106 protein-coding genes and 1 tRNA gene (1 of these 107 running past the window's edge) are annotated in these 114,557 nt (G+C 70.7%); 66 read left to right on the top strand and 41 right to left on the bottom strand.

Features of this window, described 5'->3' with window-relative positions; genetic code table 11:
* The 6 genes from IEY79_RS28260 to IEY79_RS28235 form a co-directional block, all read right to left on the bottom strand.
* Positions 1-360: the 5' end (the start) of an acyl-CoA dehydrogenase family protein gene (locus IEY79_RS28260; RefSeq protein ID WP_189110455.1), read on the bottom strand. 855 nt of this gene lie to the left of the window's left edge; 360 of the gene's 1,215 nt are visible here — the first part of the coding sequence; the start codon lies at positions 358-360; its stop codon lies off the left edge, out of view.
* A 7-nt stretch (positions 361-367) separates the two neighbouring features.
* On the bottom strand, positions 368-1,390 hold the full coding sequence (locus tag IEY79_RS28255; RefSeq protein ID WP_189110454.1) for a phosphotransferase family protein: 1,023 nt from the start codon (positions 1,388-1,390) through the stop codon (positions 368-370).
* Between the two features lie 158 nt (positions 1,391-1,548).
* Positions 1,549-1,845: a hypothetical protein gene (locus IEY79_RS28250; RefSeq protein WP_189110453.1), complete on the bottom strand. Its 297-nt coding sequence runs from the start codon at positions 1,843-1,845 to the stop codon at positions 1,549-1,551.
* Positions 1,846-2,060: 215 nt separating this feature from the next.
* The gene (locus IEY79_RS28245; protein ID WP_189110452.1) at positions 2,061-2,381 is read right to left on the bottom strand and encodes a DUF202 domain-containing protein; all 321 of its coding nucleotides are present in this window, start codon (positions 2,379-2,381) and stop codon (positions 2,061-2,063) included.
* Complete coding sequence (locus tag IEY79_RS28240) at positions 2,381-2,773, bottom strand: YidH family protein (protein WP_189110451.1); 393 nt, start codon at positions 2,771-2,773, stop codon at positions 2,381-2,383. The genes IEY79_RS28245 and IEY79_RS28240 overlap by 1 nt, the downstream gene beginning before the upstream one ends.
* A gap of 66 nt (positions 2,774-2,839) precedes the next feature.
* Positions 2,840-3,367: an NUDIX hydrolase gene (locus IEY79_RS28235; RefSeq protein WP_189110450.1), complete on the bottom strand. Its 528-nt coding sequence runs from the start codon at positions 3,365-3,367 to the stop codon at positions 2,840-2,842.
* 92 nt (positions 3,368-3,459) lie between these two features.
* Here IEY79_RS28235 and IEY79_RS28230 point away from each other — a divergent pair, with 92 nt between their 5' ends.
* Positions 3,460-5,115, top strand: a complete 1,656-nt coding sequence (locus IEY79_RS28230) for an FAD-binding dehydrogenase (RefSeq protein WP_189110449.1) — start codon at positions 3,460-3,462, stop codon at positions 5,113-5,115.
* 30 nt (positions 5,116-5,145) lie between these two features.
* Here IEY79_RS28230 and IEY79_RS28225 read toward each other — a convergent pair whose 3' ends face one another.
* A complete protein-coding gene (locus IEY79_RS28225; protein ID WP_189110448.1) occupies positions 5,146-5,580 on the bottom strand; it encodes an ASCH domain-containing protein in 435 nt (144 codons plus the stop codon).
* A gap of 145 nt (positions 5,581-5,725) precedes the next feature.
* On the opposite strand from IEY79_RS28225, the gene IEY79_RS28220 reads away from it, so the two are divergent.
* Positions 5,726-6,391, top strand: coding sequence for a molybdopterin-dependent oxidoreductase (locus IEY79_RS28220; RefSeq protein WP_229701194.1), 666 nt, complete (start codon positions 5,726-5,728; stop codon positions 6,389-6,391).
* Positions 6,333-7,010, top strand: a complete 678-nt coding sequence (locus IEY79_RS28215; RefSeq protein ID WP_189110446.1) for a cytochrome b/b6 domain-containing protein — start codon at positions 6,333-6,335, stop codon at positions 7,008-7,010. Before IEY79_RS28220 ends, IEY79_RS28215 begins: the two co-directional genes overlap by 59 nt.
* Positions 7,011-7,204: 194 nt before the next feature.
* On the opposite strand, the gene IEY79_RS28210 is transcribed toward IEY79_RS28215, so the two are convergent.
* Both IEY79_RS28210 and IEY79_RS28205 read right to left on the bottom strand, forming a co-directional pair.
* Complete coding sequence (locus tag IEY79_RS28210; RefSeq protein ID WP_189110445.1) at positions 7,205-8,611, bottom strand: GntP family permease; 1,407 nt, start codon at positions 8,609-8,611, stop codon at positions 7,205-7,207.
* A gap of 40 nt (positions 8,612-8,651) precedes the next feature.
* Positions 8,652-9,191 (bottom strand): gluconokinase, encoded by a 540-nt coding sequence (locus tag IEY79_RS28205; RefSeq protein ID WP_189110444.1) that lies wholly within the window; start codon positions 9,189-9,191, stop codon positions 8,652-8,654.
* 131 nt (positions 9,192-9,322) lie between these two features.
* Here IEY79_RS28205 and IEY79_RS28200 point away from each other — a divergent pair, with 131 nt between their 5' ends.
* From IEY79_RS28200 to IEY79_RS28190, 3 genes are all read left to right on the top strand, one after another.
* Positions 9,323-10,024, top strand: a complete 702-nt coding sequence (locus IEY79_RS28200) for a FadR/GntR family transcriptional regulator (protein WP_189110443.1) — start codon at positions 9,323-9,325, stop codon at positions 10,022-10,024.
* Between the two features lie 69 nt (positions 10,025-10,093).
* The gene (locus IEY79_RS28195; RefSeq protein ID WP_189110442.1) at positions 10,094-11,182 is read left to right on the top strand and encodes an S-(hydroxymethyl)mycothiol dehydrogenase; all 1,089 of its coding nucleotides are present in this window, start codon (positions 10,094-10,096) and stop codon (positions 11,180-11,182) included.
* A complete protein-coding gene (locus IEY79_RS28190; protein WP_189110441.1) occupies positions 11,182-11,847 on the top strand; it encodes an MBL fold metallo-hydrolase in 666 nt (221 codons plus the stop codon). Before IEY79_RS28195 ends, IEY79_RS28190 begins: the two co-directional genes overlap by 1 nt.
* A gap of 28 nt (positions 11,848-11,875) precedes the next feature.
* Here IEY79_RS28190 and IEY79_RS28185 read toward each other — a convergent pair whose 3' ends face one another.
* Positions 11,876-12,661: a thioesterase II family protein gene (locus IEY79_RS28185; protein WP_189110440.1), complete on the bottom strand. Its 786-nt coding sequence runs from the start codon at positions 12,659-12,661 to the stop codon at positions 11,876-11,878.
* Positions 12,662-12,870: 209 nt separating this feature from the next.
* Positions 12,871-12,958, bottom strand: a tRNA-Leu gene (locus tag IEY79_RS28180).
* Between the two features lie 88 nt (positions 12,959-13,046).
* Between IEY79_RS28180 and IEY79_RS28175 the strand changes: the two genes are divergently transcribed.
* From IEY79_RS28175 to IEY79_RS38235, 3 genes are all read left to right on the top strand, one after another.
* Entirely contained in the window at positions 13,047-14,411 is a 1,365-nt protein-coding gene (locus tag IEY79_RS28175) for a M20/M25/M40 family metallo-hydrolase (RefSeq protein ID WP_373292638.1), read from the top strand.
* A 133-nt stretch (positions 14,412-14,544) separates the two neighbouring features.
* Complete coding sequence (gene chpH, locus IEY79_RS28170; RefSeq protein ID WP_189110438.1) at positions 14,545-14,778, top strand: chaplin ChpH; 234 nt, start codon at positions 14,545-14,547, stop codon at positions 14,776-14,778.
* 135 nt (positions 14,779-14,913) lie between these two features.
* The gene (locus IEY79_RS38235) at positions 14,914-15,636 is read left to right on the top strand and encodes a chaplin (RefSeq protein WP_189110437.1); all 723 of its coding nucleotides are present in this window, start codon (positions 14,914-14,916) and stop codon (positions 15,634-15,636) included.
* 84 nt (positions 15,637-15,720) lie between these two features.
* On the opposite strand, the gene IEY79_RS28160 is transcribed toward IEY79_RS38235, so the two are convergent.
* Positions 15,721-15,909 (bottom strand): DUF5703 family protein, encoded by a 189-nt coding sequence (locus IEY79_RS28160; RefSeq protein WP_023542774.1) that lies wholly within the window; start codon positions 15,907-15,909, stop codon positions 15,721-15,723.
* Between the two features lie 47 nt (positions 15,910-15,956).
* Between IEY79_RS28160 and IEY79_RS28155 the strand changes: the two genes are divergently transcribed.
* Positions 15,957-16,628 carry a hypothetical protein gene (locus tag IEY79_RS28155; protein ID WP_189110436.1) on the top strand — a complete coding sequence of 224 codons (672 nt, stop codon included), beginning with the start codon at positions 15,957-15,959 and terminating at the stop codon, positions 16,626-16,628.
* Positions 16,629-16,714: 86 nt separating this feature from the next.
* Here the strand turns inward: IEY79_RS28155 and IEY79_RS28150 are convergent, their stop codons facing one another.
* Both IEY79_RS28150 and IEY79_RS28145 read right to left on the bottom strand, forming a co-directional pair.
* Entirely contained in the window at positions 16,715-18,913 is a 2,199-nt protein-coding gene (locus IEY79_RS28150) for a helix-hairpin-helix domain-containing protein (RefSeq protein ID WP_229701189.1), read from the bottom strand.
* Positions 18,910-19,893, bottom strand: coding sequence for an aldo/keto reductase (locus IEY79_RS28145; protein ID WP_189110435.1), 984 nt, complete (start codon positions 19,891-19,893; stop codon positions 18,910-18,912). The genes IEY79_RS28150 and IEY79_RS28145 overlap by 4 nt, the downstream gene beginning before the upstream one ends.
* A 151-nt stretch (positions 19,894-20,044) precedes the next feature.
* Here IEY79_RS28145 and IEY79_RS28140 point away from each other — a divergent pair, with 151 nt between their 5' ends.
* Together IEY79_RS28140 and IEY79_RS28135 are read left to right on the top strand one after the other, a co-directional pair.
* A complete protein-coding gene (locus IEY79_RS28140) occupies positions 20,045-21,097 on the top strand; it encodes an LLM class F420-dependent oxidoreductase (protein WP_189110434.1) in 1,053 nt (350 codons plus the stop codon).
* A 241-nt stretch (positions 21,098-21,338) separates the two neighbouring features.
* Positions 21,339-22,121 carry a ferritin-like domain-containing protein gene (locus tag IEY79_RS28135; protein WP_189110433.1) on the top strand — a complete coding sequence of 261 codons (783 nt, stop codon included), beginning with the start codon at positions 21,339-21,341 and terminating at the stop codon, positions 22,119-22,121.
* Positions 22,122-22,174: 53 nt separating this feature from the next.
* On the opposite strand, the gene IEY79_RS28130 is transcribed toward IEY79_RS28135, so the two are convergent.
* Entirely contained in the window at positions 22,175-23,191 is a 1,017-nt protein-coding gene (locus IEY79_RS28130; protein ID WP_189110494.1) for a magnesium and cobalt transport protein CorA, read from the bottom strand.
* A gap of 133 nt (positions 23,192-23,324) precedes the next feature.
* On the opposite strand from IEY79_RS28130, the gene IEY79_RS28125 reads away from it, so the two are divergent.
* From IEY79_RS28125 to mshC, 4 genes are all read left to right on the top strand, one after another.
* Positions 23,325-24,029 carry a histidine phosphatase family protein gene (locus IEY79_RS28125; protein ID WP_189110432.1) on the top strand — a complete coding sequence of 235 codons (705 nt, stop codon included), beginning with the start codon at positions 23,325-23,327 and terminating at the stop codon, positions 24,027-24,029.
* A gap of 106 nt (positions 24,030-24,135) precedes the next feature.
* Positions 24,136-24,726 carry a DUF3090 domain-containing protein gene (locus tag IEY79_RS28120; RefSeq protein ID WP_078078138.1) on the top strand — a complete coding sequence of 197 codons (591 nt, stop codon included), beginning with the start codon at positions 24,136-24,138 and terminating at the stop codon, positions 24,724-24,726.
* Positions 24,690-25,523, top strand: coding sequence for an SCO1664 family protein (locus tag IEY79_RS28115; protein WP_189110431.1), 834 nt, complete (start codon positions 24,690-24,692; stop codon positions 25,521-25,523). Before IEY79_RS28120 ends, IEY79_RS28115 begins: the two co-directional genes overlap by 37 nt.
* Before the next feature lie 132 nt (positions 25,524-25,655).
* Positions 25,656-26,885, top strand: a complete 1,230-nt coding sequence (gene mshC, locus IEY79_RS28110; protein ID WP_189110430.1) for a cysteine--1-D-myo-inosityl 2-amino-2-deoxy-alpha-D-glucopyranoside ligase — start codon at positions 25,656-25,658, stop codon at positions 26,883-26,885.
* Between the two features lie 138 nt (positions 26,886-27,023).
* Here the strand turns inward: mshC and IEY79_RS28105 are convergent, their stop codons facing one another.
* Both IEY79_RS28105 and IEY79_RS28100 read right to left on the bottom strand, forming a co-directional pair.
* Entirely contained in the window at positions 27,024-27,443 is a 420-nt protein-coding gene (locus tag IEY79_RS28105) for a hypothetical protein (protein WP_189110429.1), read from the bottom strand.
* 164 nt (positions 27,444-27,607) lie between these two features.
* A complete protein-coding gene (locus tag IEY79_RS28100) occupies positions 27,608-28,675 on the bottom strand; it encodes a PAC2 family protein (protein WP_189110428.1) in 1,068 nt (355 codons plus the stop codon).
* Between the two features lie 254 nt (positions 28,676-28,929).
* Between IEY79_RS28100 and IEY79_RS28095 the strand changes: the two genes are divergently transcribed.
* The 5 genes from IEY79_RS28095 to IEY79_RS28075 are packed head-to-tail and all read left to right on the top strand — an operon-like array spanning position 28,930 to position 34,745.
* A complete protein-coding gene (locus IEY79_RS28095) occupies positions 28,930-30,249 on the top strand; it encodes an enolase C-terminal domain-like protein (protein ID WP_189110427.1) in 1,320 nt (439 codons plus the stop codon).
* Entirely contained in the window at positions 30,246-31,034 is a 789-nt protein-coding gene (locus tag IEY79_RS28090; protein ID WP_189110426.1) for an SDR family NAD(P)-dependent oxidoreductase, read from the top strand. The genes IEY79_RS28095 and IEY79_RS28090 overlap by 4 nt, the downstream gene beginning before the upstream one ends.
* 41 nt (positions 31,035-31,075) lie before the next feature.
* Entirely contained in the window at positions 31,076-32,146 is a 1,071-nt protein-coding gene (locus tag IEY79_RS28085) for a sugar ABC transporter substrate-binding protein (RefSeq protein WP_189110425.1), read from the top strand.
* A 2-nt stretch (positions 32,147-32,148) separates the two neighbouring features.
* Positions 32,149-33,717, top strand: a complete 1,569-nt coding sequence (locus IEY79_RS28080; RefSeq protein ID WP_189110424.1) for a sugar ABC transporter ATP-binding protein — start codon at positions 32,149-32,151, stop codon at positions 33,715-33,717.
* Positions 33,714-34,745, top strand: coding sequence for an ABC transporter permease (locus IEY79_RS28075; RefSeq protein ID WP_189110423.1), 1,032 nt, complete (start codon positions 33,714-33,716; stop codon positions 34,743-34,745). Before IEY79_RS28080 ends, IEY79_RS28075 begins: the two co-directional genes overlap by 4 nt.
* Positions 34,746-34,824: 79 nt before the next feature.
* Here the strand turns inward: IEY79_RS28075 and IEY79_RS28070 are convergent, their stop codons facing one another.
* The 5 genes from IEY79_RS28070 to IEY79_RS28050 all read right to left on the bottom strand — a co-directional run bounded on the left by IEY79_RS28070 (position 34,825) and on the right by IEY79_RS28050 (position 40,677).
* Complete coding sequence (locus IEY79_RS28070; protein ID WP_189110422.1) at positions 34,825-35,496, bottom strand: FadR/GntR family transcriptional regulator; 672 nt, start codon at positions 35,494-35,496, stop codon at positions 34,825-34,827.
* A 153-nt stretch (positions 35,497-35,649) separates the two neighbouring features.
* Entirely contained in the window at positions 35,650-37,263 is a 1,614-nt protein-coding gene (locus IEY79_RS28065) for a glycerol-3-phosphate dehydrogenase/oxidase (RefSeq protein WP_189110421.1), read from the bottom strand.
* Between the two features lie 30 nt (positions 37,264-37,293).
* Positions 37,294-38,847, bottom strand: a complete 1,554-nt coding sequence (gene glpK / locus IEY79_RS28060) for a glycerol kinase GlpK (RefSeq protein ID WP_189110420.1) — start codon at positions 38,845-38,847, stop codon at positions 37,294-37,296.
* Positions 38,848-38,893: 46 nt separating this feature from the next.
* Positions 38,894-39,685 (bottom strand): MIP/aquaporin family protein, encoded by a 792-nt coding sequence (locus IEY79_RS28055; protein WP_189110419.1) that lies wholly within the window; start codon positions 39,683-39,685, stop codon positions 38,894-38,896.
* 227 nt (positions 39,686-39,912) lie between these two features.
* Positions 39,913-40,677 (bottom strand): IclR family transcriptional regulator, encoded by a 765-nt coding sequence (locus tag IEY79_RS28050; protein ID WP_189110418.1) that lies wholly within the window; start codon positions 40,675-40,677, stop codon positions 39,913-39,915.
* Between the two features lie 220 nt (positions 40,678-40,897).
* On the opposite strand from IEY79_RS28050, the gene metH reads away from it, so the two are divergent.
* From metH to IEY79_RS28035, 3 genes are all read left to right on the top strand, one after another.
* Positions 40,898-44,419: a methionine synthase gene (gene metH, locus IEY79_RS28045; RefSeq protein ID WP_189110417.1), complete on the top strand. Its 3,522-nt coding sequence runs from the start codon at positions 40,898-40,900 to the stop codon at positions 44,417-44,419.
* Positions 44,420-44,628: 209 nt separating this feature from the next.
* A complete protein-coding gene (locus IEY79_RS28040; RefSeq protein ID WP_189110416.1) occupies positions 44,629-45,330 on the top strand; it encodes an HAD family hydrolase in 702 nt (233 codons plus the stop codon).
* A 464-nt stretch (positions 45,331-45,794) separates the two neighbouring features.
* Positions 45,795-47,399, top strand: a complete 1,605-nt coding sequence (locus tag IEY79_RS28035; RefSeq protein WP_189110415.1) for an ABC transporter substrate-binding protein — start codon at positions 45,795-45,797, stop codon at positions 47,397-47,399.
* Positions 47,400-47,499: 100 nt separating this feature from the next.
* Here IEY79_RS28035 and IEY79_RS28030 read toward each other — a convergent pair whose 3' ends face one another.
* Together IEY79_RS28030 and IEY79_RS28025 are read right to left on the bottom strand one after the other, a co-directional pair.
* Entirely contained in the window at positions 47,500-48,171 is a 672-nt protein-coding gene (locus IEY79_RS28030) for a response regulator (RefSeq protein ID WP_189110414.1), read from the bottom strand.
* 227 nt (positions 48,172-48,398) lie between these two features.
* Positions 48,399-49,313: a RecB family exonuclease gene (locus IEY79_RS28025; RefSeq protein ID WP_189110413.1), complete on the bottom strand. Its 915-nt coding sequence runs from the start codon at positions 49,311-49,313 to the stop codon at positions 48,399-48,401.
* 69 nt (positions 49,314-49,382) lie between these two features.
* On the opposite strand from IEY79_RS28025, the gene IEY79_RS28020 reads away from it, so the two are divergent.
* The 3 genes from IEY79_RS28020 to IEY79_RS28010 all read left to right on the top strand — a co-directional run bounded on the left by IEY79_RS28020 (position 49,383) and on the right by IEY79_RS28010 (position 52,436).
* Entirely contained in the window at positions 49,383-50,669 is a 1,287-nt protein-coding gene (locus tag IEY79_RS28020) for a site-2 protease family protein (RefSeq protein ID WP_189110412.1), read from the top strand.
* A gap of 53 nt (positions 50,670-50,722) precedes the next feature.
* Positions 50,723-51,625 carry a tRNA (adenine-N1)-methyltransferase gene (locus tag IEY79_RS28015; protein WP_189110411.1) on the top strand — a complete coding sequence of 301 codons (903 nt, stop codon included), beginning with the start codon at positions 50,723-50,725 and terminating at the stop codon, positions 51,623-51,625.
* 217 nt (positions 51,626-51,842) lie between these two features.
* Positions 51,843-52,436: a hypothetical protein gene (locus IEY79_RS28010; protein WP_189110410.1), complete on the top strand. Its 594-nt coding sequence runs from the start codon at positions 51,843-51,845 to the stop codon at positions 52,434-52,436.
* 75 nt (positions 52,437-52,511) lie between these two features.
* Here IEY79_RS28010 and IEY79_RS28005 read toward each other — a convergent pair whose 3' ends face one another.
* A complete protein-coding gene (locus IEY79_RS28005) occupies positions 52,512-52,832 on the bottom strand; it encodes a ferredoxin (RefSeq protein WP_189110409.1) in 321 nt (106 codons plus the stop codon).
* A gap of 253 nt (positions 52,833-53,085) precedes the next feature.
* Between IEY79_RS28005 and arc the strand changes: the two genes are divergently transcribed.
* From arc to prcA, 5 genes are all read left to right on the top strand, one after another.
* On the top strand, positions 53,086-54,852 hold the full coding sequence (arc, locus tag IEY79_RS28000) for a proteasome ATPase (protein WP_078078160.1): 1,767 nt from the start codon (positions 53,086-53,088) through the stop codon (positions 54,850-54,852).
* A 236-nt stretch (positions 54,853-55,088) separates the two neighbouring features.
* Positions 55,089-56,600, top strand: a complete 1,512-nt coding sequence (dop, locus tag IEY79_RS27995; RefSeq protein WP_189110408.1) for a depupylase/deamidase Dop — start codon at positions 55,089-55,091, stop codon at positions 56,598-56,600.
* Between the two features lie 134 nt (positions 56,601-56,734).
* A complete protein-coding gene (locus IEY79_RS27990; RefSeq protein ID WP_189110407.1) occupies positions 56,735-56,953 on the top strand; it encodes a ubiquitin-like protein Pup in 219 nt (72 codons plus the stop codon).
* 145 nt (positions 56,954-57,098) lie between these two features.
* Positions 57,099-57,944, top strand: a complete 846-nt coding sequence (gene prcB / locus IEY79_RS27985; protein ID WP_189110406.1) for a proteasome subunit beta — start codon at positions 57,099-57,101, stop codon at positions 57,942-57,944.
* 53 nt (positions 57,945-57,997) lie between these two features.
* Complete coding sequence (gene prcA, locus IEY79_RS27980; RefSeq protein WP_189110405.1) at positions 57,998-58,771, top strand: proteasome subunit alpha; 774 nt, start codon at positions 57,998-58,000, stop codon at positions 58,769-58,771.
* Positions 58,772-58,865: 94 nt separating this feature from the next.
* On the opposite strand, the gene IEY79_RS27975 is transcribed toward prcA, so the two are convergent.
* A complete protein-coding gene (locus IEY79_RS27975; protein ID WP_189110404.1) occupies positions 58,866-59,918 on the bottom strand; it encodes a LacI family DNA-binding transcriptional regulator in 1,053 nt (350 codons plus the stop codon).
* A gap of 139 nt (positions 59,919-60,057) precedes the next feature.
* Here IEY79_RS27975 and IEY79_RS27970 point away from each other — a divergent pair, with 139 nt between their 5' ends.
* The 12 genes from IEY79_RS27970 (at position 60,058) to IEY79_RS27915 (ending at position 72,109) form a co-directional block, all read left to right on the top strand.
* Entirely contained in the window at positions 60,058-61,329 is a 1,272-nt protein-coding gene (locus IEY79_RS27970) for an MFS transporter (protein WP_189110403.1), read from the top strand.
* A gap of 9 nt (positions 61,330-61,338) precedes the next feature.
* Positions 61,339-62,700: a Pup--protein ligase gene (pafA, locus tag IEY79_RS27965; RefSeq protein WP_189110402.1), complete on the top strand. Its 1,362-nt coding sequence runs from the start codon at positions 61,339-61,341 to the stop codon at positions 62,698-62,700.
* Between the two features lie 125 nt (positions 62,701-62,825).
* A complete protein-coding gene (locus tag IEY79_RS27960) occupies positions 62,826-63,761 on the top strand; it encodes an FKBP-type peptidyl-prolyl cis-trans isomerase (RefSeq protein ID WP_189110401.1) in 936 nt (311 codons plus the stop codon).
* Between the two features lie 43 nt (positions 63,762-63,804).
* Positions 63,805-64,179 carry an FKBP-type peptidyl-prolyl cis-trans isomerase gene (locus IEY79_RS27955; RefSeq protein ID WP_189110400.1) on the top strand — a complete coding sequence of 125 codons (375 nt, stop codon included), beginning with the start codon at positions 63,805-63,807 and terminating at the stop codon, positions 64,177-64,179.
* Positions 64,180-64,362: 183 nt separating this feature from the next.
* A complete protein-coding gene (locus IEY79_RS27950; RefSeq protein WP_189110399.1) occupies positions 64,363-65,319 on the top strand; it encodes a helix-turn-helix transcriptional regulator in 957 nt (318 codons plus the stop codon).
* Between the two features lie 18 nt (positions 65,320-65,337).
* Positions 65,338-66,306 (top strand): helix-turn-helix transcriptional regulator, encoded by a 969-nt coding sequence (locus tag IEY79_RS27945; protein ID WP_189110398.1) that lies wholly within the window; start codon positions 65,338-65,340, stop codon positions 66,304-66,306.
* Between the two features lie 14 nt (positions 66,307-66,320).
* The gene (locus IEY79_RS27940) at positions 66,321-66,581 is read left to right on the top strand and encodes a hypothetical protein (protein WP_373292637.1); all 261 of its coding nucleotides are present in this window, start codon (positions 66,321-66,323) and stop codon (positions 66,579-66,581) included.
* Positions 66,582-66,598: 17 nt separating this feature from the next.
* On the top strand, positions 66,599-66,796 hold the full coding sequence (locus tag IEY79_RS27935; protein ID WP_189110396.1) for a hypothetical protein: 198 nt from the start codon (positions 66,599-66,601) through the stop codon (positions 66,794-66,796).
* 206 nt (positions 66,797-67,002) lie between these two features.
* On the top strand, positions 67,003-67,296 hold the full coding sequence (gene tatA, locus IEY79_RS27930) for a Sec-independent protein translocase subunit TatA (RefSeq protein ID WP_189110395.1): 294 nt from the start codon (positions 67,003-67,005) through the stop codon (positions 67,294-67,296).
* 112 nt (positions 67,297-67,408) lie between these two features.
* Complete coding sequence (tatC, locus tag IEY79_RS27925) at positions 67,409-68,299, top strand: twin-arginine translocase subunit TatC (RefSeq protein WP_189110394.1); 891 nt, start codon at positions 67,409-67,411, stop codon at positions 68,297-68,299.
* A gap of 3 nt (positions 68,300-68,302) precedes the next feature.
* Complete coding sequence (locus IEY79_RS27920; protein WP_189110393.1) at positions 68,303-69,235, top strand: diacylglycerol kinase; 933 nt, start codon at positions 68,303-68,305, stop codon at positions 69,233-69,235.
* A gap of 45 nt (positions 69,236-69,280) precedes the next feature.
* Positions 69,281-72,109, top strand: coding sequence for a DEAD/DEAH box helicase (locus IEY79_RS27915; RefSeq protein WP_189110493.1), 2,829 nt, complete (start codon positions 69,281-69,283; stop codon positions 72,107-72,109).
* Positions 72,110-72,190: 81 nt separating this feature from the next.
* On the opposite strand, the gene IEY79_RS27910 is transcribed toward IEY79_RS27915, so the two are convergent.
* From IEY79_RS27910 to IEY79_RS27885, 6 genes are all read right to left on the bottom strand, one after another.
* On the bottom strand, positions 72,191-72,835 hold the full coding sequence (locus IEY79_RS27910) for a fasciclin domain-containing protein (RefSeq protein ID WP_189110392.1): 645 nt from the start codon (positions 72,833-72,835) through the stop codon (positions 72,191-72,193).
* A 48-nt stretch (positions 72,836-72,883) separates the two neighbouring features.
* Complete coding sequence (locus tag IEY79_RS27905; protein ID WP_229701193.1) at positions 72,884-74,464, bottom strand: molybdopterin-dependent oxidoreductase; 1,581 nt, start codon at positions 74,462-74,464, stop codon at positions 72,884-72,886.
* Between the two features lie 144 nt (positions 74,465-74,608).
* Positions 74,609-75,367 (bottom strand): anti-sigma factor, encoded by a 759-nt coding sequence (locus IEY79_RS27900; RefSeq protein WP_189110390.1) that lies wholly within the window; start codon positions 75,365-75,367, stop codon positions 74,609-74,611.
* Positions 75,364-75,948, bottom strand: a complete 585-nt coding sequence (locus IEY79_RS27895) for a sigma-70 family RNA polymerase sigma factor (RefSeq protein ID WP_189110389.1) — start codon at positions 75,946-75,948, stop codon at positions 75,364-75,366. The genes IEY79_RS27900 and IEY79_RS27895 overlap by 4 nt, the downstream gene beginning before the upstream one ends.
* A gap of 289 nt (positions 75,949-76,237) precedes the next feature.
* Positions 76,238-77,083 carry a siderophore-interacting protein gene (locus tag IEY79_RS27890; protein ID WP_189110388.1) on the bottom strand — a complete coding sequence of 282 codons (846 nt, stop codon included), beginning with the start codon at positions 77,081-77,083 and terminating at the stop codon, positions 76,238-76,240.
* A 114-nt stretch (positions 77,084-77,197) separates the two neighbouring features.
* Positions 77,198-78,103, bottom strand: a complete 906-nt coding sequence (locus IEY79_RS27885) for a 5'-3' exonuclease (protein WP_189110492.1) — start codon at positions 78,101-78,103, stop codon at positions 77,198-77,200.
* A gap of 296 nt (positions 78,104-78,399) precedes the next feature.
* On the opposite strand from IEY79_RS27885, the gene IEY79_RS27880 reads away from it, so the two are divergent.
* From IEY79_RS27880 to IEY79_RS27865, 4 genes are all read left to right on the top strand, one after another.
* A complete protein-coding gene (locus IEY79_RS27880; protein WP_229701188.1) occupies positions 78,400-79,566 on the top strand; it encodes a quaternary amine ABC transporter ATP-binding protein in 1,167 nt (388 codons plus the stop codon).
* Positions 79,559-82,180, top strand: a complete 2,622-nt coding sequence (locus IEY79_RS27875) for an ABC transporter permease/substrate binding protein (RefSeq protein WP_189110386.1) — start codon at positions 79,559-79,561, stop codon at positions 82,178-82,180. The genes IEY79_RS27880 and IEY79_RS27875 overlap by 8 nt, the downstream gene beginning before the upstream one ends.
* A gap of 271 nt (positions 82,181-82,451) precedes the next feature.
* Entirely contained in the window at positions 82,452-83,000 is a 549-nt protein-coding gene (locus IEY79_RS27870) for a helix-turn-helix domain-containing protein (RefSeq protein ID WP_189110385.1), read from the top strand.
* Positions 83,001-83,747, top strand: a complete 747-nt coding sequence (locus tag IEY79_RS27865) for a helical backbone metal receptor (protein WP_229701187.1) — start codon at positions 83,001-83,003, stop codon at positions 83,745-83,747. It begins immediately after the preceding gene.
* Here the strand turns inward: IEY79_RS27865 and IEY79_RS27860 are convergent.
* Positions 83,686-84,843 (bottom strand): TDT family transporter, encoded by a 1,158-nt coding sequence (locus IEY79_RS27860; protein WP_229701192.1) that lies wholly within the window; start codon positions 84,841-84,843, stop codon positions 83,686-83,688. The two genes, IEY79_RS27865 and IEY79_RS27860, sit on opposite strands and share 62 nt — an antisense overlap.
* 109 nt (positions 84,844-84,952) lie before the next feature.
* On the opposite strand from IEY79_RS27860, the gene IEY79_RS27855 reads away from it, so the two are divergent.
* The gene (locus tag IEY79_RS27855; RefSeq protein WP_189110383.1) at positions 84,953-85,879 is read left to right on the top strand and encodes a LysR family transcriptional regulator; all 927 of its coding nucleotides are present in this window, start codon (positions 84,953-84,955) and stop codon (positions 85,877-85,879) included.
* A gap of 74 nt (positions 85,880-85,953) precedes the next feature.
* On the opposite strand, the gene IEY79_RS27850 is transcribed toward IEY79_RS27855, so the two are convergent.
* The 4 genes from IEY79_RS27850 to IEY79_RS27835 all read right to left on the bottom strand — a co-directional run bounded on the left by IEY79_RS27850 (position 85,954) and on the right by IEY79_RS27835 (position 90,791).
* Positions 85,954-87,420 carry an alkaline phosphatase PhoX gene (locus IEY79_RS27850; protein ID WP_189110382.1) on the bottom strand — a complete coding sequence of 489 codons (1,467 nt, stop codon included), beginning with the start codon at positions 87,418-87,420 and terminating at the stop codon, positions 85,954-85,956.
* 111 nt (positions 87,421-87,531) lie between these two features.
* Positions 87,532-88,248, bottom strand: coding sequence for a gamma-glutamyl-gamma-aminobutyrate hydrolase family protein (locus IEY79_RS27845; protein ID WP_189110381.1), 717 nt, complete (start codon positions 88,246-88,248; stop codon positions 87,532-87,534).
* A 111-nt stretch (positions 88,249-88,359) separates the two neighbouring features.
* A complete protein-coding gene (gene eat, locus IEY79_RS27840) occupies positions 88,360-89,877 on the bottom strand; it encodes an ethanolamine permease (RefSeq protein WP_189110380.1) in 1,518 nt (505 codons plus the stop codon).
* A gap of 161 nt (positions 89,878-90,038) precedes the next feature.
* Positions 90,039-90,791 carry a FadR/GntR family transcriptional regulator gene (locus IEY79_RS27835; protein WP_229701186.1) on the bottom strand — a complete coding sequence of 251 codons (753 nt, stop codon included), beginning with the start codon at positions 90,789-90,791 and terminating at the stop codon, positions 90,039-90,041.
* A gap of 77 nt (positions 90,792-90,868) precedes the next feature.
* On the opposite strand from IEY79_RS27835, the gene IEY79_RS27830 reads away from it, so the two are divergent.
* Genes IEY79_RS27830 through IEY79_RS27815 form a run of 4 tightly spaced genes read left to right on the top strand, consistent with a single transcriptional unit; the run spans position 90,869 to position 95,406 of the window.
* On the top strand, positions 90,869-92,239 hold the full coding sequence (locus tag IEY79_RS27830; protein WP_189110378.1) for a glutamine synthetase family protein: 1,371 nt from the start codon (positions 90,869-90,871) through the stop codon (positions 92,237-92,239).
* Positions 92,240-92,250: 11 nt separating this feature from the next.
* The gene (locus tag IEY79_RS27825) at positions 92,251-93,630 is read left to right on the top strand and encodes an aldehyde dehydrogenase family protein (RefSeq protein WP_229701185.1); all 1,380 of its coding nucleotides are present in this window, start codon (positions 92,251-92,253) and stop codon (positions 93,628-93,630) included.
* Positions 93,631-93,633: 3 nt separating this feature from the next.
* Positions 93,634-94,437 (top strand): 3-oxoacyl-ACP reductase, encoded by an 804-nt coding sequence (locus IEY79_RS27820; protein WP_189110377.1) that lies wholly within the window; start codon positions 93,634-93,636, stop codon positions 94,435-94,437.
* Between the two features lie 9 nt (positions 94,438-94,446).
* Positions 94,447-95,406: a DUF2510 domain-containing protein gene (locus tag IEY79_RS27815; RefSeq protein ID WP_189110376.1), complete on the top strand. Its 960-nt coding sequence runs from the start codon at positions 94,447-94,449 to the stop codon at positions 95,404-95,406.
* Positions 95,407-95,452: 46 nt separating this feature from the next.
* Here IEY79_RS27815 and IEY79_RS27810 read toward each other — a convergent pair whose 3' ends face one another.
* Positions 95,453-96,655 (bottom strand): amino acid deaminase/aldolase, encoded by a 1,203-nt coding sequence (locus IEY79_RS27810; RefSeq protein ID WP_189110375.1) that lies wholly within the window; start codon positions 96,653-96,655, stop codon positions 95,453-95,455.
* A gap of 835 nt (positions 96,656-97,490) precedes the next feature.
* Between IEY79_RS27810 and IEY79_RS27805 the strand changes: the two genes are divergently transcribed.
* Entirely contained in the window at positions 97,491-98,303 is an 813-nt protein-coding gene (locus IEY79_RS27805) for a hypothetical protein (protein ID WP_189110374.1), read from the top strand.
* The gene (gene mycP / locus IEY79_RS27800) at positions 98,300-99,559 is read left to right on the top strand and encodes a type VII secretion-associated serine protease mycosin (RefSeq protein WP_189110373.1); all 1,260 of its coding nucleotides are present in this window, start codon (positions 98,300-98,302) and stop codon (positions 99,557-99,559) included. The genes IEY79_RS27805 and mycP overlap by 4 nt, the downstream gene beginning before the upstream one ends.
* Here mycP and IEY79_RS27795 read toward each other — a convergent pair.
* Positions 99,534-100,256 (bottom strand): serine hydrolase, encoded by a 723-nt coding sequence (locus IEY79_RS27795; RefSeq protein WP_189110372.1) that lies wholly within the window; start codon positions 100,254-100,256, stop codon positions 99,534-99,536. The two genes, mycP and IEY79_RS27795, sit on opposite strands and share 26 nt — an antisense overlap.
* Before the next feature lie 77 nt (positions 100,257-100,333).
* On the opposite strand from IEY79_RS27795, the gene IEY79_RS27790 reads away from it, so the two are divergent.
* Positions 100,334-101,083, top strand: a complete 750-nt coding sequence (locus tag IEY79_RS27790; protein ID WP_189110371.1) for an SseB family protein — start codon at positions 100,334-100,336, stop codon at positions 101,081-101,083.
* Here the strand turns inward: IEY79_RS27790 and IEY79_RS27785 are convergent.
* Complete coding sequence (locus IEY79_RS27785; protein ID WP_189110370.1) at positions 101,074-101,436, bottom strand: DUF1844 domain-containing protein; 363 nt, start codon at positions 101,434-101,436, stop codon at positions 101,074-101,076. The two genes, IEY79_RS27790 and IEY79_RS27785, sit on opposite strands and share 10 nt — an antisense overlap.
* A gap of 324 nt (positions 101,437-101,760) precedes the next feature.
* Between IEY79_RS27785 and infC the strand changes: the two genes are divergently transcribed.
* From infC to IEY79_RS27740, 9 genes are all read left to right on the top strand, one after another.
* Positions 101,761-102,477, top strand: coding sequence for a translation initiation factor IF-3 (gene infC, locus IEY79_RS27780; RefSeq protein WP_189110369.1), 717 nt, complete (start codon positions 101,761-101,763; stop codon positions 102,475-102,477).
* 122 nt (positions 102,478-102,599) lie between these two features.
* A complete protein-coding gene (gene rpmI / locus IEY79_RS27775) occupies positions 102,600-102,794 on the top strand; it encodes a 50S ribosomal protein L35 (protein WP_078078233.1) in 195 nt (64 codons plus the stop codon).
* Positions 102,795-102,891: 97 nt separating this feature from the next.
* Positions 102,892-103,278 (top strand): 50S ribosomal protein L20, encoded by a 387-nt coding sequence (rplT, locus tag IEY79_RS27770; protein WP_023542860.1) that lies wholly within the window; start codon positions 102,892-102,894, stop codon positions 103,276-103,278.
* A gap of 151 nt (positions 103,279-103,429) precedes the next feature.
* Positions 103,430-104,269, top strand: coding sequence for a TrmH family RNA methyltransferase (locus IEY79_RS27765; protein WP_189110368.1), 840 nt, complete (start codon positions 103,430-103,432; stop codon positions 104,267-104,269).
* 95 nt (positions 104,270-104,364) lie between these two features.
* A complete protein-coding gene (locus IEY79_RS27760; protein WP_189110367.1) occupies positions 104,365-105,606 on the top strand; it encodes a sensor histidine kinase in 1,242 nt (413 codons plus the stop codon).
* A 292-nt stretch (positions 105,607-105,898) separates the two neighbouring features.
* The gene (gene pheS / locus IEY79_RS27755) at positions 105,899-107,029 is read left to right on the top strand and encodes a phenylalanine--tRNA ligase subunit alpha (RefSeq protein WP_189110366.1); all 1,131 of its coding nucleotides are present in this window, start codon (positions 105,899-105,901) and stop codon (positions 107,027-107,029) included.
* Positions 107,029-109,578: a phenylalanine--tRNA ligase subunit beta gene (gene pheT, locus IEY79_RS27750; protein ID WP_189110365.1), complete on the top strand. Its 2,550-nt coding sequence runs from the start codon at positions 107,029-107,031 to the stop codon at positions 109,576-109,578. The genes pheS and pheT overlap by 1 nt, the downstream gene beginning before the upstream one ends.
* 408 nt (positions 109,579-109,986) lie before the next feature.
* Positions 109,987-111,324 (top strand): tetratricopeptide repeat protein, encoded by a 1,338-nt coding sequence (locus IEY79_RS27745; protein WP_189110364.1) that lies wholly within the window; start codon positions 109,987-109,989, stop codon positions 111,322-111,324.
* Positions 111,325-111,375: 51 nt separating this feature from the next.
* The gene (locus IEY79_RS27740; RefSeq protein ID WP_189110363.1) at positions 111,376-111,915 is read left to right on the top strand and encodes an NUDIX hydrolase; all 540 of its coding nucleotides are present in this window, start codon (positions 111,376-111,378) and stop codon (positions 111,913-111,915) included.
* A gap of 67 nt (positions 111,916-111,982) precedes the next feature.
* Here IEY79_RS27740 and IEY79_RS27735 read toward each other — a convergent pair whose 3' ends face one another.
* Positions 111,983-112,843: a 3-hydroxybutyryl-CoA dehydrogenase gene (locus IEY79_RS27735; protein WP_189110362.1), complete on the bottom strand. Its 861-nt coding sequence runs from the start codon at positions 112,841-112,843 to the stop codon at positions 111,983-111,985.
* A 158-nt stretch (positions 112,844-113,001) separates the two neighbouring features.
* Here IEY79_RS27735 and IEY79_RS27730 point away from each other — a divergent pair, with 158 nt between their 5' ends.
* Positions 113,002-114,288 (top strand): glycoside hydrolase family 10-like protein, encoded by a 1,287-nt coding sequence (locus tag IEY79_RS27730; RefSeq protein ID WP_189110361.1) that lies wholly within the window; start codon positions 113,002-113,004, stop codon positions 114,286-114,288.
* The last annotated feature ends 269 nt before the right edge of the window (positions 114,289-114,557 follow it).

Below are 114,557 nucleotides of genomic sequence, written 5' to 3'. Positions count from 1 at the left end.
CTTCTTCTGCTCGTCGCTGCCGAACTGGGCGAGCACCTCCATGTTCCCGGTGTCGGGCGCCGCGCAGTTGAGTGCCGTCGGGGCCAACTGCGGGCTGCGGCCGGTGATTTCGGCGAGTGGCGCGTACTGGAGGTTGGTCAGCCCGGCGCCGTGCTCGGCGTCGGGGAGAAAGAGATTCCACAGGCCCTGCCTCCGGGCCTCGGCCTTCAGCTCCGGCACGATCGCCGGGGTGTCCCAGGGGTCGGCGAGTCGGGTGCGTTGTTCGTGGGCGATCGCCTCGGCGGGGAGGATGTGCTCGTCCATGAACGCCAGCAGCCTGGCGCGGAGTTCCTCGGTGCGGGCGTCGAATGCGAAGTCCATGGACGGGTCAGCCTTCCTGAAGGGTGGTGAGGCCGTGCTCGATGAAGACGGGGACGAGATCCCCGATGCGCTCGAAACCGCCGCCGACCGTGCTGCCCAGCGTGTAGCGGTAGTGGATGCCTTCGAGGATCACGGCGAGCTTGAACCAGGCGAAGGCCGTGTACCAGGCGATGGCCGAGGTGTCGCGGCCGGAACCGGCGGCGTAGCGCTCGACCAGTTCGGCCGGGGCGGGGTGGCCCGCCGCGCCGGCGGTCGTACTGATCGGGGAGCCGGTGATCTCCAGCGGCGCGCTGTACATCACCAGCAGACCGAGGTCGGTCAGCGGATCGCCGAGGGTGGACATCTCCCAGTCCAGCACGGCCTTGATCCGGTCGTCGTCACCGAGCAGCACGTTGTCGAGCCGGTAGTCCCCGTGGACCACGGTGGGCGCGGGTGAGCCGGGCATCGAGCGGCCCAGCGCGGCGTGCAACTCGTCGATGCCGGGCAGGTCCCGGTTGCGTGAGGCGTCCAACTGCTTTGCCCAGCGGCGCAGTTGGCGGTCGAGGAAGCCCTCGGGCCGGCCGAAGTCGGCGAGCCCCACCGCGCCGGGGTCGACCGCGTGCAGCTCGACGAGGGTGTCGACGAGACCCAGGACCGCGGTGCGGGTGCGCTCGGGGCCGAGCGGGGCGAGCTGTTCGGCCGTACGGTACGGGGTCCCCGCCACGTACTCCATCAGGTAGAAGGGCGCCCCGAGCACGTCCGGGTCCTCGCACAGCAGCAGCGGCTCGGGCACCGGTACGGCCGTCGGGTGCAGTGCGCTGATCACCCGGAACTCGCGCTTCATGTCGTGCGCCGTGGCGAGGACATGGCCGAGCGGCGGCCTGCGGACCACCCACTCGTGGGCGCCGTCGGTGACCAGATACGTCAGATTCGACCGCCCGCCCTCGATCAGCCGGGCGCTCAGCGGTCCGCCCACCAGCCCCGGGCGCTCGCGGTCGAGCCGGCCGCGCAGCTGCTCCGGGTCGAGTCCTGGCGGGGGACTGGCGCTCATCGGTCGTACCTCCATGGGCGGGCGTGGGCGGTCGAATGCCTTAGCCGTTCATGATGCCGACCAGTCGGTATGCCGTCCAGTGCGCAGGGGAAACCGTCCATGTCCGTGACGGGATCGACGCGCCGGGCCCGTGGGCGAGCCCGGCGGTGCGCGCCGGGTCAGTGATCGTCCCAGTGCCCCTCGTGGGCGGCGTGCCGATGGCCGTCGTGGACATAGTCCTGGTGGTCGCCGTGCGCGACGGCGGGGTGGCCGCAGCCTTCGCCGTGCTGGTGGGAATGGCCCTCGTGGACGACATGGGCGGCGGGCTCGCACTCGTCCCAGTGCTCCGCGTGCCGCCGGTGCAGATGCCCGTCGTGCGCGTAGTCGACGTGGTCGCCGTGCCGCACCTCGGTGTGGCCGCAGGTCGGGCTGTGGGAGTGCTCGTGCGTGGGGTGTTCCTGATGAAGAGCGGTCATGGTGTGCACCTTTGTTGTGTTTCCTCATGATTTTCCAGGCCGGATCGGACGCTATCAGCCCCGCTCGTCATGACCGCCGGGTCCGGTTCGCGTCCCGAAAACCGGATCGCGACCGCGCCGCGTACGAGGGAGACCTCCCGCACCGGCTCGGGCGCCCGGCCCCGCTCCGGTACGCGGGCGCGCTGCCGCACGGGCAACCGCTGAGCGCCGTTCCCTCAGAGCACGGTCACACCGAACGCCGCCAGGCAGATCACACACACCACCGCCGCGATCCCCGCACCCGTCGGCAGCCGGTGTGGCTCCGGCGTGTCGAGGGCCGTCATCCGGCGGTGCGCCACCCAGAGGAACGCGAGCCAGACGAGCGCGCTCGCCACCGCCGCCGCGACACCCGCGGCCGTCACCTCGTCACGCAGGACCTGCCGGCCCGCGAGCACCGCCACGACCGTGTACGTCAGGGTCGTACGGCGCCAGGCCAGCCGGGTCCGCTCGGGCTGGAGGCCCGGGTCCCGGGGCGCCTCGGCCGCCGGACTCCCCATCAGCGGGTCCCGCCCGCCACCACCACGACCAGCATGATCACGGCGACGGCCGCCACCGACAGTCCCAGCAGCGTCGGGAACGCGGTCACCGGCAGATCCTCGCCCCGGCGCATCGCCCGCTCGCTGCGCACCCACTGACTGATGGACCGCAGCGCGCTGAGCGCACCGATGGCGAAGAGCACCACCGCCAGCCCCACCCGCACACCCCAGCGCAGGTCCGGCAGGAACTGGTCGACGGCGAATCCGCCGCCCACCAGGGCGAGCGAGGTACGGATCCAGGCGAGGAAGGTGCGTTCGTTGGCGAGCGAGAAGCGGTAGTCGGGGGTCGTACCCTCGTCCCTGATCCGCCGCGGCGCGAACCACAGCCGCAGACTCCGCACAAGTTCGTTCACTCGTCGCACTGTAAGGGCTGCTCCGTAATCCCCGGCGGGCGGACGACCCCACATCTGAAACAGACCCTAGAACCCGGCGCCTCTCAGCCGTTCGTACGCCGCCACACCGTCCGGCGTCCACAGCCACCCGCCGTCGCCGCGTTCCGCCAGCCGTCGGTCCAGCTCGTCCTCGGTGAGGAACCCGTGCCAGTCGATCTCCTCTTCCTGCGGGGAGACCGGCAGCACGCACCGGACCTCGTAGACGCGAGACCACCAGCTCAGGGGGCCGTCCTCGGCCTCGTACAGGAACGAGAACAGCGGCCGGGGCCGCGGCAGGCCCGTGACCCCCAGCTCCTCCTCCGCCTCGCGCAGCGCCGCGTCGTCGTACGTCTCGCCCGCGCCGACCACGCCGCCCACGAACATGTCGTGGCGGGAGGGGAAGAGCAGCTTGGTCGCGGTTCTGCGATGGACGAAGACACGGTCATCGGCGTCCCGCGCGAGGACGAAGACGCAGCGGTGCCGCAGTCCTCGCGCGTACGCCTCGCCGCGCGGGGCCTGTCCGACGACGTGGTCGTCCTCGTCCACGATGTCGATGATCTCGTCAGCGGGGCTCATGCGGGACAGCCTGGCATGCACGGCCGGTTGACTCGTTACCGGCCCGTACGGAAGATCGGACCACCTCAGTCGCCCCGAGAAGGTGGGAACCCATGGCGTACGACGCTGACGTGATCGTGATCGGCGCGGGACTGGCCGGGCTGGTCGCCACCGCCGAACTCGTCGACGCCGGACGCTCGGTCATCCTGCTCGACCAGGAGCCCGAGGGTTCCATCGGCGGACAGGCGCACTGGTCCTTCGGCGGGATGTTCCTCGTGGACTCTCCCGAACAGCGGCGGCTGCGCGTCAAGGACAGCAGGGACCTGGCGCTCCAGGACTGGCTCGGCACGGCCGGCTTCGACCGCGACGAGGACCACTGGCCGCGCAGGTGGGCCGAGGCGTACGTGGACTTCGCCGCGGGTGAGAAGCGGTCCTGGCTGCGTGAGCGGGGCATACGCTTCTTCCCGGTCGTCGGCTGGGCCGAACGCGGCGGCTACGGCGCGAGCGGGCACGGCAACTCCGTGCCGCGCTTCCACATCACCTGGGGGACCGGTCCCGGCGTCGTCGAACCGTTCGAGCGGCGGGTCCGCGAGGGCGTCGCCAAGGGACTGGTGACATTCCGCTTCCGGCACCGGGTCACCGGACTCGGCGCGAGCGCCGGCGCCGTCGACACGGTGACCGGTGAGGTACTGGAGCCGAGCGACGCCGAACGCGGCACGGCCAGCGGCCGCGGCACGGTCGGTACGTTCGAACTCAGGGCGCAGGCCGTGATCGTGACCTCCGGCGGTATCGGCGGCAACCACGACCTTGTACGCGCCCAGTGGCCCGAACGCCTCGGCACCCCGCCCGGGAAGATGCTCTCCGGCGTGCCCGCCCATGTCGACGGCCTGATGCTCGGCATCACCGAGCGGGCCGGCGCCCACCACATCAACCGCGACCGGATGTGGCACTACACGGAGGGCATAGAGAACTGGAACCCGATCTGGGCCAGGCACGGCATCCGGATCCTGCCCGGCCCCTCGTCGCTCTGGCTCGACGCGCGCGGCAGACGGCTGCCGGTGCCGCTGTTCCCCGGCTTCGACACGCTCGGAACGCTGGACCACATCATGCACACCGGCCACGACTACACCTGGTTCGTCCTCAACCAGCGCATCGTCGGCAAGGAGTTCGCCCTCTCGGGCTCCGAGCAGAATCCCGACCTGACCGGGAAGTCCGTCCGCGACGTGATCAACCGGGCGCGCCAGGACGTGCCGGGACCGGTCAAGGCCTTCATGGACAACGGAGCGGACTTCATCGTCGAGAAGGATCTCGCCTCGCTCGTCCGGGGGATGAACGCGCTCACCGAGAAGCCGCTGATCGACGAGGCCGGGCTGCGCCGGGAGATCGTCGCCCGCGACCGGGAGGTCGCGAACCCGTTCACCAAGGACCTCCAGCTGACGGCCGTCCGAGGGGCGCGCGGCTATCTGGGCGACAAACTGATCCGTACGGTGGCGCCGCACCGCATCCTCGACCCCAAGGCCGGCCCGCTGATCGCCGTACGGCTGCACATCCTGACCCGCAAGTCACTCGGCGGGCTGGAGACGGACCTGTCGTCACGAGTGCTGCGGCAGGACGGCACACCGCTGGCCGGGGTGTACGCGGCGGGGGAGGCGGCCGGCTTCGGCGGGGGCGGGATGCACGGCTACCGCTCGCTCGAAGGGACGTTCCTCGGCGGCTGTGTCTTCTCCGGGCGCGCGGCCGGACGGGCGGCGGCGGAGGCCGTCGCCTGAGCGCGCCGGGCCTCGATCGCCGGGCAGGTCCTACCGGCGCTCCACGACCCGGAAACGTTCCGCCACCACCAGCGTCCCGTCGTGCACGGTGAACGAGGGGTCGCCCAGCGCCTCCCGCATCTCGTCGCTGTGCCAGAACGCCTCGTGGCCCGCGCGCCAGGCCTCCACCGAGTCGTACCCCTCGCCCTCGTCGAGCGCGTGCTGGAGATCGACCTGCCCCAGCGGCATCACCCGTACGTCCGTCAGCTCCAGCACGGCGATCTCGCGGCCGTCCGAGTCGATCAGCGCCGAGCGCTCGCCGACGGGCGGCAGTTCCTCCTTCTCCACCTCGTACTCGGCCAGCAGGCCCGTCGTCGAGACCTTCTCCCCGGACAGGACAGCGGCGACCAGCTGATCGCGCAGCGGCCCGGGGAAGGCCAGCAGAAAGGGCGGGAGGGATTCGGGGTGTTCCTGGGGCGTCTCCATGGCGTCAGTCTGCCGGACCTGACGAAACCATGACGGAATGCCGGGGCCCCTGGCTTCCGCGCCTCCGTGGTGTTCGAATCAATGGGTGACCACTCCAGACAACGACCGGGAGGGCACGCCCGTCGGGCGGCGCCTGGTGCTCTCCATGCTCGGCCTCGGCGCGGCGGGCGTCGTCACGGCGCCCTATCTCCAGCGGGGGCTCGAAGCCTTCCTGGGCTCGGTGGCCGACAGCGATCCGACGGGGCTGACCGGGCTGCTGCCCAACGGGGGCGGGTTCCGTTACTACTCGGTGGCCACCTCCGTACCCCGCAAGGACCGTGAGAACTACCGGCTCACCGTCGACGGGCTGGTCGACCGGCCCACCACGTACACGCTCGACGCCCTGCGGCAGCTCCCGCAGACCCGCATGGTCCGTGACGTCCAGTGCGTCACCGGGTGGCGCGTGCCGGAGACACCGTTCGAAGGCGTACGGCTGTCGCGGATCCTCGACGCCGCGGGGGTGCGGCCGGACGCCAAGGCGGTCCGCTTCACCTGCTTCGACGGTACGTACAGCGAGAGCCTGACCATGGAGCAGGCCAGGCGGCCCGACGTACTGGTGGCGCTGAGGATGCGGGACAAACCGGTCGAGCACGCGCACGGCGGTCCGGTACGGCTCTATGTGGCACCCATGTACTTCTACAAATCGGCGAAATGGCTCTCCGGGATCTCCGTCACCTCCGACGTCCGCCCCGGCTACTGGGAGGAGCGCGGCTATGACGTCGACGCCTGGGTCGGGCGGTCCAACGGCCGCACCGACACCCCGACGGTCTGACCGTCCGGACGTCCCGCGGCCCCGTCTGCGCCGGCGGTTCAGCCGCGCCGAGCGGCTGGTCCACCGGGCGACCGGCGTCCTGATGCTGGTGTGCGTGGTGACCGCGGCCTGCCTGTACGTGCCGCAGCTCGCCGAACTCGTCGGCCGCCGCTATCTGGTGGTCACCCTGCACGAGTGGTCGGGCCTGCTGCTGCCGGCGCCGTTCCTCGTGGGGCTCGCGTCCCCGTCCTTCCGCGCCGATCTGCGCCGGCTCAACCGCTTCGCGCCGCACGACAAGGAGTGGCTGCGGGCGGTGCGACGGCGCGGCTTCCGGCCGGAGTCGCGCCCGGCGGGCAAGTTCAACGCCGGGCAGAAGGTGTACGGCGGCTGGATCGCCGGAGCGGTCCTGGTCATGCTCGCGACGGGCCTGATGATGTGGTTCACCTGGCTGACGCCGCTGGTGTGGCGGACAAGCGCCACCTTCGTCCACGACTGGCTGTCGCTGGCCGTGGGGCTCGTGCTCGTCGGGCACATCGGGATGGCGTTCGCCGACCCGGAGGCGCGGCGCGGTATGCGGACCGGGTCGGTGGAACGGCCCTGGGCGGAGCGGGAGCACCCTCTGTGGAAGGAGGAGGAGTGACCCGCCCCGGCCCTCGCAGGGCAACGGGCACCCAACTCGCCTGCCTCGCAAGGTCGTTGAAAACAAGCTCAGTGCTGAGGCGCCCGGTGCCCGCCGAGCCTCTTTGTCAGTAGAGCTGATTGTCGGCCGATTCCACCGGTTGGGCCGGGTAGGCGTGGGCGCCGGCCGTCCTTGACCGGCTCACTCCTGACCCCTCAGACGATCAGCGAGAGCAGCATCACGAAGCCGAGACCGACGACGGAGATGATCGTCTCCATCACCGACCAGGTCTTGATCGTCTGGCCGACGTCCATCCCGAAGTACTCCTTCACCAGCCAGAATCCCGCGTCGTTGACATGGCTGAAGAAGAGCGAACCGGCGCCGATCGCCAGCACCAGCAGCGCGGCGTGGGACGTGGACATGTCGGCGGCGAGCGGCGCCGCGAGACCGGCGGCGGAGATCGTCGCGACGGTCGCCGAGCCGGTCGCCAGCCTGATCGCGACCGCGATCAGCCAGCCCAGCAGCAGCGCCGGGATCGACCAGTCCTCGGAGAAGTCCAGGATCATCTGGCCCACGCCCGCGTCGATCAGGGTCTGCTTGAAACCGCCGCCCGCGGCGACGATCAGCAGCACACCCGCGATGGGCCCGAAGGACTTCTCGATGGTCGAGGCGATCCGGTCCCTGGTGAATCCGGCGGCGCGCCCCAGCGTGAAGATGCCGACGAGCACGGCGGCGAGCAGCGCGATCAGCGGGGAGCCGATGACGTCGGCGACCTTCTGGACCTGGTTCTCGGGATCGTCCACGACGATGTCGACCAGTGCCTTGACCAGCATCAGGACGACCGGGAGCAGGACCGTCGCGACGGTGGCGCCGAAGCTCGGACGCCTGTCGCTCTCCTCCGACGGACGCTTCTCCAGCGTCTGGAGCATCCGCTCGGGCGGCTGGATGTCCACCCAGCGCGCGGCGTAGCGGGAGAACAGCGGACCGGCGATGATCACCGTCGGGACGGAGACGACCAGGCCCAGCGCCAGCGTCACGCCGAGGTCGGCGCCGATGGCGTCGATCGCCACGAGCGGGCCGGGGTGCGGCGGTATCAGTCCGTGCATGACGGAGAGGCCGGCCAGCGCCGGGATGCCGATCCGCATCAGGGAGAAGCCGCCGCGCTTGGCGACCAGCAGCACGACCGGGATCAGCAGCACGATGCCGACCTCGAAGAAGAGCGGCAGCCCGATCACCGAGGCGATGAGGACCATCGCCCAGGGCATGGCACGGCCGCTCGCCCGGCTGAGGATCGTGTCGACTATCTGGTCGGCGCCGCCCGAGTCCGCGAGCAGCTTGCCGAGTATCGCCCCGAGTGCGATCAGCACACCGACACCCGCGACGGTCGAGCCGAGACCGGCGGAGAAGCTGGTGATCGTGTCGCCGAGGGAGGCACCGGCGAAGGCGCCGAGTGCCAGGGTGCCGATGGTCAGGGCGAGGAAGGCGTGCAGTTTGAACTGGGTGATGAGCAGGACGATGACGGCAATACCGGCGAGAACGGCGATGCCCAGCTGCGTGTTGCCGGCCGAGGTGATCGGTTCTACGGCGTCCGCTGCCAGCGTCTCGACGCTGAGACTGGTCACGGGGGGATCCTTAGTATCGGGGAGTTGACTGGCTTGTCTGTCAGGTGAGTTCGGGCTCGTAGGGCCCGTGGGGACGGTCGAGTCCGGCCAGCGCGGCGACGCCCCGTCCGGTGATCTCCTCGGGGGTGCCGGCCACGTCGACCGTGACGCCCGCCTCGTCGTCGCCCAGTGGCTGCAACGTGGCGAACTGCGAATCCAGCAGGGCGGTGGGCATGAAGTGCCCCTTGCGGTCCGCCATCCGCCGTTCGATCAGGGCGCGTTCACCGGTGAGGTGCAGGAAGAGGACGTCGGGCGCCGCGGCCCGCAGCCGGTCGCGGTAGGCGCGCTTGAGCGCCGAACTGCTGACCACACCGCCGAGACCGGCCCGGCCGTGCGCCCAGCGCCCGATCGCGTCGAGCCAGGGCCGGCGGTCGTCGTCGTCCAGCGGGGTGCCCGCGGACATCTTGGCGATGTTCTCGGGTGGGTGGAAGTCGTCGCCCTCGGCGTACGGGACGCCCAGGGCGGCGGCCAGCAGGGGACCGACGGTCGTTTTGCCGGTACCTGCCACGCCCATCACCACGACGACGTGGGGGGTGTTCATCTGATGCCTCGCTGTCCTCGCATGCTCCGCTGCCTCCGCGATACTGAAACGCATATGTACGACGTATTCAAGATGTCGTCACTCACTTGTCATATTTTTTCTTCGCCCTGCCCGCCCCGTAGGCTTCCGTCATGACCACAGAAGGCCGGGGCCTGCATACCCATGTGCTCGACACCCTCGGTCTCGCCATCACGGGGGGCGAGTACCCCGAAGGCGGCGTCGTGCGCACCGACGAGGTCGCGCGGCGCTTCGATGTCTCGCGCACCGTCGTACGGGAAGTGGTCCGCGTCCTCGAATCGATGCACCTCGTCCAGTCCCGCCGGCGCGTCGGGGTGACGGTGCGGCCCGCCGCCGAATGGAACGTCTACGACCCGCGGGTCATCCGCTGGCGCCTCGCCGGCAACGACCGGCCGCGCCAGCTGCGTTCACTGACCGTGCTGCGCTCCGCGGTCGAGCCGGTCGCCGCCGGTCTCGCCGCCACCAACGCCACCCCCGAGCAGTGCGCCGCCCTCACCGAGCAGGCCCTCGGAATGGTCGCCACCTCGCGCGGACACCAACTCGAGGGCTATCTGCGGCACGACGTCGCCTTCCACCGGGTGGTCCTCGACGCGTCGGGCAACGAGATGTTCGCCCGGCTCGGGGACGTGGTCGCGGAGGTGCTCACCGGCCGTACGCGGCACGAGGTGATGTTCCACGACCCGGACCCGGCGGCCGTGACCCTCCATGTACAGGTCGCGGAAGCCGTACGGGAGCGGGACGCCGCCCGTGCCGAGGAGCTGACCCGGCAGATCGCCGTCGGCGCCCTCCAGGAACTCGACGTGCTGGCACCCTGACCGGGGCGCACCCGGGTGGCGCGATGACAGACTTGCCCCTTCAGGCTCGATGGAGAGGCAGGTCCTGACATGTCGCAGCAGGTGCAAGGCGTCGTGGCGCCCGGCAAGAACGAGCCGGTGCGGATCGAGACGATAGTGATCCCCGATCCCGGCCCCGGCGAGGCTGTGGTGAAGATCCAGGCGTGCGGCGTCTGCCACACCGATCTGCACTACAAACAGGGCGGGATCAACGACGACTACCCCTTCCTGCTCGGCCACGAGGCGTCGGGCGTGGTGGAGTCGGTGGGCGACGGCGTCACCGACGTCGCTCCCGGAGATTTCGTCATTCTCAACTGGCGCGCCGTCTGCGGCAGTTGTCGGGCGTGCCTGCGGGGCAGGCCCTGGTACTGCTTCAACACCCACAACGCCGAGCGGAAGATGACGCTGCTCGCCGGAGGCACGGAGCTCTCCCCGGCGCTCGGCATCGGCGCCTTCGCGGAGAAGACCCTGGTCGCCGCCGGACAGTGCACCAAGGTCGACCCGGCCGTCGCACCGGCCGTGGCCGGTCTGCTCGGCTGCGGTGTCATGGCCGGCATCGGTGCGGCGATCAACACCGGCGACGTCGGCCGGGGAGACTCCGTCGCCGTCATAGGCTGCGGCGGTGTCGGCGACGCGGCGATAGTCGGTTCGCGTCTCGCGGGGGCGGCGCGGATCATCGCCGTCGACATAGACGACCGCAAACTCGCCACGGCGAAGACGATGGGCGCCACCCACACCGTCAACTCCCGCACCACCGACCCCGTCGAGGCGATCCGCGAGCTGACCGGCGGTTTCGGGGCGGACGTCGTCATCGAGGCGGTCGGCCGCCCGGAGACGTACGAGCAGGCTTTCTACGCACGCGACTTGGCCGGTACGGTCGTCCTGGTCGGGGTCCCGACCCCGGAGATGCGGCTCGAACTGCCGCTGCTGGACGTCTTCGGGCGCGGCGGCTCCCTCAAGTCGTCCTGGTACGGCGACTGTCTGCCGTCCCGCGACTTCCCGATGCTGATCGATCTGCACCAGCAGGGCCGTATCGACCTGGGCGCGTTCGTCACCGAGACCATCGGACTCGGCGACGTCGAGAAGGCCTTCGCGCGTATGCACGAGGGCGACGTCCTGCGCTCGGTCGTGGTCTTCTGATGGCCGCCACCGACTCGGCCGCCGGCTCCGCCGCGTCCGGGGCCCGCGTCGACCACCTCGTCACCTCCGGCACGTTCTCGCTGGACGGCGGCACCTGGGACGTCGACAACAACGTCTGGATCGTCGGCGACGACACCGAGGCGATCGTCATCGACGCGGCCCACGACGCCACGGCCATCGAGACCGCCCTCGGCGGCCGGACGCTGCGCGCCATCGTCTGCACCCACGCCCACAACGACCACATCGACGCGGCCCCGGCGCTCGCCGCCGCCACCGGCGCCCCGGTCCTGCTGCACCCGGACGACCTGCCGCTGTGGAAGCAGACCCACCCGGACCGGCTCCCGGACGGCGAACTGGCCGACGGCCAGGGCCTGTCCGTCGCCGGCATCACCCTCACGGTGCTGCACACGCCCGGCCACGCGCCGGGCGCGGTCTGTCTGTACGCCCCCGAGCTGTCCACGGTCTTCACCGGCGACACGCTCTTCCAGGGTGGACCCGGCGCCACCGGCCGGTCCTTCTCGCACTTCCCGACGATCATCGAGTCGATCCGCGAACGGCTGCTGACGCTGCCACCCGGGACGGTGGTGCGTACCGGACACGGCGACTCGACCACGGTCGGCGACGAGGCGCCGCATCTGGACGAGTGGATCCGCGCCGGCGGCTGAACCCGCCGTGCGGGGCCGTGTCGTCGCCTCAGGCGACGCGGTCCCGCAGCGCGTCGGCGGTGGACCACCGCGCGATGTGGTGCCTGACCGTGCCGACCACGGCGGCGGGCTGGTCGTTGAGGTAGAAGTGACCGCCGGGGAAGACGTGCAGCTGGAAGTCCGCCTCCGTGTGGTCGGCCCACGCCCGCGCGTCCATGACCGGCACCTGAGGGTCGGAGTCGCCGATCAGCGCCACGACGGGATACGGCACCGTCGCCCCCGGCTCGCTCCGGTACGACATCACGGCCGCGTAGTCGTTGCGCAGGGCCGGCATGATCATGCGTACGACATCGTCGTCGCCGAGGACCTCCGAGTCCGTCCCGCTCATCCGGCGGACGTCGTCGAGGATGTTCTCGTCGGTGAAGAGCTGACGCGTCGTGATGCACCGGCAGCGCGGCGCGCACCGACCGGAGACGATCAGCCCGAGCACCTCCACGTCGGTGTCACGCAGCCGCCGCGCGACCTCGAACGCCACGGAAGCGCCCATGCTGTGACCGAAGAGGGTGATCGGCCGGTCCGCCCACTCCAGGAGCTCACGGGCCACCGCGTCCGCCAGCTTCGGAATGCTGGGTATGCCCTTCTCGTCGCGACGGTCCTGGCGGCCCGGATACTGGACGGCCAGCACATCGGTCTCGGGGGAGAGCGCCTTGGTCACCGGAAGGAAGAACGGCGCGGACCCTCCCGCGTGCGGGAGGCACACCAACTGGGTGCGCGCTTCCGGTGCCGGTCGAAAGCGTCGAATCCACGGCTTCGTTTCGCTGGGCGCGAGAGTCATGATGTTTTCGTCGCCTCATTCTGGGGGCACACGTCGACTGAGAATTGCATCGCAAACGTGCCAGCGAGCCCTCCCGCGGGCAACCCCTATTCTGCTCGCCCCCGGCCCCCACCAGGGAGTTCGGGGCAGATCTTAGGGGTGGCCCGACAGGGTCGTGGAATGCGAAAAGCCGACCGGGAAAAGGATCCCGATCGGCATTACGTCAACGATGGTGTCCGAGGGGGGACTTGAACCCCCACGCCCGATAAAGGGCACTAGCACCTCAAGCTAGCGCGTCTGCCATTCCGCCACCCGGACAAGGTGTCCGCCGGACGGCCGAAGGCCGTTCCGACGTGGAAAACCATAGCAAACATCGGGCACTGCCCGATCCACGCCCGGTGGGAGGATGGGACGACCACCGGCAACGACAGCGGGAGTGAGCAGCGTGAGCGAGTCGAACACGGGCGGGACGGTCTCGGGCGAGGACGAGGTAGTCGACCTCTGCCGCGATCTGATCCGGATCGACACCAGCAACTACGGGGACCACTCGGGCCCCGGCGAGCGGGCGGCAGCGGAGTACGTGGCGGAGAAGCTGGCGGAGGTGGGGCTCGAACCGGAGATCTTCGAGTCCCACAAGGGCCGTGCCTCCACCGTCGCCAGGATCGCCGGCGAGGACCCCTCCAGGCCCGCCCTGCTCATCCACGGCCACACCGATGTCGTCCCCGCCAACGCGGCCGACTGGACGCACGACCCGTTCGCCGGCGAGATCGCCGAAGGCTGCCTCTGGGGGCGCGGCGCGGTCGACATGAAGGACATGGACGCCATGACCCTCGCCGTGGTGCGGGACAGGCTCCGCAGCGGGCGCAAGCCCCCGCGCGACATCGTCCTCGCCTTCCTGGCCGACGAGGAGGCGGGCGGTACGTACGGAGCGCGGTATCTGGTCGACAACCACCCCGACCTCTTCGAGGGCGTCACCGAGGCGATCAGCGAGGTCGGCGGCTTCTCCTTCACCGTCAACGAGAACCTGCGGCTCTATCTGGTCGAGACGGCCCAGAAGGGCATGCACTGGATGCGGCTCACCGTGGAGGGCACGGCCGGGCACGGCTCGATGACCAACAACGACAACGCCATCACCGAACTCTGCGAGGCGGTGGCCCGGCTCGGCCGGCACGAATGGCCGGTGCGGATGACCAAGACCGTGCGGTCCTTCCTGGACGAGCTGTCCGACGCGCTCGGCGTCCCGCTCGACCCGGAGGACATGGAGGGCACGCTCGCCACGCTCGGCGGCATCGCGAAGATGATCGGCGCCACCCTGCGTAACTCCGCCGCCCCCACCATGCTCGGCGCGGGCTACAAGGTGAACGTCATCCCCGGCCAGGCGACCGCCCATGTCGACGGGCGCTTCCTGCCCGGCTACGAGGAGGAGTTCCTCGCCGACATCGACCGGATCATCGGCCCGCGCGTGAAGCGCGAGGACGTGCACGGCGACAAGGCCCTGGAGACCAGCTTCGACGGCAGGCTCGTGGACGCCATGCAGACCGCGCTCGTCGCGGAGGACCCGATCGCGCGGGCCGTCCCGTACATGCTGTCGGGCGGTACGGACGCCAAGTCCTTCGACGACCTCGGTATCCGGGGCTTCGGCTTCGCGCCGCTCAAGCTCCCGCCGGAGCTGGACTTCGCCGGGATGTTCCACGGCGTGGACGAGCGGGTGCCGCTGGACGGACTGCGCTTCGGTGTAAGGGTGTTGGACCGCTTCATCGACGCCAGCTGACCGGTATTCGCCAGCGCGTGCGCACTTGACTGAAAAGAGTGAAAGCGACCATAGGCTCGTAGCCCCGTCCACTCCTCCTCGTTACAGATGTGCGGTCCGAGGTTGGGACCGCATTTGCCAACAAGGAGGAATAATGATCAAGAAGGTCGTCGCCGCTGCGGCTGCCACCGGTGGTCTCGTGCTCGCGGGCGCGGGTATGGCCGTCGCCGACTCCGGTGCCCAGGGTGCCGCCGTGGGTTCCCCCGGTGTGCTCTCGGGCAACGTCATCCAGGCGCCCATCCACATTCCGGTGAATGTGTGCGGCAACACGGTCTCCGTGATCGGGCTGCTGAATCCCGCCTTCGGCAACACCTGCGTCAACGCGTGACGTTGTACCTCGAACCCGTAAGGGTCTGAGCCCAGCGGCCCCGGAGTGCGCACCCCGCACTCCGGGGCCGTCGTGTTTCAAACCCCAGGCGCGCTGTGCCGGGGGTATCCGGAAGGCAGAAGGCAGGAACAAGCTATGAGACAGGTCACGCGCAAAGGCCTGATCACCGTGGCGGCGGCCGGCGGCGTGTTCGCCATCGGCGGCGGCTACGCGCAAGCGGACGCGGGTGCCGAAGGAAGCGCGGCGAAGTCCCCGGGCGTGCTGTCCGGGAACAGCGTCCAGGTCCCGGTGCACGTCCCGGTCAACGCCTGCGGCAACACCGTCAACGTCGTCGGAGTGCTGAACCCCGCCATGGGCAACGCCTGCGTGAACGCGTCGGGCGGCGGTCGCGGCCCGGGCGGCGGCTCGCACGCCTCCGAGGGCGGCACCGGCGGGAACGGCGGCTCGCACGCAGGTTCCGGAGGCGGCGGCTCGCACGCCGAGGGCGGAACCGCCAACTCACCCGGTGTCGGCTCCGGCAACCTCATCCAGGTCCCGGTGCACGTCCCGGTCAACGTCTGCGGCAACAGCGTCGACATCGTCGGAGCACTGAACCCCGCAAGCGGCAACGAGTGCGTGAACGCGGACACCCCCGCCCCGCCGGCCGAGGAGACGCCCGAGACCCCGGGCAACCCCGAGCCCCCGACGGACCGCACCGTCCCGCCGTCCCCGAACCACCCGGAGGCGAAGACCGTCGCCCCGTCCACCGAGGTGCTCGCGCAGACCGGCGGCGACGGGCTCGGACTGATCGTTCCGGCCGGTGCCGTCCTGCTTCTCGCGGGCACGATCATCTACCGGCGCGCCCGCGCCGCCGCGTAGGACGGCGCGCGAGTACGCCACGTGTTCAACCCGGTACGGCACGGGGCGGGCCTCCCACACCACGGGGATCCGCCCCGTCACCGTCTACCAGGTGGCGCGTACCTGACGGATGATGCGTCTGCGCAGCCGCACTCTGCGACTGCCGTCCCGGTGCAGGCTCAGTCGGTCCATTTCCCAGTGTCCGTACTCGGCGTGGTCGGTCAGCAGGCGGGTCGCGTCGCTGCGGGACACCCCGCGCGGCACGTACACGTCGACAAATTCGTATTCCGGCATCGCATCTATTGTGCGGGCAGAGCCCCGGTACGGATAGCGTCTGCTCTATGTCTGATGCTGCGCAGCCCACGGCTGCCGAGGTACGTGCCGCCGCCGAGGCGGTCAAGGTCGCGCTGGACCGTCACCTCGCGGCGGTCGAACGCCGCACGGGTGAGGACGACCCGGCGGTTTCCGAGGCGTTCAACGCCCTTGCCACCGCGGCGGAGGCGTACGACGAGCGGCTCTACGACCTCTACGACGAGGTCACCCCGTTCGAGATCCCCGGCACGGACGACTCCCTGCCGCCGTACGCGGGGCCGGAGGAGCCGAACGCGCTCAGCGTGCTGATCCGCCGCGACTACGCGGTGGCGGAGCCACGGAGACTGCTCGCTCAGGCACAGCGCATCGCCGATGTCGACGGGGACGCCGAGACCGTGGCGGTCGTGGGCGCCAGTGTGCACGCCGCCGTGGGCGTGCTCTTCGGCGAGTACGAGCCGGACGAGATCGCGTCCCGGCACAAGGAGTTCGGCCTGGAGGAGGGCGACTCGACACTCTGGGTGTCGGCCGCCGACGACCTTCCGGAGCCCGGCGAATGGCTCGGCGCCCCCTTCGAACAGGCCGATCCGCAGCAGGTCGTCTGCCGCTTCGACGTCAGCTCGGTCTTCGACGACGAGGATTTCGACAGCGCCGGGATCCGGGGCCGGGACCCCCTCGGTGACCTGGAGGAACAGGACGCCTGACCCCGCTGTCCGACACGGCCGACGGCCCGCCCGCGAATCTCGTGTGCGGGCCGTCGGCCGTTCGGGCCACCCCAGGGGGCACCGGGTCACACCGCGGGCGTCAGCAGGCCCTCCAGGAGCGTCCGCAGCCGGGTGGTCCGCTCGGCGGCCGGTACCTCCGCCACCGCGTGCGCGAGCACCTGGTCGACGCCGTGGACCACGGACAGATGACGCTCGCCCCGGCCGAAGGCCGTGTAGACCCAGGGCCGGCTCAGGCCCTGCGCCGCGTCGCCGGGCAGGACCACGACGGCGGCCGGCCACCGCATCCCCGCCGCCTGGTGCGCGGTGAGCGCCCAGCCGTGCCGTACGACCGACTCGACCAGTTCCTTGGGCACCACGACGGGCACCCCGTCGCAGTCCAGCCGCAGTCCCTCCGCGTCCGCCGACACGACCGCGCCCGTCAGGGTCCGGCCCGGTGCGGGCACATAGGCGACCCGGTCGTCCGGGTCGAAGCCGCCGAACCGGCCGGGGCCGGGATTCAGCCGCTCCTTGAGCGCCACGTTCAGCGCGCGCGTCCCCACCGCGCCGCCGTGCCCGACCGTGATCACCTGCGTCTGCCCGGACGGCACCCCGATGGCGCGCGGCACCGAGTCGGCGACGAGCTGAACCGTACGGTGCACGGCCTCGCCCGCGTCGCGCACGGGCACGATCACGACCTCCTTGCCGGGCGCCTCGACCTGGTTCAGCTCGCCGATGCCGATGCCGGAGACCAGCTCGCCGAGCGGCCCGGGGTCGGGCGTGCGTGAGGCGATCTGCGGGCAGACCCTGGCTGCCAGCAGATCCGCGAAGACCCGGCCCGCGCCCGCAGACCAGAGCACCCCGGGGTCGCCGCCGAGGACCAGCCGCGCGCCGTCGGGCAGGGACTCCACCAGCGTCGTCGCGGTCTCCACGTCCAGTTGGGGCGCGTCCAGGACGACGAGGACGTCCAGGTCGAGCGCGCCGTCCGCGTCCCGTCCCGGCCCCTCCGCGCCGGACAGCAGCCCCGCGACGGTCACGGCGCCGGCGCCGAGGCGGCGCCGGCCGTTCTCGCTGTGCGCGGCGACGACCGGCCGCAGACCGAGCGCCCGCACGGCCTCGGCGAGGGCCACCGGCTCGGCGCGCGCGGCCTCGCCGCCGGTGTGCACCACCAGACCGTGCCCGGCGACCGCGCGGATCAGTTCACCCGCCGAGGGGGAGGGCGCCTGCGCCGCGGCCTCGTCCCAGGACGCCTCCTGGGTGGTCTTCACCAGCCGGGCCAAACCGTCGGCGAGGCTCTCCTCGGCGAGCGCGTACCGGTCGAGACCGAGCAGCACGGGCGCGGCCGGACCATCGGCGGCGCCCTCCGCACCCTCGCCGTCAGCCGTCCCGTCCTCGGCGTCCTCGCCGATGTCATCGGCGCCGTCCTGGAACACCAGCACGGCGCCCTCCGCGATCGCGTGCCGCAGGGCCTCGTCGGGGTCCGGCACGGACCGCTCGGCGAGCGCGGCCCGCACCGCCGGGAACGCGAGCGCCGTGTGCCCCTGGAGGGCGGCGCGCTCCAGCAGCCAGCCGACGAGGGCGGCGGACCGCCGCTCATCACCGGGACCGCAGCCGTCGCCGAGCAGCGCACGGGCGAAACCGTCGGCCTGTTCGGGCCGGACACCGGGGACGGACAGCAGCAGCCACGGGTCGGCGCGCAGCGCGTCACCGGCCCGCTCCCCGAGCACCGCGGTGACCTGCGGTGCCAGCGCCGCCGGCGCACCGCCATCGGCGAGCACGGCCCCTACGGCCGCCACGACCCCCGGAGCGGTCGTGGGGGCCGCCGGCGCGGCCCGGGCGGGCTCGGGAGCCCGAGGCCGGTTCTGAGCCGGTACGGCGGCGTCCACGGCGGCAGGTACGGCGCGCGCGGCGGCGGGCGCCACCGGAGCGGCCGGAGCCGCCTGACCGCTCTCCATGGCCCGTACGGCGGCGAGCAGATCCGCCGCCTGCCCGCTCAGCTTGGCGCCCGCCGGGACGGGGCCCTCCTTCTCGGCCTTGCGCTGTGCGATCCGGGCGCGCAGCTCACGCTGCGCGGCGATCTCGGCCTGGGCCTCCGACAACTGCGCGGCCTCGGCCTCGGCTGACTTCGCCTCGTCCTCGGCCCCCTCCCCGCCCGCGCCCTCGGCCCCGCCGCCGTCCGCGCCGCCGTCCGCGCCGGCGACCGGCTCGGCCGCGGACTCCTCCGCGACTGCGGTGTCGCGGTCCTCGGCGGGTGATCCGGGGGGTGCCCCCGGGGAAGGCACAGTCACAGGGTGCTCCAGTCCTGATCGGGATAGCGGTGCACGGGCGCCGACACATCGTCGAGCGCCCGGCAGATCTCGTCGGGAAGCCTAAGGCTCTCCACTGACAGCGCGGCCGTGAGCTGGTGCGCGTTGCGCGCCCCGATGATCGGGGCCACCACGCCGGGCCGGTCCCTGACCCACGCGAGGGCCACCTCCAGCGCTGTCGTCGCCAGTCCTTCCGCCGCGGTCACCACCGCGTCGACGATGCGGCTCGCGGGCTCGTCGAGATACGGCTCGACGAACGGCGCCAACTGCTCCGAGGCGCCACGGGAGTCGGCCGGCGTGGAGTGCCGGTACTTGCCCGTCAGCACGCCCCGGCCGAGCGGCGACGAGGGCAGCAGCCCGACGCCCAGATCGACGGCGGCCGGCAACACCTCGCGCTCCACGCCCCGTTGGAGCAGGGAGTACTCCATCTGCGTGCTGGCCAGCCGGGTCCGTACGCCGGGGGAGGCCAGCTGCCAGGTGGCCGCCTTGGCGAGCTGCCAGCCCGAGAAGTTGGACACCCCCGCGTATCTGGCCCGGCCGCTGCTCACTGCTATGTCGAGCGCCTGGAGCGTCTCCTCCAGGGGTGTCCCGGTGTCGAAGGCGTGGACCTGCCAAAGATCGACATGGTCCGTGCCCAGCCGCTCCAGCGAGGCGTCCAGGGCGGCGAGCAGATGCCCGCGCGAGCCGTCGAAGCGCCGGTACGGATCGGGCACACTGCCCGCCTTGGTGGCGATCACCAGATCCCGGCGCGGCACCAGTCTCTCCACGAGCTGTCCGAGCAGATATTCCGCCTCCCCGCCCCCGTACACGTCGGCGGTGTCGACGAGAGTGCCGCCCGCCTCCCAGAAAGCCTTCAACTGGTCGGCGGCGTCGTGCTCGTCGGTGTCCCGCCCCCAGGTCAGCGTGCCGAGCCCGATCCGGGACACTCGCAGGCCGGTACGGCCGAGATGCCTCTGCTCCATGACCGCTGAGATTACTGGCCGAGGCCCCACTCGCAGTGAGCCTGTGGACAACCCGCCCCCGGCCGAGGCCCGATGGCGGCCCTGACGAACGCCCGCACCACACGCTAGAGTCCCGCCACAGAGATGGTTACTGATCGGTAAGGGAGTGGTTATGCGGCTCGGCATCAATCTCGGCTACTGGGGCGCCGGCATGGACAGCGACAACCTCGCCGTCGCCCAGGAGGCCGACCGGCTCGGCTACGACGTCTGCTGGGCCGCCGAGGCGTACGGCTCCGACGTCCCCACGGTGCTGAGCTGGGTCGCCGCCCAGACGGAGAACATCGACATCGGTTCGGCGATCCTCCAGATCCCGGCCCGCCAGCCCGCGATGACGGCGATGACGGCCGCCACGCTGGACTCGCTCTCCGGCGGCCGGTTCCGTCTCGGCCTCGGGGTCTCCGGGCCGCAGGTCTCCGAGGGCTGGTACGGCGTCAAGTTCGACAAGCCGCTGGCCCGCACCCGTGAGTACGTCGAGATCGTCCGCCGCGCGATGTCCCGCGAGCGCCTCTCCTACGAAGGCGAGCACTGGACGCTGCCGCTGCCCGGCGGACCCGGAAAGGCCCTCAAGCTCACCGTCCACCCCGAGCGCGAGCACATCCCGCTCTACATCGCCGCGATCGGCCCCAAGAACCTTGAGCAGACAGGTGAGATCGCCGACGGCGCGCTGCTGATCTTCCCCTCGGCCGAGCATCTTGAGGAGACCGCGCTCAGGCATCTGCGCGCGGGCCGCGAGAAGGCCGGTCTGACCATGGACGGCTTCGACGTCTGCCCGACCCTGCCGATCGCGCTGGGCGACGACATCGAGGCGCTCGCGGACATGTTCCGCCCCTACACCGCGCTGTACGTGGGCGGTATGGGCAGCCGCAAGCAGAACTTCTACAACCAGCTCGCCCGGCGTATGGGATACGAGCGCGAGGCGGTCGAGATCCAGGACAGGTATCTGACCGGCGACAAGGAGGGCGCCGGGGCCGCCGTCCCGCACCAGCTGATCGACTCGACCACGCTGCTCGGCTCGGTGGAGCGGATCGCCGACCGGATGAAGGCGTACGACGCGGCCGGTGTCACGACGCTGACCCTGGCCCCCGCCGGCTTCACCCTCGACGAACGCCTCGCGGCCCTGCGCGCGGGCACCCAGGCCCTGGAACTGGCGGGTCTCGTCACCTGAGAGAGAAGGCGGAAGTCCGCAGCCGTGGTGGGGGCTCGGGGGGTCTTCCCCGCCACGGCCGTCGCAAAGGACAACGCCCCCGGCATCCACCGGGTTACGCATGCCCGTATACGTACGGACGTGCGCCCGCCCCTCCCTCGAACGGCCGATTCCGGTACCTGAGCTGTTGCCTGCTCCGCGGTGTCGCATTTGAATCCTTGTGCGGATGTCTGTGCGGACATCGGTATGGAGGTGGCATCCAATGCTCTCGGCCCGAGGCCTGTTCGAGGAAATCCTCGACAACGACGAGTCCTTTCAGCTCTTCTGCTCCATCGCGGCCAGCGGCGAGGCCCAGGGCGGCTGGGAGAACGGCCGTATCGCCGCCTTGGTGCCCGATGGAATGCGGGACCTCGCACCCAAGATCACGCGGCACGGCGCCGACGAGGACAAACACGGGCGGATCTTCCAGGCGATGCTGAAGAAGCGCGGTCTGGAGCCCGTCGACGTCCCGCCCGCCACCGACTACACGCTGCTGCTCGAACGGCGCGGTATCGGCCTCCCGCACGACAAACTGCGCCGCAACGACCCGCTGACGGAGCACGACATCGTCGTCTACCTCTCGCACAGCCGGGTCACCGAGCAGCGCGCCTCCGACCAGATGGAGTTGCTGCGGAAACACTTCGCGGACCACCCCGTCGTCGGCAAGGCCGTGCAGATGATCAGTGCCGACGAGGACAACCATCTGGCCTACTGCCACGAGGAGTTGCTGCGTCTCGCGCGCCAGGGCCACGGCCGCACCATCCACCGGGTGCTCCAGGAGAGCGCGCACGCCGAGATCCAGATCTACCGCGACGTGAGCATCGCCGTGATGGAGCACATGGGCCGCATCCTGCGCTGGCCCCGCCCCAAGGCGGCGCTGCTGACCGCGGGCATCCACGCCATGTACGGGGTGGAGCGGGCGGGCCGCTGGCGGCGGATGGTCAGCCTCAGCATGCCGGTGCGCCGCGACGCGCTGGGCGGTCCGGCGACCGCGCCCGCTTTCTGAGCCGTACGGCCCCGGAGCCGTGGAGCCCTGACCCGGCCGGCCCGCCGGCCGGATCAGAGCCAGCCGTTGCGCTTGAAGAGCCGGTGCAGGAAGGTCACCGCGCCCAGCATCACCGACAGCGCGGCCGGATAACCCCACACCTGCGCCAGCTCGGGCATGTGCTGGAAGTTCATGCCCCAGATCCCCGCGAGCAGCGTCGGCACGGCGGCCATCGCCGCCCAGGCGGAGATCTTGCGCATGTCGTCGTTCTGCCGGACGCCCATCTGCGCGAGATGGGCGTACAGGATGTCCGAGACCAGCCGGTCGAGGCCCTCCACCTGCTCGTTGACGCGCGTCAGATGATCGTCCACGTCCCGGAAGAACGGCTGCGACCTCTCCTTGACGAACGGCACCCCGGCGCGCGTGAGGCGCGAGATGGGCTCGGCCAGCGGCCCGGCCGCCCGGCGGAACTCCAGCACCTGCCGCTTGAAGGTGTAGATCCGCTCCGCCGTCGGCTGGCTGTCCGTCCTGCGGGCCCGGCCCGAACCGCCCTCGTTCGGCGAGAAGACCTGCGCCTCCAGCTCCTCCAGGTCGACCTGGAGCTCGTTGCCGACATCGATGTAGTGGTCGACCACCGCGTCACTCACCGCGTAGAGAACCGCGGTCGGACCGTGCCTGAGCACCTTGGGCTCCGACTCAAGGCGCATGCGTACGGCGTGCAGCGGCGCGCCCTCGCCGTGCCGGACGGTCACCACGAACGAGTCGCCGACGAAGACCATCAGCTCGCCGCTGGAGACGGTGTCCTGCTCGGAGTCGTACACGACCGGTTTGAGCACCATGAACAGCGAGTCGTCGTAGATCTCCAGCTTGGGCCGCTGATGGGCCTTGAGCGCGTCCTCGACGGCCAGCGGGTGCATGCCGAACTCGGTGCTGACGAGGTCGAACTCCTGCTCCGTCGGCTCATACAGCCCGACCCAGAGGAAGGCGTCCCCCTCGGCGCGCGCCTCGGCCAGCGCGTCGGACAGATCGGCGGGCCCGTCGGTGCGGCGCCCGTCGCGGTAGATGGCACGGTCGACGATCACCCCGTCCATATTCCCGGCCGAAGTGGTTCGACGCACGTCTGCCGCACCAGCGCCGCTCTCCCGGATCGGCCCGCTCCCCGCTCCCGGCCTCGCCGTCCGGGTGGCCGGCCCGCCTCTGCGCGCACCGTTTAGGCTGGCCGGCATGGCCACCCTGATCCTCGTACGGCACGGACGCTCCACCGCCAACACCTCGGGCGTCCTCGCCGGGCGGACGCCCGGCGTCGCGCTCGACGAGCAGGGCCTCGCGCAGGCCGCCGCCCTGCCGGGACGCCTCGCGGGCCTGCCGCTCGCCGCCGTCGTCAGCAGCCCGCTCCAGCGCTGTCTGGAGACGGTCCAGCCGCTCGTCGAGGCCCGCCCCGGTATCGGCACGCACCAGGAGGAGCGGATCAGCGAGTGCGACTACGGCGACTGGTCCGGGCGCAAACTCGCCGAGCTGGCCGACGACCCCCTGATGGCGGTCGTCCAGCAGCACCCCTCGTCCGCCGCCTTCCCCGGCGGTGAGTCGATGCGCGGCATGCAGGCACGCGCCGTCGACGCGGTACGGGACTGGAACGCCCGGGTCGAGGCCGAGCACGGCGAGGACGCCGTCTTCCTGATGTGCTCCCACGGAGACATCATCAAGTCCCTGGTCGCCGACGCGCTCGGCATGCATCTCGACCTCTTCCAGCGGATCCACGCCGACCCCTGCTCGGTCACCGCCATCCGGTACACCCGGCTGCGCCCCTTCCTGCTGCGGCTGGGGGAGACCGGTGACCTCGGTTCCCTGACCCCGCGTGAGAACGGCGCGGAGGGAAAGAAGGACAGCAGCGGTGAAGCCGTCGTGGGCGGCGGCACCGGCGCGGCGTGATCTCCGCGCGCAGTAGGGTGGACGGGCCGTCCGCGCCACCCCGGAGGTTCGCCCTCCGGGAGCCCCCGGCCCGCCCCATTCCGTCAATTCCCAAGGGAGACAGGACGTGTCCCGTCAGGTGTTCCTCTACGACCCGCCGGACCGCTTCGTGGCCGGTACGGTCGGGCTGCCTGGCCGCCGTACGTTCTTCCTCCAGGCATCCGCCTCGGGCCGCGTCACCAGCGTGGCCCTGGAGAAGACCCAGGTCGCCGCACTCGCCGAGCGCATAGATGAGCTGCTCGACGAGGTCGTGCGCCGTACGGGCGGCAACGCACCGGTGCCCGCCGTGGCCCCCACCGACGTCGCCGACGCCGCACCGCTCGACGCGCCCGTCGAGGAGGAGTTCCGGGTCGGCACCATGGCGCTGGCCTGGGACGGCGACGAACAGCGCATGATCGTCGAGGCCCAGGCCCTCGTCGAGCTCGACGCGGACACCGACGAAGACCTCGCGGACGCCGAGGAACGGCTGCTCCAGGACGAGGAGAACGGCCCGCCGATGCTCCGCGTCCGGCTCTCCGGCGCCCAGGCGAGGGCCTTCGCCAAACGTGCCCTGGACGTGGTCAACGCAGGCCGGCCGCCGTGCCCGCTGTGCAGTCTGCCGCTCGACCCGGAGGGACACGTATGCCCGCGCCAGAACGGATACCGCCGCGACGCATGAGCGTGACAGCGGTGGATCTGATCACCAAGGGCGAACTGACCGTACGGGGCCGGATCCGGGAGGCCTCCAACGCGGTGCTGTACTGCTCCGTGTCGTACGAGGGACAGGAAGCCTCCTGCGTCTACAAGCCCGTCGCCGGGGAGCAGCCGCTCTGGGACTTCCCCGACGGGACGCTCGCCCAGCGCGAGGTGGCCGCGTACGAGATCTCCGAGGTGACCGGCTGGGGTCTGGTACCGCCCACCGTGCTGCGTGACGGTCCGTACGGCGAAGGCATGTGCCAGCTCTGGATCGAGGCCGACGAGAGCGACACGGCGCCCCAACTCCTCGCCCTGGTCGAGGAGGAGGAGCCGGCGGAGGGCTGGAAGGCGATCGGCTTCGCCGAGGTCGGCGAGGGCCGCACCGCGCTGCTGGTGCACGCGGACGACCCACGGCTGCGGCGGCTCGCGGTGCTCGACGCGGTCATCAACAACGGCGACCGCAAGGGCGGCCATCTGCTGCCCGAGGCCGGGGGCCGGCTGTACGCGATCGACCACGGCGTCACCTTCAACGTGGACGACAAGCTGCGCACGCTTCTGTGGGGCTGGGCGGGGGAGCCGCTGCCCGCCGAGGCGGTGACCGTCCTGGACCGGCTGGCCGACGAGTTGGTCGAAGGCACCCCGCTCACCACCCGGTTGGCCGAACTCATCACACCGGCCGAGACCGAGGCCGTACGGTCCCGGGTCCAGGAGCTGCGCCGTACGGGAGTGCATCCGAAGCCGTCCGGGCAGTGGCCCGCGATCCCCTGGCCGCCGGTCTGATCCGGCCGCACAGGTACGTCCGGGCCGGTGTAGCGGCCATGCACCAACAGGCCGATCATGCAAGGGCGCGGAATCGGACAACAGCGCCGGTCCGGTTCGTAGCCGGAAGCAACGTCCGGTTACGCTCATGACATGCATGCCTGGCCCGCTTCCGACGTCCCCGCCCTGCCCGGCAAGGGCCGCGACCTCCGGATTCACGACACAGCGACCGGTGGCCCCGTCACCGTCGCCCCCGGACCCGTCGCCCGTATCTACGTCTGCGGCATCACGCCGTACGACGCGACGCACATCGGGCACGCCGCGACCTACAACGCGTTCGACCTCGTGCAGCGCGTCTGGCTCGACACCAAGCGGCAGATCCAGTACGTCCAGAACGTCACCGACATCGACGACCCGCTCCTCGAACGGGCGGCCCGCGACGGTGAGGACTGGACCGGGCTCGCGGAGCGTGAGACCGCCCTCTTCCGTGAGGACATGACGGCGCTGCGCATGCTGCCGCCGCAGCACTACATCGGAGCGGTGGAGGCGATACCGGGCATCGTGCCCCTCGTAGAGCGGCTCTGCGAGATCGGCGCCGCGTACGTACTGGAGGGCGACGTCTACTTCTCCGTCGAGGCCGACCCGCACTTCGGCGAGGTCTCCGGTCTCGACGCGGAAGCGATGCGGCTCCTCTCCGCCGAGCGCGGCGGCGACCCGGAACGCCCCGGCAAGAAGAACCCGCTCGACCCGATCCTCTGGCTGTCGGCCCGCGAGGGCGAGCCCAGCTGGGACGGCGGCAGCCTCGGCCACGGCCGGCCGGGCTGGCACATCGAGTGTGTGGCCATCGCCCTCGACCACCTCGGCATGGGCTTCGACGTCCAGGGCGGCGGCAGCGATCTGGCCTTCCCGCACCACGAGATGGGCGCCTCGCACGCACAGACGCTGACCGGCGTGCACCCGTTCGCCAAGACGTACGTGCACGCCGGGATGGTCGCGCTCGACGGCGAGAAGATGTCCAAGTCCAAGGGCAATCTGGTCTTCGTCTCCACCCTGCGTCACGAGGGCGTGGACCCGGCCGCGATCCGGCTCGCGCTGCTCGCGCACCACTACCGCTCCGACTGGGAGTGGACGGACGAGGTCCTCGAAACGGCGGTGGAGCGTCTGGCACGCTGGCGCGCCGCCGTGTCCCGTCCCGACGGCCCTCCGGCACAGGAACTGGTGGAAGAGGTCCGCGAGGCCCTGTCGAACGATCTGGACGCCCCGGCGGCACTGGCGGCGGTCGACCGCTGGGCCGCGCTCCAGGAGTCCACGGGGGGTACGGACGAAGGGGCGCCGGGAGTGGTGTCCCGCACGGTGGACGCGCTGCTGGGAGTGGCTCTCTAGGGCGTGCTGCGTGTGCCCGCCGCGGCGGGCACACGGTCCAGGGGCTGAGCGTGCCCACCGCGGCGCGCGCCAGGTACCCGGAGGCGCGGGCCATGTCCGCCGTCACGTCGTGGCCCGGCGCCTCGGGGGAGGGTGCGTTCACGCGCCCGTGATGTGCTGGTCCCCACCCGCCATGTACACCCGGGAGTTGTCGTGGGCCTCGGCCTTCATGACGACCGACCGGGTCCGGGCCTGTCCGCTCTCCGGGAGCGCCGGGGTGAGGTGCTCGTCCAGCAGGCGCTGGAGCTCGGCGGCGAGGCCGGGGGTTTCGCGCAGGAGGTCATGCGGATGCAGACGCCAGGCGCCGGTCAGTGTTTGCTCGGTGTCCTCGTCGTCGGCCTCTCGCGCGGCGAGCACCTGACCGCGCGGGACGTCGAGTTCGGCCCCGATCCGGTCGGCGCGCTCGGGGCGCGTCCTGCGCCACAGGCCGACCGTCGCGGCCCGGGCCTGCTGCCAGGCGTCCGTGGCCATGGCGCTCACGAGCGCGGTTCCCGCTGCCAGCACGATCGGGTCCATCATGAGCCCCCCCGCGGACGATGGTGTGCTGAGTGTGTGCCAGTGATCCGGGACTCACTGTGGATCGGGTTCGCGGAGGGTTCTGAGAACCCATCAGTTCGTGACGGAACCGAGGCCACGACGGCCGGGGCGGGCCGGGTCCCGGGCCTCGCGACCCGGGACCGCGCTCAGTCGTCCGAGGAATCCTCGTCGTTGCCGTTCGTGTCGCCGTTCCCCTTGCCCGGACCCGGCTCCCGGTCCGGGCCGGTGCCCGGCTCGGGTCCGGCGCCGGTGTCGGGGCCGGTGCGGGGAGGGCGTGGCGGGCGGCCGCGGCCGGGCCCCGACGTGTCGCGCAGATACGTCCCCGAGCCCTCGCCCGTCTCCGTGGCGTGCCCGCCGGGCGACTGGCCGGGACCGCCGTCACGCCGGCGCAGATACCGCTCGAACTCCCGCGCGATGGCCTCGCCCGACGCCTCCGGCAGCTCCGCGGTGTCGCGCGCCTCCTCCAGCGACTGGACGTACTCCGCCACCTCGCTGTCCTCGGCGGCCAGTTGGTCGACCCCCAGCTGCCACGCCCGCGCGTCCTCCGCCAGTTCGCCCAGCGGGATCCGCAGCCCGATCAGATCCTCCAGCCGGTTCAGCAGGGCCAGCGTCGCCTTCGGGTTGGGCGGCTGCGAGACGTAGTGCGGTACGGCGGCCCAGAGGCTCACCGCAGGCACACCCGCGTGCGTGCACGCCTCCTGGAGGATGCCGACGATGCCGGTCGGGCCCTCGTACCGGGTCTCCTCCAGGTCCATCGTCCTGGCCAGGTCCGCGTCCGAGGTCACGCCGCTGACCGGCACCGGGCGGGTGTGCGGGGTGTCGCCGAGCAGCGCGCCCAGGATCACCACCATCTCCACGCCCAGCTCATGGGCGAAGCCCAGGATCTCGTTGCAGAAGGAGCGCCAGCGCATGGACGGTTCGATCCCGCGGACCAGCACCAGGTCACGGGGTTTCTCGCCGCCGACCCGGACCACGGAGAGCCGGGTCGTGGGCCAGACGATCTTCCGCGCTCCGCCGTCCAGATAGACCGTGGGCCGGTTGACCTGGAAGTCGTAGTAGTCCTCGGCGTCCAGCGCCGCGAACACCTCGCCCTTCCACTCCCGGTCCAGATGTCCGACCGCGGTGGACGCCGCGTCGCCGGCGTCGTTCCAGCCCTCGAACGCGGCCACCATGACCGGGTCGATCAGCTCGGGTACCCCCTCGAGCTCGATCACCCAGGCCTCCTTCCGAAGTGTGCTCTGAACGTACGGACCAACCTTACGGCTTCTCAGCTACCGTCCCGCAGCCCCCATGCACGCGTGGGTGAACTTCCGCGTCGCTGGGCATGGCTGGGGATGCCGATCCGGGAATCAGAGAATTCATCCGAGCTGTAACCGTAAATTTCGTTCCGCCCCTGGACGTTTACCCCTCAACGACGCTATACATCGGATGACCGAAGAGGTCCGATGTTCTTCTCAGGGGGCGTGCAGTGAGTCAGACCGTCACAGAGTTCGGGGTACACGACATCCGCTTCCCCACCTCGGAACAGCTCGACGGCTCGGACGCCATGAACCCCGACCCCGACTACTCCGCGGCATATGTGGTCCTGCGCACCGACGAGGGCGCCGAGGGCCACGGTTTCTGCTTCACCATAGGCCGTGGCAACGACGTGCTCGCCGCCGCCATCGAGGCACTGCGGCCGTACGTGGTCGGCCGCCGGGCACCGCGTACCGCCGCCGATCTCGCCGCGCTCCACATCGAGCTCACCCATGACTCGCAGCTGCGCTGGCTCGGCCCGGAGAAGGGCGTCATGCACATGGCCGCGGGCGCGGTCATCAACGCCGCGTGGGACCTCGCCGCCAAGGCGGCGGGCCTGCCCGTCTGGGAGTTCCTGGCCGGCATGACGCCCGAGGAGCTCGTCTCGCTCGTCGACTTCCGCTATCTCACCGACGCCCTCACCCCGGCCGAGGCGCTGGAGATCCTGCGCGCCGCCGAGCCCGGCCGCGCCGAGCGCGCCGCCCGGCTGCGCGCCGAGGGCTACCCCGCGTACACCACCTCGCCCGGCTGGCTCGGCTACGACGACAACAAGCTCGTCACCCTCGCCGAACAGGCCGTCGCCGACGGATTCCAGCAGATCAAGCTCAAGGTGGGCGGCGACCTGGACGACGACGTACGGCGGATGAAGCTGGCCCGCGCGGCGGTCGGCCCCGACATCCGTATCGCCGTCGACGCCAACCAGCGCTGGGACGTGCCCGACGCGATCCGCTGGATGACCGCGCTGGCCCCGCACGAGCCGCACTGGATCGAGGAGCCCACCAGCCCCGACGACATCCTCGGCCACGCCGCCGTCCGGGCCGGCCAGCCGGTCAAGGTCGCCACCGGCGAACACGTCGCCAACCGCGTCGTGTTCAAGCAGCTGCTCCAGGCCGAGGCCGTCGACTTCGTCCAGATCGACGCCGCGCGCGTCGCCGGCGTCAACGAGAACCTGGCGATCCTGCTCCTCGCCGCCAAGTACGGCAAGCCGGTCTGCCCGCACGCGGGCGGGGTCGGACTGTGCGAACTGGTCCAGCATCTGGCCATGTTCGACTACGTTGCCGTCTCGGGCACCTGGGAGGACCGTGTGATCGAATACGTCGACCACCTCCACGAGCACTTCACCGACCCCGTGGTGATCGACTCCGGCCGCTACGTCGCGCCGGGCGCCCCGGGCTTCTCCGCGCGGATGCACCCGGAGTCGATGGCCGCGCACCGCTATCCGGAAGGGCCCGTCTGGCAGGCCCGCCGCACCACCGAGGAGGTCAACTCATGACCGCGGCACAGGACACAGGAGACTTCGCGGGCCTGGGCGCCCTCGTCACCGGCGGCGCGTCCGGCATCGGGGCGGCCATCGCGACCCTGCTGCTCGCGCGCGGCGCGCGCGTCGCCGTACTCGACCGGGACACCGCGTCGGCCCCCGCGGGCACTCTGGCGCTCAAGGCCGACGTGACCGACGACGACGCCGTCCGTGCGGCGGTCGACGCGGCCGCCGCCGAGTTCGGCGCCCTGCACACCGTGGTCTCCAACGCCGGGATCGGCGCCATCGGCACCGTCACCGACAACGACGACGCGGAATGGCTGCGGGTCCTCGACATCAACGTCCTCGGCATGGTCCGCACCGCGCGCCACGCCCTGCCCCATCTGCGGCGCGCCGCCACCGACCGGCCCGGCTGCGTCTCGATCACCCACACCTGCTCCATCGCCGCCACGGCGGGGCTGCCGCAGCGCGCCCTGTACAGCGCCAGCAAGGGCGCGGTGCAGTCGCTGACCCTCGCGATGGCCGCCGACCACATCCGTGAAGGCGTACGCGTCAACTGCGTCAACCCCGGTACCGCGGACACCCCCTGGGTCGGCCGCCTGCTCGACCAGGCACCCGACCCGGTGGCCGAACGCGCCGCCCTCGAAGCGCGCCAGCCCACGGGCCGGCTGGTCAGCGCGGACGAGGTCGCCGCGGCGGTCGCCTACCTCGCCAGCCCCGCCGCCGCCGCCGTCACGGGCACGGCGCTCGCGGTCGACGGCGGAATGCAGGGCCTTCGTCTGCGCCCCGCCACGCCCTGAGTTTGAGCCTGAGCCGACACTCATCCAAGGACGGAAAAACCATGCTGCGACACCCTGTGGGGCGATCCCCACGCACGGTACTGCGTACGAGCGCCGCGGCCTGTGCCGCGCTGCTCGCCGTCACGGCCCTCGCGGGCTGCAACCGTGACTCGGAGAGCGGAGACGGCGGTGGCGGCAAGGTCGGCATCGACCTGCCGCGCAGTGACAGCGACTTCTGGAACTCCTACCAGCAGTACATCGAGTCCGGCGTCAAGGACGAGGAGATCGACGCGCTGTCGCTGACCAACTCGCAGAACGACATCGGCAAGCTCGTCTCCAACGTCCAGGCATTCACCGACCAGGGTGCCAAGGCCGTGGTCATGGCCCCGCAGGACACCGGCGCGATAGCCGAGACGCTGGCCGAGCTGAACGAGAAGAAGATCCCCGTCGTCAGCGTCGACACCCGCCCCGACAAGGGCGACGTCTACATGGTCGTGCGGGCCGACAACCGCGCGTACGGCCAGAAGGCCTGCGAGTACCTCGGCGAGCAGCTGGGCGGCAAGGGCAAGGTCGCCGAGTTCCAGGGCGACCTCTCCTCCATCAACGGCCGTGACCGCTCGGAGGCGTTCAAGAGCTGCATGGACGAGAAGTTCCCCGACATCGAGGTGTTCGAGCTCGCCACCGAGTGGAAGGGTGAGGTGGCGTCGGCCAAGCTCCAGTCCACGCTCGCCGCGCACCCGGACCTGAACGGCATCTACATGCAGGCGGGCGGCGTCTTCCTGCAGCCCACCCTCGCCCTCCTGGAGCAGAAGAAGCTCCTCAAGCCGGCGGGGGAGAAGGGCCACATCACGATCATCTCCAACGACGGCATCCCGGAGGAGCTGGACGCGATCCGGGAGGGCAAGATCGACGCCACCGTCTCGCAGCCGGCCGACCTGTACGCCAAGTACGCGCTGTACTACGCGAAGGAGGCGCTGGCCGGGAAGACCCCCAAGGAGGGTCCGACCGACCACGACTCCAACATCATCAAGATCCCGAACGGTTACGAGGACCAGCTTCCCGCGCCCCTGGTGACCAAGGAGAACGTGGACGACAAGGCGCTGTGGGCCAACCAGCTGGAGAAGAAGAGCTAACCATGAACCAGGCCCAGGCACCTGCGGCCGGGGCGCCGGCAGCGGCGGCGCCCGCCGTCCACGCGGAGGGCATCGTCAAGCGCTTCGGTCCCACCGTGGCGCTCGACGGTGTCCGGCTGACCGTCGCGCCGGGCGAGTCCCACGCACTCGTCGGGCGCAACGGCGCCGGCAAGTCCACCCTCGTCAGCGTCCTCACCGGACTCCACGAGGCCGACGCGGGAAAGGTGAGCTTCGGCGGCGAACCGGCGCCCGCCTTCGGCGACATCTCGGCCTGGCAGTCCAAGGTCGCCTGCGTCTACCAGAAGTCGATGGTCGTACCCGACCTGACCGTCGCCGAGAATCTCTTCCTCAACAACTACGGCCTGGACAGGGAAGGTTCAGGGATCGGCGGGCGCCTGATCAGCTGGCGCCGGCTGCGTACCCGCGCCGAGGAGCTGCTCGCCGAGTACGGCGTCAGCGTCGACCCGAACGCGCGGGCCAAGGATCTCGCCGTCGAGCAGCGGCAGTTCGTGGAGATCGCCCGCGCCCTGTCGTTCGGCGCCCGGCTGATCATCCTGGACGAGCCCACCGCCCAGCTCGACGCCCGCGGCATCGACAGCCTCTTCGAGAAGCTCCGTGACCTCCAGAGCCAGGGGGTGGCGTTCCTCTTCATCTCGCACCACCTCCAGGAGGTGTACGAGCTGTGCAGCACCGTCACCGTCTACCGAGACGCCCGCCACGTCCTGACCGCGCCGGTCGCCGATCTGGCCAAGGCGGACCTGGTGACGGCAATGACGGGCGACGCGGCGAGCTCGGCGGCCGACTGGCACGCCGCGCACGCGGTGGCGCCGGACCTGACGGTGGCGCCCATCCTGACCACCGAACGGCTCGCCCTGGAGGGCGAGTTCGACCCGCTCGACCTGGAAGTGCGGCCCGGTGAGGTACTCGGCGTGGCCGGGGCCGCGGCCAGCGGCAACACCGCGCTGGGCGAGATCCTGGTCGGCATGCGGAAGGCGACGGCAGGCCGGATCGCGGTACGCGACCGGACGGTCAGACCGGGCAGTGTCCCGGACTCGCTGGACGCCGGGATCGGCTACATCCCCGAGGACCGGCACCTCCAGGGGCTCGTCCTGGACCGCAGTGTCGCCGAGAACGCCACACTCACGGTCGCCGACCAGCTCGGCCCGTGGGGGACCGTACTGCCCTCCCGTACGCGGGAGTTCGCCCGGTCGATGATCGCCTCGCTGGACATCAAGACGACGGGGCCCGAGCAGCCGGTCTCGGGCCTCTCCGGCGGCAATCAGCAGAAGGTGGTCGTCGCGCGGGCGCTGGCCCGCGCGCCCAGCGTGCTGGTGGCCCTGCGCCCCACGGCGGGCGTCGACGTCAAGTCGAAGGATTCGCTGCTCGGCGTCGTACGCCGGGTGGCCGACGAAGGAAACGCGGCCGTGATCATCTCCGACGAGCTGGATGATCTGCGGGTCTGCGATCGCGTACTGGCCCTGTTCCACGGGCGAGTGGTGGCAACGTTCGGGAGCGGGTGGACCGACCGGGAACTGGTCGCCGCCATGGAAGGTGTGGGGGAGAACCGATGACGGAGACGATACGTCCGCCGGCGCTCGACAAGGAGCGCACCGACGACCACCCGCTGAGCCGGCTGAAGCTCATCAGGTGGAGCGACTTCTCGCTCGTGCCGGTGATCCTGGTGCTGATGGTGATCGGCTTCATCGTCTCGCCGGTCTTCCTCACCTCCAACAACCTGATCAGTGTGGTCCAGCAGTCGTCCGAGCTGAGCCTGCTGGTGCTCGGCCAGGCACTGATTCTGATCTGTGGCCGGATGGACCTGTCGCTGGAGTCGACCATCGGCATCGCGCCGGTCATCGCCATGTGGATGGTGCTGCCGGGCGAGGGCGGCCGGTTCGCCGGTCTGGATCTGCTGCCCGTCTGGTCGGCCATCCCGCTGTGTCTGCTGGTCGGCCTGGTCGTCGGCGTGATCAACGGCTTCCTGATCCTGAAGCTGCGGGTCAACGGGTTCATCGCCACCCTCGGCATGCTCACGATGCTGCGCGGTCTCCAGATCGGTATCACCGAGGGCAAGTCGATCACCGATGTCCCGGAGTCCTTCCGCTACCTCGGCAAGACCGACTGGCTGGGGGCGCCCGCCGCCGTCTGGATCTGTCTGGCGCTCTTCGCGATCGGCGGCGCCTCGCTCGCCTGGCTGCGGCACGGGCGTTCGCTGTACGCCATCGGCGGCAACCCGGAGGCCGCGCGCGCCGCCGGTGTCCGGGTGGACCGGATCACCTGGATCGTGCTCGCCATCGGCGGTGTGCTCGCCGCCTTCGCCGGCGTCCTGTACACCGGCCACTACGGCTCCGTCGCGGCGACCCAGGGCAACGGCTGGATCTTCCAGGTCTTCGCGGCCGCCGTGATCGGCGGCATCAGCCTCAAGGGCGGGCGCGGCACGCTCTTCGGCGCGCTCACCGGTGTGCTGACGCTTCAGCTGGTGGTGAACGTGATGACGCTGGGCGGGGTGCCGGCGCTCTGGAACCAGTTCCTGAACGGCGCGATCATCATCGTCGCCCTTGTCATCTCGCGGTTCGCGAGCGGCGAGAAGCAGGACTGACCGGCCGGGGACACGGCCACGGGCCTGCGCCGGAACGGATATCCGTTCCGGCGCAGGCCCGTGGCCGTGTCCCCGGCCGTCAGAGCGTCGAACGCAGCCACTGCTCCACACTCGCGACATGCACCGTCGCCCACGACCTGGCCGCCTCGCCGTCCCGGTCCCGCAGCGCCGCCAGGATCGCCCGGTGCTCGTGCAACGTACGGCTGACCGCGTCCTCCTGGGTCAGCCCGCGCCAGACCCGGGCCCGCGTCGTCGGCCCCGAAAGACCGTCGAGCAGCGAGCAGAGCACCGAGTTGCCCGATGCCTGCACGATCCCGCGGTGGAACTCCAGGTCCGATGCCACCAGCTCCTCCACCGAAGGCTCCGGCCCGAGCGCGTCCAACTGCGCGCTCAGCGCGTCCAGTTCGGCGTCCTTGATCCGGGAGGCGGCCATCGCCGTCGCGGCCGGCTCCAGGATCCGCCGTACCGCCAGGAACTCCAGCACCGTGTCGTCACGGTGGAAGTCGACGACGAAACTCAGCGCCTCCAGAAGGAGCTGCGGATCGAGGCTGGTGACGTACGTCCCGTCGCCCTGCCGTACGTCGAGAATCCGGATCAGCGACAGTGCGCGGACCGCCTCGCGCAGAGAGTTGCGCGACAGGCCCAGTTCGGCGGCGAGCTCGCTCTCCTTGGGAAGGCGGTCCCCCGGGCGTAGCGCGCCCGAGACGATCATTCCCTTGATCTTCTCGATGGCCTCGTCGGTGACAGCCATGGGCGACCTCCATACATCCGATGTATCGGCCTCCATTATGCGTCTCCGCGAGCGCCCGGCGCCCCTTTCCCCTGGAGTTCTCCGCGAACGACGGCGCCGGGGACGGTCCTGCCGTCCCCGCCGCCGTTCCGGAACCTGATTCGAGGCGTGACCTCAGCTCTGCCGCTCGCCGAGCAACCGCTCGACGCGCGACCGGATCTCGTCGGTGGCGAGACCGCGGATCGTCAGCGTCGTACGGCGCCGCAGTACGTCGTCCGCGGTCTCCGCCCACTCGTGGTCGCGCGCGTACACGACCTGTGCCCAGATCTCCGGGGCGTCCGGGTGGATACGCTCGCCCAGCTCGGGATGCTCGTACGCCAGGCGCGCGATGTCGAACGCCAGCGACCCGTAGTGCCTGGCCAGATGGTAGGCGGTGTCGCGCGCCATACCGTCGCCGTTCGAGGCGCCGTCGATCAGCAGCCGGTGCGTGACCGCCTGCGGATTGGAGATGCCGGGCAGCGGCAGCATCTTCGGCAGCCGCGAGATGGGTTCGATGTCGGAGCCGAGGGGACGGCCCGGCAGGGTCTCCAGCTTCTCCAGCACCGTACGGCCGATATGGCGGAACGTCGTCCACTTTCCGCCGGCGACCGACAGCATCCCGCCGCTGCCCTCGGTGACGACCGTCTCCCGCTTGGCGGTGGAGGTGTCACCGGGACCGCCGGGCAGTACCCGAAGACCGGCGAACGAGTAGGTGATCAGCTCTCGCGAGAGCTGCTGGTCGCGCACGGACAGCGACGCCTCGTCCAGGATCTGGTGGATGTCCGCGTCGGTGACCGCCACGTCCGCCGGATCGCCCTCGTACGTCTCGTCCGTCGTGCCCAGCAGCAGCATGTCCTCCCAGGGGAGGGCGAAGGTGATACGGAACTTGTCGATCGGGGTCGCGAGCGCCGCGTTCCACGGGGCGGTGCGCCGCAGTACGAGGTGCGCGCCCTTGGAGAGCCGGATCGAGGGCTCGGACCTCGGGTCCTCCATCGTGCGCAGACGGTCCACCCAGGGGCCGGTGGCGTTCAGTACGAGCCGGGCGTCGACCCCGAACTCCGTACCGTCCAGACCGTCCTTGAGGTCGGCGCCCGTCACCCGCCCGCCGGAGAACCGCAACCCGGTGACCTGGGCGTGGTTGAGGACCGCCGCGCCCGACTCGACGGCGGCCCGGACCGTCATGACCGCCATCCGCGCGTCGTTCATCTGGTCGTCGCCGTACACGGCCACGGCCCGCAGATTGTCCGTCCGCAGCTCGGGCACCGCACGCCGCGCCTTCGCCGGGCTCAGCAGATGCCCCACACCGTCGCCGAAGGCGGACAGCGCCGAGTAGGCGAAGACACCGGCACCCAGCTTGGCCGCGCTGTGCGGCCCGTTCTTGTAGACGGGCAGATAGAAGGTGAGCGGGTTCGCCAGATGCGGCGCCACCCGGCGGGAGACCGCGCGGCGCTCGAAGTGGTTCTCGGCGACCAGCTTCACCTCGCCGGTCTGCAGGTAGCGCAGACCGCCGTGGAGCAGCTTGGAGGAGGCGGAGGAGGTGGCGCCCGCGAAGTCGCCACCGTCCACCAGGGCCACCCGCAGTCCCGACTGGGAGGCATGCCAGGCCGTGGAGATGCCCAGGATGCCGCCGCCGATGACCAGCAGGTCGTAGGTGGCGCGGGACATTTGCTCCCGGGTCTCGGCGCGGCTCGGGAGGGAGCCGCCGGCCGGATGCGTGCCCAGGGCGGGACCGCTGTGAAGGGTGGTCATGGTGTCTCCTCGATCGGACGGGGGCTGGGGTCAGCTGTCCTCGTCGTCGTCCAGCCAGGCCTTGGTGCGCTCGACGGCCTTGAGCCAGTTCTTGTATTCGCGGGCGCGCCTCGACTGGTCCATGTCCGGAGTCCACTCGGCGGCCCGGCGCCAGTTGGCGCGCAGCGCGTCGGTGTCCGGCCAGAAGCCGACCGCGAGGCCCGCGGCGTAGGCGGCGCCCAGGACGGTGGTCTCCGCGACCATCGGGCGTACGACGGGCGCGTCGAGGACGTTGGCGAGCGTCTGCATCAGCAGGTTGTTGGCGGTCATACCGCCGTCGACCTTGAGGGACGTCAGCTCGACCTTGGAGTCCTTGGTCATGGCGTCGCTGATCTCGCGGGTCTGCCAGGCCGTGGCCTCCAGCACCGCTCGGGCGATGTGCGCCTTGGTGACATAGCCGGTGAGACCGGCGATCACGCCGCGGGCGGACGAGTCCCAGTGGGGTGCGAACAGCCCGGAGAAGGCGGGGACGAAGTACGCGCCGCCGTTGTCCTCGACCGAGGAGGCGAGCGTCTCGATCTCGGGCGCGGTGTTGATGAGGCCCATCTGGTCGCGCATCCACTGGACCAGGGCGCCCGTGACGGCGATGGAGCCCTCCAGGGCGTACACCGCGGGCTGGTCCCCGATGCGGTAACCGACGGTGGTCAGCAGGCCGTTGTAGGAGTTGATGGGCTTGTTGGCGGTGTTCATCAGCATGAACGTGCCGGTGCCGTACGTCGACTTGGCCTCGCCCTCGGCGAAACAGGTCTGGCCGAACAGGGCCGCCTGCTGGTCACCGAGCGCCGAGGCGACCGGGACGCCGTTCAGCGGGCCTCCCTTGGCCGTTCCGTACACCTCGGACGAGGAGCGGATCTTCGGGAGCATGGCCATCGGGACACCGATCGAGTTGCAGATCTTCGGGTCCCACTCCAGGGTGTCGAGCCGCATCAGCATCGTGCGGGACGCGTTGGTGACATCGGTGACGTGCACGCCGCCGTTGACGCCGCCGGTCAGATTCCAGATCACCCAGGAATCCATGGTGCCGAAGAGGATGTCGCCGCTTTCCGCGCGCTCGCGCAGGCCCTCGACGTTGTCCAGCAGCCAGCGGGCCTTCGGCCCGGCGAAGTAGGTCGCCAGCGGCAGTCCGGTGTCGCGCCGGAACCGGTCCTGGCCCACGTTGCGGCCCAGTTCCCGGACCAGCCCGCTGGTACGCGTGTCCTGCCAGACGATGGCGTTGTGGACGGGCTCACCGGTCTTCTTGTCCCAGAGCATGGTGGTCTCGCGCTGGTTGGTGATCCCGATCGCCAGGACGTCGGCCTTGGTGATGCCCGCCTTCTCGACGGCGTTCGCCAGGACTTCCTGGACGTTGACCCAGATCTCCTTGGCGTCGTGCTCGACCCAGCCCGGCTTCGGGAAGATCTGCCGGTGCTCCTTCTGGTCGACGGCGACGATGCGCGCGTCGACGTCGAAGACGATGCAGCGGGAGGACGTCGTGCCCTGGTCGATGGCGGCGATGAACGGTCCCGCTCCGCGGGAGGAAGTCCCGGTGCTCTGTGCGTCACTCACGGTGTCTGCTCCTGCTCGGTTCGGAGGGCGGAGGGAAGGGCGGGGCCTACTTGAGGGCCACGTTGAAGAAGCCGGCCGCGGCGGCGGCGCCGACCAGCGGGCCGACGACGGGGATCCAGGCGTACGTCCAGTCGGAGCCGCCCTTGTTGGGCAGCGGCAGCAGGAAGTGGACGATGCGGGGGCCGAGGTCACGCGCCGGGTTGATGGCGTATCCCGTGGGGCCACCGAGCGAGAGGCCGATGCCCACAACGACCAGTGCGACGATCAGCGCGCCCAGTGTGCCGAGGCCGTTGCCCTCGTTGTTCAGTCCCTGGGTGAGGATCGCGATCACCAGCACGAAGGTGGCGACGATCTCGGTGAGCAGGTTCTGCACGGTGTTCCGGATCTCGGGGCCGGTGGAGAAGATACCGAGGACCGGACCCGCCTTCGGCGCGGTCTTCTGGTCGACCAGACCCTCGATCCTCGGCTGCGCGGCGATGATGTCCGGGTCCGTCAGATGGGCCTTGAACTGGCCCATGTACGCCACCCACACCAGGAAGGCGCCGACGAGGGCGCCGAGCAGCTGGCTCGCCATGTAGAGGGGGACGTCCCCCCACGGAGTCGTGCCCGCGATCGCCAGACCGAGGGTGACGGCGGGGTTCAGATGCGCGCCCGAGACGCCCGTGGCGAGATAGGCACCGGTGAGGACGGCGAGGCCCCAGCCGAAGCTGATGGCGAGCCATCCCGCGTCATGGGACTTCGAGCGCTTGAGGACGACGCCCGCCACCACGCCTCCACCGAGCAGCAGCAGAAGGGCGGTACCAACCATCTCGCCGATGAAGATGTCGTAATGAGACACCCGAGACTCCTTCGTCCAGGGGAAGGCAGACCCGCGGCTCTCACCGATGGTCCGCGCCCTCGGTTAAGGGCATTGCCGGCCCTTGGCGTTGTCGTGCACACAGAATGAGCTGTCGATCAGTGTTCGACAATGCCGACCGCTGCACGGCAGTGTCATCCTGTGACGGATACGTCGTCAAGGGCTCCGTAGCCGGAACCTTGTTCTTCTCAGATCATCAGTCATCCGGTTCAGAACCGCCCGGCGCCGACATCCCTGGACACCGAACGGGCACATTCGCGCACCGCTGTGATCAGCTCCGGGCGGACTTCGCCGCTTTCGCACAGCCGTTCCACCGCACCGGTGAGAGCGATGGCTCCGACCGGCATTCGGCGCCTGTCATGGATCGGCGCGGCCACCGCGGCCACCCCTTCCCAGGTCTCCTCGACGTCCGTCGCCCACCCTCGCGACCTGGTGAGTTCGACAATCGCCTCGAATTGCTCCAGATCGGTGACGGTGCGCGCCGTGAGCTGTTCGCGGGCGCCTCTGACGGCCTCGCCACGGGCCACCGGGTCGTACGCGGCGAGCACCTTCCCGAGTGCCGTGGAGTGCAGTGGCTGCATCGCGCCCACCTCAAGGACCTGCCGGCTGTCGTCGGGCCTGAAGACGTGGTGCACGATCAGTACGCCCTCCAGGTGCAGCACCCCCAGATGCACGCTCTCGCCGCTGGACCGCGCCAGATCGTCCGTCCACACCAGGGCACGGGACCGCAGCTCATGGACGTCCAGATAGCTGTTTCCGAGCCGCAGCAGCTCGGCGCCCAGCTGGTAGCGGCCGGAGACCGGGTCCTGCTCCACGAAGCCCTCGGCCTGGAGCGTGCGGAGAATGCCGTGCGCCGTTCCCTTGGCCAGCCCGAGCGAGGAGGCGATGTCGGACAGTCCGAGCCTGCGCTCGCCGCCGGCCAGGAGCCGCAGCACCGCCGCCGCGCGCTGCAGCGACTGAATACTCTTCGCCATCGGCCGGCCTCCACTACGCAGTCGTTCGGCAATGCTGAACATTATGGGCCCATGCCGACTCCCCTCGAAGGTCACCGGATTCCTTCCCCGGGTGGGGACGCGCCAGTCCGCCCCGTGGTACGGAAACGCCGTAGGGAGCCGGGCACCGCTACCCTTGCCGGGTGCCCCTTCCATCCGAAGGCGCAAAGCCGACAGCCGTCGCATCCCCGGGAGTATGTCCATGGCCCCGTCCTCCAGCCTTTCCTCCGACAGCCGGACCCGAATCGAAGCGCTGCGCGAGGCGCTGGCCACCCGCGTCGTGGTGGCGGACGGCGCGATGGGCACGATGCTCCAGGCGCAGGACCCGACGATGGAGGACTTCCAGAACCTGGAAGGCTGCAACGAGATCCTCAATGTGACCCGCCCGGACATCGTGCGCTCGGTCCATGAGGAGTACTTCGCGGTCGGAGTCGACTGCGTGGAGACGAACACCTTCGGTACGAACTACGCCGCTCTGGCTGAGTACGACATTCCCGAGCGGGTCTTCGAACTCTCCGAGGCCGGCACGCGCATCGCCCGCGAGGTCGCCGACGAGTTCACGGTGTCGACGGGACAGCAGCGCTGGGTGCTGGGCTCGATGGGGCCGGGCACGAAGCTGCCGACGCTGGGTCACGTGGATTACGTGACGCTGCGCGACGCCTACCAGCGCAACGCCGAGGGCATGATCGCCGGCGGCGCCGACGCGCTGCTGGTGGAGACGACACAGGACCTGCTCCAGACGAAGGCGGCCGTGCTCGGCGCCCGACGGGCCCTCGACGCCACCGGCACGAACCTGCCGGTCATCTGCTCGGTGACCGTCGAGACGACGGGCACCATGCTGCTGGGCTCGGAGATCGGCGCCGCGCTGACCGCGCTGGAGCCGCTCGGCATCGACATGATCGGTCTGAACTGCGCCACCGGCCCCGCCGAGATGAGCGAACACCTGCGGTATCTGGCCCGCCACTCCCGTATCCCCCTCTCCTGCATGCCCAACGCCGGACTGCCCGTCCTCGGGAAGGACGGGGCGCACTACCCGCTGTCCGCGGGCGAGCTCGCGGACGCCCAGGAGAACTTCGTACGCGACTACGGGCTGTCGCTGGTGGGCGGTTGCTGCGGTACGACTCCGGAGCATCTGCGCCAGGTGGTGGAGCGGGTGCGCGGGGCGGGTATCACGGAGCGGGTGCCGGAGCCGGAGCCCGGGGTGGCCTCGCTCTACCAGAGCGTGCCGTTCCGGCAGGACACCTCGTATCTGGCCATCGGTGAGCGGACCAACGCCAACGGGTCGAAGAAGTTCCGCGAGGCGATGCTCGAAGGGCGCTGGGACGACTGCGTGGAGATGGCGCGCGGCCAGATCCGCGAGGGCGCGCACCTGCTCGACCTGTGTGTCGACTACGTCGGCCGGGACGGTGTCGCCGACATGGCCGAACTCGCCGGCCGGTTCGCCACCGCCTCCACGCTGCCGATCGTGCTGGACTCCACCGAACTGCCCGTGCTGCGCGCCGGGCTGGAGAAGCTCGGCGGGCGCGCGGTCATCAACTCCGTCAACTACGAGGACGGCGACGGGCCCGAGTCCCGCTTCGTGAAGGTCACCGAACTGGCGGTGGAGCACGGGGCGGCGCTGATCGCGCTCACCATCGACGAGGAGGGTCAGGCCCGTACCCCCGAGCACAAGGTCGCGATCGCCGAGCGGCTGATCGCCGATCTCACCGGCAACTGGGGCGTCCACGAGTCGGACATCCTCATCGACACGCTGACGTTCACGATCTGCACCGGTCAGGAGGAGTCGCGCAAGGACGGCATCGCGACGATCGAGGCGATCCGCCGGCTCAAGGAGCGTCACCCCGAGGTGCAGACCACCCTCGGCCTGTCCAACATCTCCTTCGGCCTCAACCCGGCCGCCCGTATCGTCCTCAACTCGGTGTTCCTGGACGAGTGCGTGAAGGCCGGACTGGACTCGGCGATCGTCCACGCGTCGAAGATCCTGCCGATCGCCCGCCTGGAGGAGGAGCAGGTCAAGGTCGCGCTCGACCTGATCTACGACCGCCGTGAGGAAGGCTACGACCCGCTCCAGAGGCTGATGGAGCTGTTCGAGGGCGTCAACACCAAGTCCATGAAGGACGGCCGGGCCGAGGAACTGCTGGCACTGCCCCTCAACGAGCGCCTGGAGCGGCGCATCATCGACGGCGAGAAGAACGGCCTGGAGGACGACCTCACCGAGGCCCTGCGGACACGTCCCGCGCTGGAGATCGTCAACGACACCCTGCTGAACGGCATGAAGGTCGTCGGTGAGCTGTTCGGCTCCGGTCAGATGCAGCTGCCGTTCGTGCTCCAGTCCGCCGAGGTGATGAAGACGGCGGTGGCGTACCTGGAGCCCCACATGGAGAAGGTCGCCGACGGCGAGGACGCTGTGGGCAAGGGCACGATCGTGCTGGCCACGGTGCGCGGCGACGTGCACGACATCGGCAAGAACCTCGTCGACATCATCCTCTCCAACAACGGCTACACCGTGGTCAATCTCGGTATCAAGCAGCCCGTCTCCGCGATCCTCGAAGCCGCCGAGGAGCACCGGGCCGACGTGATCGGGATGTCGGGGCTGCTGGTGAAGTCCACGGTGATCATGAAGGAGAACCTCCAGGAGCTGAACCAGCGCAAGATGGCGGCCGACTTCCCCGTCATCCTCGGCGGCGCCGCCCTCACCCGCGCGTACGTGGAGCAGGACCTGCACGAGATCTACGAGGGCGAGGTCCGCTACGCCCGCGACGCGTTCGAGGGCCTTCGGCTGATGGACGCGCTGATCGGCATCAAGCGCGGCGTCCCCGGAGCCGTACTGCCCGAACTCAAGCAGCGCCGCGTCAAGCCCGCCGCCACGGCGGTGGTGGAGGAGCGTCCGGAGGAAGGCACGGCCCGCTCGGACGTGTCGGTCACCAACCCCGTTCCGGAGCCGCCGTTCTGGGGCACCCGCGTCATCAAGGGCATCCAGCTCAAGGAGTACGCGTCCTGGCTGGACGAGGGCGCGCTGTTCAAGGGGCAGTGGGGGCTGAAGGAGTCCCGCAAGGGCGGACCCTCCTACGAGGAGCTGGTCGAGTCCGAGGGCCGGCCGCGGCTGCGGGGCTGGCTGGAGAAGCTCCACACGGACAACCTGCTCGAAGCGGCCGTGGTCTACGGCTACTTCCCCTGCGTCTCCAAGGGCGACGACCTCATCCTGCTCGGTGAGGACGGCTCGGAGCGCACCCGCTTCACCTTCCCCCGGCAGCGGCGCGGGCGGCGGCTCTGCCTCGCCGACTTCTTCCGCCCCGAGGAGTCCGGCGAGACCGACGTGGTCGGACTCCAGGTCGTCACGGTCGGCTCGAAGATCGGCGGCGCGACGGCCGAGCTGTTCGAGAAGAACGCCTACCGGGACTATCTCGAACTCCACGGTCTCTCCGTCCAGCTCGCCGAGGCCCTCGCCGAGTACTGGCACGCCCGGGTCCGCTCGGAACTGGGCTTCGCGGGCGAGGACCCGTCCGAGGTCGAGGACATGTTCGCGCTGAAGTACCGGGGCGCCCGCTTCTCACTCGGCTACGGGGCCTGCCCCAACCTGGAGGACCGCGCCAAGATCGCCGGCCTGCTGGAGCCCGGCCGGATCGGCGTCGAGCTCTCCGAGGAGTTCCAGCTCCACCCCGAGCAGTCCACCGACGCCATCGTCATCCACCACCCCGAGGCGAAGTACTTCAACGCGCGCTAGGTCATGGCCGAGGCGGTGACCGAGGCCGCCGTCCAGGGGCGCGCGGATCGCGCGTCCACCGCGCCACAGGGCGCGACAAGCCGCTGACCGCGCGCTTCGCGAGGACGAGCCGTACACTGGTCGGTCCAGTGCAGGCCGGTTGCCGGACCCGACGGGAATCCCGTCAGGAAAGGCGACCGGCCTTCTCGTCCCTCTCGGAGGTGTGCCGGATGACCAGTACGGTTCCCGCGTCCATGACCCGCACGGCCGAAGGGTCCGCCCTTCAGGCCGTTCTTCTCGACATGGACGGCACCCTGGTCGACACCGAGGGCTTCTGGTGGGACACGGAGGTCGCGGTCTTCAAGGACCTCGGCCACCCCCTGGACGACGCCTGGCGGGACGTCGTCGTCGGCGGTCCGATGACCAGGAGCGCCGGCTATCTCATCGAGGCCACCGGCGCCGACATCACGCTCGCCGAGCTGACCGTGCTGCTCAACGACCGCTTCGAGGAGCGCATCGGCACCGATGTGCCGCTGATGCCCGGAGCCGCCAGGCTCCTCGCGGAGCTGGCCCGGCACGGCGTCCCCACGGCCCTGGTCTCCGCGTCCCACCGGCGCATCATTGACCGGGTGCTGGAGTCCGTGGGACGCCACCACTTCTCGCTCACCGTGGCCGGTGACGAGGTGCTGAACACCAAGCCGCACCCCGACCCGTATCTGCTCGCCGCGCGCGGGCTGAGCGCCGCCCCTTCCAGATGCGCCGTCATCGAGGACACGGCGACCGGTGTGGCGTCGGCCGAGGCGGCGGGCTGCCGGGTGGTCGCGGTGCCCTCCGTCGCGCCCATCGCGGCCGCCGCGGGACGGGTGATCGTGGAGTCTCTCGAACAGGTCGATCTGGTATTTCTGCGCGGTCTGATTACGCATCAACACTGATACCGATACAGACCGTGGCCCCTGAAACTATCGATAATCGGGGGCTTTGTGTTCGTAATTTCGGACACGCTTGTCGATCACCGTGGGCGTGATCATGAAGCCCTGGCGGGCGTCTGAGTGATGTTGGTCACTCGCCGTGTCCCCGCCCGGGGTGGGTCTGCCCGTTCAGCACCCCTGGTCTGCCCGTTCACCGTGCCGTTACGGGCGCCCATGTGTCCGGTTTTATGGAGTGATGTGTGAATGATTCTGGCGTCCTGATACCGCTTCACGGCAATCTCTGATCACTTTGCGATTACGCCCGAAGTGGGCCCGGTTCAGGACGTCCACACCCGCCGACTAACCTCATCGCGAGAACTTCGCCACACGTTCGCCGCCTCAATGGTGTGATCCGACGGTCAATCACGTCGCGAAATTCTCAACCACCGTTGTATCGCAAGGTGTTCGGATGAGGGAGTACGTCCAGGATGATGCGCAAGAGTCTCGTGCTGCCGGTTGTGGCCGGTCTGCTCGCCCCGGTGCTCGTCGCCTGCGGCGGCTCGGACGGCTCGTCCGGTGACGGTGAAGCCATAGTCGTGGGCACCACCGACCAGTTCACCGCCACCGAGGAGTCCCCGGCGCCCCTGGACCCGGCGTTCGCGTACGACACTGGCTCCTGGAACATCCTGCGCCAGTCCCTCCAGACGCTGATGCACGTCCCGCGCGGCGGCGGCGCCCCGGTTCCCGAGGCCGCGTCGAGCTGCCGGTTCTCGGACAACCAGAACGAGAGCTACCGCTGCGAGCTGCGCGACGGGCTGAAGTTCGCCGGCGGCGCCGACATCACCTCGGAGGACGTGAAGTTCTCCATCGAGCGTGTCATCGACATCAACTCCGAGGCCGGCGCGGTGGGCCTGCTCAAGAACATCGACACGATCGAGACACCCAGCGACACCGAGGTCATCTTCCACCTCAAGACCCCCGACGCGACGTTCCCGTACAAGCTCTCGACGCCCGTCGCCGGCATCGTCGACCCCGAGTCGTACGAGGGCAAGACGCTCCGCGACGGCTTCGGCGTGAACGGCTCGGGCCCGTACAAGTTCGACGCCGAGGTGAAGGACGGCAAGATCGTCAAGGCGGTCTTCACCAAGAACGACTCGTACAAGGGCGACCTCAAGCTCCGCAACAGCAAGGTCGAACTGCGCTCCTACCCCGACGCCGCGGCCATGGGCAAGGCCCTGGACTCCGGTGAGATCGACGTGATGGCCCGCACCATGGCGCCCGGTCAGATCGAGGAGATGACCGCGAAGCCCAAGGACAGCGTCGAGCTCACCGAGATGCCGGGTCTGGAGATCCGCTACCTCGCCTTCGACACCGACGAGCCGGTGGGCAAGGAGAAGGCCGTACGCCAGGCCGTCGCCTCCCTCGTGGACCGCGGCCAGATCGCCTCCGAGGTGTACGGCGCCACGGCCGAGCCGCTCTACTCGCTCATCCCGGCGACCATCACGGCCCACACCAACTCGTTCTTCAACAAGTACGGGGAGCCGAACCGGGCCGAGGCCGCGAAGTTCCTCGAAGACGCCGGTGTGGAGACGCCGGTGAAGTTCACCATGCACTACACCACCGACCACTACGGCGAGGCCACCGCCAAGGAGTTCGAGATGCTCAAGGAGCAGCTCAACTCCAGCGGACTCTTCCAGGTCGACACCAAGGGCGCCGTGTGGTCCAAGTTCCGCCCCGCCCAGACGCGCGGTGAGTACACCGTCTACGGCATGGGCTGGTTCCCCGACTTCCCGGACCCGGACAACTACATCGCGCCCTTCCTCGACGAGGACAACTTCCTCAACGCGCCGTACGCGAACCCGAAGGTGATCAAGGAACTGATCCCGCAGTCGCGCAGCGAGGCCGAGCGCAGCGCCGCGGCCAGTGCCTTCTCCGAGATGCAGGACATCGTGGCCGAGGACGTACCGGTGCTGCCGCTCTGGCAGGGCAAGCAGTACGTCGCCGCCGCCGACGACATCTCCGGTGTCGAGTGGGCCCTCAACCCCTCGGGCGAACTGCTGCTCTGGGAGCTGGGCACCGGCAGCGCGGTCTGACCGGCCCGACAGCCGTCATACGAGAGGTCCCCGGCATCGCACCGATGCCGGGGACCTCTCGTTCTCGTACCTCTCCCGTACGTCCTCGCGGGCCGCCGGCCTACTGGGCGCCGGGACGGACCAGACCGCTCTCGTACGCGTACACGGCCGCCTGGACGCGGTCGCGCAGGCTCAGCTTCGTGAGCACATGACCCACATGCGTCTTGACCGTCGTCTCGCTCACGAAGAGGTCCGCGGCGATCTCCGCGTTGGACAGCCCGCGTGCCACCAGCTTGAGGACCTCCACCTCGCGCTCGGTCAGCGTGTGCAGGGTGTCCGGCACCTGCTCCTCGCCGGACGGCAGATGGTCCGCGTACTTGTCGAGCAGCCTGCGGGTGATGCTCGGCGCCAGCATCGCCTCACCGGCGGCCACCACCCGGATCGCCTGCACCAACTCGTTGGCGGGCGCGTCCTTGAGCAGAAAGCCGCTGGCCCCGGCGCGCAGCGCCTCCACCACGTACTCGTCCAGGTCGAAGGTGGTCAGCACCAGCACCTTCGCCGGGCCGTCCTTTCCGGGACCGGTGATCTGACGGGTCGCCTCGACGCCGTCCATCCGCGGCATCCGGATGTCCATCAGTACGACATCGGGCTGGAGCGCCCGGACCTGGTCGATCGCCTGGAGGCCGTCCCCGGCCTCGCCGACGACGGCGATGTCCTGCTCGGCCTCCAGGATCATCCGGAAGCCGGTGCGCAGGAGTGGCTGGTCGTCGACCAGTAGGACGCGGATGGCCACGGGATCTCCTTCGGTGGGACTGATCCCGGTCCATTCTGCCCTGAGCGCCCGGCCGCGACCCCAGCGGGCACACGCCGCCGGCTCTGGGGGGCTCTCGCCGATCCTGCCGGACTCGCGGTCCCTGGCACGCCCGCCCGCCGCGTTGTCGTCGGTCGCACGCGCCGACGAGACACCAGCCGCTACCGCGGCGGGCGCCCCCTGCTCCGGCCTGATCGACAAGACACCGCCTAGACCCCCTGGGCCGGCCCGGGAGCGGCCGATCCGGGAGCGGGAAGCCCCTCGGGAGCGCCGGCCGCCTCGGGAGCGGGCAGCGGGCCGGCGCCCTGCGGCGGCACCGTCAGCGGATACACCGGCGGGGTGCCCCCGAACTCCGGGCACACCGACCGGTGGTCGCACCAGCCGCACAGCTTCGTCGGCCGCGGCCGCCAGTCGCCCGTCTCCGTGGCCTGCCTGATCGCCTCCCAGAGCGCCAGGAGCTTGCGCTCCACGCGCTCCAGGTCGGCCTCGACCGGGTCGTACGTCAGCACGTCGCCGCTGCCCAGATAGACCAGCTGGAGCCGGCGCGGCACCACCCGCTTGAGCCGCCAGATCACCAGCGCGTAGAACTTCATCTGGAACAGCGCGCCCTCCGAGTACTCCGGCCGCGGCGCCTTCCCCGTCTTGTAGTCGACGATGCGCACCTCGCCCGACGGCGCCACATCGACCCGGTCGATCACCCCGCGCAGCCGCAGCCCAGACTCCAGCTCCGTCTCCACGAACAGCTCGCGCTCGGCCGGCTCCAGCCGCGTCGGATCCTCCAGCGAGAACCACCGCTCGACCAGCCGCTCGGCCTCCGAGAGCCAGCCCGTCAGCCGCTCGCCCCCCTCGTCCCCGGCGAACAGCTCGCCCAGCTCCGGTCTCGACTCCAGCAGCCGGTCCCACTGCCCGGGAACCATCGACCTCGCCCGCGGAGCCGTACGCTCGACAGCGGGGTCGTCGAACAGCCTCTCCAGCACCGCGTGCACCAGCGTCCCCCGGGTCGCCGCCTCACTCGGCTTCTCCGGCAGCTTGTCGATCACCCGGAACCGGTACAGCAGGGGGCACTGCATGAAGTCGCTCGCACGCGACGGCGACAGCGAAGTGGGCTGCTGACTCGTACTCATGACGCAGACCCTACGGCCCGCCACTGACAGCGAGCGGAATACCATCGACGCAAGACCCTCGCGAACAGCATGATCGAGCGAGCGACGGTGCCGCAACGAAGGGACGACGTGAAAAAGGACGACGAGAGCGGCGAGAGCAGGAGGCCGCGGTCCGGTCCTGAGGACGCGCCCCCCGGCGGCAAGCGGAAGCGGCCCGAAGACCCCGGCGGCGGGATCCTGATGGGCCGTCCCTTCGGCGTGCCCGTGTACGTCGCCCCCAGCTGGTTCCTGGTGGCAGCCCTCATCACCTGGGTCTTCGGCGGCCAGCTCGACCGGGTGCTGCCCGAGCTCGGCGGTGTCCGCTATCTCGTCGCGCTCTTCTTCGCCGTCGCCTTCTACGCCTCCGTACTGGTCCACGAACTGGCCCACACGGTCGTCGCGCTGCGCTACAAACTCCCCGTCCGCCGTATCCAGCTCCAGTTCTTCGGCGGCGTCTCCGAGATCGAGAAGGAGTCGGAGACGCCCGGCCGCGAATTCATGCTGGCCTTCGTCGGCCCCCTGCTCTCACTGGTCCTCGCGGGCTTCTTCTACCTCACGATGATGGCCGTGGAGCCCGGCACCGTGCCCGGTGTCCTGCTCGCCGGCCTGATGATCTCCAACCTCATCGTCGCCGCCTTCAATCTGCTGCCCGGTCTGCCGCTCGACGGCGGCCGGATGCTGCGGGCCGTCGTCTGGAAGATCACCGGCAAGCCCATGGCGGGCACCGTCGCCGCCGCCTGGGTCGGCAGGGCACTCGCGGTCGCCGTGCTGATCGGCCTGCCGCTGCTCACCCACACCGGTGCGCTCGGCAACTCCACGAAGGACGTCGGGGGCGTCGAGACCGTCACCGACGCGCTCCTCGCGGCCATCCTCGCCGCGATCATCTGGACCGGCGCCGGCAACAGCCTGCGGATGGCCCGCCTGCGCGAACACCTGCCCGACCTGCGGGCCCGCGCCCTCACCCGGCGCGCCGTCCCCGTCGAGTCGGCCACCCCGCTCTCCGAGGCGCTGCGCCGTGCCAACGAGGCCGGAGCCCGCGCGCTGGTCGTCGTCGACGGCCAGGGCGAACCGACCGCACTCGTCCGCGAGGCGGCCATCGTCGGCGTCCCGACCCACCGCCGCCCCTGGGTCGCCGTGAGCGGCCTCGCCCAGGACCTCACCGACGGGATGAAGGTCCCCGCCGAACTCGCCGGAGAGGCGCTCCTCGACCGTCTCAGGGCCAACCCCGCCACCGAGTACCTGGTCGTCGAGGAGAGCGGAGAGATCTACGGAGTCCTGTCGACGGCCGACGTGGAACGCGCCTTCGTCGCCGCGATGGCCAGGCCCGACAGCAAATGAAGCCGGGTCAAGCCAGGTGAGGAAGGCCCAAACGGAGCAGGTAGTCTGACCGCATGTCCGAACCGACCGGTGCCGCCCGTCGTCGCGGCCCCTTCAAGGTCGGGGACCAGGTCCAGCTCACCGACCCCAAGGGACGCCACTACACCTTCACGCTCGAAGCGGGGAAGAATTTCCACACCCACAAGGGTTCCTTCCCCCATGACGAGCTGATCGGTGCTCCCGAGGGCAGTGTTGTCCGCACCACGGGAAACGTCGCCTACCTCGCGCTGCGCCCCCTGCTCCCCGACTACGTCCTGTCCATGCCCCGCGGCGCCGCCGTGGTCTACCCCAAGGACGCGGGCCAGATCCTGGCCTTCGCCGACATCTTCCCCGGAGCTCGCATCGTCGAGGCCGGAGTGGGATCGGGCTCGCTCAGCAGCTTCCTGCTGCGCGCCATCGGCGATCAGGGCATGCTGCACTCCTACGAGCGCCGCGAGGACTTCGCGGACATCGCCCGGCAGAACGTGGAGCGCTACTTCGGCGGCCCGCACCCGGCCTGGCAGCTCACGGTCGGCGACCTCCAGGACAATCTCGTCGACACCGAGGTGGACAGGGTCGTCCTCGACATGCTCGCGCCCTGGGAGTGCGTCGAGCCGGTGTCGAAGGCGCTCGTGCCCGGCGGCATCCTCTGCGCGTACGTCGCCACCACCACCCAGCTCGCCCGCACGGTCGAGACGATCCGGGAGCACGGCTCGTTCAACGAGCCCGCCGCCTGGGAGTCGATGGTCCGCAACTGGCACGTCGAGGGACTCGCCGTACGCCCGGACCACCGCATGATCGGCCACACCGGCTTCCTGATCACCGCCCGCCGTCTCGCCGACGGCGTGGAGCCGCCCCTGCGCCGCCGCCGCCCCTCCAAGGGCGCGTACGGCGAGGACTACGACGGCCCGGGAAGCGGCAGCGGCTCCCGAGGCTGAGCCCGCGTCACCTTCGAGACCGCGGGTCGCGTCCGGCAGACCGGACCGCGCGAGGGGCGCAACACGACAGCGCCGCCGCCGAGTTCACGTCCGTCCGACGCGAACTCGGCGGCGGCGTCTTTACGTTGGCCTTACGGACCCCGCTGTTCCGCCGCACTGTGACGTGTGGCACCATTCACGCCACCCCCACCGGCACCGCCTTCACAGGAGTCACCGCGTGCAGATCTCCGACGTCCCGGACCTCGCGCACACCCAGCCGCGTCCGGTGCACTGGCTCGCCACGGCCACCGCGATGGCCGCCGTGGTGGCCCTCGCCGGTCTGCTCCAGCCCGATGCCGCCACGGCCGGCCAGCCGGGTTCCGAGCCCACCGGACGCACCGCTCCGAACGCCGCCCCGCTGCCCGCCCCGGACACCGCGGCCGTGGACTTCCCGCTGGAGTGCGGTGGCGCGAAAGCGCTGGTCACGAAGGAAGCCGTCGGAGACCTCGACGGCGACGCCAATCCGGAGACCGTGGCCGCCGCCCGCTGCGACGCCGGCTCCGGCACCCCGCCGACCGGGGTGTACGTCCTCACGGGGACGAAGGACGCCGGGGCCCCCCGTATCGTCGCGACGCTGGTGGACCCGGCCGACCGGCAGAGCGTGGCGGACCTGGAGATACGCGACGGCGTCGTCCGGGCCAGGCTGCTCGGCTACTCGGGGCCCGACGTACCGGGCTGCTGCCCCGACGAGGAGCGGAGCCCGTCCTGGGAGTGGGAGAACGGCGCCTTCGTACGGAGCGAGGACGGCCGCAGCGAGTCGCGGAGCGTCTGACCGGCCCACCTCGTGCGGCCTTAACGTCGGCAGCGCCGACGGCGTAACCTCGGAATCATGAGCCCCGGGGGAGGCTCACTCCGCGTCGGGGCCGTACACCTCGACACTGTCCGAAACGCGCCGTACATGAATACAGTCACCCGGGCATTCCTTCGCCGAGTCGACGACATCCTTGAGGATGGGCAGCGGCACCCGCGTGGTGGCGCCGGGGGACTGGAGGAGTTCGTCGTCGGCGCTCTTCACATATGCGAGGCCGTCGATGTCGAGCTCGAAGACGTCGGGCGCGTACTGGGCACAGATCCCGTCGCCCGTGCAGAGGTCCTGGTCGATCCAGACTTCGAGCGGCTCGGCGCCCTCGGTGACGGCGTCTGTCGGAACCTGCTGCTGCACGGTCATATCTCCTGCCGTTTCCTGCGTGGGGTGAGGCAATCTCGGGCAAGTCGCGCCAGCCCGGACGGGTGTTGAACACTTCGACGATACAACCGGCCGCTTTCCGATGTTGAAGGGTGGGTATTCCCCTGGCGTGAGGGAGAGCGCAAGGGTGAAGATCGGACACGCCCCGACAGTCTTTGTGATCTAGGGGTTTTAATCACCACCTACCCAGGTAGGGTCAGGAAGCGTCCAGCTCCCCTTGGAGGAGGTGAGGACCGTGGCAGCCCACGACGACGACATCAACCGCGGCATCCGGCCCGGGCGGGGGTCTGAAGACCCGGCCGGCCAGGTTGCCTATCTCGAGCAGGAAATCGCCGTCCTGCGACGTAAGCTCGCCGACTCTCCGCGTCATACGAGGATTCTCGAAGAGCGGATCGTCGAACTGCAGACGAACCTGGCAGGTGTGTCCGCCCAGAATGAGCGGCTCGCCAATACGCTGCGTGAGGCCCGCGACCAGATCGTGGCCCTCAAGGAAGAGGTCGACCGGCTCGCACAGCCGCCGGCCGGCTTCGGTGTCTTTCTGCATGCGAACGAGGACGGCACGGCGGACATCTTCACCGGGGGCCGCAAGCTCCGGGTGAACGTCAGCCCCGGCGTCGAGCTCGAAGAGCTCCGGCGCGGCCAGGAAGTCATGCTCAACGAGGCCCTCAATGTGGTCGAGGCCATGGAGTTCGAGCGGGCCGGGGACATCGTCACCCTCAAGGAGATCCTTGAGGACGGCGAGCGCGCCCTGGTCGTCGGGCACACCGACGAGGAACGGGTGGTGCGGCTCGCCGAGCCGCTGCTGGACATCACGATCCGCGCCGGCGACGCCCTCCTTCTCGAACCGCGCTCCGGCTATGTCTACGAAGTGGTTCCCAAGAGCGAGGTCGAGGAACTCGTCCTCGAAGAGGTCCCGGACGTCGACTACAGCAAGATCGGCGGTCTGGGCGGCCAGATCGAGATGATCCGCGACGCGGTCGAGCTTCCGTACCTCTACCCGGACCTCTTCAAGGAGCACGAACTGCGCCCGCCGAAGGGCATCCTGCTCTACGGTCCGCCCGGCTGCGGCAAGACGCTCATCGCCAAGGCGGTGGCCAACTCCCTTGCCAAGAAGGTCGCCGAGGTCAGCGGCCGGCCCGCGGGGAAGAGCTACTTCCTCAACATCAAGGGCCCCGAGCTCCTCAACAAGTACGTCGGCGAGACCGAGCGGCACATCCGCCTGGTCTTCCAGCGCGCCCGTGAGAAGGCCAGCGAGGGCACGCCCGTCATCGTCTTCTTCGACGAGATGGAGTCCCTCTTCCGCACCCGCGGGTCCGGTGTCAGCTCGGACGTGGAGAACACCATCGTCCCGCAGCTGCTCGCCGAGATCGACGGTGTGGAGGGCCTGGAGAACGTCATCGTGATCGGCGCCTCCAACCGTGAGGACATGATCGACCCCGCGATCCTGCGGCCCGGCCGGCTCGATGTGAAGATCAAGATCGAGCGTCCGGACGCGGAGGCGGCGAAGGACATCTTCGCGAAGTACCTGCGCTCCTCGCTGCCCCTGCACGAGGACGACCTGTCCGAGCACAAGGGCTCGCCCGAGTCCACGGTCCAGGGCATGATCCAGTCGGTCGTCGAGCGGATGTACACCGAGTCCGAGGAGAACCGCTTCCTTGAGGTCACGTACGCCAACGGCGACAAGGAAGTCCTCTACTTCAAGGACTTCAACTCCGGCGCGATGATCCAGAACATCGTCGACCGGGCCAAGAAGATGGCGATCAAGGACTTCCTCGACGAGAACCAGCGAGGACTCCGCGTCGCCCATCTGCTCCAGGCCTGCGTGGACGAATTCAAGGAGAACGAGGACCTGCCGAACACCACCAACCCGGACGACTGGGCCCGTATCTCCGGCAAGAAGGGCGAGCGGATCGTGTTCATCCGCACCCTCGTCACCGGAAAGCAGGGCGCCGACACCGGACGCTCCATCGACACGGTGGCGAACACCGGGCAGTACCTGTAAGGCACAGACCGGCTGCGGATGTCCGGACGGGCATCCGCAGCCGGTTGCTTTCCCCGTACCTTTCACCACACCAGGGCAATGACGGAAACGATCTCCCCACCAGTGCAAAGGCGTTCTAGGCTCTTCGGTACCGCCGCGTCGCGCAGTGCGGGGACGGGCACCGCACACGCACCGGAGAGACAGCGGTACTTGAGCGCCGTTCCCGAAGGGGAGCGCCGCCGGGCAAGGAGGGCCGCATGACCGTACGGCGAGTAATGGGCATCGAGACGGAGTACGGCATCTCCGTCCCCGGCCAACCGAACGCCAATGCCATGCTCACCTCGTCCCAGATCGTCAATGCCTACGCGGCGGCGATGCACAGGGCGCGCCGCGCCCGCTGGGACTTCGAGGAGGAGAACCCGCTGCGGGACGCACGAGGCTTCGACCTCGCCCGCGAGGCCGCCGAGTCCAGCCAGCTCACCGACGAGGACATCGGGCTGGCCAATGTGATCCTCACCAACGGCGCGCGGCTGTACGTCGACCACGCGCACCCGGAGTACAGCTCACCGGAGATCACCAACCCCCGCGACGCCGTCCTGTGGGACAAGGCCGGTGAGCGCATCATGGCCGAGGCCGCGGAGCGCGCCGGGCAGCTCCCGGGCGCCCAGCCGATCCTTCTGTACAAGAACAACACCGACAACAAGGGCGCCTCGTACGGCACGCACGAGAACTACCTGATGAAGCGGGAGACCCCGTTCTCGGACATCGTGCGCCACCTGACGCCGTTCTTCGTCTCGCGGCAGGTCGTCACCGGCGCCGGCCGGGTGGGCATCGGCCAGGACGGCCACGAGCACGGCTTCCAGATCAGCCAGCGCGCGGACTACTTCGAGGTCGAGGTCGGGCTGGAGACCACCCTCAAACGGCCCATCATCAACACCAGGGACGAGCCTCACTCGGACGCCGAGAAGTACCGCAGGCTCCATGTGATCATCGGCGACGCGAATCTCTCGGAGATCTCCACCTATCTCAAGCTGGGGACGACCTCCCTGGTCCTGTCCATGATCGAGGACGGGTTCATCAATGTCGACCTGGCGGTGGACCAGCCGGTCCGTACGCTCCACCAGGTCTCGCACGACCCGTCCCTGGGGCGTCTGGTCACTCTCCGTAGCGGTCGGACACTCACCGCCGTACAGCTCCAGATGGAGTACTTCGAGCTGGCGCGCAAATACGTCGAGGAGCGTTACGGCGTCGACGCCGACGAGCAGACCCGGGACGTCCTCGGCCGGTGGGAGGACACGCTCAACCGGCTGGAGAACGACCCGATGAGCCTGTCGGGCGAACTGGACTGGGTGACCAAGAAGGAGATCCTGGAGGGCTACCGCCGCCGGGACGGCCTGGAGTGGGACGCGGCGCGGCTGCATCTGGTGGATCTCCAGTACTCGGACGTACGCCCTGAGAAGGGCCTGTACAACCGTCTGGTGGCCCGCGGCAAGATGGACCGGCTCCTGGACGAACCGGACGTCGAGAGGGCCGAGACGAAGCCTCCTGAGGACACCAGGGCCTACTTCCGGGGCCGCTGTCTGGAGCAGTACGCGGACGACGTGGCCGCGGCCTCCTGGGACTCGGTCATCTTCGATCTGCCCGGCCGGGACTCGCTCCAGCGGGTGCCGACCCTGGAGCCGCTGCGGGGCACCCGCAACCACGTGAAAGAGCTCCTGGACCGGTGCCGTACGGCCGAAGACCTCGTTCGAGTGCTCTCGGGCGGCTGAAACGGTCCCTGTCCGGGAATCATGGAGGTGGCCCCCGGACGTTGTACGAACTGCGGGGCCGATGTCGGACCCTGCTTGTAGGGTCGGATCTTGTAGGTCACATCGAGCGGGGCGAACCGAGCGGGGTGAGGTATATGGCGGCCAAGGACACCGACGGCGGACAGCAGAAGGCCACGCGTTCCACCGAGGACGTCGAGGAGACGACCGAGGACGCACAGCAGTCCGAGGACCTCAAGGAGCGCCAGGAGAAGCTGTCCGACGACGTGGACTCCGTGCTGGACGAGATCGACGACGTACTGGAGGAGAACGCCGAGGACTTCGTGCGTTCCTTCGTCCAAAAGGGCGGAGAGTAAAGCCAGTTGTCCGTCCCGGTGCCGTCGGCGAAAGCCGGTCGCACCGGGGCGGATGAGCGGCGAGGACACGGGTAATGTCCGTGCACAGTTCGAAAGATCGGCCCGGCCCCCAGTGGCGGGCCGCCGCCAATCCGGAAGGAAACGCGTGGAAGCCAACCCTCGTACTACCGGGCGTCTGCCGGCTGCCTTCCTGACGCCCGGGTCGGCCTCGTTCATGGACTTCCTGTCGGCCCACTCGCCGGAGATCCTGCCCGGCAACCGGGTGCTGCCGCCCGTCCAGGGCGCGATCGAGGCGCCGCACGGTACGACGATCGTCGCCGTCACCTTCGAGGGCGGGGTGATCCTCGCCGGTGACCGGCGGGCCACCATGGGCAACATGATCGCGCAGCGCGACATCGAGAAGGTCTTCCCGGCCGACGAGTACTCGGCCGTGGGTATCGCGGGCACGGCGGGTCTCGCCGTGGAGATGGTCAAACTCTTCCAGCTGGAGCTGGAGCACTTCGAGAAGGTCGAAGGCGCGCAGCTCTCGTTCGAGGGCAAGGCCAACCGGCTCTCCACCATGATCCGCGGCAATCTCGCCATGGCCATGCAGGGCCTGGCCGTCGTCCCGCTCTTCGTCGGCTGGGACGTCGACCGCGGCAAGGGCCGCATCTTCTCCTACGACGTCACCGGCGGCCGTTCCGAGGAGCACGGGTACGCGGCCACGGGATCGGGCTCGCTCTTCGCGCGCGGCGCGATGAAGAAGCTCTTCCGCGAGGGGCTGACGGAGGAACAGGCCATCACCCTGGTCATCCAGGCGCTCTACGACGCGGCGGACGACGACTCGGCCACCGGCGGCCCGGACGTGGCCCGCAAGATCTATCCCCTCGTCAACATCATGAGTGACGAGGGTTTCCGCAGGGTCACCGAGGAGGAGTCCTCCCAGGTCGCCCGCTCCATCATCGAGCGCCGGCTGGAGCAGCCCGACGGCCCGCGCGCCGAGCTGCTCTGACGCCCGGCCTCTTCTGATAAGACATGTCACTGACAGGAAGGGACGGATAGCCGGTGTCGACGCCGTTCTATGTCTCACCCCAGCAGGCCATGGCCGACCGGGCGGAGTACGCCCGCAAGGGCATCGCCCGCGGTCGCAGTCTGGTTGTGCTGCAGTACGCCGACGGCATCGTCTTCGTCGGTGAGAACCCGTCCCGCGCGCTGCACAAGTTCAGCGAGATCTACGACCGGATCGGTTTCGCCGCCGCCGGCAAGTACAACGAGTACGAGAATCTGCGCATCGGCGGCGTCCGCTACGCGGATCTGCGCGGATACACCTACGACCGCGACGACGTGACGGCCCGTGGGCTGGCCAACGTCTACGCGCAGACGCTCGGCACGATCTTCTCCAGCGCCGGCGAGAAGCCGTACGAGGTGGAGCTGGTCGTCGCCGAGGTGGGCCCGACGGCCGACGGGGACCAGATCTACCGGCTGCCGCACGACGGATCGATCGTGGACGAGCACGGCTCGGTGGCCGTCGGCGGCAACTCCGAGGGGATCAGCACCTTCCTGGACCAGCAGCACCGGGACGGGATGACGCTCGCCGAGGTGCTGAAGCTGGCCGTGCAGGCGCTGTCCCGTGACACGAACGGGGGCGAGCGCGAGATCCCCGCCGAGCGGCTGGAGGTGGCGGTCCTGGACCGCACCAGGCCGCAGCAGCGGAAGTTCAAGCGCGTCGTCGGGCGTCAGCTCGCCCGGCTGCTGGAGGCGGACGGCGCGGCGTCCACGCCGACGGACGCTCCCTCGGACACCGAGGAGACGGAGGCGTCCGGCGACTCCGACGAGTGAGTGACGCGATTCCTCCGGTGCTCCGTACCGCCCGTGCGGTCCGGGGCACCGGTCTGTCCGGTCACCTTGCCGCGTGGCCGCCGGTCCGCCTCTCTCAGGCGGGCGGGGGCGCCGTCGAGCCGCGGATCACCAGGGACACCGGCAGGACGGTGTTCTCGGGCTCGCGTCCGTCGAGGATGGCCAGCAGCGCCGACATCCCGTGCTCGCCGACCCGCTCGGCGGGCAGCCTGACGGTGGTCAGCTCCGGCTCCAGCGCCGTCGCGAGACCCGAGTCGTCGAAGCCGGTGACGGAGATGTCGTCCGGCACCCGCAGACCGAGTTTCCGGGCGGCCTTGACGGCGCCCGCCGCGAGCACGTCACTGTCGCAGATCAGCGCCGTGGGCCTGGGCCCCGGGCCGCGGAGGGCCCGCTCGGCCGCCTCCCGCGCCGCGTGCACCTCCAGGGCCGACCGCACGGTGCGTACGACCGCCCCGGGCACCCCGCGTACCGCCTCGGCCAGCGTGTCGGCCCGCACGGTGAACGTCCAGGAGGTCACGGCCGAGGCCAGATGGATGATCCGGCGGTGGCCCAGCCCGAGCAGATGGCCGGTCACCTGGCGCATGGCGTCCGCGATGTCGAGATTCACCTGCGCCGCGGCGCCGGACCCGGCCGGGTCGCTGTCGAGCATCACCAGCGGCAGATCGGTGCCCCGGATCGTGGCGAGCGCCTCGGTGGCCATGGACGAGGCGATCACGCCGTCCAGCGCCGCCCGCGCCGAGGCGAACGGGTCCCTGGCCGGCCCGACGCCCTCCGGCGACGGATACAGGACGACCCCGAAGCTGTGCTCGGCGGCGACCGACGCCGCGCCGGTGTAGACCCGGGCGAAGAACTCGTGGGTGAGCGCCGGCACCACCAGCAGCGCGGTCCTGGTCCGGCCGAGACGGAGATTGCGGGCAGCGAGGTTGGGCCGGTAGCCCAGCTCGCGCGCCGTGTCGCGGACGAGCCCGGCCGTGCGCTCGGAGACCCGGCCGGGCCACTTGTCGCCCAGCACGAGGGAGACCGTCGCCTGCGACACCCCGGCGGCGCGCGCCACGTCCCTGCTGGTCGGCCTCGGGGACCTCGCGGCCGTGCCGGGCCCGGACCCGTCCGTACGGGGCGGCTCTGCCATGGGTGTCGTCCTCCGCGGTGACTGCTGCCGCCCGAAAGCCGGTGGACCCGCGGGCTCCCGACATGGTACGTATGACTCCGCACGTTATACGTAAAACTTCGGGCCGTGCCCGGCCGACCGGGGGAGAGAAGGGGGAGCCATGGCCACCGGCTACGTGGAGATTCTCAGGGCACCGCACGCCGCACGGTTGCTCGCGGGCACGCTCGTCGGACGGCTGCCCAGCGCCACCGGCCACATCGCGATCGTCCTGTTCACCCGCGACGCGGGCGGCAGCTACACCCTCGCGGGCGTCCTGGCGGCCGTCTACGGGCTGTCCACCGCGATCGGCCAGCCGCTGCTCGGCCGCGCCGTCGACCTGGTCGGCCAGCCGCGCGTCCAGCTCCCCGCGGCCCTCGTCTCCGCCCTCGGCATGGTCTTCCTCGCCGCCACCGGCATCGACCCGCTGCCCCTCGCCTACGCGGCGGTGGTCGTCGCCGGCTTCTTCACCCCGCCGCTCGAAGGGGGTCTGCGGGCCCTGTGGCCCAGCGTGCTCGGCCGGGAGGACCGTGTGCACCGGGCGTACGCCATGGACGCCGTGGCGCAGGAAGTGATGTTCACGGCCGGCCCTCTCTTCGTCACCCTCCTGGTCGCCCTCTGGTCCCCGGGCGCCGCCCTCCTGGTCATCAACGCCATAGGCGTCCTCGGCGCGCTCACGGTCGTGCTCTCCAAACCCTCGCGCGCCTGGCGCTCGGTGCCCCGGGAGGCCCACTGGCTGGGCGCCCTGCGCTCACCCGGGCTCCTCGCGCTCCTCGCCGCCTTCCTCTTCGTCGGCCTGGCGCTCGGCTCCATCACCGTCGCCGGCGTCGCGTACGCGGACGACCAGGGCCGTGAGTCGGTGTACGGCTGGCTGATGGCCGCCCTCGGCCTCGGCGCGCTGGTGGGCGGCCTCGCGTACGGAGCCAGGGAGTGGACCGGCACCCCCGAACGCAGGCTCCTGTGGATCACCGCCCTGCTCGCGGTCGGCTACCTCCCACTGATGCTCACCCCCGGCGTCGTGGCCATGACCGGGCTCGCCGCCCTCTCCGGGGTCTTCCTGGCGCCCGCGCTGGCCTGTGCCTTCATCGTCGTCGACCGGCACGCCCCGCGCGGCACCGTCACGGAGGCGTTCTCCTGGCTCGTCACCACCTTCGGCGTCGGCGCCGCGTTCGGTACGGGAGTGGCCGGCCCGGCGGTCGAACTCGCCGGGACTTCCGCGAGTTTCGCCGTCGCGGGGGCGGGCGGCGGAGCCGCGCTGCTGGTTCTGCTGGCCACCCGGAAGGTCCTCGCGGCTCCCCTCGACGACGCCGGGACCGGCCCCATTGGGGAAGCCGGTTACGAAAATGATCGCAACGGTGCGGCCCAACACGGTTTCAGCTCAGGCCATCAGGCGTAATGTTCAGACATGGACCGCCGCATTTTCGGGCTGGAGAACGAGTACGGCGTCACGTGCACCTTCAGGGGACAGCGCCGGCTGTCCCCTGACGAAGTGGCGCGCTACCTCTTCCGCCGTGTTGTGTCATGGGGCCGCAGCAGCAACGTCTTCCTGCGGAACGGCGCCCGCCTCTACCTCGACGTGGGATCGCATCCGGAATACGCGACACCCGAATGCGACAACGTGACCGAACTGGTCACGCACGACAAGGCGGGCGAGCGCATTCTCGAAGGCCTGCTCGTCGACGCCGAACGCCGCCTGCACGAGGAGGGAATCGCGGGCGACGTCTATCTGTTCAAGAACAACACCGATTCGGCGGGAAACTCCTACGGCTGCCACGAGAATTATCTCGTCGCCCGCCACGGGGAATTCTCCCGGCTCGCGGACATCCTCATCCCGTTCCTCGTCACCCGGCAGCTGCTCTGCGGCGCCGGCAAGGTGCTGCAGACCCCGCGTGGCGCGGTCTACTGCGTCAGTCAGCGCGCCGAGCACATCTGGGAGGGTGTCAGCTCCGCCACCACCCGCTCCCGTCCGATCATCAACACCCGGGACGAACCGCACGCCGACGCGGAGCGCTACCGCCGGCTGCATGTCATCGTCGGCGACTCGAACATGTCCGAGACGACCATGCTCCTGAAGGTCGGCGCCACGGATCTCGTGCTGCGCATGATCGAGGCGGGCACGGTCATGCGTGACCTCACCCTGGAGAACCCGATCCGGGCGATCCGCGAGGTCAGCCACGACATCACCGGCCAGCGCAAGGTGCGCCTGGCCAGCGGGCGCGAGGCGTCCGCCATCGAGGTCCAGCGGGAGTACTACGAGAAGGCCGTGGACTTCGTCGACCGCCGGGGCATCCGCACCGGCACCGTGGAGCAGGTCCTGGAGCTCTGGGGCCGTACGCTCGACGCGATCGAGGCCGAGGACCTGGACCGGATCGACACCGAGATCGACTGGGTCATGAAGTACAAGCTCCTCGAGCGCTACCGGGCGAAGCACAACATGACCATGTCCCACCCCAGGGTCGCCCAGATAGACCTCGCCTACCACGACATCCACCGCCGTCGCGGGCTCTACTACCTCCTGGAGAAGCGCGGCCAGGCGGCCCGGATCTGCAACGACATGAAGATCTTCGAGGGCAAGTCCGTGCCCCCGCAGACCACCCGTGCACGGCTGCGCGGAGACTTCATCCGCCGGGCCCAGGAGCAGCGGCGGGACTTCACCGTCGACTGGGTCCATCTCAAGCTCAACGACCAGGCGCAGCGGACCGTGCTGTGCAAGGACCCGTTCCGCTCCGTGGACGACCGCGTCGAAAAGCTGATCGCCGGTATGTGACAGTTCGATCACCGGATTCGGCCGTCCGGAACGCCACTCGGGCCCCGTACGTTCCTCGTGCGGGGCCCTTGGCACGCCCTAGAGTGTCGAGGACCCAAACCTTCCGTCTGAGATCTGAGGAATTCGTGCGCCGACTTGCCGGCCTCGTCGTCATCCCCCTACTGCTGCTTTCCCTGGCGGCGTGCGGTGACGACGGAGGCTCCGACTCCACCTCGTCCAAGAACGGGTTTCCCGAGATCACAGCGGGTGCCAAGTTCGGTGAGAAGCCGACCCTCGGGAAGGGCGAGGGAACACCGCCGAAGGAGCTGCAGACCGACGTCGTCAGCGAGGGTGACGGCGCGAAGCTCAAGAAGGGCGACGCGATCCAGGTCAACTACCTGGGCCAGTCGTGGGACTCGACCAAGCCCTTCGACAACAGCTACGACCGCAAGGCCCCCTTCGACCTGACGCTCGGCGCCGGAATGGTCATCCAGGGCTGGGACAAGGGCCTGGAGGGCCAGAAGGTCGGCAGCCGTGTCGAGCTGGTCATTCCGCCGGAGCTCGGTTACGGGGCACAGGGCCAGGGCGACATCAAGCCCAACTCCACCCTCGTCTTCGTCGTCGACATCGTGAAGGCGACCCAGGTCCCGACCACCGCCAAGGGCACCGAGGTCCCCCAGGACAACGCCGACCTGCCCAAGGTCGGGGTCAACGCCGACGGCAAGGCCCCCACGGTCAAGATCCCGAAGACGGACCCGCCGAAGAAACTCGTCTCCAACTACGTGCTGGAGAGCAAGGGCGAGGTCGTCAAGGCCACCGACTCGGTCGTGCTGAACTACGAAGCGCTGCTGTGGAAGGACGCCAAGACCTTCGACAGCACGTACAAGAACGGCAAGACCGTCACGTTCCCGCTGCCGCAGCTCACCCTCAAGGGTCTGAAGGACGGCGTCGTGGGCAAGAAGGTCGGCAGCCGGGTGCTGGTCGTGATCCCGCCGGCCGAGGCGTTCGGTGACAAGGAGCAGCAGGGCATCCCCAAGAACTCCACGCTGGTGTTCGCCGTGGACATCCTGGCGAAGGTGTAAGACTGTCCCGGTTGCCCCGTTCATCATTTAGAGGAGCAGTTCAGTGAGCATCGAGAAGCCCGAGATCGACTTCCCGGGTGGCGAGCCGCCGGCCGACCTGGAGATCAAGGACATCTGGGAGGGCGATGGCGCCGTGGCCAAGGCGGGCGACACCGTCTCCGTCCACTACGTGGGCGTGGCCTTCTCCACCGGCGAGGAATTCGACGCCTCCTGGAACCGCGGTACGCCGCTGTCGTTCCAGCTCGGTCTCGGACAGGTCATCTCCGGCTGGGACCAGGGTGTCCAGGGCATGAAGGTCGGCGGGCGTCGTCAGCTGACGATTCCCTCGCACCTCGCGTACGGCGAGCGTGGCGCGGGCGGCGGTGCCATCGCCCCGGGCGAGACGCTGATCTTCGTCTGCGATCTCGTCTCCGTCTGATCGACGCGTCCGGTCGTGGTCTCCGACCGACGTTGTCGGCGGAATGACGCACCTGTCCGATCACATACGGACACACCGAGGGCCCATGCTGTCCGGCGTGGGCCCTCGGCTTTTGCCGCGGGACCGCCGGGCGGTACGGTCGACGCGCGGATCCGGCACTATCAGATGAGGTGTAGGGCGTCGATGGCCATTGCCAAGGCCGAGCGGTTGATGAATCTCGCGCTGTGCCTGCTCGGCACCCGGCGCCCGCTCAGCAAGCGCGAGCTGCGCGAGTCCATCGAGGCATATCTGGAAGCCGGCTCCGACGACTCCTTCAACCGGATGTTCGAGCGGGACAAGGATGATCTGCGCGAACTCGGTCTGGTCATCGAGACGGTGGAGAATCTGGACGGCGAGACCGGCTATCTCGCCCGCCGGGACAGCAACCGGCTCCCCGCCATCACCCTGGACGCCGAGGAGGCCGCCGCGCTCGGTCTCGCCGCCAAGGTCTGGCAGCAGGCCAGGCTCGCGGGCGCCGCCAGCGGCGCGCTCCAGAAGCTGCGGGCAGCGGGCATGCCGGAGGCCGAGGACTCGTACGAGGCGCACCACAGCGCCCTGGAGCCGCGCATCCCCGTCCACGAGGCCGCGTTCGAGCCGCTGATGCTCGCCTGCCGCGACCGCAGGCCCGTGGTCTTCGACTACCGCAAGGCCAACGCCGCCAAGCCCGAGCAGCGCCAGGTCGAGCCATGGACCCTGGAGTGCTGGCGGGGCCACTGGTATCTGGCCGGCTGGGACCGGGAGCGCAGGGCGGAGCGGGTCTTCCGGCTCTCCCGGATCAGCGGACGGGTCCGTTCCAGGACGGGGCAGTTCACCGCGCCCGTACCCGACGTGGTCACCGTGCGCGAGACGGTCGAGACCTGGGCCGGGGAGACGGCCACGCGCTCGGCCCTGATCCGGCTCCGTTCCGAGAGCGGGTATCCGCTGCGCGCCAGGGCGGTGTCCTCCCGGGAACTGGGCGACGGCTGGGACGAGTTGGAGATCCCGTACGGCCACGGCCTGGACGCCTGGCTGGTGGAGTTCGGCCCCGACGTGGTCGTGCTGGAGCCCGCGGACCTGCGGGCCGACGTCGTGGACCGGCTGCGCGCCGTGGCCAAGGCCTGAGGGGACTTCGAACACACCATGGCAGCCAACGCCATCGACCAGACCCGCCGGATGCTCTCCCTGGTGACGTATCTGCGCGAGCGCCCGGGCGCGCACGTCCAGGACGTCGCCCGCGCCTTCGGGATCACCGAGGACGAGCTCATCTCGGACCTCGACGTGCTGCCCATGTGCGGGACGAGTTTCCGCGGGGGCGACCTCCTCGACATCGACACCGACGGCGACCGCATCTGGTGGCACAACCCGGACGACGTCGCCGAGCCGCTGCGGCTCGCCGCGGACGAGGCCACCGCGCTGCTGGTGGCCGCCCGCGCCGTCGCCACGCTGCCGGGGCTGCGGGAGAGCGACCGGCAGGCGCTGCTGCGGGCCACCGCCAAGCTGGAGGCCGCCGCCGGTGAGGCGGCGGGTGCCAGCTCCCGGCTCTCGGTCACCTTCGAGTCCGAGGGCGGCGTCTTCGCCGACGTGGACCGGGCCATCTCCGAGCGGCGCCGGCTCTGGCTGCGCTACTACTCCCCGGCGCGGGACGAGCTGACCGAGCGTGAGGTGGACCCGATCAGGCTGTTCGCCGTGGGCCACACGTACATGGAGGCCTGGTGCCGGCTCTCCGAGGCGCGGCGTACGTTCCGGCTCGACCGGGTCGCCGAGATCAGGCTGCTCGACGAGCCTGCCGCGCCGCCGGAGCTGGAGCTGCGTGACCTGTCCGAGGGGCTGGTGCAGCCGGCTGCCGAGGATCCCGAGGTGGTGGTCGAGGTCGGCCCCGGCGGGCGCTGGGTCGCCGAGTACTACCCGCACGACAGCGCCGAGGAACTGCCCGACGGCGGATTGCGGATCACGCTGCGTACGCCGGCGCCCGCCTCGCTGCGGCGGCTCGCGCTGCGTCTGGGCAGGGACGGGCGGATCACCTCGCCGCCGGAGCTCGCGGAGAGCGCGCGGCTGGCGGCGGGCGAGGCATTGGCGGCGTACGACGCGGGCGACTACCGACACAACTAGGGGATTTGGGGGATATGTCCGTGATGGCTGGTTTCTCGGCTTCGGCATCCATGGTGCCGGTCCTCTTCCGGGCCGCCTGCCCCGAGTGCCGGGCCCGCTTCGAACTCTCGGCCGGCGCGCTGCGGCTCGCGATCGGCGCCGGCCGCCGTACGACCTTCTACTCGTTCACCTGCCCCGAGTGCGAGACGGCGGTGCGCAAACCCGCCGGTGAACGCATCGTCGAACTGCTACTGGGTGCCGGCGTACGGACCCTGCGCCTGCATTCGACCCTCTAGGGGAAAGGCTTCCTCGCGTGTTCTGGCCCATGCTCGCCATCGCCCTCGGCTTCTGCGGACTGACCGTGCTCGGCGTCCTCGCGGTCCGTGTCTTCGTCGAGGCCCGGCGCCTCGGCCACCAGGTCGCCTCCACCACACGGCGGATCAACCAGGCGGCCGAGGAGCTGGAGATGGCCGCCACCCATCTCGCGAAGACCGGCGATGCCATCCGATAAATGAATGCACCCTCCCTCCATCACCAGTTCGGGCGGTAGGGTGACGAAGCGGTCTCGGACTGGAGGCGGGGGCCGTCGTAGGGAGTACGCACAGGCATTGCCCTGCGTTTACCCCTGCGGGTTACGATCGCTGCCAGCACGGTGGTCAGACAACTGTCCGGCTGTCGTCCAAGACTCCTGTCGCCTCGGTGAAGAAGGTAATCGCTATGGGTAGGCTCGGCCCCACCGAGATCATCCTCATTCTTGTCGTCATCATCCTGCTCTTCGGCGCCAAGAAGCTGCCCGACATGGCCCGTTCACTCGGCAAGTCGGCGCGCATCCTCAAGAGCGAGGCGAAGGCGATGAAGTCCGACGACAACAAGAGCGGCACCGCTCCCACGGACCCGCCGACCGCCTCCGCCGACCCGGACCAGCCCGCGCCCCGGACGATCCAGGCCGCGCCCGGCGATGTCACCAACTCGCGCCCCGTCGCCGAGCCGACCGACTCGACCAAGCGCTGATCCGACCCCTGGGCCGATGCACGCACCGGGCACGGTGACGGCCTGCCGCACGAGATGAGGACGTGGGTTGCCCAAGTCTGCCCGCACAGAAGAGAAGGATCCCGAGGGGCGCATGCCGCTCGTGGAGCATCTTCGTGAGCTGCGCAACCGGCTGTCGAAAGGGATCCTCGCGATCATCGTCGTGTCGATCGTGGCGGCGGTCTACAGCGAGCCGATCATGACGTTCTTCGCCGAGACCGTGCCCGCGTGCAAGGACGGCTTCGAGGACAGCGACGGCGGCAACTGCGCGCTCGTCTCCTTCAACACGATCACCGCGCCGTTCACCACCACGATCCGGGTCAGCCTCACGGCCGGCATCATCGGCGCCAGCCCGGTCTGGCTCTACCAGCTCTGGGCCTTCATCGCCCCCGGTCTGCACAAGAACGAGAAGAAGTACACATACGGGTTCGTCGCGACCGCCGTGCCCCTCTTCGCGGCCGGTGCCTACCTGGCGTACGTGATCCTCCCGATCAGCCTCAAGGTGCTGCTCAGCCTGACGCCGACGGGCTCGTCGAACATCCTCTCCCTCGAAGAGGTCATCGACTTCACCACCCGCATGGTGCTGGTCTTCGGCCTCGCCTTCGAGCTGCCGCTCATCCTGGTCATGCTCAACATGACCGGTGTCGTGACCGGCCGCCGGATGGCCGGATGGTGGCGGGCCGTCGTGATGGGCGTCTTCGTCTTCGGCGCCGTCGTCACCCCGACCACGGACCCCGTCGGCATGCTCGCGCTGGCCGGGCCGATCGTCGTCCTCTACTTCGGAGCGGTCGCCTTCTCCCTGCTGAACGACCGGCGCAGGCGCCGCAACAACCCCGACGCCGGGCTGGACGACGACGAGGCGTCCGATCTTGACCACACCCCGGAGAGCGTCGGCAGCGTCGAACCCGTCTCGTCGGTTGCCGCGCTGCCCGAGCAGGACAGCAACCGTACGGCCCGGGTGAACGGTTACGACGACGTCACCTGATCCGTGACCGCCGAGATCAGCCTCTTCGTCAATCCCACCGCGGGCCGCGGCAGGGGCGCCCGTGCCGCCCAGCCGGCCGCCCGCGCGCTCCGGGACGCCGGATACTCCGTCCGTACGGTGCTCGGTGGCGACGCGGACGACGCGCTGCGGCGCGCACGGGAGGCCGTCGCGGCCGGAACCGGCGCCCTGATCGCCGTCGGCGGGGACGGTCTGGTCTCCCTCGCCCTCCAGGCCGTGGCCGGTACGGACACCCCGCTCGGCGTCGTCGCCGCCGGCACGGGCAACGACTTCGGCCGGGCGCTCGGCCTGCCGCTCCGGGACCCCGCCGAGGCGGGCCGGATCGCGGCCGACGCGCTCAAGAACGACGGCATCCGGGAGCTGGACCTGGGGCGGGTCGGGGACCGCTGGTTCGGGACCGTCCTGGCCTCCGGTTTCGACTCCCGGGTCAACGACCGCGGCAACCGTATGCGCCGGCCGAACGGCCGTCTCAAGTACGACCTGGCGATGGTGGCCGAACTGGCCGCCTTCAGGCCCGTCCCGTACCGCATGACCCTGGACGACGGCATCGAGCGGGAGATCGAGGCCACCCTGATCGCCGTCGGGAACGGCCCCTCCTACGGAGGCGGCATGCGGATCTGCGCGGACGCCGCCATGGACGACGGGCTCTTCGACGTGACGGTCGTCGGGGACTGCGGGCGCGCCACGCTGCTGAAGGTCTTCCCGAAGGTCTACCGGGGCACACACCTCAGCCACCCCAAGGTCACCGTCCACCGCACCGCGAGGATCATCCTTGCCGCGCCCGGCCTCACCGGCTACGCCGACGGGGAGCCGCTCGGCCCGCTGCCGCTGACCGCCGAGTGCGTCGCCGGGGCCGTACGGGTGCTCGGCCGCTGCCCGGTGCCGGGCCGCGCAGGGGCCGCGCTCCCTCGCCAGTAAAGATCGCGCTGACTGTCAGAGGTGACGGGTAGGCTCGTGAGCAAGATGACAGAGGACCTCACACCGGCCGAGCGTTACGCCGCCGCTCGGACCCGGGCAGCCGAGCAGGCCACCGCACTCGCTCCGTTCCGCGAGATGTACGACTTCGGCCTCGATCCGTTCCAGATCGAGGCGTGCCGGGCGCTGGAGTCCGGCAAGGGCGTCCTGGTCGCCGCGCCGACCGGCTCCGGCAAGACGATCGTCGGCGAGTTCGCCGTGCACCTGGCCCTCGCCGAGGGGCGCAAGTGCTTCTACACCACTCCCATCAAGGCACTGTCCAACCAGAAGTACGCGGACCTGGTGAAACGCTACGGCGCGGACAAGGTCGGGCTGCTCACCGGCGACAACAGCGTCAATTCCGACGCCCCGGTGGTCGTCATGACCACCGAGGTCCTGCGCAACATGCTCTACGCGGGCTCCCAGTCGCTGTCCGGGCTCGGCTATGTCGTGATGGACGAGGTGCACTACCTCTCCGACCGCTTCCGGGGCGCCGTCTGGGAAGAGGTGATCATCCACCTCCCCGAGTCCGTGACCCTGGTGTCGCTGTCGGCGACGGTCTCGAACGCCGAGGAGTTCGGTGACTGGCTGGACACCGTCCGTGGCAGCACCGAGGTGATCGTCTCCGAGCACCGCCCCGTGCCGCTGTGGCAGCACGTCTTCGCGGGCCGCCGGATGTACGACCTTTTCGAGGAGAGCACCGACCACGGCGGCCGGGGCGGGGCCCGCCGCGAGGTCAACCCCGACCTCGTCCGGCTGGCCCGGATGGAGAACCAGAAAACGTACAACCCGCGCGACCGCCGTCGCGGCAAGATGGTCCGGGAGGCGGACCGGGAGCGCGAGCGCCGGCAGCGGAGCCGGATCTGGACGCCGGGCAGGCCCGAGGTGATCGAGCGGCTCGACGCCGAGGACCTGCTGCCCGCCATCACCTTCATCTTCAGCCGGGCCGGCTGCGAGGCCGCCGTACAGCAGTGCCTGCACGCCGGGCTGCGGCTCAACGACGACAGCAGGCGCGCACGGGTCCGCGAGATCGTGGAGGAGCGCACCGCGTCCATCCCCACCGAGGACCTGCATGTGCTGGGGTACTACGAGTGGCTGGAGGGCCTGGAGCGGGGCATCGCCGCGCATCACGCCGGCATGCTGCCCACATTCAAGGAAGTCGTCGAGGAGCTGTTCGTCCGAGGTCTGGTCAAGGCCGTGTTCGCCACGGAGACCCTGGCGCTCGGCATCAACATGCCGGCCAGGTCCGTCGTCCTGGAGAAGCTCGTCAAGTGGAACGGCGAGCAGCACGCCGACATCACGCCCGGTGAGTACACCCAGCTGACCGGGCGCGCCGGACGCCGTGGCATCGATGTCGAGGGCCACGCGGTGGTGCTCTGGCAGCGGGGCATGGACCCGGGCGCGCTCGCGGGCCTCGCGGGCACCCGCACGTATCCGCTGCGCTCCAGCTTCCGGCCGTCGTACAACATGGCGGTCAATCTGGTGCAGCAGTTCGGCCGTCACCGCTCGCGCGAGCTGCTGGAGACCTCGTTCGCGCAGTTCCAGGCGGACAAGTCGGTGGTGGGGATCTCCCGGCAGGTCCAGAAGAACGAAGAGGGGATGGAGGGCTACCGGGAGGGCATGACCTGCCACTTGGGGAACTTCGAGGAGTACGCGCGGCTGCGCCGCGACCTCAAGGACCGCGAGACGGAGCTGGCCAAGCAGGGCGCCGTGCAGCGGCGGGCCGCCGCGGCCTCCTCGCTGGAGAAGCTCAAGCCCGGCGATGTCATCCATGTCCCGACCGGCAAGTTCGCCGGGCTCGCGCTGGTGCTCGACCCCGGGCTGCCCGCCGGGCGGGCCAACGGACACCGGGGCGTGGAGTATCACGACGGCCCGAGGCCGCTGGTCCTGACCGCCGAGCGGCAGGTCAAGCGGCTCGCCTCGATGGACTTCCCGGTGCCGGTCGAGGCGTTGGAGCGGATGCGGATCCCGAAGAGCTTCAACCAGCGCTCGCCGCAGTCGCGTCGCGATCTGGCGTCCGCGCTGCGCTCCAAGGCCGGTCACATCGTGCCGGAGCGGCACCGCAAGGGGCGGGCGCCGGCCGCCGACGACCGCGAGATCTCCCGGCTGCGCACGGAGCTGCGCGCGCACCCGTGCCACGGCTGCGACGAGCGCGAGGACCACGCGCGCTGGGCCGAGCGCTACCACCGGCTGCAGCGGGACACCCGGCAGCTGGAGCGGCGGATCGAGGGCCGGACGAACACCATCGCCCGCACCTTCGACCGTATCGTCGCCCTCCTCACCGAGATGGACTATCTGCGCGCCGACGAGGTCACGGGCAACGGCAGGCGGCTCGCGCGGCTCTACGGCGAACTGGACCTGCTGGCCAGCGAATGCCTGCGCGAGGGTGTCTGGGAGGGGCTCTCCCCGGCGGAACTGGCCGCGTGCGTCTCGGCGTTGGTCTTCGAGGCGCGCCAGTCGGACGACGCGGTGGCGCCCCGGCTGCCCAGCGGCGCGGCGAAGGCCGCGCTCGGCGAGATGGTCCGTATCTGGGGCCGGCTCGACGCGCTGGAGGAGGACTTCAAGATCAACCAGGCGGAGGGCGTCGGCCAGCGCGAGCCCGACCTCGGCTTCGCCTGGCCCGTGCACATGTGGGCGTCGGGCAAGGGACTCGACGAGGTGCTGCGCGACGCCGAGATGCCGGCGGGCGACTTCGTCCGCTGGTGCAAGCAGGTGATCGACGTCCTCGGGCAGATCGCCGCCGCGGCGCCCCGCGAGAACAGCACGGTCGCGAAGAACGCCCGCAAGGCGGTCGACGCGGTGCTGCGCGGGGTGGTGGCGTACAGCTCGGTGGGGTGACGGCGGTCCACGAAGGGCCCGGACACCTGGTGTCCGGGCCCTTCGGCCGTGGGGAGCCCGACAACTCCCCTGGATATGGGGCTACTTCGGCATCAGTACCGTGTCGATGATGTGCACCGTCGCGTTGGCCGTCGGGACGTCGCCGCAGACCACCGCGGCCGCGTCGTTCACCTTGTAGGAGTCGTCGGAGCCCGACGTGGTGAGGGTGCTCTTCTGGAGGGTGGGGTAAGTGCCGCTCACCAGCTGCCGCTTCGCCAGCTTCTCGCCCACCACGTGGTAGGTGAGGATCTTGGTGAGCATGGCCTTGTCGGCGAGGACCGCGTCCAGGTCGGCCTTCGGGAGCTTGGCGAAGGCGTCGTTGGTGGGGGCGAACACCGTGATGTTCTGGGCGGTGTTGAGGGTGTCGACCAGGCCCGCCTTCTGGACCGCGGTGACGAGGGTGGAGAGCTCCGGGTTGTTGGACGCGGCCGTCGCGACGGGGGCCCGGCCCATGCCGTCGAAGCTGCCGGGACCCGTCTTCGGCACCGAGGCGCAGGCCGGACCGAACGGTGCGTCCGTGGTGTCGCCCGCCGAGGCGTCGGGCGTCTCGTCCGCCTTGTCCTCGGCGGCGGACGAGGACTCCGCCTTGGTGTCCTTCTCGTCGCTCGAACACGACGTCAGCGCCAGCGGCAGGGCGACGGCGGCGACAACGGTGACGGCGGCACGCTGGAAACGGGTGATCTTCATGTCAATCTCCTTGAAAAGTGGTGCTGTTGATACGGGGGCGGAGAGGGCTCAGTCGACGGCGACCACCACCGAGTGCCGGCCGGTCGCGCCGTCGGGTACGGTCCCGGCGCGCTTGTCCGTCTGGGTGTCGCCGTCCCGGTCGGTCGCGCGGACTTCGAGGGTGTGGTCGCCGGAGGTGGCGGCCCACATCCACGTCCACTGCCGCCAGGTGTCCTCGCTGTCCTCGGCGGCGAGCTCGGCCCGGTTCCACTCGCCGCCGTCGACGCGTACCTCGACCCGGTCGATGCCGCGGTGCTGTGCCCACGCCACTCCGGCGACGGGCACCGGGCCCGCCTTCGGCGAGGCGAAGGGGCGCGGAGTGTCGATCCGGGACTGGGTCTTGACAGGCGCCTCGCGGGACCAGGAGCGCTTGACCCAGTAGGCGTCGTAGTCGGCGAACGTGGTCAGTTCGAGGTCTTCCAGCCATTTGCACGCCGACACGTATCCGTACAGGCCGGGGACGACCATCCGGACCGGGAAGCCGTGGTCGAACGGCAGGGGTTCGCCGTTCATGCCCACCGCGAGCAGCGCGTCACGTCCGTCCATGACCACCTCGACCGGGGTGCCGATGGTCATGCCGTCCACCGAGCGGGACACCAACTGGTCGGCGGGACCGCCCCTCGACGGGGGTCGCACGCCCGCCTCGGCCAGCAGACCGGCCAGCGGGACGCCGATCCAGCGGGCGTTGCCGACGTACGGGCCGCCGACCTCGTTGGAGACACAGGTCAGCGTGATGTCCCGCTCGACCAGGTCCCGTTGGAGGAGATCCCGGAAGCTGACGGTGAGCGGGCGGGCGACGCCTTGGCCGTGGATACGCAGACGCCAGCTGTCGGCGTCGACCCGCGGCACCACCAGGGCGGTGTCCACCCGGTAGAAGTCCTTGTCGGGTGTGGTGAAGGGCGCCAGGCCGCGGACGTTCAGTGCCGCTCCCGCGGGTGTGCGCGGGGCCGGTGAGGAGGGGGCGGGCAGGACGATCGTCCGCCGGGAGGCCGCCGCCTCGGCCGCCCCCGACGCGTTCAGCCGCCGGCCGAGGACGCCCGCTCCGGCCGATGCCACCGCGGCGGCCGTCGCCGCGACGACGAATCCGCGACGGTCGAAGCCTCCCGCGCTCGTCACCGGTTCCGCCGTGGTCCCGTCCCTTCCCCGATCCCTGGGGGAGGACGGGCGGAAGGCGAGCCGGCCGGACAGCAGATACAGCACACCGCAGGCCACCAGACCACCCACGACCGAGGGCAGCGCGTCGGCGAGGCGGCCGTCGGGCCGTTCCACCGCCGCCAGTGCCCCGATCGCTCCGAAGACCAGGACCGCCGCGGGGCCGACCCCGCGGTACCGCAGCGAGGCCACTCCGACCGCCATGGCGAAGAGCGCCAGGAGGGCCAGGATGCCCAGTCGCAGCACCAGCTTGTCATCGGTCCCGAAGTTCCGGACGGCGAAGTCCTTCACCGCTGCGGGTGTGCGGGCGATGACCGCACCGCCCACCGCGGTGACCGGCCCCGCCTCAGGCCGTACGGCCGCCGAGACCAACTCGGCGACGCAGAGCGCCACCAGCCCGGCGATCAGCCCGCCGAGGGCGGCCAGCGCGCCGCGCACCACTCGTACGCCACGCGGCAGTTGGCCGCTCTCGCCGCTCTCGCCGCTCGGGTCTCTCCGGTCTTCGCTCACACCCGGCATTCGGTGCGGGACGCGGGCCGGATTGGTCCGAATGCCGGGGGATCGACGGGACCGCCCGGCGGATCAGGCCGGGAGATCCATCAGCGCCACCGGGTCGGAGGTCGGCCGCGCGGAGCCGCCCGCCGGTTCGACCGTGATGCCCAGGCCCGACGCCGCCCCGACGGAACCCGCCATCAGCACCGGGGCGGTGGGGGCGGAGGAGGGGATGAGCCCCGCGTCGCGCATCGTGCCGCCGTCGTCGAACCAGAGCTGGTACACCTTGCCGCCGGGCGGTTTCGGCAGGCCCGAAGCGATGAAGGCCGCCTTGTCCCGCGTGCGCGACACGACGACCGTGCCGGTCGCTCCCTCGGTCAGCCCGCCCGTACGGATCTGGGCGTCCGGCGCCGCGAGTACCGCGGCCAGCGCCTCGGACGCCCGCCGCGATTCCGACGCCCCCGCACGGGCGTCCTCGGCCTCCTGGTGCTGCCACACGGCGATTCCGCCGAAGGCGGCGGCCGCGGCGAGGCAGGCGGCCAGCGCGAAGCGTGACAGCGCGCGTCCCCTGGCGCCGCCGCCTCCGGCGCCCCGGGCCTCCCGCGCGACCCTGGGCGGCTCCTGGCGTTCGGTGGCGATCCGCCGCAGCACCAGATCCCTGAGCTCGGGGGGTGGTGTCACGGACACGGCGAGCCCCAGCCGCGTGGTGGTGGCGGTCAGTTCGCGGACCTCCCGCTCACAGGCCGGGCACTGCTCCAGATGCCTCTCGAACTCGGCGCGCTCGTCGGGCGCCAGGGCGTGCAGCGCGTAGGCGCCGGTCAACGTGTGAAGTTCGGCCGTGCCGCTCATGCGCTCACCCCCAGGCAGTCGCGCAGCCGGATGAGTCCGTCGCGCAGTCGTGTCTTGACCGTGCCGAGCGGCACGGAGAGCAGTTCGGCCACTTCCCGGTAGGCGAGCCCCTGGTAGTACGCCAACGTGACCGACTGGCGCTGGAGTTCGGTGAGGGTACGTACACAGCGCCGTACCTGTTCACGTTCCAGCCGGGACTCGACCTGCTCCGTGACCTCGTCGAAGGCCGGTGTCCGGTTCAGCCGTGCCGCCCGTTGCTCGCGGTCACTGGCCGCCTGCGCCGAGCGGACCCGGTCCACCGCGCGCCGGTGCGCGAGAGTGAGCACCCAGGTCATGCCGCTGCCGCGGGACGCCTGGAAGCGCGGGGCGCTGCGCCAGACCTCCAGCAGGACCTCCTGGGTCACCTCCTCGGACTGGGCGGGATCGCGCAGGACGGAGCGGACGAGCCCGAGCACGGGCCCGCAGACCAGGTCGTACACCTGCGCGAACGCCTCCTGGTCGCCCCGGGCGACCTGGCCCAGCAGTTCCTGCAGGTCCGGCCCGGCGGGAGCGGGACCGCCGATATGCACGGCTTGTTTCACGCGGCTGATCCTCCACGGTGCGAGTGGGTGTGCGCGGGCATGCGATCCCGGCGCACCGGACGGCTTCCCCTTCTCTTCGGAGCCGGTCCCGCGACGGATTGGTCCGGTCGCCCACCCGGTCGCTCCGCGTCCCGCTCGCTCGCACCGAAGCCGTCCGGGACGTACGGATCGACGGCCCCCCAGGGTCGGCGTCCGGGCCGCGACGGCCCCGCCGTACCCGCCCCCTGCAGTCCGTGATCATCCTGCTGCTCGGCTGCCCGGATCTTCCGGTCGTACCAGAAGTCCGTCGTCAGACCGTCGGGGTCTCCTGCTCGCGCTCCACCTGCTGGTTCCACTCGCGCTTGACCGCCCGCCACGCCTCGTCGTTCTGGCCCAGCCGCCAGTAGCCCGAGATCGACAGCCGCTCCCGCGGGATCTGCCGGTCGTGCCGCAGATGACGGCGCAGCTCCTTCACGAAACCGGCCTCGCCGTGCACGAAGGCGTGCACGTCACCGGCGGGGAAGTCCAGCGCCCGTACGGCCGCGATCAGCGCCTCGCCGACCGGACGGCCCCCGCGGTGCAGCCAGACGATCTCCGCGCCGGCCGGAGCGGCGATCTTCTGCTCCTCCTCCGGGCCCTCGATCTCCACGAAGACATGGATCCTGGCGCCCTCGGGAGCCTGCTCGACCGACGCGGCGATCGCGGGAAGCGCGCTCTCGTCACCGACGAACAGATGCCAGTCGGCGGCCGGGTCCGGGGCGTACGACCCGCCGGGGCCCAGGAACCGCACCGTCTCGCCGGGCCGGGCGGCGGCCGCCCAGGGGCCCGCCAGGCCCTCGTCGCCGTGCACCACGAAGTCGATCGTGATCTCCCCGGCGGACGGGTTCCACTCGCGCACCGTGTACGTACGGGTGGTGGGCCACTGTTCGCGCGGGAAGTCCTCGCGGATCCGGTCGATGTCGAACGGCTCGGGATAGCTGACACCCTCGGCCGCGAACAGCAGCTTGACGTAGTGGTCGGTGAACTCGCCCGCCCGGAGCCCGGCGGGTCCGTCGCCGCCGAGGACCAGGCGGACCATGTGCGGCGTGATGCGCTGGGTGCGTATCACCCGCGCCTCGTGGACCTTCGGTGACTTGCGGGCCGGCTGTGCTGCCACGGCGTCTCCCTCGACTCATGCGGCACGCGACCGCCGCTCGGCGGTCGTGCGGTGCTTAGGTATGCCTAAGTTAACACTCCGCCGCCGACGGGCGCGCGTATAAGCGTCCCTCCGTCACTTCCCGAGCGTGGTGAGCAGCCGGTGCATGGCGTTGTTCAGACCCCACCGCGCGGCCAGCGCCTCCACCAGCTCCGGGTCGAGCGGCTCGGAGGGCAGCGCCGGGTCGAAGTCCGGCAGCGGTACGTCCCCGGCGACCCGCACCACCTTGGGCGCGACCGCCACATAGGCCCTGGCCTCGTCCAGCCGCTTGCGCTGCGAGGGGGTGAGCCCGGACCGCGGATCGTCCACCGCCGCCATGATCCCCGCCAGATCGCCGTACGCGTCGAGCAGCTTGGCCGCCGTCTTCTCGCCGATTCCGGGCACACCCGGCAGCCCGTCGCTCGGGTCACCGCGCAGCAGCGCCAGATCGACATAGCCCGGTCCGTCGACCCCGTACTTCTCGCGCAGCCACGCCTCGTCCGTCACCTGGAGCGAGCCCACACCCTTCAGCGGATACAGCACCCGCACCTGGCGCGCGTCGTCCACCAGTTGATACAGGTCACGGTCGCCGGTGATCACATCCACCGGGCCGGAGGCGCGGCCGGTGAGGGTGCCGATGACATCGTCCGCCTCGTAACCCGCCACGCCGACCCGGGCGATCCCCAGCGCGTCCAGGACCGCCTCGATGATCGGCACCTGCGGGGCGAGCGTGTCCGGGGTCTCCTCCTCGTCGGGCCCCTCCGGCCTCTCCACCGCCACGCGATGCGCCTTGTACGACGGGATCAGATCCACCCGCCACTGCGGCCGCCAGTCGTCGTCCCAGCAGGCCACGAGGTCGTCCGGGTGATGGTCCTGGACGAGCCGGGCGATGAAGTCGAGCAGTCCCCGGACCGCGTTGACGGGTGTGCCGTCGGGGGCACGCACCGAGTCGGGGACCCCGAAATAGGCCCGGAAGTAGAGGGAAGCGGTGTCGAGGAGCATCAGGCGTCGCGTCACACCCCGATGATGCCGCATGTCACTGACAGCGCCGGGACGGTGGACCGGTCCCGCCCGGCCCCGACGCCCGTACCGGTCTGACCTGCGTGGCTCTGCGCCGAGTGGTGTGGACCACATAAATGTTTGGGTCATGAGGACCAGGGCAGGCGCGCATGCGGAGCGGACCCGGACACGGACTCCCGAAGACCGTCGGCCGGACACCACGGGCAGACCCCGTGCCGCTCCACGGCCCGCCGGCGGGGGTGGCGGGCCGTTTCTCATTTCGACGGCGTGAGGTATATGTGTCCAGGCTGCAGGCGGAACACCTGTACAAGGTATTCGGCGCACGACCCGATGAAGCGGTGAAGAAGCTCGAAAGCGGCACGGACCGCGAGGAGTTGCGCGCCGAAGGTACGACCGCAGCGGTGATCGACGCCTCGTTCTCCGTCGACCCCGGTCAGATATTCGTCGTGATGGGACTCTCCGGATCCGGCAAGTCCACCTTGCTGCGCATGCTCAACGGACTCCTGGAGCCGACGGCCGGGCGGGTGCTCTTCGACGGCCAGGATCTGACCGCCCTGAGCGCGGCCGAGCTGCGCACGGTGCGCTCCACCAAGATCAGCATGGTCTTCCAGCACTTCGCGCTCTTCCCGCACCGCAGCGTGCTGGAGAACGCGGGATACGGACTGGAGGTCCAGGGTGTCCCACGTGCCGCACGGAACAAGCGCGCCACCGAGGCGCTGGAGCTCGCGGGCCTGGCCGGCTGGGAGAAGGCCTGGCCCGACGAGCTGTCCGGCGGTATGCAGCAGCGTGTGGGCCTGGCCCGCGCACTGGCCACCGACGCGGATCTGCTGCTCATGGACGAGTCCTTCAGCGCGCTCGACCCGCTGATCCGCCGTGACATGCAGGACCAGCTCCTGGAACTCCAGAAGCGGCTGAAGAAGACCATCGTCTTCATCACCCACGACCTCAACGAGGCCATGCGGCTCGGCGACCGGATCGCCGTGATGCGCGACGGCGAGATCGTCCAGATGGGCACCGCCGAGGACATCCTCGTCACCCCGGCCAACGACTACGTTGCCTCCTTCACCCAGGACGTCGACCGCTCGCGCGTCCTGACCGCCGGCGCGATCATGGCGGACTCCGACACCGCCCACGGCCTCCGTACGGAGGGCGGCCAGGAACTGCGTACGGACGAGGACGTGCTCGCGGCGGCGCCCGCCACCGTGACCGCGAGCACCCCGATCATCGAGCTGTTCACCCCCTGCTCGACCAGCTCGGTCCCGGTGGCCGTGGTCGACGAGGAGGGGCGGCTCGTCGGGGTCGTGCCGCGCGCCAGGCTGCTCGCCGTACTCGGCGAGCCGATGACGCCCGCCGAGGCGCCGGCGTCCGTGGCCGCGGACGCCTCGGCGCCCGTCACCGGCGGCGCCCCGGCACTGTCCCTCGGTAAGGAGGCGGCCAGTGCCTAGGCTCCCGCTCGGCGAGTGGGTCGACAGCGGGGTCGACTTCCTCCAGCGCCATCTCTCCTGGCTGTTCGATGCCATCAGCTCGCTCGTCACCGGTATGTACGACGCCGTCGACGCGGTGCTGAGCGGCCCCGAACCGCTTGTCCTCGCCGGCATCATGGCCGTGCTCGCCTGGTGGCTGCGCGGACTGCTCGCCGCCGTTCTCGCCTTCGCCGGGTTCGCGCTCATCGACTCGATCGAGCTGTGGGAACTCGCGATGTCGACGCTCTCGCTGGTGCTCGTCGCCACGATCGTCATCCTGGTCGTCGCGGTGCCGCTCGGTGTCTGGGCCTCCCGCTCGGCCACCGTCAGCGCCGTCATCCGGCCCGTGCTCGACTTCATGCAGACGATGCCCGCGATGGTCTATCTGATCCCCGGCATCATCTTCTTCGGCGTCGGCGTGGTGCCCGGCATCATCGCCACGATCATCTTCGCCCTGCCGCCCGGCGTCCGTATGACCGAGCTGGGCATCCGGCAGGTCGACGCCGAACTGGTCGAGGCCGCCGAGGCGTTCGGCACCAGCCCGCGCAACACCCTGTTGCGCGTCCAGCTCCCGCTCGCGCTCCCCACGATCATGGCCGGTATCAACCAGGTGATCATGCTCGGCCTCTCGATGGTCGTCATCGCGGGCATGGTCGGCGGCGGCGGCCTCGGCGGCGCCGTCTACCGCGCCATCGGCAACGTCGACATCGGCCTCGGCTTCGAGGCGGGCGTCTCCATCGTCATCCTGGCGATGTACCTCGACCGGATGACCGGCGCGCTCGGCCGGCACGTCTCACCGGTGGGCCGCCGCGCGCTGGCCAAGGCGCGTGCGCTGAGCGGTTCGTTCAAGATCTGGGACCACCGTCCGCGTCCCTCGGTCGCCGTCGTCGGCGTGGTCGTACTGGCGCTCGTCGCCGGCGGCATGAGCATCTTCGGCGGCGACAAGAGCTCGACGGTCGCTAGCGGAGGCGATGTCGGCCAGGGCAAGAAGATCAGCATGGGCTACATCCCCTGGGACGAGGGAATCGCCTCCACCTTCCTCTGGAAGGAGCTGTTGGAGCAGCGCGGCTACGAGGTCGAGGCCACCCAGTACGAGGCCGGGGCGCTCTACACCGGCCAGGCGAACGGCCAGATCGACATCCAGACCGACTCCTGGCTGCCGACCACCCACGCCACCTACTGGGCCAAGTACCAGGACAAGCTGGAGGACATGGGCTCCTGGTACGGCGAGACGTCCCTGGAGCTGTCCGTGCCCGGTTACGTGAAGGGCGTGGACTCCCTGGCGGATCTCAAGGGCAAGGCGGACCAGTTCAAGGGCCGGATCATCGGCATCGAGCCCAGCGCGGGCGAGATGGGCATCCTCAAGGACAAGGTTCTGGGGGAGTACGGCCTCGAAGGCGAGTACAAGGTCGTCGACGGCTCCACACCCGGCATGCTGGCCGAGCTGAAGCGCGCGTACGAGAAGAAGGAACCGGTCGTCGTCACGCTCTGGTCCCCGCACTGGGCGTACAACACCTACGACCTGAAGAAGCTCAAGGACCCCAAGGGGACCTGGGGCAAGGGCGACGGCGTGCACACTCTGGCCCGCAAGGGCTTCTCCGCCGACAACCCGAGCGTCGCCAAGTGGCTCAAGAACTTCGAGATGACCGAGGATCAGCTCACCAGTCTCGAGGCGGAGATCCAGGGCGCCGGCAAGGGCAAGGAGCAGGACGCCGTACGCGCCTGGCTGAAGGACAACCCCGGGCTGGCCGACAAGTGGACCCCCGTCTCCGGTGTCAGCAAGGGCGCGAACGGCAAGGACGAGCGTGAACGGCCCATCGAGGTCGCCTGGTTCCCCTGGGAGGAGGACATCGCGGCCACGTATCTGTGGAAGGCGGTGCTGGAGGACCGGGGCTACAAGATGAACCTCAAGCAGTTCGAGGTCGGTCCGATGTACACCGCGCTCTCCCGGGGGCAGATCGACGTCCAGTTCGACGGCTGGCTGCCCAACACCCAGAAGAAGTACTGGGACAAGTACGGCGACAAACTCTCCGACCTCGGTTCCTGGTACGGGCCGACGTCCCTGGAGATCGCCGTGCCCAGTTACGTCAAGGGCGTCGACTCGCTGGAGGATCTGAAGGGCCGTCAGGACGAGTTCAAGGGCCGGATCGTCGGTATCGAGCCAGGCACCGAGACCATGAACATCCTCAAGAACGACGTCCTGCCGGGCTACGGACTGGACGGCGACTACAAGGTCGTCGACAGCTCGACGCCGGGCATGCTGGCCGAACTGGAGCGGGCGTACGGCAAGAAGGAGCCGATCGCGGTCATGCTCTGGACCCCGCACTGGGCCTACAACGAGTACAAGCTGACCAAGCTGAAGGATCCCGAGAAGGCGTTCGGCGAGGGCGACGAGATCCGCACCGTGGCCAACAAGGACTTCCCCAAGAACTACCCGCAGCTGACCAAGTGGTTCAAGAACTTCAAGCTGAGCGAGCAGCAGCTCGCCGGTCTGGAGAACGAGATCCAGAAGCGCGGCACAGGACATGAGGAAGAGGCGGTCAAGGCCTGGATGGACAAGAACCCGGGCATCGCGGACCAGATCGCGCCGCAGTGAGCCGCCGGTCGTAGAAGGTTCGCCGTAGGCGAAGTGGCGGACGGCGGTGGCGGAAAGTAGCGGGCGGGCACTGTGAGAGACCGTGCCCGCCCGCTGTTTTTCCGCGCCATCGCGCTCCGGGGGTGCGGTCGGCGCTGAGCGTCGTACGTTGGAGCTGTGGCCCTACGGGTCGGTAACCGGATCGGGACGGATCGGCGGCGGGTGAGACAGACCGCCCTTACGCGGCCGTCAACTCTGAGAAGATGACGATCCGGCCGGAGGGAGCCCAGACATGGACGACAAGGAAGCGCTCAGGGTGGGCGCTGCCGTCCGAAGGCGGCGCAGGTCCCTCGGGCTGACGCTGGCGGCCGTCGCCGACCGCAGCGGGCTGTCCGTTCCCTTCCTCAGCCAGATCGAGAACGAACGCGCACGGCCGAGCGCCCGCTCGCTGGAGCGGGTCGCCGAAGCCCTGGAGACCACCACCGCCGCGCTGCACGCCGCCGCGGACTCGGCGCGCACCGTCGACGTCGTCCGGGCGCACGACGGCGGCCCCGGCGTGCGCAGGGTGGCGCGCGGCGGACACCAGCTGCATGCCAAGGAGTACACCGGCGAGCAGGACACCGGGCGCGAGTACCAGCACCGCAACGACGAGGTCATGTACATCGCCGACGGTGCGGCGGAGGTCGAGGCCGAAGGGCGGGCCTACCGTTTGGAGCGGGGCGACACGCTGTACCTCTCCGGAGGCGTCAGGCACCGCTGGCGCGCCACCGAGCCCGGCACCCGCATCCTGGTCGTCGCGGTCGCCGAGCACATCGACGCGACGTTCGACACCCGGCGCTGAGTGGCCGGCCCCGCCGTGCGGACAGGCCCCGGGAGCCGCCGGATCGTCTCGCTCGTCCCCTCGCTCACCGAGGCCGTCGCGGTCACCGGGCCCGGACTGCTGGTGGGTGCCACCGACTGGTGCGTCCACCCCGCCGGTCTCGATGTCGTGCGCGTCGGCGGGACCAAGAATCCCGACATCGCCGCGATCGTGGCGCTCCGCCCCGACCTCGTCGTCGCCAACGAGGAGGAGAACCGCGAGCCCGATCTGGCGGCCTTGCGGGCGGCGGGCATCGAGGTCCTCGTCACCGAGGTGCGCGACCTCGACCAGGCATTCGCGGAGCTGGAGCGGATGCTCGTGAGCGGCTGCGGGCTCACGGTGCCGCGCTGGCTGGACGAGGCCCGCGACGCCTGGGCGGAGGTGCCCCCTCCGTACGGAGGAGGGCGCCGGGCGGTCGTACCGATCTGGCGCAGGCCGTGGATGGTGCTCGGGCGGGACACCTTCGCCGGCGATCTGCTCGCCAGGCTCGGCGTGCACAACGTCTACGGCGACCGGGCCGAGCGCTACCCCCGTGTCCCGCTGGACGAGCTGCGGGCCTCGGGGGCCGATCTGGTCGTCCTGCCCGACGAGCCGTACCGCTTCACCGCCGAGGACGGCCCCGAGGCCTTCCCGGGGCTGCCGGCGGCGCTGGTCGACGGACGGTACCTCACCTGGTACGGACCGTCACTGGCCGGGGCGCCGGCGGCGCTGCGAGCAGCACTCCGCTGACCAGACCGTGGACCGTACGGGTCAGGGCGACCGCCCACGCGGCTGTCAGCACGGTGAACAGGCCGAACGCAAGCCAGGTCAGGGCGGTCAGACCGGTGGCACGGGCCAGCCCGGCGGCGCCGGTCGCACAGGTGCCGACCGGGAAGGTGAAGGCCCACCACGTCATCGAGAAGGGCATCCCGCGCCGTACGGCACGTACGACCATCGCGACCGCCAGGGCCAGCCACAGCAGGGCGAAGCCCAGCACCGGGACGCCGTACAGCACCGCGAACGCGTCCAGCGCCGAGAGGTGCGGGGACGAGGCGCCCAGCGCGCCGGGCGCCTCGTCGGCGAGATGGCCGACCGCCGTCGTGGACTGCCCGAGCGGCCCGAGTACGAGGAAGAGCGCCGGCGTCAGGGCGACGGGCAGGGGACCGAGGACCACCAGACGGCCGAAGATCAGCGGCAGCAGGGTGAGCGTGGCGAGCAGGCTCAGGCCGAACAGCGCGTAACAGCCAAGCAGCAGCGCCTCGCGCCACTGCCCGGCGGGCAGATACGGGATCAGCGCCGGGCCGAGGGCCGCCGACACCATGGGTGCCACCACCGGCAGCAGCCACACCGGGGACGCGTCGGCGGGCCGTACGCGGTGGCGGACCACCATCAGATACGGGATGCCCACCGCCGCCGCCAGGCCGGCGAGCGTGCCGGCCGAGAAGAGCACGGCGTCCACGGCCACGGCCGCGCGCTCGCCGATGGCATGACGGCCCACGGCGAGGGTGGCCCCGCCGACCGCGAGCAGGGCCATCGCGAGGCATCCGTGGAAAGGTGCCACGGCGGGGTCGAGCAGCTGGGCCCGTGCCCGGTCCCGGTGGTGGATCCAGTGCCCGGCGCGGGCGGCCAGGACGAGCAGGAGCATCAGCGCCGACAGCGCCCACACGGCGACGCCGAAGGCGCGCGGCGCGGCGGCGGGGGACGGGCCCCAGGGGAGTGCGGCGCCCGCGCTCGCGACGATCGCGGTCCCCATCACACTCGCGTACCAGTTGGGTCCGACATGGCGCAGCGCCGGGAAGCGCCGGTGGTCCTTCCGCGCGGTCGGCTTCATCCGCGCGTTCACCATGGTGGGGACGGCGGGGGCGGTCGGAGCGAGGCTGGGCATACCCGCACCCTCCTCGCTCCGTGCCCTCCCCACCAGGCCCCTTCATGCTATGAGGCCATAACCTGCGTATATGACCGATGAGCCTGCTCCGACCCTCGCCCACCGGGTGCCCGAGCTGGGCGCACTGGAACTGCTCATCGCGGTCGCCCGGCACGGCAGCATGGGCGGGGCCGCCCGGGAGCTGGGCATCAGCCAGCCGGCGGCGAGCAGCCGGATACGGTCCGTCGAACGGCAGCTCGGCGTCAGCCTCTTCGACCGGTCGCCCAGCGGCTCCCGGCTCACCGGCGCCGGCGCGCTCGTCACGGACTGGGCGCGTCGGATCATGGAGGCGGCCGAGGCGTTCGACGCGGGCGCGCAGGCGCTGCGTGACCGGCGCGACTCACGGCTGCGGGTCGCGGCGAGCATGACCATCGCGGAGTACCTGCTGCCCGGCTGGCTCATCGCGCTGCGCACGGCCCGGCCGGACACGGCCGTCTCGCTCCTGGCGGGAAACTCGGGCGCCGTCGCCGCGCGGCTGATCGGCGGCGAGGCGGACATCGGCTTCGTGGAGGGCCTGGCCGTGCCCGGCGGGCTGGACGGCACCGTGATCGGACGCGACCGGCTGGTGGTCGTGGTGGCGCCGGCGCACCCGTGGGGCGACCGGCGTACGGCTCTGACCCCCGCCGAACTGGCCGCCGCCCCGCTGATCCTCCGTGAGGAGGGCTCGGGCACCCGGCAGGTGCTCGACGCGGCGCTCGCCTCCTACGGAGGTCCCGCCGAGCCGCTGCTCGAACTTTCCTCGACGACGGCGGTCAAGGCGGCGGTGGTGAGCGGAGCCGGGCCCTCGGTGCTCAGCGAACTCGCCGTGAGGGAGGAGCTGGCATCGCGCCGGCTGACGGAGGTGGAGGTGGCGGGCATCCGGTTGCGGCGCGAGCTGCGTGCCGTCTGGCCCATGGGGCACCGCCCGAGCGGACCGGCCCGCGACCTGCTGGGGCTGACACGCATGGCCCCGGGGTGACCTCGTGACGGCCACGGCCACGGCCACGGCCACGCCCCGGAGGACCGGGGCGCGGCCGTGCGCGGCGGGGACCGTCAGCGCTGGTGGCGCCAGGGGCCGGTGATGGCCAGCTGGATGCCGGGGCTCTGGATGCTCGCGTACAGCGTCCTGCCGTCGGGCGAGAAGACCACACCGGCGAACTCGCTGTACTCGGGTTCCTCGGCGGTGCCTTCGTTCAGTTCGTTGCGGGCGATCGGGTACGTCCTGCCCTCGTCCGTCGCGCCGAACAGATGCTGGACGCCCTCGCCGTCCTCGGCCAGGATCACACCGCCGTACGGGGAGACCGTGATGTTGTCCGGGCCGTCGAGGGCGCCGTCCTTCGACGGGTCCTGGTTGACGCCCAGGATCAGCTTCAGGGTCAGCTTGCGGCGGGCCGGGTCGTAGAACCACACCTGGCCGTCGTGCTGTACGGGACTCTCCTCACGCGCGTAGGAGGAGACGACGTACGCGCCGCCGTCGGCCCACCACATGCCCTCCAGCTTGCGGGCCCGCGTGACCTGAGTGTCCGTGAACTGCTCGCGCACCGGCACGGTCCTGGCGTCGCGGTCGGGCACGGTCACCCAGTCGACGCCGTAGACGGTGCCGGCCTTCGTGGCGCGGGAGAGGTCGTCGACGAATTCGCCCCGGGAGTCGAAGCACTTGAAGGCCTCCAGCACTCCGGCGGTGTCGGAGAGCCCGCGAAGCTTGCCCCGGCCGTGACGGAAGCCCTTCGGCGGTGTCCAGCGGTACAGCAGGCCGTTCGGCTCGTCGGCGTCCTCGGTCAGATACAGGTGGCCGCGCCTGGTGTCGACGACGACGGCCTCGTGGTCGTACCGGCCGAGCGCCTTGACGGGCCTGGGGTGCTGGTTGGCGCGACGGTCGTACGGGTCCACCTCGAAGACATAACCGTGGTCCTTGGTCATGCCGTCCTCACCGGCCCTGGTGGTGTCCTCCTCGCAGGTCAGCCAGGTGCCCCAGGGGGTGCGCCCGCCCGCGCAGTTCTCCTGGGTGCCGGCGATCCCGACCCACTCGGCGACGCGTTCGCCGTGCTTGGAGACCTCGACGACGGTGCAGCCGCCGGGGGCTGCGGGGTCGTACACGAGCCCCGGCGTGAGAGGTACGGGGAAGTCGACCTCGGCCCGGTCGCCGCCGAGTTCGTGGTTGGTGACCAGGAGTGTGGAGCCGCGGGTGCCCGGGAAGGTGGCCGTGCCGTCGTGGCTGTTCGGCGTGGGCTCGCCACTGTCGAGCCTGGTGACACCGGCGTGGGTGATGACCTTGTACGAGAACCCGGCGGGCAGCGCGACCAGCCCGTTCGGGTCGTCGATCAGGGGGCCGTACCCGGTCCCGCCGCCCAGGGCCTGGGAGGAGCGGGCCTCCCGCTCCTGGTCCCCGGCCGCGGCGGCGTCCGCGTTCTCGTCCGCGTAGGCGTACGCGCCGGCGGTGGAGAGGACACCGGCGGTACCGACGAGGGTGAGCCCCGCGCCGGCTGAGGTCTTGGAGAAGTCTCTACGGGTGATGGGCACGTTCATCTCCTGGGGGTGCGCGGTAGGACGGCCGAGGTGACCCGAGCCCGGGTCACGGTTCCCTCCGTCCGCGAACGGCGGGTGAACGGGACGCCATCAACGCATGCTGTCTCACCGGCCGGGCTGTCGTGCGCCCACCCGCCCCCACTCGCGCGCCGCTGTCACCAGCGCCGCCATCACGCGCACGTCCTCGCCCATCTCGGGATGCCACTGGATCCCCAGCACCCAGCGCCCGTCCTCCAGTTCCACGGCCTCCACGGTCCCGTCGCCCGCGTACGCCGACACGATCAGCCCCTCGCCCAGCCGGTCCACGGCCTGGTGGTGCGAGGACGGTACGTCCGACTCCTCCGGCACGACGGCTCCGTACCGCGTCCCCGGCACCGGCTTCACCGGGTGCTCGCCGAAGACGCCGAGCGTCGCGGCCGTGTGGCCCTCCAGATGCTGCATGAGCGTCCCGCCGAGGGCGACGTTCAGCAGCTGCATGCCCCGGCAGATCCCGAGCAGTGGCGTCCCGGACGCCAACGCCGCCTCGATCAGGGCCAGTTCCCACTCGTCCCGCTCCCGGGCGGGCGGCCCCGTACGGGGGTCGGGCTCGGCGCCGTACCGTACGGGCTCCACATCCGGACCGCCCGCGACGACCAGCCCGTCGAGCCGGGCGACCACGGAGGCGGCGGTGGCCGACTCGTCCGGCGGGAGCATGACGGCCACGCCGCCCGCGCGCTGGACGAGCCGGGGATATCCCATGGGCAGCAGAGCCGCGGGCAGATCCCAGACGCCCCACTTGGCCGACGTCTCCAGATACGTGCTGACGCCGATGAGCGGCTTCACTGAACGTTCCTCCGTGGTGGTGCTGTGCTGTGGCGCTGTTCTGTGGTGGTGCTGTGCCGGGTGCGGCCGGTCGGACGCGGGCCGCCGGAAGTGATCCGTCGTACGGGCTCCTCAGTCCCGTTCCAGTTCGGCCTCCGCCGCCGCGAGCGCGGCGAACTCCTCCTCGGGCGCGGCGGCGACCAGTCGGTGCCGACTGTAGAAGGCGAAGTAGGCGAGTGCCACGACATAGACGCCGAGCGCGATGAACGCGGCGTCCTTGTCCACCAGGAACGTCGCCACCAGCGCCGACAGAGCCAGGACGAAGGCCACTCCGGAGGTCAGCATGCCGCCCGGTGTCCGGTACGGACGGTGCAGACCGGGCTCGCGGCGCCGCAGCACCAGATGGGACAGGGCCATCAGGGCGTAGGAGATGGTCGCGCCGAAGACGGCGACGTTCAGCATCCGCCCGCCGTTGCCGCTGCCCGCGGCGAGGGCGAAGCCGATCGCGCCCGGGATCAGCAGACCGAGGTAGGGCGCCTTGCGGCTGCTGGTCAGGGAGAGGAAGCGGGGCAGATAGCCGGCGCGGGAGAGCGCGAACAGCTGCCGGGAACCGGCGTAGATGAGGGAGAAGAAGGACGCGACGAGACCGGCGAGGCCCGCGTAGTTGACGAACCGGCTGAGCGCGGTGGGTTCACCGTCGCCCTGGAGCGCGACGACCAGCGGGTTGCCCGCCTCCTGGACGGCGGCCGAGCCCCGGGCCCCGGTGGCGGCGAAGAACGTGATCAGGGCCAGCAGGGCGAGGACGGCCATGGAGATCGACAGCGCCCGTGGCATCGAGCGCACCGGGTCCTTGGCCTCCTCGGCGGCCAGCGGCACACCCTCGACACCGAGGAAGAACCACATACCGAAGGGGAACGCGGCCCAGATGCCCAGCAGGCCGTACGGCAGCCAGGAGTTGGAGCCGAAGGCGTCCTCCTGGACGGGGATGTCGTTGAGGTTGCCGCTGTCGAAGTCGGCGAAGGCGCCCACGGCGAAGATCAGCAGCGCGGCGACGGCGATGGCCGTCACGACCAGACTGAAGCGCAGCGCCTCCCCGACGCCCCAGAGGTGGATGCCGATGAAGATGGCGAAGCAGGCGAGATAGACCGGCCAGCCCGCGTCCAGACCGAAGAGGTTCAGCGACTCGACGTAGTCACCGATGAAGATGGAGATCGCGGCAGGCGCCAGGATGTACTCGATGAGGATGGCCGTGCCGGTCAGGAAGCCGCCCCAGGTGCCGAGCGCACGGCGGGCGAAGCCGTAACCGCCGCCCGCCGTCGGCAGGATGGCGGAGAGTTCGGCGAGCGAGAAGACGAGACAGGCGTACATGGCGCCCATCAGGAGGGTCGCGATGGCGAGTCCGCCGAAACCGCCCTCGGAGAGTCCGATGTTCCAGCCGGAGAAGTCCCCGGATACGACATAGGCGACGCCGAGGCCGGTCAGCAGCAGCCAGCCGGCGCTCCCGCGCTTCAGTGTGCGGCGCCGCAGATAGTCCGCGTCGGTCGCGGGACCGCCCGGTGCGGCGCCGTCGGTCGCGGCGGCGTCCGGTGCCGGGCCGGAGGGCCGTGACGGATCGGCTGGTGGGATACGGGAGTCCGTGCCTTCGGCCATGAGCCGCTCCTGCCTCGGGTTCCTGCCTCGGGTCAAAGGTGTGAGGCCATACCATTGCGGCCTCCTGCGCCCGGGCGCAAGCCCTCTGCGTTAAGGGGCTGTTACGGCCGCACGGCGCGGCGGCCGGGGCCCGCGAGGCCCATCCCCCTCGCTACCCGCTCTCAGCTGAGGAAACCCCGCAGCAGCGCCGCCGTACCGCCGCAGTGCTCGCGCATCGCCTCGCGCGCCGCGTCCGCGTCGCCGTCCAGGACCGCCTCCACCAGCGCGGTGTGCTGCTGCTGCGAGTGCTCCAAGTTCCGGACCAGCAGCGGAATGCAGTCCAGCAGATCGTTGACCGTCGCGCGGACCGACACATAACTCTCGGTCAGCCGCGCCGAGCCGGACAGCTCCGCGAGCGTCAGATGCAGCAGGGTGTCGCGGCGGCGGTAGTCGCCCAGCGGGGCGTCGTGCGTGGCGGCGAGCGCCGTACGCAGCCGGGCCGCCCCCTCCTCGGTCAGACCGTGCGCCGCGCACAGCCCCGCCGCGCCGACCTCGAGCACCTCGCGGAAGCGCAGCACGTCCTCTATGTCGACCCCCGAGACCCGGCGGCGCAGCTCCTCCTCGGCCCCCTGCGGCGGGGTGTCGGGCCGGCGCCGGACGAACGTGCCGCCGTAGCGCCCACGCCGGCTCTCCACCAGCCCCTCGTCGGCCAGCACCTTCAGCACCTCGCGCAGCGTGACCCGGCTGATCCGCAGCCGCTCCGCCAGATCCCGCTCCGCGGGCAGCCGTTCGCCGCCGGCGACGAGGCCGAGGCGCAGCACCTGCATGATCTGCTCCAGCGCCTCCTCGAATCCGTTGCCCGCGCGTACGGGGCGCAGGACGGGCGTGAGCCGATCGGCCGGCCCACCCTTCTTCGCCGCGTCCTTCTTCGCCACGTCGCCGTTTCCCCTTCCCAATCAATGGTCTTGAGGAATACCTTAAGGTCCCCGGCTGGCCGATGGAGGATTGTCCCGTGGCAGACCGCACCCCCCCGCTCTCCGTCGAGGAGCTCCGCGCCCTGGTGGCGAGCGGCGAGATCGACACCGTTGTCCTGGCTTTCCCCGACATGCAGGGCAGACTCCAGGGCAAGCGGTTCGCCGCGCCGTTCTTCCTCGAAGACGTACTGGAACACGGCACCGAGGGCTGCAACTACCTCCTCGCCGTCGACGTCGAGCTGAACACCGTCGACGGCTACGCGATGTCCTCCTGGGACCACGGCTACGGCGACTTCGCCATGCGTCCCGACCTCGCGACACTGCGCCGCGTCCCCTGGAACGAGGGCACGGCGATGCTCATCGCCGACCTCGCCTGGAACGACGGCTCGCCGGTCGTCGCCGCACCCCGCCAGATCCTGCGCCGCCAGCTGGAGCGCCTCGCCGAGCGCGGCTACACCGCGCACGTCGGCACCGAACTCGAATTCATCGTCTTCAAGGACACCTTCGAGCAGGCCTGGGACAGCGGCTACCGCGGCCTCACGCCCGCGAACCAGTACAACATCGACTACTCCGTCCTCGGCACCGGCCGTATCGAGCCGCTGCTGCGCCGGATCCGCAACGACATGACCGCCGCCGGGCTGACCGTCGAATCGGCCAAGGGCGAGTGCAATCCGGGCCAGCACGAGATCGTCTTCCGTTACGACGAGGCCCTGCTCACCTGCGACCAGCACGCCATCTACAAGACCGGTGCCAAGGAGATCGCCTCGCAGGAGGGCGTCTCGCTCACCTTCATGGCCAAGTACAACGAGCGTGAGGGCAACTCCTGTCACATCCATCTCTCGCTCCAGTCCGCCGACGAACCCGGCACGAACGTCATGGCGGGCGACGATGCCCACGGCATGTCACCCGTGATGCGCCACTTCCTGGCCGGCCAGCTCGCCGCGCTGCGTGACTTCTCCGTCCTGTACGCGCCGAACATCAACTCCTACAAGCGCTTCGCGCCCGGCTCCTTCGCCCCGACCGCCGTCGCGTGGGGCAACGACAACCGCACCTGCTCCCTGCGGGTCGTCGGCCACGGCCGCTCCATGCGCTTCGAGAACCGGCTGCCCGGCGGCGACGTCAACCCCCACCTGGCTGTCGCGGGCCTGGTCGCGGCGGGCCTCTACGGCATCGAGCACGAGCTGGAACTCCCCGAGCCCTGCGCCGGGAACGCCTACACCTCCGAGTACGAGCAGGTCCCCACCACCCTGCGCGAGGCCGCCGACCTCTGGGAGCACAGCCCCATCGCCAAGGCCGCCTTCGGGGACGAGGTCGTCGCCCACTACCTCAATCTGGCGCGTGTCGAACTGGCCGCGTTCGACGCAGCCGTGACCGACTGGGAGCTCCGCCGCTCCTTCGAACGCATGTGAGGAAACGAGCCGTGCCCGACCAGCCGCCCCACGCACACCAGATCCTCGACCCGGCGACCGAGGAGGTCGTCGCCACCGTCCCCGCGACCGGCGCGTCCGAGGTCGACGCGGCCGTCGTACGGGCCGCCGCCGCCCAGCACCGATGGGGGAGCGCCGCCCCCGCCGACCGCGCGCGCCTGCTGCGCCGATTCGCCGCCGTGGTCGACGACCACCTCGAAGAACTCGCCCGGCTGGAGGTCAGGGAGGCCGGCCACACCCTCGGCAACGCGCGCTGGGAGGCGGGCAACGTCCGCGACCTCCTCGACTACGCCGCCGGGGGAGTGGAGCGCCTGACGGGTCGTCAGATTCCGGTCGCCGGCGGGCTCGACATCACCCTCCTCGAACCGCTCGGTGTCGTCGGCGTCATCGCCCCCTGGAACTTCCCCATGCCCATCGCCGCCTGGGGCACCGCACCGGCACTGGCGGCAGGCAACGCCGTACTCCTCAAGCCCGCCGAGACCACCCCGCTGACCGCGCTCCGGCTGGCCGAACTCGCCCTGGAGGCGGGCCTTCCCGAGCATCTGTTCCAGGTCCTTCCGGGCGCCGGGGAAGTCGCGGGCCGGGCGCTGGTCGAGCACCCGGGCGTGGCGAAGATCGTCTTCACCGGCTCCACCCGGGTCGGCAAGGAGATCATGGCCAGTGGCGCGCGGCTCGTGAAGCGCGTGACCCTCGAACTGGGCGGCAAGAGCCCCAACATCGTCTTCGCCGACGCCGACGTGGAGCGGGCGGCGGCGCAGGCGCCCATGGCCTTCCTCGACAACGCGGGACAGGACTGCTGCGCCCGTACCCGCATCCTCGTCCAGCGCACCGCGTACGACCGGTTCCTCGAACTCCTCGCCCCCGCCGTGCGGTCGGTCGTCGTCGGCGACCCGTCGAACGAGAAGACCCAGATGGGCCCGCTGATCTCGCGCACCCAACTGGACCGCGTGCGCGGGTACGTCCCCGAGGGCCGGGAGGCGGCGATCCGGGGCAGCGCCCCCGACGGGCCGGGCTTCTGGTTCCCGCCGACCGTCCTCACCGACGTCCCGGCCGACGACCCCGCCCTGACCGAGGAGATCTTCGGCCCCGTCGCCGTCGTGATCCCGTTCGACGACGAGGAGGACGCGATCCGCCTCGCCAACGACACCGAGTACGGGCTCTCCGGCTCCCTCTGGACCCGCGACATCGGCCGCGCGCTGCGCGTCTCGCGCGCCGTCGCCGCCGGCAATCTGTCCGTCAACTCGCACAGCAGCGTGCGCTACTCGACCCCCTTCGGGGGTTACAAGCAGTCCGGCGTCGGCCGTGAGCTGGGCCCCGACGCACTCACCGCGTTCACCGAGACCAAGAACATCTTCATCAGTACGGAGGCCTGACCCATGCCCGACGAGACCAACCAGAGCGCCGAGGCGCCCGTCTGCCGCCGGCTGGTCGGCCGTACCGCCGTCATCACCGGCGCCGGCAGCGGCATCGGTCTCGCCACCGCGCGCCGCCTCGCCTCCGAGGGCGCGCACGTCGTCTGCGGCGACATCGACGCGGCGGCGGGCAAGGCGGTGGCCGACGAGGTGGGCGGCATCTTCGTACAGGTCGACGTCACCGACGCGGAACAGGTCGACGCCCTCTTCAAGAAGGCGTTCGACACCTACGGCAGCATCGACATCGCCTTCAACAACGCGGGCATCTCGCCGCCGGAGGACGACTCGATCCTCACCACCGGCATCGACGCCTGGCGCCGGGTCCAGGAGGTCAACCTCACCTCCGTTTACCTGTGCTGCAAGGCCGTTCTCCCCTACATGAGGCAGCAGCGGCGCGGCTCGATCATCAACACCGCGTCGTTCGTGGCGACCATGGGCGCGGCCACCAGCCAGATCTCGTACACCGCCTCCAAAGGAGGCGTGCTCGCCATGTCACGTGAGCTGGGCGTGCAGTTCGCCCGCGAAGGGATCCGGGTCAACGCGCTCTGCCCGGGCCCGGTCAACACCCCCCTGCTGCGCGAGCTGTTCGCGAGCGACCCCGAGCGGGCCGCACGGCGGCTGGTGCACATTCCGGGCGGGCGGTTCGCCGAGGCGGACGAGATCGCCGCGGCGGTGGCGTTCCTCGCGAGCGACGACGCGTCGTTCGTCAACGCCACGGATTTCATGGTCGACGGCGGAATCGGCGGAGCGTACGTGACACCGCTCTAGGCTGGCGGGATGAGTATGACGACCCCGCCCGGCTGGTACGTGGACCAGAGTGTGCCCGGCACCGAGCGCTGGTGGGACGGGAACGCCTGGACCGCGCACACCCGGCCGCTCGGCGGCGCCGTTCCTCCCGGCCCGTACCAGCAGCCGCCGTCGTACCAGCAGGGGTACCAACAGCCGTACCAGCAACCGCCGAACGGCGGCACCGGCGGCGGTCGGGGCGGGCGTGCCCGGGCCGTCGTCGCCGTGACCGCCGCGCTCGTCGTCGCCGCGATCCTCGCCGGTGTCACGCTGCTCGGCGACGACGGGACGAAGACCGAGCCCCGCTCCGCTCCGACCACCGGCGAGCCCGCGGCCGGCCCGACGGCCGGCCCCGGCGAGAGCCCCGCGGCCGAGCCGAGTGCCGACCCCGACGTCCTGGTCGATCAGCTCAACGGGATCACCCTGCCCATCCCGGACGACTGGGAGAAGTCGGACAGCTTCGTGGACCGCTCGGTCACCATGACGACCGTGGACGAGTACGAGTGCCCCGGCCGGACGAACCGCTACTGCCGGTACGGCCGGGTCATGTCCTTCACCGCCACCCAGACCGACGCGGACTCTCCCGAGGCCCTCGCCAAGGAGGACATCCAGGAGGCGTCCGACGCCCTGTACGACGAGGACACCATCGGCACGCCCCTCTACGGGAACGTCACCTCGCACACCGTCGTGAAGTCCGAGGCCGTCTCCGTCACCGGACGCGACGGGTACCTGGTGCGCTGGAGGGTCACGACGGGCAAGGGACCGGGCGGTTACGTCCAGTCGCTGGCCTTTCCCTCCGCCATCGGCGCGGGGTCGCTCGTGATCGTCCGGTTCGCCTTCGACGCGGGGCCGAAGGGACCGGCCGTCAGCGGGATGGACACGATCACCAAGGGCATCCGGACGATCGGCGACAGCACGGGCGGCGTCGGCAGCTCCATCGGACCCTCCTGAGCCCCTCCCGAGCCCTCCCCGAGTCCCACCTCGCGCAGGTGGTGCTTCAGAGGAACGTACGGCCCTCGCCCCGGTACGTCGGTACCGACGCCGTCACCCGGTCACCCTCGATCAGCAGCAACTCGTCGAAGCGCTCGCACAGTTCACCGGCCTTCGCGTGCCGGAACCACACCCGGTCGCCGATCAGCAGATCGTCGGCGGCCGAGCCCAGCAACGGGGTCTGCACCTCGCCGGCGCCCTCCTGGGGGTCGTACCGCAACCCCTCCGGCAGATACGGCTCCGGCAGCCGGTCCCGGCCCGCCGCGCCCGACGCCGGATAGCCGCCGCCGAGCACGGTGACCACGCCGACACCCGGCCTGCGCACCACCGGCTGCGCGAAGAGCGCGGCCGGACGGCCCCTGAACGACGTGTAGTTGTCGAACAGCCGCGGTACGTACAGCCCCGACCCGGCGGCGATCTCCGTCACCGAGTCCTCGGCCGCCGTGTGCTGCACACTGCCCGTGCCGCCGCCGTTGACGAACTCCAGCTCCGGCGCCACCAGTCGCACCGCGCGCACCACCGCCCTGCGCCGCTCGGCCAGCTCCTTGCGGGCGGCGGACTGCATCAGCCGCACCGCGCGCGAGCGCAGCGGCCGGCCCGCGACCGAGTCACCGACACCGGCGACATGACCCTCGTACGCCATCAGCCCCACCAGCCGGAAACCGGGCCTGCGGACGACCGACCTGGCCAGCTCGGCCAGTTGGGCCGGCTCACGCAGCGGTGAGCGGCGGGCCCCGATCCGGACCCGCCCGCCGAACATCCGCAGCGCCGTGTCCAGCTCCAGACAGACCCGGATCTCCTCCGTGCCGCCCGCCCGCGAGAGGTCGACGAGGTCCAGCTGCGCGGGATCGTCGATCATCACCGTCACGGCCGCGGCGAGCTTCGGATCGGCGGCGAGCTCCGCGAACGAGCCCCGGTCCGCCGACGGATAGCCGAGCAGCACGTCCTCGAAACCGGCACGCGCCAGCCACAGCGACTCGGCCAGCGTGAACGACATGACGCCCGCGAAGCCGTCGCGCGCCAGGACCCGCTCCAGCAGCGCGCGGCAGCGCACCGATTTGCTGGCGACCCTGATCGGTTTGCCCGCCGCCCGGCGGACGAGATCGTCCGCGTTGGCGTCGAAGGCTTCGAGATCGACCACGGCGAGCGGGGCGTCCAGATGTGCGGTGGCCCGGTCGTACCGGGCCCGGTCGGCGGCGCGGGGAGTCATCTTCCGAGCTTGCCAGACGGGCTTACCCGACGGTAGGGGGATGTTCTGGTCAGATCCGCCCCGACCTGCGGACCTGTTCCCGCGCGGCGCTCTCCAGCCCGTAGAGTGACGCCCACGCGGCGACGAACGGGCCTGCCCCGTCCGGTGATCCGCCGTGGACAAGGCCGTGATCACAGGGGGGCGGATGAGTACCGAAGCGCGGCGCGCGCCCTTGCCGCCCCGCCCCGCCGGCCCACCGCCACCGTCGGGACCCCCGCTCGCGCGGCCCGTCCACGGCCGCGACGAAGCGCCCGGATCCGACCGCGCCGAGAAGCCCCGCGCGAATGAACCCCGCGCCGAGACGACGCGGCCCGATCCGGCCGCCGGGAGCGCGGGCACCAGGCCTCCCGAACGGCCCACGGAGGCGCCGGGCGCAACGCCCGACGGGGCATCCGGCCGGTCGTCCGGTGGGAAGCCCGGCATACCCCCGCGCCCGGCCGGACCGCCCGCACAGCGCACGGCCCCGTGGCGTACAACCCCGCGATCCACCGTGCCGCCCGACGAGGACACGGCCCGCCTTCGCGCGGTCCCCCCGGCCCCGCCCGCCGGCGCCGTACCGCCCCGGCCCACCCGGCCGCCCGCGACACCGCCACCGCCGTCGGCCCCGGCATCCGCGTCCTCGGGCAGGTCCACCCCGCTCCCGCCGCCGCCACCCGGTTACACGTTCTCTCCCGAGCCGTCGCGGCGCCCGGCCGAGCCGCCCGCCCCGCAGCACCGCGGGCCCGCCGGCCCCGTCGACCTCACCCGGCCCCCGGCCGGTGGCCGACCGCTCCCGCCGCCGCCCTACCGCTGGCCGGTGGAGCCTCCCGCGGCCCCCGCCGAGACGACCGCCCGGCTGCGTCCCGTGCCCTCCCGCCACCCCGGCAGGACGGCCGGCGCGATCGTCTGTGTGGTCCTCGGCCTCGGTCTGATCGGCGGCGCCGTCACCGGTACCTGGCTGACCGGGGACTCGTCCGCCGACCCCGCCCCGGGCGCCGGTTACGCGCCGCTCCGTACGCTCTGGCACAGCACCCCTGTCGACACCTTCTTCCCGCGCACCATCAAGGGCGGCGGCGCAGGCCCGGGCGGCGCCGACCGGAGCTGGACCAGGGTCGCCGTGGCACCCGACAGCGGCTGCGGCGGAGCCCTCGATCCGCTCCTCCTGAAGACGCTGCGTCCGGTGGGCTGCGAGAGGGTCCTGCGGGCGACCTACGTGGACGCGACCAGCAGCACTCTCACCACCGTCGGCATGGTCTTCACGGAGGCCGAACCGGCGGGCATGGAGGCGCTGGACGCCCGGTTCACCGACGAGAAACTCGGTGAACGCACCGACCTGATGCCCCGTACCTACCCGGTGAAGGGCACCCTGGCCGCGGGCTTCGGCGACGGGCAGCGCGCGAGCTGGACGGTGAACGTCCTCACCGAGGCCCCCGTCGTCGTGTACGCCGTCTCCGGCTTCGCCGACGGACGCCCTGTCACCGACCCGCAGCCGGTCGCCAAGGCCACCGCCGACGGCGCGAAGACGGCGGCCGCCCAGGCCGGGCTCGGCCATGACGCCAAGGGATTGGCCGACCGGGTCGAGCGCGGTCTGCGTACGACAGCCAGCAAGGCGACGGAGAAGCCCGAATGACCACGCCCAGGCCCACGCCCCCGCCGCCGACGCGCGCGACACCGGCAGCGCGCACGAGGCGACCGGCCCAGCGCCGGCGACACCGCCTCGCCGCCACCCTGGCTGCCGCCTCCTTCCTCCTCGCGGTCCCGGCGACGCCCGCGCACGCGGACGTCATACGCGCCCAGCAGTGGGCCCTCGAAGCGATGCACACCGACGAGGCCTGGCGCACCACCAAGGGCGACGGCATCACCGTCGCCGTGCTCGACACCGGCGTCGACCCCACCCACCCCGACCTCGCCGGGCAGGTGCTGACCGGCAAGGACCTCATCGGCTTCGGCGCCGGGAGCGGCGACCGGGCCTGGGCGCGGCACGGCACGGCCATGGCGGGCATCATCGCGGGCCGGGGACACGGCCCGGGCCGCGAGGACGGTGTCCTCGGGATCGCCCCCCGGGCGAAGATCCTGCCGGTCCGCGTGATCCTCGAAGGCACCGACCCGGACCGGGCCAAGGCCCGCAAGTCGCGCGGCGGTTCACTCGCCGACGGCATCCGCTGGGCCGCCGACAACGGCGCGGACGTCATCAACCTCTCCCTCGGCGACGACAGCGAGTCGGCCCACCCGGAGCCGGGCGAGGACGCCGCCGTCCAGTACGCCCTGTCCAAAGGCGTGGCCGTGGTCGCCTCGGCGGGCAACGGCGGCGAGAAGGGCGACCGCATCTCCTACCCGGCCGCCTATCCCGGCGTGATCGCCGTGACGGCCGTCGACCGCTACGGCACCCACGCCGCGTTCTCCACCCGCCGCTGGTACGCCACCGTCAGCGCGCCCGGTGTCGACGTCGTCATAGCGGACCCCGACCGGCACTACTACGAGGGCTGGGGCACCAGCGCCGCCGCCGCCTTCGTCTCCGGCGCCGTCGCCCTCGTACGCGCGGCCCACCCCGAACTGCGGCCCGCCCAGATCAAGAAGCTGCTCGCCGACACCGCGCGCGACGCCCCGGACAACGGCCGCGACGACTCGACCGGCTACGGCATCGTCGATCCCGCCGCGGCGATCGAGGCGGGCGTCGGGCTGACCACCACGACGGCCGACTCGAAGGACAAGGCGGCCGGCTACACCAAGCGGTACTTCGGCCGCGGTCCCCACAACGCCTCGGGGGAGTCCGAGCCCGCCGCCTGGCTCGCCCCGCTCGCGGGCGGCCTCGGCGCGCTCCTGCTGGCCGGCGCCGTGGTGCTCTGGCGCGGCGGACCGGTCAGCGGACGCCGCCGGCCGCGCTGACGGCCTCGCCGACGGCGGCCCGCGCCGCCGCCTCGACCAGGGTGATGCCGGCGTCCTTCGTGGGATGACCGCCCGACAGGACGGCCACGAGGACGTCGCGGTCGTCGGCGGTGACCCGGCCCACCGAGTTGACGACCCACAGGCCGTCGGGGCCCAGCGGCATCCAGCCGTTCTTCAGCGCCGGCGCGCCGCCCGCCGCCGAGACACCCCACGCCTGGTCAGGCACCACATGGGTCATCAGGTCCGCCACGAAGGCGCGCGAGCGTTCGCTGAGCGGTGTCGCCCCCGCGCCGAACACTGCCTCCAGCAGGGCCAGTTGATCCGTCGCGGTGGTTCGCGTGAGGCCCCAGGACTCGTTCACCGCCGACTCGCGCAGACCGAGGCGCCGGTGGGCCGCGTCCAGTCCCTCGGAGCCGCCGGCCACCCTCAGCAGTTCGGTGGCGGCGTCGTTGTCACTGCGCTCGATCATGCCGGCGGCCGACGCGTGCTCCTGGGGAGTCGGTTCACGGTCCGTGTCCTGCGTGTGCAGCAGGAGCGCGGCGAGGATGCCGAGCTTGACGACGCTGGCGGTGGGATGAGTGGGGGCCGGGGCGTGCCGGTACGCCGTGGTGCGCCCGGTGGCCGGGTCGCGGACGGCGACGTCGTACGTGACGTTCGCGTCGGTGGTGACGACGAGCGGATCGCCCGCAGCGCGCATGTGTCCCCCTCGGTCGGACGTTGATTCTGCCCGGTGCCCGCGACGGGCGTCGAGGGCGCGCCCACTAGGCTCGGCCCGTGGCTCTCAAGAACATTCCCGACTCCGGTTTCTCCGACGACGACGGCACCGCCGACCCCGTCCTCACGGAGGCCCTCGCCGCCTGGTCCGGCGACCGGACAGCCGAGCCGCGCGTCCTCGCCGCCCTCAAGGGCGCCCGGCTGCTCGTCCCGGTCGTCGCCGTCCTCGGCGAGACCGAGACGGACGAGGGGGGGCTGCGGCGCGAGAAGAACAGCGACATGGCGGTCCCCACGCTCCAGGCCGGTGGCCGGCGCGCCCTGCCGGCCTTCACCTCGACCGACGCACTGGCCCGCTGGGACCCGGGGGCACGCCCCGTCGCCGTACCGCTGCACCAGGCGCTGAGCGCGGCGGCGCACGAGAAGGCCGACACGGTCGTCATCGACCTGGCGGGGCCCGTGCCGTACGAACTCGCCGGGCCGGCCCTGTTCGCGCTCGCCGAGGGCCGGACGAGCACCGACCCGCTCGACGATCCCGCCGTCGTCACCGCGGTCAAGGAGGTGGCCGCCGCCGAGCCCTCCGTACTGAGGGCGCATCTCGGCCCCGGCGAGGCGGACGGCATCCTCGCGCTCGTCCTGCTGCCGGACGCCGCCCCGGGGGACGTGGTCGGGCGGATCGCCTCCGCGCTGGCGGCGCACGACGTGCTGAGGGCCCGCCTGGTGCGCGGCCTCGACCTGGCACTGCTGCCGGCCGGTGCCTCGCCCCCGGGCGAGCCCCTGTTCGTACGCGAACTCCCGCGCGATCAGCCGTAGACAGGTCCCGTGTACTTCTCGCCCGGACCCTGGCCCGGCTCGTCCGGGACCAGCGACGCCTCGCGGAAGGCCAGCTGGAGCGACTTCAGCCCGTCCCGCAGCGGCGCCGCGTGGAAGGAGCTGATCTCCGTCGCGCTCGCGTCCATCAGCCCGGCCAGCGCGTGCACCAGCTTGCGGGCCTCGTCCAGGTCCTTGTGCTCGTCGCCGTCCTCCGTGAGACCGAGCTTCACCGCCGCGGCGCTCATCAGATTGACGGCGACGGTCACGATCACCTCGACGGCCGGCACCTCCGCGATGTCCCGGGTCATGGCGTCGAAGTCGGCTGGTTCCCGGTGAGGGGTCGTGTCGCTCATTCGGCACACGATATGCCCAGGCGCAGGAAGAGGGGACAGCCGGTTACCTCACCCGGCCGGGAGCTGCTAACCTTGTGTAACGACCGGTCGGACATGTGTGTGCCCGACCCACAAGTGGAGGCTCCGTTCTCCCACCTGGCCGCCCTCACGGGTGGCGGGTCACCGGTCAGGTGGTCACCATCGTTCCGTACGGACGATGGAACCGCCCGATGCGCCCCGCGGTTCGACGCGGCGGTGTTCCGGTATTCATGGAGCTCCCGCCTGTGTCCCGTCCGGGGCATTTTTCGTTTCCCCTCACGGTTGGTCTGACGAAACAGACGTTACGTGGCTGTCTGCCAGGCAGTCGCGTGGTGCTACCGAGGAGGATCCATCAGCGCTGAGCCCCGCATTAACGACCGGATTCGTGTTCCCGAGGTCCGCCTTGTCGGCCCCAGCGGCGAGCAGGTCGGCATCGTGCCGCTTGCGAAGGCCCTGGAGCTCGCACAGGAGTACGACCTGGACCTGGTCGAGGTCGCGGCGACCGCCCGTCCGCCCGTGTGCAAGCTCATGGATTACGGGAAGTTCAAGTACGAGTCGGCCATGAAGGCCCGTGAGGCGCGCAAGAACCAGGCGCACACGGTCATCAAGGAGATGAAGCTCCGGCCGAAGATCGACCCGCACGACTACGACACCAAAAAGGGTCACGTCGTCCGGTTCCTCAAGCAGGGTGACAAGGTCAAGATCACGATCATGTTCCGTGGTCGCGAGCAGTCCCGCCCCGAACTGGGCTTCAGGCTGCTCCAGCGTCTCGCTTCGGACGTCGAGGAGCTCGGCTTCATCGAGTCGAACCCGAAGCAGGACGGCCGGAACATGATCATGGTTCTGGGCCCGCACAAGAAGAAGACCGAAGCCATGGCCGAGGCCCGCGAGGCCCAGGCGGCCCGCAAGGCGGAGCGCCAGGGTTACGCGACCGACGACCACGTGGACGAGTCTCCGGACGCCGCGAAGGCTCGTGCGGAGGCCAACGCCGAGGCTCCGGCCGAATCGCCCTCCGAGGCGTGACACAGGGGCCGCCGGCCAGGCGCCCCCCGAGTCCCGCCCGGATTCCATACACAGCAATCTGACGCTCCCGCCGCCGGTCCGACCGACCGGCGGGGAGTGCCACTGATGAGGAGAACGGCGCTATGCCGAAGAACAAGACGCACAGCGGTGCGAAGAAGCGCTTTCGCGTGACCGGCTCCGGCAAGATCCTTCGCCAGCGTGCGGGCCGTCGCCACTACCTGGAGCACAAGCCGTCCACCCTGACGCGCCGTCTCGCCGGCACGGTGGAACTGGCGCCGGGTGACGCCGCGAAGGCCAAGAAGCTTCTCGGCCTGTAGGCCCGAGCCCCGCCGCGGGGCGGGGCCCGGCCGCATACCGACCACGCCGTTCTCGGGTCACGTCAACGCCCGTGACCCAGCTACAAGGAGTTAACAAGTGGCACGCGTCAAGCGGGCAGTCAATGCCCACAAGAAGCGCCGGGCGATCCTCGAGCAGGCCAAGGGTTACCGCGGCCAGCGTTCGCGCCTGTACCGCAAGGCCAAGGAGCAGGTAACCCACTCCCTGGTCTACAACTACAACGACCGCAAGAAGCGCAAGGGCGACTTCCGCCGGCTGTGGATCCAGCGGATCAACGCCGCGGCCCGCCAGAACGGGATGACGTACAACCGCCTCATCCAGGGTCTCAACGCCGCCAACATCGAGGTGGACCGCAAGATCCTGGCCGAGCTCGCGGTCAACGACGCCAACGCGTTCGCCGCGCTCGTCGAGGTCGCCCAGAAGGCGCTCCCGAGCGACGTCAACGCCCCGAAGGCCGCCGCCTGATCCCCTGCCGGATCACGGAGCAGAGCACTTCCCCGCCGGACCCGCAGGCACATCGCCTGCGGGTCCGGCGCGTTCCACCCGTACACCGGAGTACGTACGCCTCACCCCAGCCACGCGCGCGTACGTCCGCACGAGAAGCGAGCCGCCGCCCATGGGCACCCCCGAGCTGATCTCTCCGCGTTCCCCGCGTGTCACCGCCGCCCGGCGCCTGGCCAGACGGGCCTTCCGCGGCAAGGAACGCCGGTTCATCGCCGAGGGCCCGCAGGCCGTACGGGAGGCGGTCGAGCACCGGGGGACGGACGGTGTGCCGACGCTGATCGAGCTGTTCACCACCGTCGAGGCGGCCGAGCGGTACGCCGGCATCGTCGAGGCCGCCCACGCCGCCGGGGCGCAGGTGCACTACGCGGACCCCGCCGTCGTCGCCGACGTCTCCCAGACCGTCACCCCGCAGGGGCTGCTCGGCGTCTGCCGCTTCCTGGACTCGCCCTTCGAGTCGGTCCTGCGGGCGCGGCCCCGACTCGTCGCCGTCCTCGCGCACGTACGCGACCCGGGCAACGCGGGCACCGTGCTGCGCTGCGCCGACGCGGCGGGAGCCGACGCCGTCGTCCTCACCGACGCGTCCGTCGACCTCTACAACCCCAAGTCGGTCCGGGCGTCGGTCGGTTCGCTCTTCCATCTGCCGGTCGCCGTCGGTGTCCCCGTCGAGGAGGCCGTGGCGGGCCTGCGGGGGGCGGGAGTCCGTGTCCTCGCCGCGGACGGGGCGGGCGACGACGACCTGGACGACGAGCTCGACGCGGGCACCATGGGCGGTCCGACGGCCTGGATCTTCGGCAACGAGGCATGGGGGCTGCCGGCCGAGACGCGGGCGCTTGCGGACGCCGTCGTACGCGTTCCGATCCACGGCAGGGCCGAGAGTCTGAACCTGGCGACCGCCGCGGCCGTATGTCTCTACGCCTCGGCCCGGGCACAGCGTGTCCGCACTGTGAGCTGAGGGGGTCCGCGCAGTCACCTTGAGCGATGAGAGCGAGTAGGGTGACCGGAAACTCGGGGGCCCACTGTGCTCTTCGGAAGAGGTGGGATGCGGGCATGACGGTCGGGGCGAGCGGGTCGGCCATCACACGGGGACCCGTCAGGCCTGGTCCCGGCGGCACCGGTCCCCCGGACCTCGCACGGGACGTGGGCGACCTCGGCCAGGAGGACCCCGGCCAGGACTTCGGCCAGGATTTCGGGATCGATCCCGACGACCTCCCGGACGGTCTCGTCGTCGCCGACGAGACGGGCCGGGTGATCTGCTTCAACGCCGCCGCCGCCCGGATCACCGCCGTCGTCGCGGTCGAGGCCGTCGGCAGCTCCCTGGAGCGCGCGCTGCCCCTCGAAGACCTCGAAGGGCGCCGCTGGTGGGCTCTCACCGATCCGTACGGCGGTCTCCTCACCCGCTACGGCCAGCCCGAACGCAATCTGCTGCTCCCGGGCGGCCGTGAGGTGCTGGTCTCCGCCCGCTACGTCCGCGCGTATCCCCAGGGGCCCGTCCGCAGGCTCGTCGTCAGTATCCGAGGCACCGAGGCCCGGCGCCGTACCGAACGAAGCCACGCCGAGCTGATCGCGACCGTGGCGCACGAGCTGCGCTCCCCGCTCACCTCGGTGAAGGGCTTCACCGCGACGCTGCTCGCCAAGTGGGAACGGTTCACCGACGACCAGAAGCGGCTGATGCTGGAGACCGTCGACGCCGACGCGAACCGGGTCACCAGACTCATCGCCGAGCTGCTCGACATCTCGCGGATCGACTCCGGACGCCTGGAGGTGCGCCGCCAGCCGGTCGACATCGGCACCGCCGTCGGCCGTCACATCCAGTCCATCACCGCTTCCGGACAGTCCCCGGACCGTTTCCTCGTACGGATCCAGCAACCGCTGCCCGCGCTCTGGGCGGATCCCGACAAGATCGACCAGATACTCGGCAACCTGCTGGAAAACGCGGTGCGCCACGGCGCGGGAACCGTCACCATCGAGGTGGCACCCGCCCAGGTCAAACATGTCGAGTACGCGCACGCGGAACACGCGAACGCGGAGCACACCCACGCCGACGGCGGCGCGAAAGGAACAGCGGTCACCGTGAGCGACGAAGGCCCCGGCATCCCCGAGGAGTCGATGGGCCGTGTCTTCACCCGTTTCTGGCGGGGGAGCAAGCGCGGTGGCACGGGCCTGGGCCTGTACATCGTCAAGGGCATCGTCGAGGCGCACGGCGGGACGATCACCGTCGGCCGCGGGCCCGGCGGCGGGGCTCAGTTCCGATTTATCCTGCCCGTCGGCGCCCCGGCCTACCTCGCCTGAGCAGGCCCTCACCGCCGACGGGCTTCTTCACTCCGTACGGCCTTTAGACTCGACCCCTGGCACCTTTGCGTCCTCGGGCAATCGAGCGGGGTCGTTTTCGCCTGGATCCTGTCCGGTCGGTCTTCGTGGGCCCGCGAAGCCTGGCACCGCACCTCGCTGCGTTGCCGGAGTCGTCCAAGTACGTCCAGTACGAGGACGATCCTCCGCCTTGCGATGCACGGCACCAGGCAACGCGGGCTGACCCACGAAGACCGACCGGACAGGATCCAACCAACCGGAAGCACGGGAAGAGATGTCCGCACCCAACAAGTCGTACGACCCAGTCGAGGTCGAGGCGCTGAAACCGGAAGAGATCGAGCGCATGCGGGACGAGGCGCTCGCCGCCTTCGCCGCCGCGGGCGACCTCGACGCGCTCGCTCACGCGAAGACGGCGCACGCCGGCGGCACCTCGCCCCTGTCGCTCGCCAACCGTGAGATCGGCGCGCTGCCCCCGCAGGCCAAGGCCGAGGCGGGCAAGCGTGTCGGCCAGGCACGCGCGGCCGTGAACAAGGCGCTCGCCGCCCGGCAGGTGGAGCTGGAGGCCGAGCGTGACGCGCGGGTGCTGGTCGAGGAGGCGGTGGACGTCACCCTGCCCTACGACCGCGTCCCGGCCGGCGCCAGGCACCCGCTCACCACACTGATGGAGCGCATCGCCGACATCTTCACGGCCATGGGCTACGCGGTGGCGGACGGCCCCGAGGTCGAGGCGGAGTGGTTCAACTTCGACGCCCTGAACTTCGTGCCCGACCACCCGGCGCGCCAGATGCAGGACACCTTCTTCGTCCAGGACCGGGACGGCAAGGCCGGCGACGAGTCCGGAGTGGTGCTGCGTACGCACACCTCGCCGGTCCAGGCGCGCGCGATGCTCGACCGTGAGCCGCCCGTCTATGTCATCTGCCCGGGCCGCGTCTACCGCACCGACGAGCTGGACGCCACCCACACCCCGGTCTTCCACCAGGTCGAGCTGCTCGCCGTGGACGAGGGCCTGACCATGGCCGACCTCAAGGGCACCCTCGACCACATGGTCCAGGAGCTCTTCGGCGGTGAGGGCATGAAGACCCGGCTGCGGCCGAACTTCTTCCCCTTCACCGAGCCGTCCGCCGAGATGGACATGGTCTGCTACGTCTGCCGCGGCGAGTCCGTCGGCAACCCGGACCGGCCCTGCCGCACCTGCGGCAGCGAGGGCTGGATCGAGCTGGGCGGCTGCGGCATGGTCAACCCGAAGGTGCTCGTCGCCTGCGGGGTGGACCCCGAGAAGTACAGCGGATTCGCCTTCGGGTTCGGCATCGAGCGGATGCTGATGTTCCGCCACAACGTCGAAGACATGCGAGACATGGTCGAGGGTGACGTCCGGTTCACCCGGCCGTTCGGGATGGAGATCTGATGCGCGTCCCGCTTTCCTGGCTGCGGGAGTACGTCGACCTGCCGGCCACCGAGACCGGCCGCGACGTGCAGGCCAGGCTCGTCCCCGCCGGTCTTGAGGTCGAGACGGTCGAGCAGCTCGGCGCCGGCCTCAAGGGCCCGATCGTCGTCGGCAAGGTCCTCACCGTCGAGGAGCTGACGGAGTTCAAGAAGCCCATCCGCTTCTGCACCCTCGACGTCGGGGACGCCAACGGCACCGGCGAACCGCAGGAAGTCATCTGCGGCGCGCGGAACTTCGCCGTCGGCGACAAGGTCGTGGTGGTCCTGCCCGGCGCCGTGCTGGCCGGCGGTTTCGAGATCTCCGCGCGCAAGACGTACGGCCGGACCTCGCACGGCATGATCTGCTCCAGCGCCGAGCTCGGCATGGGCGACGACGGCAGCGGCGGCATCGTCGTCCTGCCGCCGGAGTATGAGGTGGGCACCGACGCGATCGAGCTGCTCCAGCTCATCGACGAGGTCCTCGACATCGCCGTCACACCCGACCGCGGCTACTGCCTGTCGATGCGTGGCATCGCCCGCGAGACCGCCACCGCGTACGGGCTCCCGCTGCGCGACCCGGCGCTGCTCGACGTGCCCGCGCCGAACTCCTACGGCCACCGTGTGGAGATCGCCGACTCCGTCGGCTGCGACCACTTCACCGCCCGGACGGTCACCGGCCTCGACCCCGAGGCGCGCTCGCCGATCTGGCTCAAGCGCAGGCTCCAGAAGGCCGGGATGCGGCCGATCTCGCTGGCCGTCGACATCACCAACTACGTGATGCTGGAGATCGGCCAGCCGCTGCACGCGTACGACCGTAAGCGGGTCGAGGGCGCGATCGGTGTCCGGCGTGCCGAGCAGGGCGAGGTACTGACCACGCTCGACGGCGTCAAGCGCGTCCTGGACGCGGCCGACCTCGTCATCACCGACGACCGCGGTCCCATCGGCCTCGCCGGTGTGATGGGCGGCGCCGACACCGAGATCGCCGACGGCGAGATCGCGCCGAGTCCGCTCTCCTCGTCCGCCGCCGCTCGCGCGGCGCGCGGCACCACCGAGGTCGTCATCGAGGCGGCGCACTTCGAGCCGATCTCCATCGCCCGTACCGCGCGCCGGCACAAGCTGGCCTCCGAGGCGTCCAGGCGCTTCGAGCGCGGCGTCGACCCGCACGCCGCCCCGGCGGCGGCGCAGCGGACCGTCGATCTGCTCGTGCTGCTCGCGGGCGGCTCGGCGGAGGCCGGTGTCACCGAGGTCGTCGCACCGTCCGGCCCGCACACCATCACGATGGCCGCCGACCACCCCGACCGGGTGGCCGGGCTCGCGTACGGCAGGGAGACCGTCGTCCGCAGGCTCCAGCAGGTCGGCTGCGACGTCCAGGGACAGGACGAGCTGATCGTCACCGTCCCGAGCTGGCGTCCCGACCTGCGCGAGATCAACGACCTCGCCGAAGAGGTCATCCGGCTGGAGGGGTACGAGAATCTGCCCTCCACGCTGCCCAGGCCGCCGGCCGGTCGCGGGCTCACCGAGCGGCAGCGGCTGTACCGCAGGGTCGGCCGCGCGCTGGCGGGCGCGGGCTATGTCGAGGTGCTGAACTACCCGTTCATCGGTACGGCGCAGCTCGACCAGCTCGGACTGGACGCCGACGACGACCGTCGCCGTACGGTCGACCTCGTCAACCCGCTCGTCGACACCGAGCCCGCGATGCGCACGACCCTGCTGCCGGGCCTCTTCGGCGCGCTGCGCCGTAACGACGGCCGCGGCTCGCACGATCTGGCGCTGTACGAGTCGGGCCTGGTCTTCCGCCCCACGGGCGAGGAGAAGGTACCGGCCAGGCTGCCCGTCGACCGGCGCCCCACCCCGGAACAGCTCGCGTCGCTCGACGCCGCGCTGCCCCGGCAGCCGCGCCACGCGGCCGTGGTCCTCGCCGGTGCGCGTGAGCAGGCCGGCTGGTGGGGCGCGGGCCGCCCCGCCGACTGGGCCGACGCGGTCGAGGCGGCGCGTACGGTCGCCGCCGAGGCAGGCGCGGAGCTGACGGTGGAGTCCGGCCAGTACGCGCCGTGGCACCCCGGCCGCTGCGCGGCGCTGTACGTCACGGTGGACGGCGAGCGGACCCTGGTCGGCCACGCCGGTGAGGTGCACCCGCGCGTCATCAAGGCGTACGGCCTGCCGGAGCGCACCTGCGCCATGGAGCTCGAACTGGACCTCGTGGAGCGGGCGGGCACGGGCCCGCTGCGGGCGCCGCGGATCTCGACCTTCCCGGTCGCCACCCAGGACGTGGCCCTGGTCGTGGCCGAGGACGTGCCGGCCGCCCATGTGGAGCGGGCGCTTCGCGAGGGCGCGGGTGAACTGCTCGAATCGCTCCGGCTGTTCGACGTGTTCACCGGTGAGCAGCTGGGCGAGGGGCGCAAGTCCCTGGCGTACGCGCTCCGCTTCCGCGCCGCGGACCGGACACTGACCGTGGACGAGGCGTCCGCCGCGCGCGACAGCGCGGTGGCGCTGGCTGCCGAGCGTACGGGCGCGGTGCTGCGGGGGGCGTGAGCCCGCGCGGCACGGAAACGGCCGAACGACCGAGGGGCGCGTCCGGATTCAGGTCCGGTCGCGCCCCTCGGCCGTTCTCTCTCGGTGAGGTGGGACTCACACGGATACCGGCGCAGGCCGGGGGGACGAACACTGCGCCGTATCCGCCTCGCAACCGCTGACGCGGCCGGTGCGCCGCCCGCCCCGCCGCGGAGTCGGGCAGGTTGGCGGGGCGGACGACGCGAGGTGGGCCGCCGTACCGCACGAGGGGGAGTGCGGCGGCCCGGCCGCTCTTTGCGAGGCGACCAGTCAACAGCGGCGGCGCCGGGCGTGACAGGGCGCACAATGGCCAGATCCGGGCATTACGTTCACACCCCGTGCGATGTCCCGCTCCATTACGCTGTGGCCTCCGAGCTCCGGAGGGGCCATATGCAGCCCAACACCCTGCTGGATTCCCTGATCGACGAGGCGGGCATGTCCCACGCCGGGTTCGCCGCCCGGGTCAACCGGGCGGGACAGACGTGCGGGCTCGGCCTCCGGTACGAACACACGTCTGTGCTGCGGTGGTTGAGGGGCCAGCGGCCACGGGGCCAGGTGCCCGAGCTGATCTGTCAGGTGCTGGGGGAACGCCTGGGGCGCACCCTCACGCTCGACGACATCGGCCTGGGCGTGAGCCCCGGGACACCGGGCCGCGACGCCACCCTCTCGGTCTTCGTGGAGCGGGCCACCGCGCTGTGGCGCTCCGACCAGCAGCAGCGCGGTCACGTCGTGGCCGCGCCCGCCATCACCGGTACGCACGCCGTGATGCCGGTCTGGGAGTGGGAGAACCCGCCGGGGGACGCGGACGTCTCGCGCGTCGGGCCGGGCCGCGTCGGCCCGGCCGACGTCGAACTCCTGCGGACGGCCAGGGCGCACTACGAGCTGATGTACCGCAGGGCGGGCGGACTCGCCACCCACGCGCGGATCGTGGGCTTCCTCAACGCCGAGACGGCGCCCCTGCTGCGCGGCGGCTACAGCGACGCGACGGGCCGCCAACTGCACCGCGCCACCGGTGGGTTGGTGGCGGTGGCCGGTATCTGCGCGTACGACTCCGACGCGCAGGGGCTCGCTCAGCGCTACTTCCACCAGGCGCTGCGGCTGGCGAAGGCCAGCGGGGACACCGGACTCGGCGCGTACGCCGTCGCGCTGCTCGTCAACCAGTCGCTGTTCATGGGGGAGTACCGGCAGGCGGTGGCCTTCGCCGAGGCGGCGCTGCGTACGGCGGGGCGGGCGATCACACCGGCACTGGCCGCCGATCTGTACGCGATGCAGGCCAAGTCGTACGCCCTGCTCGGCGACGGGAGCGGGGCGCGGGCGTGCATCGGGCGGGCGGAGGCGGAGGCGGGGCGGATCAGACCGGGGCAGGAGCCGGACGAGACCGGCTATGTCGAACCGGGCCTGGTCAACGTGCAGGTCGCGGAGGCGCTGCTGAGCCTCGGCGAACTGACGGCCGCGCGGACGCACGCCACGGAGGCGGTGGGCGCGCCGGCGCACGACCGGGGGCGGGTGCACCGGCTCGCGATGCTCAGCCAGATCGAGCTGCGGCAGGGCGAACCGGACCGGGCGGCCCGTACGGCGAGGGAGATGGCCGAGCGTGCCCGGGGAATGGAGTCGCTGCGGCTCAGGGACCGGATGGGCATGGTGCGGCTGGGGCTGCTGGAGAGCGGCTCGGCGGAGGCGACGGAAGCGGCCGGATTCATCGCACGGGCCTTGCGCGTTCCCCTGTGAGGACGTGACTGCTGCGATATTGCCAACTCCCAACCGGAAGGTGGCAAAACCGTGCAGTGGGCGAACTTAAGCGAACAGACTGTGTATGAAAATCGCTGGTTCCAGGTCAATCTGGCGGACGTCGAACTCCCCAACGGCCGGCACCTGGACCACTTCCTCATCCGGCTCCGCCCGGTGGCGGTGGCGACGGCGGTCAACGAGGCCAACGAGGTGCTGATGCTCTGGAGGCACCGCTTCATCACCGACAGCTGGGGCTGGGAACTCGCCGCCGGAGTGGTCGAGGACGGCGAGTCCGTCGAGGGGGCGGCGGCGCGGGAGATGGAGGAGGAGACGGGGTGGCGGCCCGGCCGCCTCCGGCATCTGCTCACCGTCGAGCCGTCCAACGGACTGACCGACGCCAGGCACCATCTCTACTGGTCGGACGCGGCGACCTACACCGGGTATCCGCAGGACGACTTCGAATCCTCCCGCCGGGAGTGGGTCCCGCTGGGGCTCGTTCCCGAGATGATCGCGCGAGGTGAGGTGCCGGCCGCCAACATGGCGGCCGGACTGCTGATGCTCCATCATCTGCGCCTGGGAGGCGGCGGCTAGCGCCTGGCGGACCGGGCTTCCGTCGTCGGCGGCCGGGGGACCCGGCCGGACGGGTGGAAGCCCGTACTCAGCCGTACGGGTAGAAGCCCGAGCCCGACTTGCGGCCGAGGCGCCCCGCGTCCACCATGCGCTGAAGCAGCGGGGGAGCGGCGTACAGCGGCTCCTTGTACTCCGCGTACATCGAGTCGGCGACCGACGCGACCGTGTCCAGGCCGATCAGATCGGCGAGCTTGAGCGGGCCCATCGGGTGGGCGCAGCCCATCTCCATGCCGTTGTCGATGTCCTCGCGGCTCGCGATACCGGACTCGAACATCCGGATGGCCGAGAGGAGATAAGGAATAAGCAGGGCGTTCACCACGAAACCGGACCGGTCCTGGGCGCGGATCGCGTGCTTGCCCAGCACGTCCTGGACGACGGCCTCGGCGCGCTTGACCGTGTCGTCGGACGTCGTCAGTGCCGGGATCAGCTCGACCAGCTGCTGGACCGGTGCCGGGTTGAAGAAGTGGATGCCGATCACCTGGTCGGGACGGGACGTCGCGACGGCCAGCTTGACCAGCGGGATGGAGGAGGTGTTGGACGACAGGATCGCGTCGGCGCGGGTCACGACCTGATCCAGGACCTGGAAGATCTCCGTCTTGACCTGCTCGTTCTCGACGACGGCCTCGATCACCAGATCACGGTCGGCGAACTCCCCGAGGTCGGTGGTGAAACTGAGCCTGCCGAGCGTCGCGTCGCGCTCCTCCTCGGTGATCTTGCCGCGTTCGGCGGCCTTCGAGAGGGAGTTGAAGAGGCGGGTGCGCCCTATCTCCAGGGCCTCGCCGGTGGTCTCGGCGACCATCACCGCAAGGCCGCTGCGCGCGCACACCTCCGCGATGCCTGCGCCCATCTGGCCGCAGCCCACCACTCCGACGCGTTCGATGTCGGTCACATCGTGCCTTTCCCTGGTCCCAGTCCTGCCGGGCCCCGTGTGATTCCGGTGCCCGTCCCGGCCCCCGACGTTACTCCGCGCAGGTGTGTGCACGGCGGGCCGGGGCGGGCATGCTGTGCGGCAACATCCGACCGAGATAACCGACGAGGGGTCAATAAATGCGGCAAATCGGTAGAAGAGGGTTCGTGGCGGCAACGGCCGGCGCGCTCACGTCGCTGGCGGTGGCGGGCGAGGCCGTCGCCGCGACCGCGGCCAACGGGGCGGCGGCGGGCGCGGAGGGCGCCGCCGGGTCCGGTGGCCGGCACAGCACACACACCGAACTGCGCGGAATGTGGCTCGCCACGGTCGTCAACCGCGACTGGCCGTCGAAGCCCGGACTGCCGGCGGCCGAACAGCGCGCGGAACTCCTGAAGTTCCTGGACACCGCCGTCGACCGGAAGCTGAACACCGTCGTCTTCCAGGTGCGGCCGACCGCCGACGCGCTGTGGCCCTCGCCGTTCGAGCCGTGGGCCGAGTGTCTGACCGGCGTACAGGGCAAGGACCCGGGCTGGGACCCACTGGGTACGGCCGTGAAGGAGGCCCACAAGCGGGGTCTCGAACTGCACGCCTGGTTCAACCCGTACCGCGTGGCCAACCACACGGACCCGTCGAGGCTCATCCCGAGCCACCCGGCGCGCAAGCACCCGGACTGGGTCCTTCCGTACGGCGGGAAGCTGTACTACAACCCGGGCATCCCGGAGGTCAGGAAATTCGTCCAGGACGCGATGCTCGACGCCGTACGGCGCTACGACATCGACGCGGTGCACTGGGACGACTACTTCTATCCGTACCCGGTCGCCGGCCAGGTCTTCGAGGACGACGCGCAGTACGCGAAGTACGGCGCGGGCTTCCCCGACAAGGCCTCCTGGCGGCGCGACAACACCGACCGGCTGGTGCGCGAGACGGCCGAGCGGATCAAGAAGATCAAGAAGCACGTCGCCTTCGGCATCAGCCCGTTCGGGGTGTGGCGCAACATCGCCACCGACCCGACCGGCTCCGACACCAAGGCGGGCGTGCAGACCTACGACGATCTGTACGCCGACACCCGGAAGTGGGTCAAGGAGGGCTGGATCGACTACATCACCCCGCAGATCTACTGGAACATCGGCTTCGCCGCGGCCGACTACGCGAAGCTCGTCCCCTGGTGGAGCGAGGTGGTGAAGGGCACGGGCGTCGACCTGTACATCGGCGAGGCCCTCTACAAGGCGGGGGACCCCGCCCAGCCCGCGCCGTGGCAGGACGTGGCGGAGGTCTCCCGTCATCTGACCTTCGCGAAGCAGTACCCGGAAGTGCGCGGGCACTGCTACTTCTCCGCGCTGGAGTGCGTCAACGACAAGAACGGCGCGTTCGCGAGGGCGGTGGCCGACCACTACAAGTCACGGGTTCGGCCGCCCCGGCAGGGCTGATCCACGAAGACCGGCCAGGAGGACGCGCCGCAGGACACGCCCTAGGGCGTGTTTTGAAAGTGGCGTCGTCCGCCCGCAGGGCGGGGCTCACGGCGTCTGGTGCGTGCGATCGCAAGGGGGAGGATCGCTCTCGTACCGGGCGTACTCGGGCGACCCGACAACGCGGCGAGCGTGCGTGCCAGGTGCCGTGAGCCAGACGGGACTTTCAAAACACGCCCTAGGCTTGTTCTTTATCTACCAAGATCTTCCGGGCTTGCCGATGGCCCTGA

The sequence above is a fragment of the Streptomyces camponoticapitis genome (genome assembly GCF_014646115.1).
In the GTDB taxonomy this organism is placed as follows: domain Bacteria; phylum Actinomycetota; class Actinomycetes; order Streptomycetales; family Streptomycetaceae; genus Streptomyces; species Streptomyces camponoticapitis.
This window is presented reverse-complemented; position numbering and strand designations above follow the sequence as displayed.

Coding starts and splice junctions, on each gene's coding strand:
- IEY79_RS28255 (WP_189110454.1), bottom strand. CDS start 1,390: ATGAGCGCCAGTCCCCCGCCAGGACTCGACCCGGAGCAGCTGCGCGGC.
- IEY79_RS28250 (WP_189110453.1), bottom strand. CDS start 1,845: ATGACCGCTCTTCATCAGGAACACCCCACGCACGAGCACTCCCACAGC.
- IEY79_RS28245 (WP_189110452.1), bottom strand. CDS start 2,381: ATGGGGAGTCCGGCGGCCGAGGCGCCCCGGGACCCGGGCCTCCAGCCC.
- IEY79_RS28235 (WP_189110450.1), bottom strand. CDS start 3,367: ATGAGCCCCGCTGACGAGATCATCGACATCGTGGACGAGGACGACCAC.
- IEY79_RS28230 (WP_189110449.1), top strand. CDS start 3,460: ATGGCGTACGACGCTGACGTGATCGTGATCGGCGCGGGACTGGCCGGG.
- IEY79_RS28225 (WP_189110448.1), bottom strand. CDS start 5,580: ATGGAGACGCCCCAGGAACACCCCGAATCCCTCCCGCCCTTTCTGCTG.
- IEY79_RS28220 (WP_229701194.1), top strand. CDS start 5,726: ATGCTCGGCCTCGGCGCGGCGGGCGTCGTCACGGCGCCCTATCTCCAG.
- IEY79_RS28215 (WP_189110446.1), top strand. CDS start 6,333: ATGACGTCGACGCCTGGGTCGGGCGGTCCAACGGCCGCACCGACACCC.
- IEY79_RS28205 (WP_189110444.1), bottom strand. CDS start 9,191: ATGAACACCCCCCACGTCGTCGTGGTGATGGGCGTGGCAGGTACCGGC.
- IEY79_RS28200 (WP_189110443.1), top strand. CDS start 9,323: ATGACCACAGAAGGCCGGGGCCTGCATACCCATGTGCTCGACACCCTC.
- IEY79_RS28195 (WP_189110442.1), top strand. CDS start 10,094: ATGTCGCAGCAGGTGCAAGGCGTCGTGGCGCCCGGCAAGAACGAGCCG.
- IEY79_RS28190 (WP_189110441.1), top strand. CDS start 11,182: ATGGCCGCCACCGACTCGGCCGCCGGCTCCGCCGCGTCCGGGGCCCGC.
- IEY79_RS28185 (WP_189110440.1), bottom strand. CDS start 12,661: ATGACTCTCGCGCCCAGCGAAACGAAGCCGTGGATTCGACGCTTTCGA.
- IEY79_RS28175 (WP_373292638.1), top strand. CDS start 13,047: ATGGGACGACCACCGGCAACGACAGCGGGAGTGAGCAGCGTGAGCGAG.
- chpH (WP_189110438.1), top strand. CDS start 14,545: ATGATCAAGAAGGTCGTCGCCGCTGCGGCTGCCACCGGTGGTCTCGTG.
- IEY79_RS38235 (WP_189110437.1), top strand. CDS start 14,914: ATGAGACAGGTCACGCGCAAAGGCCTGATCACCGTGGCGGCGGCCGGC.
- IEY79_RS28160 (WP_023542774.1), bottom strand. CDS start 15,909: ATGCCGGAATACGAATTTGTCGACGTGTACGTGCCGCGCGGGGTGTCC.
- IEY79_RS28155 (WP_189110436.1), top strand. CDS start 15,957: ATGTCTGATGCTGCGCAGCCCACGGCTGCCGAGGTACGTGCCGCCGCC.
- IEY79_RS28145 (WP_189110435.1), bottom strand. CDS start 19,893: ATGGAGCAGAGGCATCTCGGCCGTACCGGCCTGCGAGTGTCCCGGATC.
- IEY79_RS28140 (WP_189110434.1), top strand. CDS start 20,045: ATGCGGCTCGGCATCAATCTCGGCTACTGGGGCGCCGGCATGGACAGC.
- IEY79_RS28135 (WP_189110433.1), top strand. CDS start 21,339: ATGCTCTCGGCCCGAGGCCTGTTCGAGGAAATCCTCGACAACGACGAG.
- IEY79_RS28130 (WP_189110494.1), bottom strand. CDS start 23,191: ATGGACGGGGTGATCGTCGACCGTGCCATCTACCGCGACGGGCGCCGC.
- IEY79_RS28125 (WP_189110432.1), top strand. CDS start 23,325: ATGGCCACCCTGATCCTCGTACGGCACGGACGCTCCACCGCCAACACC.
- IEY79_RS28115 (WP_189110431.1), top strand. CDS start 24,690: ATGCCCGCGCCAGAACGGATACCGCCGCGACGCATGAGCGTGACAGCG.
- mshC (WP_189110430.1), top strand. CDS start 25,656: ATGCATGCCTGGCCCGCTTCCGACGTCCCCGCCCTGCCCGGCAAGGGC.
- IEY79_RS28105 (WP_189110429.1), bottom strand. CDS start 27,443: ATGATGGACCCGATCGTGCTGGCAGCGGGAACCGCGCTCGTGAGCGCC.
- IEY79_RS28090 (WP_189110426.1), top strand. CDS start 30,246: ATGACCGCGGCACAGGACACAGGAGACTTCGCGGGCCTGGGCGCCCTC.
- IEY79_RS28085 (WP_189110425.1), top strand. CDS start 31,076: ATGCTGCGACACCCTGTGGGGCGATCCCCACGCACGGTACTGCGTACG.
- IEY79_RS28080 (WP_189110424.1), top strand. CDS start 32,149: ATGAACCAGGCCCAGGCACCTGCGGCCGGGGCGCCGGCAGCGGCGGCG.
- IEY79_RS28075 (WP_189110423.1), top strand. CDS start 33,714: ATGACGGAGACGATACGTCCGCCGGCGCTCGACAAGGAGCGCACCGAC.
- IEY79_RS28070 (WP_189110422.1), bottom strand. CDS start 35,496: ATGGCTGTCACCGACGAGGCCATCGAGAAGATCAAGGGAATGATCGTC.
- IEY79_RS28065 (WP_189110421.1), bottom strand. CDS start 37,263: ATGACCACCCTTCACAGCGGTCCCGCCCTGGGCACGCATCCGGCCGGC.
- IEY79_RS28050 (WP_189110418.1), bottom strand. CDS start 40,677: ATGGCGAAGAGTATTCAGTCGCTGCAGCGCGCGGCGGCGGTGCTGCGG.
- metH (WP_189110417.1), top strand. CDS start 40,898: ATGGCCCCGTCCTCCAGCCTTTCCTCCGACAGCCGGACCCGAATCGAA.
- IEY79_RS28040 (WP_189110416.1), top strand. CDS start 44,629: ATGACCAGTACGGTTCCCGCGTCCATGACCCGCACGGCCGAAGGGTCC.
- IEY79_RS28035 (WP_189110415.1), top strand. CDS start 45,795: ATGATGCGCAAGAGTCTCGTGCTGCCGGTTGTGGCCGGTCTGCTCGCC.
- IEY79_RS28025 (WP_189110413.1), bottom strand. CDS start 49,313: ATGAGTACGAGTCAGCAGCCCACTTCGCTGTCGCCGTCGCGTGCGAGC.
- IEY79_RS28020 (WP_189110412.1), top strand. CDS start 49,383: ATGATCGAGCGAGCGACGGTGCCGCAACGAAGGGACGACGTGAAAAAG.
- IEY79_RS28015 (WP_189110411.1), top strand. CDS start 50,723: ATGTCCGAACCGACCGGTGCCGCCCGTCGTCGCGGCCCCTTCAAGGTC.
- IEY79_RS28005 (WP_189110409.1), bottom strand. CDS start 52,832: ATGACCGTGCAGCAGCAGGTTCCGACAGACGCCGTCACCGAGGGCGCC.
- dop (WP_189110408.1), top strand. CDS start 55,089: ATGACCGTACGGCGAGTAATGGGCATCGAGACGGAGTACGGCATCTCC.
- IEY79_RS27990 (WP_189110407.1), top strand. CDS start 56,735: ATGGCGGCCAAGGACACCGACGGCGGACAGCAGAAGGCCACGCGTTCC.
- IEY79_RS27975 (WP_189110404.1), bottom strand. CDS start 59,918: ATGGCAGAGCCGCCCCGTACGGACGGGTCCGGGCCCGGCACGGCCGCG.
- IEY79_RS27970 (WP_189110403.1), top strand. CDS start 60,058: ATGGCCACCGGCTACGTGGAGATTCTCAGGGCACCGCACGCCGCACGG.
- pafA (WP_189110402.1), top strand. CDS start 61,339: ATGGACCGCCGCATTTTCGGGCTGGAGAACGAGTACGGCGTCACGTGC.
- IEY79_RS27950 (WP_189110399.1), top strand. CDS start 64,363: ATGGCCATTGCCAAGGCCGAGCGGTTGATGAATCTCGCGCTGTGCCTG.
- IEY79_RS27945 (WP_189110398.1), top strand. CDS start 65,338: ATGGCAGCCAACGCCATCGACCAGACCCGCCGGATGCTCTCCCTGGTG.
- IEY79_RS27940 (WP_373292637.1), top strand. CDS start 66,321: ATGTCCGTGATGGCTGGTTTCTCGGCTTCGGCATCCATGGTGCCGGTC.
- tatA (WP_189110395.1), top strand. CDS start 67,003: ATGGGTAGGCTCGGCCCCACCGAGATCATCCTCATTCTTGTCGTCATC.
- tatC (WP_189110394.1), top strand. CDS start 67,409: ATGCCGCTCGTGGAGCATCTTCGTGAGCTGCGCAACCGGCTGTCGAAA.
- IEY79_RS27915 (WP_189110493.1), top strand. CDS start 69,281: ATGACAGAGGACCTCACACCGGCCGAGCGTTACGCCGCCGCTCGGACC.
- IEY79_RS27910 (WP_189110392.1), bottom strand. CDS start 72,835: ATGAAGATCACCCGTTTCCAGCGTGCCGCCGTCACCGTTGTCGCCGCC.
- IEY79_RS27900 (WP_189110390.1), bottom strand. CDS start 75,367: ATGAGCGGCACGGCCGAACTTCACACGTTGACCGGCGCCTACGCGCTG.
- IEY79_RS27885 (WP_189110492.1), bottom strand. CDS start 78,103: ATGCTCCTCGACACCGCTTCCCTCTACTTCCGGGCCTATTTCGGGGTC.
- IEY79_RS27870 (WP_189110385.1), top strand. CDS start 82,452: ATGGACGACAAGGAAGCGCTCAGGGTGGGCGCTGCCGTCCGAAGGCGG.
- IEY79_RS27860 (WP_229701192.1), bottom strand. CDS start 84,843: ATGGTGAACGCGCGGATGAAGCCGACCGCGCGGAAGGACCACCGGCGC.
- IEY79_RS27855 (WP_189110383.1), top strand. CDS start 84,953: ATGACCGATGAGCCTGCTCCGACCCTCGCCCACCGGGTGCCCGAGCTG.
- eat (WP_189110380.1), bottom strand. CDS start 89,877: ATGGCCGAAGGCACGGACTCCCGTATCCCACCAGCCGATCCGTCACGG.
- IEY79_RS27820 (WP_189110377.1), top strand. CDS start 93,634: ATGCCCGACGAGACCAACCAGAGCGCCGAGGCGCCCGTCTGCCGCCGG.
- IEY79_RS27815 (WP_189110376.1), top strand. CDS start 94,447: ATGAGTATGACGACCCCGCCCGGCTGGTACGTGGACCAGAGTGTGCCC.
- IEY79_RS27810 (WP_189110375.1), bottom strand. CDS start 96,655: ATGACTCCCCGCGCCGCCGACCGGGCCCGGTACGACCGGGCCACCGCA.
- mycP (WP_189110373.1), top strand. CDS start 98,300: ATGACCACGCCCAGGCCCACGCCCCCGCCGCCGACGCGCGCGACACCG.
- IEY79_RS27795 (WP_189110372.1), bottom strand. CDS start 100,256: ATGCGCGCTGCGGGCGATCCGCTCGTCGTCACCACCGACGCGAACGTC.
- IEY79_RS27785 (WP_189110370.1), bottom strand. CDS start 101,436: ATGAGCGACACGACCCCTCACCGGGAACCAGCCGACTTCGACGCCATG.
- rpmI (WP_078078233.1), top strand. CDS start 102,600: ATGCCGAAGAACAAGACGCACAGCGGTGCGAAGAAGCGCTTTCGCGTG.
- IEY79_RS27765 (WP_189110368.1), top strand. CDS start 103,430: ATGGGCACCCCCGAGCTGATCTCTCCGCGTTCCCCGCGTGTCACCGCC.
- IEY79_RS27760 (WP_189110367.1), top strand. CDS start 104,365: ATGACGGTCGGGGCGAGCGGGTCGGCCATCACACGGGGACCCGTCAGG.
- pheS (WP_189110366.1), top strand. CDS start 105,899: ATGTCCGCACCCAACAAGTCGTACGACCCAGTCGAGGTCGAGGCGCTG.
- pheT (WP_189110365.1), top strand. CDS start 107,029: ATGCGCGTCCCGCTTTCCTGGCTGCGGGAGTACGTCGACCTGCCGGCC.
- IEY79_RS27745 (WP_189110364.1), top strand. CDS start 109,987: ATGCAGCCCAACACCCTGCTGGATTCCCTGATCGACGAGGCGGGCATG.
- IEY79_RS27730 (WP_189110361.1), top strand. CDS start 113,002: ATGCGGCAAATCGGTAGAAGAGGGTTCGTGGCGGCAACGGCCGGCGCG.